Origin of the sequence: Roseovarius bejariae (genome assembly GCF_009669325.1) — a bacterium.
GTDB lineage: Bacteria > Pseudomonadota > Alphaproteobacteria > Rhodobacterales > Rhodobacteraceae > Roseovarius > Roseovarius bejariae.
In genome coordinates, this window is the sequence record NZ_SZWE01000001.1 from 1,073,784 (window position 1) to 1,183,998 (window position 110,215).

At 62.3% G+C, this 110,215-nt stretch carries 118 protein-coding genes and 2 tRNA genes (2 of these 120 only partly in view); 54 read left to right on the forward strand and 66 right to left on the reverse strand.

Annotation, left to right across the window (positions count from 1 at the left end; all coding sequences use genetic code 11):
• Positions 1-461, reverse strand: partial view of a transglycosylase domain-containing protein gene (locus tag FDP25_RS05090; protein ID WP_154149552.1) — the beginning only. The gene continues 1,693 nt to the left of window position 1, outside the view; the window shows 461 of its 2,154 coding nt (coding positions 1-461); its start codon is at positions 459-461; its stop codon lies off the left edge, out of view.
• Between the two features lie 251 nt (positions 462-712).
• Here FDP25_RS05090 and FDP25_RS05095 point away from each other — a divergent pair, with 251 nt between their 5' ends.
• From FDP25_RS05095 to FDP25_RS05125, 7 genes are all read left to right on the forward strand, one after another.
• Entirely contained in the window at positions 713-1,051 is a 339-nt protein-coding gene (locus tag FDP25_RS05095; RefSeq protein WP_343031962.1) for a P-II family nitrogen regulator, read from the forward strand.
• Between the two features lie 20 nt (positions 1,052-1,071).
• Positions 1,072-2,403 carry an ammonium transporter gene (locus FDP25_RS05100; RefSeq protein ID WP_154149556.1) on the forward strand — a complete coding sequence of 444 codons (1,332 nt, stop codon included), beginning with the start codon at positions 1,072-1,074 and terminating at the stop codon, positions 2,401-2,403.
• 176 nt (positions 2,404-2,579) lie between these two features.
• Positions 2,580-3,242: a 50S ribosomal protein L25/general stress protein Ctc gene (locus FDP25_RS05105; RefSeq protein WP_154149558.1), complete on the forward strand. Its 663-nt coding sequence runs from the start codon at positions 2,580-2,582 to the stop codon at positions 3,240-3,242.
• 130 nt (positions 3,243-3,372) lie between these two features.
• A complete protein-coding gene (gene pth, locus FDP25_RS05110; protein ID WP_154149560.1) occupies positions 3,373-4,056 on the forward strand; it encodes an aminoacyl-tRNA hydrolase in 684 nt (227 codons plus the stop codon).
• Positions 4,057-4,219: 163 nt separating this feature from the next.
• A complete protein-coding gene (locus FDP25_RS05115; RefSeq protein ID WP_154149562.1) occupies positions 4,220-5,383 on the forward strand; it encodes a serine hydrolase domain-containing protein in 1,164 nt (387 codons plus the stop codon).
• 12 nt (positions 5,384-5,395) lie between these two features.
• Positions 5,396-5,719 (forward strand): heme-degrading protein HmuQ, encoded by a 324-nt coding sequence (gene hmuQ / locus FDP25_RS05120; protein WP_425500500.1) that lies wholly within the window; start codon positions 5,396-5,398, stop codon positions 5,717-5,719.
• Positions 5,720-5,749: 30 nt separating this feature from the next.
• Complete coding sequence (locus FDP25_RS05125) at positions 5,750-6,124, forward strand: DUF2237 family protein (RefSeq protein WP_154149564.1); 375 nt, start codon at positions 5,750-5,752, stop codon at positions 6,122-6,124.
• 53 nt (positions 6,125-6,177) lie between these two features.
• Here FDP25_RS05125 and trpB read toward each other — a convergent pair whose 3' ends face one another.
• The 7 genes from trpB to rpsA all read right to left on the reverse strand — a co-directional run bounded on the left by trpB (position 6,178) and on the right by rpsA (position 12,031).
• Positions 6,178-7,422: a tryptophan synthase subunit beta gene (gene trpB / locus FDP25_RS05130; protein ID WP_154149567.1), complete on the reverse strand. Its 1,245-nt coding sequence runs from the start codon at positions 7,420-7,422 to the stop codon at positions 6,178-6,180.
• A 77-nt stretch (positions 7,423-7,499) separates the two neighbouring features.
• Positions 7,500-8,129 (reverse strand): class I SAM-dependent DNA methyltransferase, encoded by a 630-nt coding sequence (locus FDP25_RS05135; RefSeq protein ID WP_154149569.1) that lies wholly within the window; start codon positions 8,127-8,129, stop codon positions 7,500-7,502.
• A gap of 193 nt (positions 8,130-8,322) precedes the next feature.
• The gene (locus FDP25_RS05140; protein WP_154149571.1) at positions 8,323-8,772 is read right to left on the reverse strand and encodes a GNAT family N-acetyltransferase; all 450 of its coding nucleotides are present in this window, start codon (positions 8,770-8,772) and stop codon (positions 8,323-8,325) included.
• Entirely contained in the window at positions 8,769-9,413 is a 645-nt protein-coding gene (locus FDP25_RS05145; RefSeq protein WP_154149573.1) for a phosphoribosylanthranilate isomerase, read from the reverse strand. The genes FDP25_RS05140 and FDP25_RS05145 overlap by 4 nt, the downstream gene beginning before the upstream one ends.
• A 9-nt stretch (positions 9,414-9,422) precedes the next feature.
• The gene (locus FDP25_RS05150; RefSeq protein ID WP_154149575.1) at positions 9,423-9,773 is read right to left on the reverse strand and encodes a lipopolysaccharide assembly protein LapA domain-containing protein; all 351 of its coding nucleotides are present in this window, start codon (positions 9,771-9,773) and stop codon (positions 9,423-9,425) included.
• Entirely contained in the window at positions 9,773-10,057 is a 285-nt protein-coding gene (ihfB, locus tag FDP25_RS05155) for an integration host factor subunit beta (RefSeq protein WP_154149577.1), read from the reverse strand. Before ihfB ends, FDP25_RS05150 begins: the two co-directional genes overlap by 1 nt.
• 291 nt (positions 10,058-10,348) lie before the next feature.
• Positions 10,349-12,031 (reverse strand): 30S ribosomal protein S1, encoded by a 1,683-nt coding sequence (gene rpsA, locus FDP25_RS05160; RefSeq protein ID WP_154149578.1) that lies wholly within the window; start codon positions 12,029-12,031, stop codon positions 10,349-10,351.
• Positions 12,032-12,345: 314 nt separating this feature from the next.
• Here rpsA and FDP25_RS05165 point away from each other — a divergent pair, with 314 nt between their 5' ends.
• Positions 12,346-12,747: a hypothetical protein gene (locus FDP25_RS05165; RefSeq protein WP_154149579.1), complete on the forward strand. Its 402-nt coding sequence runs from the start codon at positions 12,346-12,348 to the stop codon at positions 12,745-12,747.
• Positions 12,748-12,758: 11 nt separating this feature from the next.
• Here the strand turns inward: FDP25_RS05165 and cmk are convergent, their stop codons facing one another.
• The 4 genes from cmk to FDP25_RS05185 form a co-directional block, all read right to left on the reverse strand.
• Positions 12,759-13,367: a (d)CMP kinase gene (cmk, locus tag FDP25_RS05170; RefSeq protein ID WP_154149581.1), complete on the reverse strand. Its 609-nt coding sequence runs from the start codon at positions 13,365-13,367 to the stop codon at positions 12,759-12,761.
• A gap of 148 nt (positions 13,368-13,515) precedes the next feature.
• Positions 13,516-13,589: transfer RNA gene (locus tag FDP25_RS05175), tRNA-Gly, on the reverse strand.
• Between the two features lie 96 nt (positions 13,590-13,685).
• Positions 13,686-15,737: an ASKHA domain-containing protein gene (locus FDP25_RS05180; RefSeq protein ID WP_154149583.1), complete on the reverse strand. Its 2,052-nt coding sequence runs from the start codon at positions 15,735-15,737 to the stop codon at positions 13,686-13,688.
• 103 nt (positions 15,738-15,840) lie between these two features.
• Entirely contained in the window at positions 15,841-16,437 is a 597-nt protein-coding gene (locus tag FDP25_RS05185) for an isochorismatase family protein (protein ID WP_154149585.1), read from the reverse strand.
• A gap of 164 nt (positions 16,438-16,601) precedes the next feature.
• On the opposite strand from FDP25_RS05185, the gene FDP25_RS05190 reads away from it, so the two are divergent.
• Positions 16,602-17,786, forward strand: a complete 1,185-nt coding sequence (locus FDP25_RS05190; protein WP_154149587.1) for a CaiB/BaiF CoA transferase family protein — start codon at positions 16,602-16,604, stop codon at positions 17,784-17,786.
• Positions 17,787-17,841: 55 nt separating this feature from the next.
• Complete coding sequence (locus FDP25_RS05195) at positions 17,842-19,380, forward strand: trimethylamine methyltransferase family protein (RefSeq protein WP_154149589.1); 1,539 nt, start codon at positions 17,842-17,844, stop codon at positions 19,378-19,380.
• 9 nt (positions 19,381-19,389) lie between these two features.
• On the opposite strand, the gene aroA is transcribed toward FDP25_RS05195, so the two are convergent.
• From aroA to FDP25_RS05250, 11 genes are all read right to left on the reverse strand, one after another.
• Positions 19,390-20,739, reverse strand: a complete 1,350-nt coding sequence (gene aroA, locus FDP25_RS05200) for a 3-phosphoshikimate 1-carboxyvinyltransferase (protein WP_154149591.1) — start codon at positions 20,737-20,739, stop codon at positions 19,390-19,392.
• A 349-nt stretch (positions 20,740-21,088) separates the two neighbouring features.
• Positions 21,089-21,439 carry a RidA family protein gene (locus tag FDP25_RS05205; RefSeq protein ID WP_154149593.1) on the reverse strand — a complete coding sequence of 117 codons (351 nt, stop codon included), beginning with the start codon at positions 21,437-21,439 and terminating at the stop codon, positions 21,089-21,091.
• Between the two features lie 13 nt (positions 21,440-21,452).
• Positions 21,453-22,553: an NAD(P)/FAD-dependent oxidoreductase gene (locus FDP25_RS05210; protein WP_154149595.1), complete on the reverse strand. Its 1,101-nt coding sequence runs from the start codon at positions 22,551-22,553 to the stop codon at positions 21,453-21,455.
• Entirely contained in the window at positions 22,550-23,572 is a 1,023-nt protein-coding gene (locus tag FDP25_RS05215) for a histone deacetylase family protein (RefSeq protein WP_154149597.1), read from the reverse strand. The genes FDP25_RS05210 and FDP25_RS05215 overlap by 4 nt, the downstream gene beginning before the upstream one ends.
• Positions 23,569-24,057: a GNAT family N-acetyltransferase gene (locus FDP25_RS05220; RefSeq protein WP_154149599.1), complete on the reverse strand. Its 489-nt coding sequence runs from the start codon at positions 24,055-24,057 to the stop codon at positions 23,569-23,571. The genes FDP25_RS05215 and FDP25_RS05220 overlap by 4 nt, the downstream gene beginning before the upstream one ends.
• Before the next feature lies 1 nt (position 24,058).
• Complete coding sequence (kce, locus tag FDP25_RS05225; RefSeq protein WP_154149601.1) at positions 24,059-24,985, reverse strand: 3,5-dioxohexanoate:acetyl-CoA acetone transferase; 927 nt, start codon at positions 24,983-24,985, stop codon at positions 24,059-24,061.
• Between the two features lie 9 nt (positions 24,986-24,994).
• On the reverse strand, positions 24,995-26,347 hold the full coding sequence (locus tag FDP25_RS05230) for an aminotransferase family protein (RefSeq protein WP_154149603.1): 1,353 nt from the start codon (positions 26,345-26,347) through the stop codon (positions 24,995-24,997).
• A 4-nt stretch (positions 26,348-26,351) separates the two neighbouring features.
• Positions 26,352-27,422 (reverse strand): ABC transporter ATP-binding protein, encoded by a 1,071-nt coding sequence (locus FDP25_RS05235; protein ID WP_154149605.1) that lies wholly within the window; start codon positions 27,420-27,422, stop codon positions 26,352-26,354.
• 79 nt (positions 27,423-27,501) lie between these two features.
• A complete protein-coding gene (locus FDP25_RS05240; protein WP_154153137.1) occupies positions 27,502-28,644 on the reverse strand; it encodes an extracellular solute-binding protein in 1,143 nt (380 codons plus the stop codon).
• Between the two features lie 54 nt (positions 28,645-28,698).
• Positions 28,699-29,484 (reverse strand): ABC transporter permease, encoded by a 786-nt coding sequence (locus FDP25_RS05245; protein ID WP_154149607.1) that lies wholly within the window; start codon positions 29,482-29,484, stop codon positions 28,699-28,701.
• The gene (locus tag FDP25_RS05250) at positions 29,484-30,350 is read right to left on the reverse strand and encodes an ABC transporter permease (protein WP_154149609.1); all 867 of its coding nucleotides are present in this window, start codon (positions 30,348-30,350) and stop codon (positions 29,484-29,486) included. Before FDP25_RS05250 ends, FDP25_RS05245 begins: the two co-directional genes overlap by 1 nt.
• A 109-nt stretch (positions 30,351-30,459) precedes the next feature.
• Between FDP25_RS05250 and FDP25_RS05255 the strand changes: the two genes are divergently transcribed.
• The 8 genes from FDP25_RS05255 (at position 30,460) to FDP25_RS05290 (ending at position 37,984) form a co-directional block, all read left to right on the forward strand.
• Positions 30,460-31,419, forward strand: a complete 960-nt coding sequence (locus tag FDP25_RS05255) for a LysR family transcriptional regulator (protein ID WP_154149611.1) — start codon at positions 30,460-30,462, stop codon at positions 31,417-31,419.
• Positions 31,420-31,837: 418 nt separating this feature from the next.
• Complete coding sequence (locus FDP25_RS05260; protein WP_154149613.1) at positions 31,838-32,653, forward strand: Abi family protein; 816 nt, start codon at positions 31,838-31,840, stop codon at positions 32,651-32,653.
• A gap of 693 nt (positions 32,654-33,346) precedes the next feature.
• Positions 33,347-33,847 carry a type III secretion system chaperone family protein gene (locus FDP25_RS05265; protein WP_154149615.1) on the forward strand — a complete coding sequence of 167 codons (501 nt, stop codon included), beginning with the start codon at positions 33,347-33,349 and terminating at the stop codon, positions 33,845-33,847.
• A 94-nt stretch (positions 33,848-33,941) separates the two neighbouring features.
• Entirely contained in the window at positions 33,942-34,757 is an 816-nt protein-coding gene (proC, locus tag FDP25_RS05270) for a pyrroline-5-carboxylate reductase (RefSeq protein WP_154149617.1), read from the forward strand.
• Positions 34,750-35,091, forward strand: a complete 342-nt coding sequence (locus FDP25_RS05275) for a tRNA-binding protein (protein WP_154149619.1) — start codon at positions 34,750-34,752, stop codon at positions 35,089-35,091. Before proC ends, FDP25_RS05275 begins: the two co-directional genes overlap by 8 nt.
• Entirely contained in the window at positions 35,088-36,053 is a 966-nt protein-coding gene (locus FDP25_RS05280) for a 2-hydroxyacid dehydrogenase (RefSeq protein WP_154149621.1), read from the forward strand. Before FDP25_RS05275 ends, FDP25_RS05280 begins: the two co-directional genes overlap by 4 nt.
• 76 nt (positions 36,054-36,129) lie before the next feature.
• Complete coding sequence (locus FDP25_RS05285) at positions 36,130-37,251, forward strand: beta-ketoacyl-ACP synthase III (RefSeq protein ID WP_154149623.1); 1,122 nt, start codon at positions 36,130-36,132, stop codon at positions 37,249-37,251.
• A gap of 274 nt (positions 37,252-37,525) precedes the next feature.
• On the forward strand, positions 37,526-37,984 hold the full coding sequence (locus FDP25_RS05290; protein WP_154149625.1) for a hypothetical protein: 459 nt from the start codon (positions 37,526-37,528) through the stop codon (positions 37,982-37,984).
• Positions 37,985-38,112: 128 nt separating this feature from the next.
• Here FDP25_RS05290 and FDP25_RS05295 read toward each other — a convergent pair whose 3' ends face one another.
• Together FDP25_RS05295 and FDP25_RS05300 are read right to left on the reverse strand one after the other, a co-directional pair.
• Positions 38,113-40,092 (reverse strand): oxidoreductase, encoded by a 1,980-nt coding sequence (locus FDP25_RS05295; RefSeq protein WP_154149628.1) that lies wholly within the window; start codon positions 40,090-40,092, stop codon positions 38,113-38,115.
• Between the two features lie 74 nt (positions 40,093-40,166).
• Positions 40,167-42,212 carry an NADH:flavin oxidoreductase gene (locus FDP25_RS05300; RefSeq protein WP_154149630.1) on the reverse strand — a complete coding sequence of 682 codons (2,046 nt, stop codon included), beginning with the start codon at positions 42,210-42,212 and terminating at the stop codon, positions 40,167-40,169.
• A 116-nt stretch (positions 42,213-42,328) separates the two neighbouring features.
• Between FDP25_RS05300 and FDP25_RS05305 the strand changes: the two genes are divergently transcribed.
• Positions 42,329-42,994: a TetR/AcrR family transcriptional regulator gene (locus FDP25_RS05305; protein WP_154149632.1), complete on the forward strand. Its 666-nt coding sequence runs from the start codon at positions 42,329-42,331 to the stop codon at positions 42,992-42,994.
• A 17-nt stretch (positions 42,995-43,011) separates the two neighbouring features.
• On the opposite strand, the gene FDP25_RS05310 is transcribed toward FDP25_RS05305, so the two are convergent.
• Entirely contained in the window at positions 43,012-44,580 is a 1,569-nt protein-coding gene (locus FDP25_RS05310) for a trimethylamine methyltransferase family protein (protein ID WP_154149634.1), read from the reverse strand.
• A 225-nt stretch (positions 44,581-44,805) separates the two neighbouring features.
• Between FDP25_RS05310 and FDP25_RS05315 the strand changes: the two genes are divergently transcribed.
• Positions 44,806-45,687: a LysR family transcriptional regulator gene (locus tag FDP25_RS05315; protein WP_246175767.1), complete on the forward strand. Its 882-nt coding sequence runs from the start codon at positions 44,806-44,808 to the stop codon at positions 45,685-45,687.
• A 17-nt stretch (positions 45,688-45,704) separates the two neighbouring features.
• Here FDP25_RS05315 and FDP25_RS05320 read toward each other — a convergent pair whose 3' ends face one another.
• Positions 45,705-45,944 carry an accessory factor UbiK family protein gene (locus FDP25_RS05320; RefSeq protein WP_154149636.1) on the reverse strand — a complete coding sequence of 80 codons (240 nt, stop codon included), beginning with the start codon at positions 45,942-45,944 and terminating at the stop codon, positions 45,705-45,707.
• A gap of 97 nt (positions 45,945-46,041) precedes the next feature.
• Between FDP25_RS05320 and lgt the strand changes: the two genes are divergently transcribed.
• From lgt to FDP25_RS05340, 5 genes are all read left to right on the forward strand, one after another.
• Positions 46,042-46,935, forward strand: coding sequence for a prolipoprotein diacylglyceryl transferase (gene lgt / locus FDP25_RS05325; protein WP_154149639.1), 894 nt, complete (start codon positions 46,042-46,044; stop codon positions 46,933-46,935).
• Complete coding sequence (locus FDP25_RS05330) at positions 46,932-47,996, forward strand: class I SAM-dependent methyltransferase (protein WP_154149641.1); 1,065 nt, start codon at positions 46,932-46,934, stop codon at positions 47,994-47,996. Before lgt ends, FDP25_RS05330 begins: the two co-directional genes overlap by 4 nt.
• The gene (gene pgeF, locus FDP25_RS05335) at positions 47,993-48,748 is read left to right on the forward strand and encodes a peptidoglycan editing factor PgeF (RefSeq protein ID WP_154149643.1); all 756 of its coding nucleotides are present in this window, start codon (positions 47,993-47,995) and stop codon (positions 48,746-48,748) included. The genes FDP25_RS05330 and pgeF overlap by 4 nt, the downstream gene beginning before the upstream one ends.
• Positions 48,749-49,035: 287 nt before the next feature.
• Positions 49,036-49,167 (forward strand): hypothetical protein, encoded by a 132-nt coding sequence (locus FDP25_RS17305; RefSeq protein ID WP_281350450.1) that lies wholly within the window; start codon positions 49,036-49,038, stop codon positions 49,165-49,167.
• A gap of 330 nt (positions 49,168-49,497) precedes the next feature.
• Entirely contained in the window at positions 49,498-50,292 is a 795-nt protein-coding gene (locus tag FDP25_RS05340; RefSeq protein WP_154149645.1) for a Hint domain-containing protein, read from the forward strand.
• Here FDP25_RS05340 and FDP25_RS05345 read toward each other — a convergent pair.
• Positions 50,289-50,789 carry an Lrp/AsnC family transcriptional regulator gene (locus tag FDP25_RS05345; protein ID WP_154149647.1) on the reverse strand — a complete coding sequence of 167 codons (501 nt, stop codon included), beginning with the start codon at positions 50,787-50,789 and terminating at the stop codon, positions 50,289-50,291. The genes FDP25_RS05340 and FDP25_RS05345 overlap by 4 nt on opposite strands.
• A gap of 209 nt (positions 50,790-50,998) precedes the next feature.
• Here FDP25_RS05345 and trxB point away from each other — a divergent pair, with 209 nt between their 5' ends.
• Positions 50,999-51,943, forward strand: a complete 945-nt coding sequence (trxB, locus tag FDP25_RS05350; RefSeq protein WP_154149649.1) for a thioredoxin-disulfide reductase — start codon at positions 50,999-51,001, stop codon at positions 51,941-51,943.
• A gap of 23 nt (positions 51,944-51,966) precedes the next feature.
• Here trxB and FDP25_RS05355 read toward each other — a convergent pair whose 3' ends face one another.
• Positions 51,967-52,503 carry a DUF6647 family protein gene (locus FDP25_RS05355; protein ID WP_154149651.1) on the reverse strand — a complete coding sequence of 179 codons (537 nt, stop codon included), beginning with the start codon at positions 52,501-52,503 and terminating at the stop codon, positions 51,967-51,969.
• Positions 52,504-52,614: 111 nt separating this feature from the next.
• Between FDP25_RS05355 and FDP25_RS05360 the strand changes: the two genes are divergently transcribed.
• Complete coding sequence (locus FDP25_RS05360) at positions 52,615-53,526, forward strand: LysR substrate-binding domain-containing protein (RefSeq protein WP_154149654.1); 912 nt, start codon at positions 52,615-52,617, stop codon at positions 53,524-53,526.
• A gap of 63 nt (positions 53,527-53,589) precedes the next feature.
• On the opposite strand, the gene FDP25_RS05365 is transcribed toward FDP25_RS05360, so the two are convergent.
• Positions 53,590-54,642 (reverse strand): cytochrome-c peroxidase, encoded by a 1,053-nt coding sequence (locus FDP25_RS05365; protein WP_154149656.1) that lies wholly within the window; start codon positions 54,640-54,642, stop codon positions 53,590-53,592.
• A gap of 267 nt (positions 54,643-54,909) precedes the next feature.
• On the opposite strand from FDP25_RS05365, the gene FDP25_RS05370 reads away from it, so the two are divergent.
• Positions 54,910-56,622, forward strand: a complete 1,713-nt coding sequence (locus tag FDP25_RS05370; protein WP_154149658.1) for a bifunctional sulfate adenylyltransferase/adenylylsulfate kinase — start codon at positions 54,910-54,912, stop codon at positions 56,620-56,622.
• 96 nt (positions 56,623-56,718) lie between these two features.
• Positions 56,719-57,441 carry a hypothetical protein gene (locus FDP25_RS05375; RefSeq protein ID WP_154149660.1) on the forward strand — a complete coding sequence of 241 codons (723 nt, stop codon included), beginning with the start codon at positions 56,719-56,721 and terminating at the stop codon, positions 57,439-57,441.
• Here FDP25_RS05375 and FDP25_RS17185 read toward each other — a convergent pair.
• The 4 genes from FDP25_RS17185 to FDP25_RS05390 all read right to left on the reverse strand — a co-directional run bounded on the left by FDP25_RS17185 (position 57,390) and on the right by FDP25_RS05390 (position 59,008).
• The gene (locus FDP25_RS17185; RefSeq protein WP_246175768.1) at positions 57,390-57,935 is read right to left on the reverse strand and encodes a glycosyltransferase family 10 domain-containing protein; all 546 of its coding nucleotides are present in this window, start codon (positions 57,933-57,935) and stop codon (positions 57,390-57,392) included. The genes FDP25_RS05375 and FDP25_RS17185 overlap by 52 nt on opposite strands.
• A gap of 4 nt (positions 57,936-57,939) precedes the next feature.
• A complete protein-coding gene (locus tag FDP25_RS17190; RefSeq protein ID WP_246175769.1) occupies positions 57,940-58,269 on the reverse strand; it encodes a hypothetical protein in 330 nt (109 codons plus the stop codon).
• Between the two features lie 92 nt (positions 58,270-58,361).
• Positions 58,362-58,589 carry a DUF1150 family protein gene (locus FDP25_RS05385; RefSeq protein WP_154149663.1) on the reverse strand — a complete coding sequence of 76 codons (228 nt, stop codon included), beginning with the start codon at positions 58,587-58,589 and terminating at the stop codon, positions 58,362-58,364.
• A 5-nt stretch (positions 58,590-58,594) separates the two neighbouring features.
• Complete coding sequence (locus FDP25_RS05390; RefSeq protein ID WP_154149665.1) at positions 58,595-59,008, reverse strand: Hsp20 family protein; 414 nt, start codon at positions 59,006-59,008, stop codon at positions 58,595-58,597.
• A 160-nt stretch (positions 59,009-59,168) separates the two neighbouring features.
• On the opposite strand from FDP25_RS05390, the gene FDP25_RS05395 reads away from it, so the two are divergent.
• From FDP25_RS05395 to FDP25_RS05405, 3 genes are read left to right on the forward strand one after another with little or no spacing between them, the layout of a single operon-like run.
• On the forward strand, positions 59,169-59,393 hold the full coding sequence (locus FDP25_RS05395) for a YdcH family protein (protein WP_154149667.1): 225 nt from the start codon (positions 59,169-59,171) through the stop codon (positions 59,391-59,393).
• A 48-nt stretch (positions 59,394-59,441) separates the two neighbouring features.
• Positions 59,442-59,930 (forward strand): 5-(carboxyamino)imidazole ribonucleotide mutase, encoded by a 489-nt coding sequence (purE, locus tag FDP25_RS05400; RefSeq protein ID WP_154149669.1) that lies wholly within the window; start codon positions 59,442-59,444, stop codon positions 59,928-59,930.
• The gene (locus tag FDP25_RS05405; RefSeq protein ID WP_154149671.1) at positions 59,923-60,996 is read left to right on the forward strand and encodes a 5-(carboxyamino)imidazole ribonucleotide synthase; all 1,074 of its coding nucleotides are present in this window, start codon (positions 59,923-59,925) and stop codon (positions 60,994-60,996) included. The genes purE and FDP25_RS05405 overlap by 8 nt, the downstream gene beginning before the upstream one ends.
• Positions 60,997-61,207: 211 nt before the next feature.
• Here the strand turns inward: FDP25_RS05405 and FDP25_RS05410 are convergent, their stop codons facing one another.
• Entirely contained in the window at positions 61,208-63,004 is a 1,797-nt protein-coding gene (locus FDP25_RS05410; protein WP_154149673.1) for an ABC transporter transmembrane domain-containing protein, read from the reverse strand.
• Between the two features lie 101 nt (positions 63,005-63,105).
• A tRNA-Gly gene (locus FDP25_RS05415) sits at positions 63,106-63,179 on the reverse strand.
• 127 nt (positions 63,180-63,306) lie between these two features.
• Between FDP25_RS05415 and FDP25_RS05420 the strand changes: the two genes are divergently transcribed.
• A complete protein-coding gene (locus tag FDP25_RS05420) occupies positions 63,307-64,383 on the forward strand; it encodes a PLP-dependent cysteine synthase family protein (RefSeq protein WP_154149675.1) in 1,077 nt (358 codons plus the stop codon).
• Between the two features lie 97 nt (positions 64,384-64,480).
• On the opposite strand, the gene FDP25_RS05425 is transcribed toward FDP25_RS05420, so the two are convergent.
• The 5 genes from FDP25_RS05425 to hisD are packed head-to-tail and all read right to left on the reverse strand — an operon-like array spanning position 64,481 to position 69,049.
• A complete protein-coding gene (locus tag FDP25_RS05425) occupies positions 64,481-65,590 on the reverse strand; it encodes an alpha-hydroxy acid oxidase (protein ID WP_154149677.1) in 1,110 nt (369 codons plus the stop codon).
• A 6-nt stretch (positions 65,591-65,596) separates the two neighbouring features.
• Positions 65,597-66,001 (reverse strand): universal stress protein, encoded by a 405-nt coding sequence (locus tag FDP25_RS05430; RefSeq protein WP_154149679.1) that lies wholly within the window; start codon positions 65,999-66,001, stop codon positions 65,597-65,599.
• A gap of 15 nt (positions 66,002-66,016) precedes the next feature.
• Positions 66,017-66,994 carry an alcohol dehydrogenase catalytic domain-containing protein gene (locus FDP25_RS05435; RefSeq protein ID WP_154149681.1) on the reverse strand — a complete coding sequence of 326 codons (978 nt, stop codon included), beginning with the start codon at positions 66,992-66,994 and terminating at the stop codon, positions 66,017-66,019.
• On the reverse strand, positions 66,991-67,749 hold the full coding sequence (locus tag FDP25_RS05440; RefSeq protein ID WP_154149683.1) for an SDR family NAD(P)-dependent oxidoreductase: 759 nt from the start codon (positions 67,747-67,749) through the stop codon (positions 66,991-66,993). Before FDP25_RS05440 ends, FDP25_RS05435 begins: the two co-directional genes overlap by 4 nt.
• Positions 67,742-69,049, reverse strand: coding sequence for a histidinol dehydrogenase (hisD, locus tag FDP25_RS05445; RefSeq protein ID WP_154149685.1), 1,308 nt, complete (start codon positions 69,047-69,049; stop codon positions 67,742-67,744). Before hisD ends, FDP25_RS05440 begins: the two co-directional genes overlap by 8 nt.
• A gap of 145 nt (positions 69,050-69,194) precedes the next feature.
• Here hisD and FDP25_RS05450 point away from each other — a divergent pair, with 145 nt between their 5' ends.
• Entirely contained in the window at positions 69,195-70,232 is a 1,038-nt protein-coding gene (locus tag FDP25_RS05450) for a LacI family DNA-binding transcriptional regulator (RefSeq protein ID WP_154149687.1), read from the forward strand.
• A 9-nt stretch (positions 70,233-70,241) separates the two neighbouring features.
• Here the strand turns inward: FDP25_RS05450 and FDP25_RS05455 are convergent, their stop codons facing one another.
• Complete coding sequence (locus FDP25_RS05455) at positions 70,242-71,051, reverse strand: alpha/beta fold hydrolase (RefSeq protein ID WP_154149689.1); 810 nt, start codon at positions 71,049-71,051, stop codon at positions 70,242-70,244.
• A 3-nt stretch (positions 71,052-71,054) separates the two neighbouring features.
• Positions 71,055-71,654, reverse strand: coding sequence for a 2-hydroxychromene-2-carboxylate isomerase (locus FDP25_RS05460; RefSeq protein ID WP_154149691.1), 600 nt, complete (start codon positions 71,652-71,654; stop codon positions 71,055-71,057).
• A gap of 105 nt (positions 71,655-71,759) precedes the next feature.
• Between FDP25_RS05460 and FDP25_RS05465 the strand changes: the two genes are divergently transcribed.
• Entirely contained in the window at positions 71,760-72,776 is a 1,017-nt protein-coding gene (locus FDP25_RS05465) for a ribose-phosphate pyrophosphokinase (RefSeq protein ID WP_154149693.1), read from the forward strand.
• Between the two features lie 68 nt (positions 72,777-72,844).
• On the opposite strand, the gene FDP25_RS05470 is transcribed toward FDP25_RS05465, so the two are convergent.
• The 6 genes from FDP25_RS05470 to FDP25_RS05495 all read right to left on the reverse strand — a co-directional run bounded on the left by FDP25_RS05470 (position 72,845) and on the right by FDP25_RS05495 (position 78,242).
• The gene (locus FDP25_RS05470) at positions 72,845-73,198 is read right to left on the reverse strand and encodes an H-type lectin domain-containing protein (protein WP_154153144.1); all 354 of its coding nucleotides are present in this window, start codon (positions 73,196-73,198) and stop codon (positions 72,845-72,847) included.
• Positions 73,199-73,316: 118 nt separating this feature from the next.
• The gene (locus FDP25_RS05475; RefSeq protein ID WP_154149695.1) at positions 73,317-73,742 is read right to left on the reverse strand and encodes a F0F1 ATP synthase subunit epsilon; all 426 of its coding nucleotides are present in this window, start codon (positions 73,740-73,742) and stop codon (positions 73,317-73,319) included.
• Positions 73,743-73,798: 56 nt separating this feature from the next.
• Positions 73,799-75,223: a F0F1 ATP synthase subunit beta gene (gene atpD / locus FDP25_RS05480; RefSeq protein WP_154149697.1), complete on the reverse strand. Its 1,425-nt coding sequence runs from the start codon at positions 75,221-75,223 to the stop codon at positions 73,799-73,801.
• Between the two features lie 22 nt (positions 75,224-75,245).
• Complete coding sequence (locus tag FDP25_RS05485; protein ID WP_154149699.1) at positions 75,246-76,130, reverse strand: F0F1 ATP synthase subunit gamma; 885 nt, start codon at positions 76,128-76,130, stop codon at positions 75,246-75,248.
• 12 nt (positions 76,131-76,142) lie between these two features.
• Positions 76,143-77,681: a F0F1 ATP synthase subunit alpha gene (gene atpA, locus FDP25_RS05490; protein WP_154149701.1), complete on the reverse strand. Its 1,539-nt coding sequence runs from the start codon at positions 77,679-77,681 to the stop codon at positions 76,143-76,145.
• A complete protein-coding gene (locus FDP25_RS05495; protein ID WP_343031964.1) occupies positions 77,682-78,242 on the reverse strand; it encodes a F0F1 ATP synthase subunit delta in 561 nt (186 codons plus the stop codon).
• Between the two features lie 382 nt (positions 78,243-78,624).
• On the opposite strand from FDP25_RS05495, the gene FDP25_RS05500 reads away from it, so the two are divergent.
• Positions 78,625-78,972 carry a VanZ family protein gene (locus FDP25_RS05500; protein WP_154149705.1) on the forward strand — a complete coding sequence of 116 codons (348 nt, stop codon included), beginning with the start codon at positions 78,625-78,627 and terminating at the stop codon, positions 78,970-78,972.
• Positions 78,969-79,823, forward strand: a complete 855-nt coding sequence (locus tag FDP25_RS05505) for an MBL fold metallo-hydrolase (RefSeq protein ID WP_154149707.1) — start codon at positions 78,969-78,971, stop codon at positions 79,821-79,823. Before FDP25_RS05500 ends, FDP25_RS05505 begins: the two co-directional genes overlap by 4 nt.
• A gap of 12 nt (positions 79,824-79,835) precedes the next feature.
• Here the strand turns inward: FDP25_RS05505 and FDP25_RS05510 are convergent, their stop codons facing one another.
• Positions 79,836-80,402 carry a DUF2585 domain-containing protein gene (locus FDP25_RS05510; protein ID WP_154149709.1) on the reverse strand — a complete coding sequence of 189 codons (567 nt, stop codon included), beginning with the start codon at positions 80,400-80,402 and terminating at the stop codon, positions 79,836-79,838.
• Between the two features lie 109 nt (positions 80,403-80,511).
• Between FDP25_RS05510 and FDP25_RS05515 the strand changes: the two genes are divergently transcribed.
• The 3 genes from FDP25_RS05515 to parE all read left to right on the forward strand — a co-directional run bounded on the left by FDP25_RS05515 (position 80,512) and on the right by parE (position 84,227).
• The gene (locus FDP25_RS05515) at positions 80,512-81,282 is read left to right on the forward strand and encodes an aldolase/citrate lyase family protein (RefSeq protein WP_154149711.1); all 771 of its coding nucleotides are present in this window, start codon (positions 80,512-80,514) and stop codon (positions 81,280-81,282) included.
• Entirely contained in the window at positions 81,275-82,177 is a 903-nt protein-coding gene (locus FDP25_RS05520; protein WP_154149712.1) for a glucokinase, read from the forward strand. Before FDP25_RS05515 ends, FDP25_RS05520 begins: the two co-directional genes overlap by 8 nt.
• Positions 82,178-82,268: 91 nt before the next feature.
• On the forward strand, positions 82,269-84,227 hold the full coding sequence (parE, locus tag FDP25_RS05525) for a DNA topoisomerase IV subunit B (RefSeq protein WP_154149714.1): 1,959 nt from the start codon (positions 82,269-82,271) through the stop codon (positions 84,225-84,227).
• 15 nt (positions 84,228-84,242) lie between these two features.
• On the opposite strand, the gene FDP25_RS05530 is transcribed toward parE, so the two are convergent.
• On the reverse strand, positions 84,243-85,220 hold the full coding sequence (locus FDP25_RS05530; RefSeq protein WP_172982753.1) for a WYL domain-containing protein: 978 nt from the start codon (positions 85,218-85,220) through the stop codon (positions 84,243-84,245).
• Between the two features lie 173 nt (positions 85,221-85,393).
• Positions 85,394-85,807 (reverse strand): peptidoglycan-binding protein LysM, encoded by a 414-nt coding sequence (gene lysM / locus FDP25_RS05535; RefSeq protein ID WP_154149719.1) that lies wholly within the window; start codon positions 85,805-85,807, stop codon positions 85,394-85,396.
• Between the two features lie 317 nt (positions 85,808-86,124).
• Between lysM and FDP25_RS05540 the strand changes: the two genes are divergently transcribed.
• The gene (locus FDP25_RS05540) at positions 86,125-86,802 is read left to right on the forward strand and encodes a hypothetical protein (protein ID WP_154149721.1); all 678 of its coding nucleotides are present in this window, start codon (positions 86,125-86,127) and stop codon (positions 86,800-86,802) included.
• 111 nt (positions 86,803-86,913) lie between these two features.
• Here FDP25_RS05540 and FDP25_RS05545 read toward each other — a convergent pair whose 3' ends face one another.
• Together FDP25_RS05545 and FDP25_RS05550 are read right to left on the reverse strand one after the other, a co-directional pair.
• Positions 86,914-87,312 carry a c-type cytochrome gene (locus FDP25_RS05545; RefSeq protein WP_154149723.1) on the reverse strand — a complete coding sequence of 133 codons (399 nt, stop codon included), beginning with the start codon at positions 87,310-87,312 and terminating at the stop codon, positions 86,914-86,916.
• Positions 87,313-87,374: 62 nt separating this feature from the next.
• Positions 87,375-89,018: a lysine--tRNA ligase gene (locus tag FDP25_RS05550; protein WP_154149725.1), complete on the reverse strand. Its 1,644-nt coding sequence runs from the start codon at positions 89,016-89,018 to the stop codon at positions 87,375-87,377.
• A 130-nt stretch (positions 89,019-89,148) separates the two neighbouring features.
• Here FDP25_RS05550 and FDP25_RS05555 point away from each other — a divergent pair, with 130 nt between their 5' ends.
• The 8 genes from FDP25_RS05555 (at position 89,149) to FDP25_RS05590 (ending at position 95,139) form a co-directional block, all read left to right on the forward strand.
• Positions 89,149-89,574, forward strand: a complete 426-nt coding sequence (locus FDP25_RS05555) for a tellurite resistance TerB family protein (RefSeq protein ID WP_154149727.1) — start codon at positions 89,149-89,151, stop codon at positions 89,572-89,574.
• Complete coding sequence (locus FDP25_RS05560; protein WP_172982754.1) at positions 89,574-89,984, forward strand: L,D-transpeptidase; 411 nt, start codon at positions 89,574-89,576, stop codon at positions 89,982-89,984. Before FDP25_RS05555 ends, FDP25_RS05560 begins: the two co-directional genes overlap by 1 nt.
• Before the next feature lie 168 nt (positions 89,985-90,152).
• Positions 90,153-90,389, forward strand: a complete 237-nt coding sequence (locus tag FDP25_RS05565; RefSeq protein ID WP_154149732.1) for an Lrp/AsnC ligand binding domain-containing protein — start codon at positions 90,153-90,155, stop codon at positions 90,387-90,389.
• Positions 90,390-90,416: 27 nt separating this feature from the next.
• Positions 90,417-91,559 (forward strand): ABC transporter substrate-binding protein, encoded by a 1,143-nt coding sequence (locus FDP25_RS05570; RefSeq protein WP_154153147.1) that lies wholly within the window; start codon positions 90,417-90,419, stop codon positions 91,557-91,559.
• 72 nt (positions 91,560-91,631) lie between these two features.
• Positions 91,632-92,552 (forward strand): branched-chain amino acid ABC transporter permease, encoded by a 921-nt coding sequence (locus FDP25_RS05575; RefSeq protein ID WP_154149734.1) that lies wholly within the window; start codon positions 91,632-91,634, stop codon positions 92,550-92,552.
• Positions 92,549-93,532 (forward strand): branched-chain amino acid ABC transporter permease, encoded by a 984-nt coding sequence (locus tag FDP25_RS05580; protein WP_154149736.1) that lies wholly within the window; start codon positions 92,549-92,551, stop codon positions 93,530-93,532. Before FDP25_RS05575 ends, FDP25_RS05580 begins: the two co-directional genes overlap by 4 nt.
• Positions 93,525-94,274 (forward strand): ABC transporter ATP-binding protein, encoded by a 750-nt coding sequence (locus tag FDP25_RS05585; RefSeq protein WP_154149738.1) that lies wholly within the window; start codon positions 93,525-93,527, stop codon positions 94,272-94,274. Before FDP25_RS05580 ends, FDP25_RS05585 begins: the two co-directional genes overlap by 8 nt.
• Before the next feature lie 175 nt (positions 94,275-94,449).
• A complete protein-coding gene (locus FDP25_RS05590) occupies positions 94,450-95,139 on the forward strand; it encodes an ABC transporter ATP-binding protein (protein ID WP_154149740.1) in 690 nt (229 codons plus the stop codon).
• Here the strand turns inward: FDP25_RS05590 and yghU are convergent.
• Positions 95,136-96,005, reverse strand: a complete 870-nt coding sequence (yghU, locus tag FDP25_RS05595) for a glutathione-dependent disulfide-bond oxidoreductase (protein ID WP_154149742.1) — start codon at positions 96,003-96,005, stop codon at positions 95,136-95,138. The genes FDP25_RS05590 and yghU overlap by 4 nt on opposite strands.
• Positions 96,006-96,156: 151 nt before the next feature.
• Positions 96,157-97,269 carry an S-(hydroxymethyl)glutathione dehydrogenase/class III alcohol dehydrogenase gene (locus FDP25_RS05600; protein WP_154149744.1) on the reverse strand — a complete coding sequence of 371 codons (1,113 nt, stop codon included), beginning with the start codon at positions 97,267-97,269 and terminating at the stop codon, positions 96,157-96,159.
• Positions 97,270-97,408: 139 nt separating this feature from the next.
• Between FDP25_RS05600 and FDP25_RS05605 the strand changes: the two genes are divergently transcribed.
• The 3 genes from FDP25_RS05605 (at position 97,409) to FDP25_RS05615 (ending at position 98,146) form a co-directional block, all read left to right on the forward strand.
• Positions 97,409-97,603: a hypothetical protein gene (locus FDP25_RS05605; protein WP_154149746.1), complete on the forward strand. Its 195-nt coding sequence runs from the start codon at positions 97,409-97,411 to the stop codon at positions 97,601-97,603.
• A 2-nt stretch (positions 97,604-97,605) separates the two neighbouring features.
• A complete protein-coding gene (locus FDP25_RS17440) occupies positions 97,606-97,680 on the forward strand; it encodes an I78 family peptidase inhibitor (RefSeq protein ID WP_425500518.1) in 75 nt (24 codons plus the stop codon).
• Positions 97,681-97,801: 121 nt separating this feature from the next.
• Positions 97,802-98,146 carry a DUF2794 domain-containing protein gene (locus tag FDP25_RS05615; protein ID WP_154153154.1) on the forward strand — a complete coding sequence of 115 codons (345 nt, stop codon included), beginning with the start codon at positions 97,802-97,804 and terminating at the stop codon, positions 98,144-98,146.
• A 7-nt stretch (positions 98,147-98,153) separates the two neighbouring features.
• Here FDP25_RS05615 and FDP25_RS05620 read toward each other — a convergent pair whose 3' ends face one another.
• The 5 genes from FDP25_RS05620 to FDP25_RS05640 all read right to left on the reverse strand — a co-directional run bounded on the left by FDP25_RS05620 (position 98,154) and on the right by FDP25_RS05640 (position 103,301).
• The gene (locus FDP25_RS05620) at positions 98,154-99,773 is read right to left on the reverse strand and encodes a GMC family oxidoreductase (protein ID WP_154149748.1); all 1,620 of its coding nucleotides are present in this window, start codon (positions 99,771-99,773) and stop codon (positions 98,154-98,156) included.
• Positions 99,770-100,729, reverse strand: coding sequence for an agmatinase (gene speB / locus FDP25_RS05625; RefSeq protein WP_154149750.1), 960 nt, complete (start codon positions 100,727-100,729; stop codon positions 99,770-99,772). The genes FDP25_RS05620 and speB overlap by 4 nt, the downstream gene beginning before the upstream one ends.
• On the reverse strand, positions 100,726-101,487 hold the full coding sequence (locus tag FDP25_RS05630) for a C40 family peptidase (protein WP_154149752.1): 762 nt from the start codon (positions 101,485-101,487) through the stop codon (positions 100,726-100,728). Before FDP25_RS05630 ends, speB begins: the two co-directional genes overlap by 4 nt.
• Positions 101,484-102,869 carry a leucyl aminopeptidase family protein gene (locus FDP25_RS05635; RefSeq protein ID WP_154149754.1) on the reverse strand — a complete coding sequence of 462 codons (1,386 nt, stop codon included), beginning with the start codon at positions 102,867-102,869 and terminating at the stop codon, positions 101,484-101,486. The genes FDP25_RS05630 and FDP25_RS05635 overlap by 4 nt, the downstream gene beginning before the upstream one ends.
• A 66-nt stretch (positions 102,870-102,935) precedes the next feature.
• Positions 102,936-103,301: a hypothetical protein gene (locus FDP25_RS05640; protein ID WP_154149756.1), complete on the reverse strand. Its 366-nt coding sequence runs from the start codon at positions 103,299-103,301 to the stop codon at positions 102,936-102,938.
• A 174-nt stretch (positions 103,302-103,475) separates the two neighbouring features.
• Here FDP25_RS05640 and FDP25_RS05645 point away from each other — a divergent pair, with 174 nt between their 5' ends.
• Positions 103,476-104,126, forward strand: coding sequence for a carbonic anhydrase (locus FDP25_RS05645; RefSeq protein ID WP_154149758.1), 651 nt, complete (start codon positions 103,476-103,478; stop codon positions 104,124-104,126).
• Positions 104,127-104,172: 46 nt separating this feature from the next.
• On the opposite strand, the gene FDP25_RS05650 is transcribed toward FDP25_RS05645, so the two are convergent.
• From FDP25_RS05650 to FDP25_RS05670, 5 genes are all read right to left on the reverse strand, one after another.
• Entirely contained in the window at positions 104,173-105,798 is a 1,626-nt protein-coding gene (locus FDP25_RS05650; protein ID WP_154149759.1) for a DUF4139 domain-containing protein, read from the reverse strand.
• 163 nt (positions 105,799-105,961) lie between these two features.
• A complete protein-coding gene (locus tag FDP25_RS05655) occupies positions 105,962-106,984 on the reverse strand; it encodes an aspartate-semialdehyde dehydrogenase (RefSeq protein ID WP_154149761.1) in 1,023 nt (340 codons plus the stop codon).
• A 182-nt stretch (positions 106,985-107,166) separates the two neighbouring features.
• Positions 107,167-107,637 carry a 23S rRNA (pseudouridine(1915)-N(3))-methyltransferase RlmH gene (gene rlmH / locus FDP25_RS05660; protein WP_154149763.1) on the reverse strand — a complete coding sequence of 157 codons (471 nt, stop codon included), beginning with the start codon at positions 107,635-107,637 and terminating at the stop codon, positions 107,167-107,169.
• Entirely contained in the window at positions 107,638-108,096 is a 459-nt protein-coding gene (gene rsfS, locus FDP25_RS05665; protein ID WP_172982812.1) for a ribosome silencing factor, read from the reverse strand.
• 68 nt (positions 108,097-108,164) lie between these two features.
• Positions 108,165-109,514, reverse strand: a complete 1,350-nt coding sequence (locus FDP25_RS05670; protein WP_154149766.1) for a mechanosensitive ion channel family protein — start codon at positions 109,512-109,514, stop codon at positions 108,165-108,167.
• Between the two features lie 101 nt (positions 109,515-109,615).
• On the opposite strand from FDP25_RS05670, the gene FDP25_RS05675 reads away from it, so the two are divergent.
• Positions 109,616-110,215 carry the 5' portion of a histone deacetylase family protein gene (locus FDP25_RS05675; protein ID WP_154149768.1) on the forward strand. It continues 324 nt past the right edge of the window, so only the first 600 of its 924 coding nucleotides appear in the window; its start codon is at positions 109,616-109,618; its stop codon lies off the right edge, out of view.

Here is a 110,215-nt window from a genome sequence, read left to right on the forward strand (position 1 = left end):
ATGGGATCGACGCCGGGGTGCATGTAAAAGCGTTTGTCCTCGGTGGCGATGACGGCGTTTTTCAAATGCTCGCTGACGGTGTCGGAGGTGACGACCCCGCCGAAGGTATCGCCGCGCCATGCGAAGACCTCGCCCTCGCGGTCCAGCAGGGTGACCGAGCCGCGCGCGCGGCCATCGAGCAGTTCGTTCACCGGTGGCAAGGTGGTGTAGGTGTAGGCCACGGCCACCCCGACAATCAGAGCCACGACGGCGGTCACACGCCAGCCGATTCCCCAGATGATGCGGAAGATCCAGCCAAAGAGCCCGCGAAACAGCCGCACGATGGGATTACGCGAGGGGGTGCGTTTGCGGCTGCGGCGCGCAGGGGTTTTGCGGCGCTTGGGCGCGGGTTTCTTTTTCTTGGATTTCGGTGTGCGCTTATCCGCGACAAGGCGCGGTGTCTTGCGGCCTGAATTGCTCATGCTCGTCCTGCCCGGGACCAATGTGTTTTGCGCAGTCTACTACCGCGTTTTGGAAATGTAGACCCCCGGTGATGCGGCGGTTTTCCTTTTTGTTGTGCATATTTTTTGCGCTTTTGCAATTTTTTGCGCATTTATTGTGCATTTGACATGGGCAAATGGGGTCAAATGCCGGGTTTCACCTTCCGAATCCGGGGCGGTCTTGGGTTTGCTGCACCTGCAAACGTCAGGTGACGCAACCGAAAGGGACACCAGTGAAACTCATCATAGCGACAATCAAACCGTTCAAGCTGGAGGAGGTCCGCGAGGCGCTGACCGAAATCGGCGTGCGCGGCATGATGGTGACGGAAATCAAGGGCTTCGGCTCTCAATCGGGACACACGGAAATCTATCGTGGCGCGGAATACGCCGTGAACTTCGTGCCCAAGATCAAGCTGGAAATCGCCGTGTCGGCGGCGATGGCCGACCAGGTGGTCGAGACGATCACCAACACGGCCCGCACCGGCAAGATCGGGGACGGCAAGATTTTCGTTCTCGACATCCAACAGGCCATGCGCGTGCGCACCGGCGAAACCAACGAAGACGCGCTTTGAGCCGTCAGGGGGAAAGGACAATGGACATGAAACGCTTTACGAAAACCGCTTTGGCCGCCGGGGCGCTGATCGCGCTGCCGCAGCTTGGCCTTGCGCAGGAGGCCGAGGCCGCCGCGCCCGGCTTTGACGAGATCGGCCCCTATATCATGACGACCCTGCTGTTCTGCATGGCAGGTTTCCTTGTGTTCTTCATGGCGGCCGGGTTTGCCATGCTGGAGGGCGGCCTTGTGCGGTCCAAGAACGTCACCATGCAGATGACCAAGAACATCGCGCTCTACTCGATCGCCGCCATCATGTATTGGCTGGTGGGCTTCAACACCATGTACCCCGGTGATTTCAACGGCTTCTTCGCCATCGGGGGCCAAACGGTTCTGGACCCGGTGGGTGTGGCTGCTGCCGATGCGGCGCTGGATTACGCCTCGGTCGGGTCGGACTTCTTCTTCCAGCTGGTGTTCGTCGCCGCGACCGCCTCGATCGTGTCGGGGGCGCTGGCCGAGCGGATCAAGCTGTGGCCGTTCCTGATCTTCGTGGTCGTGCTGACCGGGATCATGTACCCGATCTCGGGCTCGTGGCAGTGGGGCGGTGGCTGGCTGTCCGAAGCGGGCTTCTCGGACTTTGCCGGGTCGACCGTCGTGCACTCGGTCGGTGGCTGGGCCGCTCTGGCCGGGGCCATCGTGCTGGGCCCGCGTCTGGGCAAGTACGGCAAGGACGGCAAGGTCCACCCGATCCCGGGGTCGAACCTCGCGCTTGCAACGCTGGGGACGTTCATCCTGTGGCTGGGGTGGTTCGGCTTCAATGGCGGTTCGCAGCTGGCCATGGGAACCGTGGGTGACGTCTCGGACGTGAGCCGCATCTTCGCCAACACCAATATGGCCGCCGCCGCCGGTGCGGTGACCGCACTGATCCTGACGCAGGCGCTGTACAAGAAGCCGGACCTGACCATGGTTCTGAACGGCGCATTGGCCGGTCTTGTGTCGATCACCGCCGAGCCGCTGGCACCCACCCTCTTTGGCGCTCTTTGGATCGGGGCCGTGGGTGGCGTGATCGTGGTGCTGACCGTACCGCTGCTGGACAAGTTCAAGATCGACGACGTGGTCGGCGCGGTTCCGGTGCACCTGTTTGCCGGTATCTGGGGCACCATCGCCGTTGTCTTCTACAACAGCGACGCCAGCCTCACGACGCAGCTGATGGGGATCATCGCCTACGGTGTGTTCACCTTCGTTGCCAGCCTGATCGTCTGGTTCATCCTCAAGGCTGTCATGGGCATCCGCGTGGGTGAAGAAGAAGAGATCAGCGGCTTGGACATGGCCGAACTGGGCATGGAAGCCTATCCCGAATTCTCGAAAGGGTAATAACCTCTACCGGGTTACCCTTTGAGCACCTGGCCCGGGCGGCAACGCCCGGGCTTTTTTATTGGGTCTGCGGCCCAGAATCCCCCTTTCCAAGCAGGCTAATCCGGTCTATACGCGCGGCTTCACGCGGGGTTACAGCCTTGGAGGAACCCCGCCCTAACTTATGGAGAATTAACATGGCTGGAGAAATTCCTGATCTTCACGCCCAGGAACGCACGGGGACGGGCAAGGGCGCCGCTCGTGCAGCACGTCGTGCACACATGGTTCCGGGTATCGTATTTGGTGGCGATGTCGATCCGCTGCCGATCCAAATCCCCTACAACGTCCTGATCAAGAAGCTGAAGGACGGCCGCTTCAAGTCGACCCTCTTCAACCTCAAGGTTGACGGTCACGACGACGTGCGGGTGATCTGCCGTGATGTGCAACGCGACATCGTGCAAGACCTGCCGACGCACCTTGACCTGATGCGCCTGCGCCGGACCACCAAGATCAACCTCTTCATCCCCGTGGAATTCGTGGGCGAAGATGACTGCCCCGCCCTGACCAAGGGTGGCGTTCTGACCGTCGTGCGGAACGAGGTGGAACTGATCGTGACCGCGGGTGACATCCCCGAGAAACTGGTCGTGGACCTGTCGGGCGTCGAGAACATCGGCGACACCATCACCATTTCGAGCATCGACCTGCCTGCCGGCGCCAAGCCGACCATCGACCGTGACTTCGTGATCGCCAATGTTTCGGCGCCTTCGGCGCTCAAGTCGGATGCCGAAGACGAGGAAGAAGAGGCCGATGCGGACGAAGTGCCGACCGTCGGAGACGAAGAAGAGGGCGGCGAAGAATAAGCCCCTGCTTTCGGTCCAAGGACACATGGAAACGCGGAAGGCCCCCGGCTTTCCGCGTTTTTCTTTGCCCCGCGTTGATTTGGGACCAAGGGCCGCGTAGGACAGGTTTGAGACAGACGAGGTACGCGCGATGCAGCTTTTCGTGGGATTGGGCAATCCGGGGCCGAAATACGCCCGCAACCGGCACAACATCGGTTTCATGGCCGTGGAGCGGATCGCCGAGGATCATGGTTTTGCCCCGTGGCGGGCCAAGTTCCAGGGCGAGGTGACCGAGGGGCGCTTGGGCAGCGAAAAGGTGCTGCTGCTCAAGCCCACGACCTTCATGAACCTCAGCGGCCAGTCGGTGGGCGAGGCGATGCGGTTCTACAAGTTGGAGCCGGGTGATGTGACGGTCTTTCACGACGAGTTGGACCTTGTGCCGGGCAAGTGCCGGGTGAAGCGCGGCGGTGGCCATGCCGGGCACAACGGGCTGCGCTCGATCCATGCGCATATCGGGGCCGAGTATGCACGGGTGCGCTTGGGCATCGGGCATCCGGGCCGCAAGGAGATGGTGGCGCATTACGTGCTACAGGATTTCGCCAAGGCCGATGCCGATTGGCTGGACGATCTGTTGCGCGGGATTTCCGATGGCGCGGCGGATCTGGCGGCGGGCCATGCCGACAAGTTCCAGAACGCGGTGGCGCGGCGGATGGCGCCCGCCAAGCCGGAAAAGTCCGCCCCTAAGGCGGAGACCCAAAAGCCCGCGACGGCGGAGGAGCCTGCGCCGGAGGACGAGCGGACACCGTTGCAGAAACTGGTGGACAAGTTCCGGTAAAATCGGCGCGATGGCGTTTTCTTGAAAAGAAAACGGTCCGAAATCTTTTCAAGATTTCGGTAGCGGTCGTGGTGCTCAGGTCAATTCCCATTCGTATCCCGGCGTCACACTGGACGCCCCGGCCTGTTGCTGCTTTTCTGATCCCAAAGGCAAGGGGGCGGATATGCGCGGAGTTTTCAGGTGGCTGGGTCGGATCGTGATTGTGGCGCTTTTGGCCGCCGTGGTGGTGGGCCTTTGGAAGCGCGAAGAGGTGATGCGGCTTTGGGCGGTCAACACCCTGTTCGACGAGGGCAAGATCGTCGAGAATTTCTCAAGCATGGAGCGGGCCTTCCTGACCGTGCCCTTGTCGCGTGGCGATGGCCCCGTCACCCCCCTGCCCCAAGGCCCCGAGATGGTGTTGCCCGAAGGCGCGGAGGGATGGATCGAGGACCGCAGCGTGACCTCGCTTGTGGTGTTGGATGCAGGCCGGATCGTGCATGAAAGCTATCACCTTGGCACCGGGCCGGAAGATCGGCGGATCAGTTGGTCGATGGCGAAAAGCTTTCTTTCGGCGCTTTTCGGGATCGTCGAGGCCAAGGGCGCGATCGCCTCGCTTGACGATCCGGTGACCGCATATGCCCCGCAGCTTGAAGGCAGCGCCTATGACGGGGTGAGCATCCGGCAGGTGTTGCAGATGACCAGCGGGCTGGAGTTCGACGAGGATTACCTCGACTACGAATCCGACATCAACCGCATGGGCCGGGTTCTGGCGCTTGGCGGCACGATGGATGGTTTTGCCGCCGGGCTGACCGCGCGGGCGGCTGCACCGGGGGAGGTGTGGAAATATGTGTCGATTGATACCCATACGCTTGGCATGGTCATTCGCGGGGCGACGGGCCGGGATATTCCCGGTTTGATGAGTGAGAAGGTGCTTGCCCCTCTGGGGCTGGAGGCTGCGCCCTATTACCTGAGCGATGGTGAGGGGGTGGCCTTTGTTTTGGGGGGTCTCAACATGCGGACGCGCGATTATGCGCGGTTCGGCCTGATGTACGAGCAGATGGGCCGGATCGCGGGGCAACAGGTGGTGCCAGCCGACTGGGTGGCGGCCTCGACCCGGGCCAGTGCCCCGACCCTGCCCGGCAGGATCGGCTATGGTTATCAGTGGTGGATTCCCGTTGGTGCCCCCGAGGGCGTTTTCATGGCGCGTGGCATTTACGGGCAATACATCTACATTGATCAGGCGCGCGATGTGGTCATCGTGGTGACCGCCGCCGACCGGCAGTTTCGCGAGGACGGGGTCCACGAGGCCAATGTCGCGATGATGCGCCGGATCGCCGAAGCACTTTGACGGAAGGGAGGGATGATGCAGTTTGTCGCGATGAACCGGTTTCAGATTCGCAAAGGCCATGAAGAGGCTTTTGAACGGATCTGGGCCGAGCGGGAGAGCCGATTGAAGCAAACCCCCGGCTTTCGGGAGTTCCGCCTGTTGAAAGGGCCGGAAGGCGATGGGGCACGTCTTTATATCAGCCATGCGGTTTGGGAAAGCCGGGCCGATTTCGAGGCCTGGACCAAATCGGCGCAGTTTCGCACCGCCCACAAGGATGCGGGCGCATCGAAAACCCAAGACGCGATGATCGGCCCGCCGCAGTTCGAAGGGTTCGAAACCGTGCTGCACGAGGCATGATCCGATTCACATGATAATGGAGGCTGCGCGATGATCCGCAAAGATGAGGCGGTGAATGTTCTGGGCGGGCGCTTGGAGAAATGTTCGGACAGGCCATTGACCGGGTTTTTCCGCGATGGCCATTGCAACACCTGCGACGAGGATCAGGGCAGCCATACGGTGTGCGCCCTGATGACCGCCGAATTTCTGGCCTATTCGAAATACGTGGGCAATGACCTGTCCACCCCGCGCCCGGAGTTCGGGTTCGACGGGTTGAAGCCCGGCGATCAATGGTGCCTGTGTGCCGCGCGCTTCTTACAGGCGCATGACGAGGGCTGCGCGCCGAAGGTGCGGCTGGCGGCGACGCATCGGCGCGCGCTGGAGATCGTGTCGCTTGAGGTTTTGCGGGAGAACGCAGCGGAATGAGGCGCCGACATCTTTAACAAAGATGTCGGCCTCACGCCTCGCCGGACGGCCGATCAATCCGCGTCACGCCCCTCGGTGTCGCCCATGTCGAAACCAAGGTGCTTGGCGACGGTGAAGATGTCCTTGTCGCCGCGGCCACACATGTTCATGCAGATGATGTGATCGCGGGGCAGTTCGGGTGCGATCTTCATCACATGCGCCATGGCGTGGCTGGGTTCCAGCGCGGGGATGATCCCCTCTTGTGCGCAGCAGAACTGGAACGCCTCCAGCGCCTCCTTGTCGGTGATCGAGACATATTGCGCCCGGCCGATTTCATGCAGCCAGCTATGCTCGGGGCCGATGCCGGGATAATCGAGGCCCGCCGAGATGGAATAGCCTTCGAGGATCTGGCCATCATCGTCTTGCAGAAGGTAGGTGCGGTTGCCATGCAAAACACCCGGGCGCCCGCCGGTAAGCGAGGCGCAATGCTCCATCTTCTCGTTGACGCCCCTGCCCCCGGCCTCGACGCCGATGATGTTCACCGACTTGTCGTCGAGGAACGGAAAGAACAGGCCCATGGCGTTCGAGCCCCCGCCGATGGCGGCGATCACGGTATCGGGCAGACGCCCTTCGGCGGCCTGCATCTGTTCCTTGGCTTCCTTGCCGATGATCGACTGGAAGTCGCGGACCATGGCGGGGTACGGGTGCGGGCCCGCCACGGTGCCGATGCAATAGAAGGTATCGCGCACATTGGTCACCCAGTCGCGCAGCGCATCGTTCATCGCGTCCTTGAGGGTGCCACGGCCGGAGGTCACCGGCACCACCTCGGCCCCCAGAAGGCGCATACGGAAGACGTTGGGGGCTTGGCGCTGCACGTCATGCGCGCCCATGTAGACCACGCATTTCAGCCCGAACTTGGCACAGACGGTGGCGGTGGCCACCCCGTGCTGCCCGGCGCCGGTTTCGGCGATGATCCGGGTCTTGCCCATGCGGCGGGCAAGGATGATCTGGCCCAGCACGTTGTTGATCTTGTGCGCGCCGGTGTGGTTCAACTCATCACGCTTGAGATAGATTTTCGCACCGCCCAGCGCCTCGGTCATGCGCTCGGCGAAATACAGCGGGCTGGGGCGGCCGACGTAATGGGTCCAGAGATCGTGCATCTCGTCCCAGAAACTTTCGTCGGTCTTGGCGTTCTCGTATTGCTCTTCCAATTCGAGGATCAGCGGCATGAGCGTTTCGGACACGAACCGCCCGCCGAAGTCACCGAACCGGCCCTTTTCGTCGGGTCCGGTCATGAAGGAATTGAAAAGATCGTTCATCGCTGTCTGCCTTCCCGTCTGGGCCGTTTGATCCTGCCGATCAATATGGGACGCGCACAGGATTTTCCAGTGAAAACCTAAAGCATCCGCATCACGTGCAAGCGCGACCACAGGTCGGGTTCGGCCAGCAGATAGGGCCGGAAGGGGCGGCTGATCTCGACCTCTTCCCATGCGCCTTGCGCGGTCAGCGCCTCGATCACCTGCGGGAAGCCCTGTTCCTCCCACGAGGCGGTCAACAGGTTGAACACCGCCACCCCGCCGGGCCGGGTGACGCGGGCCAGCTCATACAGGCTTTCGGGCGGCGCATGGCCCGGCCCGAAAGAGCCGATACAGGTGAAGCCCGAAAATGTATCCTCCGCGAACGGCAGGGCCTCGGCCATGTTGGCCTGTTCGAACCCGGCATAGGCGCCGGTCTGCCGCGCCGCCGCGATCATCTCGGCCGACAGGTCACAGCCGGTGATCGGGCCATACCCCAGCACGGCCAAAGACTCGCCAACAAGCCCGGTACCACACCCCGCGTCGAGAACCGGATCACCTGTCACACCCAGATGCCGCGCCAGCATGGCCGCCCCCAACCCCGGCAGGCGAAAACCCTTGGCGAGGTTGTCGGCGTCATAGCTGGCCGACCACTGGTCATAGGCGGCCTGCGATTGCTCCGGCGTCTCGGCCCCGTAAACCCGGTCCAAAACATCCCTGTGCGTCGTCATTCTGCACCTCCTCGGTGTTTTCTGCAAAACTATCGGTCCCGGCCCGGCAGATGACAATCCCCCTTTTTTCTTGGCCAAAATACCCTGGGGGAGGCTGAAAATCCCATTTTCAGCCGGGGGCAAAGCCCCCTTGCGGCGCGCCCCAGCGCGCTAAACCTGCGCGGCGCAAGCCGCTCCTTTGGGTCGGGCCCGCTCAGTCCAGATACCGCTTGAACCCGATATGCGAGGCCTCGAACCCCAAGCCCTCGTAGAATCTACGGCTGTCGGTGCGGGTTGCATTCATCGTCAGTTGAATCAACCGGCAGCCGGCGGCGCGGGCGCGGGCCTCGACATCCGCGAACATCCGATGGCCCAGACCCTGACCGCGTATGTCACTGGCGATGCGCACACTTTCGACCTGCGCGCGCCGCGCGGCCAGAAGGGACAGGCCGGAAATGAAGGTCAGTTGATAGGTGGCGACGATCCTGCCGCCCTCCTCCTCGCCCACGATCACACGGTTGTTGCCCTCGGCCTGCATCGCGTCGAAGGCGGCCATGTAGGGGGCCAGATCCGACGCCTCGCGCCCCTGCCCCAGCATATCGTCGGCCAAGAGGCCCACCACCGCCGCGACATCATCGCGGGTGGCCTCCCGAAACCGGATCATGCGCGGGCGGCGGTTACGAAATCCACCATCTTCTGCGCGTCCTTCACCCCCGGCGCGCTTTCCACCCCCGAGGAGACATCGACCTGCCGTGCGCCGGTGGCGCGCACCGCCTCGCCGACGTTCTCAGGCGTCAGCCCCCCGGCCAGCATCCAGGGCAGGGGCCAACGCCGCCCGGCGATCAGGGACCAGTCGAAGGCCACGGCGTTGCCACCGGGTCGCTCTGCGTCTTTCGGGGGCTTGGCGTCGATCAGCAGTTGATCGGCCACCTTGGCGTAGAAGTCGATTTGCGTCAGGTCGGTTTCGCTCTCGATTCCGATGGCCTTCATCACCGGCAGGCCATAGCGCGATTTCACCTCCGAGACACGGGCCGGGGATTCCTTGCCGTGAAGTTGCAGCATGTCCAGCGGCACATGCTGGGTCAGTTCATCCAGCATGGCGTTGTCGGCATCCACGGTCAGCGCCACCTTGACGATCCCCTCGGGCACCGAGGTGGCCATGAACTGTGCCGCCTCAAGATCAAGATGACGGGGGGATTTTGGGAAAAACACGAAGCCTACGTAAGAGGCCCCCGCCACGATGGCGGCGGGGATGTCGGCGGTCTCTGTCAGACCACAGATTTTGACTCGGGTATCATGGGCCATGCCCGGGGTTTAGCTGGCTTCGTCCAGAAGTGCCAGCACCTCGTCCTTGCCTTGGCTTTTCTCGCCCTTGAGGCGGCGGACCTCGGCGCGCAGGGCACTGAGTTCACGGGCCTTGCGCGCGGCCTCGGCGCGTTCGCCGTGTTCGCGGATCCATTCCCAGATCAGCCCGATGATGAACCCCGCGAAGATGCCGCCGAAGATCACCACGAAAAGCGGCACCTCGTAACTGGGGTTGAGCGCCGCCATCCCCGAGAGTTCATCGGGCAGGACCTTGACCGGCACCATCGCGCGGTTGGCTAGGGCGATCAGGATCAGCGCCACCGCGAAGATGGCAATCGAGGCATAGCGAACGTAACGCATCAGGAATTCCCGTTCAGTCGATCTCGCAACAGTTTGCCGGTCTTGAAGAACGGCACGTGTTTTTCCTCGACCTTAACCGATTCCCCGGTGCGCGGGTTGCGACCGGTGCGCGCATCCCGTTTCTTGACCGAGAAGGCCCCGAAACCGCGCAGTTCGACACGGTTGCCATCGGCCATGGCGTCGGTGATTTCGTTGAAGATCGTGTTCACGATCCGCTCGACATCCCGCTGGAACAAATGCGGGTTTTCATCAGCAATCTTTTGAATCAATTCCGATCTGATCATCGGTATCCTCCCACGGATCTTGTTAGTCGCGCCCGTCCATTAACGGGTCGACTATAGATAGAAAGTTGAAAAACCGAAACAGAAAGGCAGGCCGGATCGGGCAGAAAATCCCTAGAAAATGGCCACTTGGCTATAATTCCCCCCCTTGCCAAGCCGGCAATTGGCCAAAGACAGACCTCCCCGGCCTTACGTCCGCGCCCCCCGGCCCCACGATTCGGACTCTTCGCAGGTACAAAGAAAACGCCCCGGGGCTGGCCCGGGGCGTTCTCAAATTCACCTGATCGGCGGGTCTCAGTCGTCGCCGCCCTTGAGCGCGGCGCCGAGAATATCGCCCAGCGATGCACCCGAGTCCGAGCTGCCGAACTGTTCGACTGCTTCTTTCTCTTCGGCGATCTCGCGGGCCTTGATCGAAAGACCAAGACGGCGCGATTTGCTGTCGATGTTGGTGACGCGCACGTCGATCTTGTCACCGACCGAGAAACGCTCGGGGCGTTGTTCGGCACGGTCACGCGACAGGTCGGAGCGACGGATGAAGCTCTTCATGCCTTCGTATTCCACCTCGATGCCGCCATCTTCGATCGCGGTCACTTCGACGGTGATGATCGAGCCACGCTTCACGCCGCCCACGGCATCGGCAAAGGGGTCGCCGTCCAGCGCCTTGATCGAGAGCGAGATGCGCTCTTTCTCGACGTCCACTTCCGAGACGACGGCCTTGACCATGTCGCCCTTCTTGTAGTTCTGGATCGCGTCTTCGCCACGCTCGTCCCACGACAGGTCCGAGAGGTGAACCATGCCGTCGATCTCGCCGGGCAAGCCGATGAACAGACCGAATTCGGTGATGTTCTTGACCTCGCCTTCGACTTCGGTGCCCACGGGGTGGGTTTCGGCGAAAACTTCCCAGGGGTTGCGCTGCGTCTGCTTGAGGCCAAGCGAAACACGGCGTTTGCTGGGGTCGATCTCCAGCACCATGACTTCGACTTCCTGGGAGGTCGAGACGATCTTGCCGGGGTGCACGTTCTTCTTGGTCCAGGACATTTCCGAGACGTGAACCAGACCTTCAACACCCGGCTCCAGCTCAACAAAGGCACCGTAGTCGGTGATGTTGGTCACGCGGCCGGTGTGCACCGAGCTCAGCGGGTACTTGGCGGCGACCAGATCCCACGGATCTTCCTGAAGCTGCTTCATGCCCAGGCTGATACGGTGGGTTTCCTTGTTGATCTTGATGACCTGCACGTTGACGGTTTCGCCAATCGACAGGATTTCCGAGGGGTGGTTCACACGGCGCCATGCCATGTCGGTGACGTGCAGCAACCCGTCGACACCGCCAAGGTCCACGAAGGCCCCGTATTCGGTGATGTTCTTGACGACGCCTTCCACGGTGTCCCCTTCGGCCAGCTTGGCGATGACCTCGGCGCGCTGTTCGGCGCGGCTTTCTTCGAGGATCGCGCGGCGCGAGACAACGATGTTGCCACGGCGACGGTCCATCTTGAGGATCTGGAAGGGCTGCTTGAGGCCCATCAGCGGGCCGGCGTCGCGCACGGGGCGCACGTCAACCTGAGAGCCGGGCAAGAAGGCCACGGCCCCGCCCAGATCGACGGTGAAGCCGCCTTTGACACGGCCAAAGATCGCGCCTTCGACGCGCTGGTCGTCGGCATAGGCTTTTTCCAGACGGTCCCAGGCTTCTTCGCGGCGGGCCATTTCGCGGGAAATGACGGCTTCGCCACGGGCGTTTTCCGCCGCGCGCAGGTAAACCTCGACTTCGTCGCCGACTTCGATTTCGGGCGCTTCACCGGGGTTTGCGAATTCCTTGAGTTCGACACGGCCTTCCATTTTGTAGCCGACGTCGATGATGGCCTGGCCCGCTTCAATCGCGATGACCTTGCCCTTGACGACAGAGCCCTCGTTGGGCGTGTCCATTTCGAGGCTTTCATTAAGGAGGGCCTCGAATTCCTCCATCGATGCGTTGTTAGCCATGTGGCGTTCAGTTCCTTTACTATCGATTTAGCTGGCCGCGCGGTTGTCTCCGCCGGTCTTGGTTGATGCCCTGCCCCTTCGGTAATCGAGGGCAGAACGGTTTCGTTGGTCAGACGGTCCACAAAACAAAGAGGGCCGGTAAGCACCCGACCCTGCTCGATCCTACTTGTCCGTGGCGGTTTCCGCCTTGTCGACAAGGGGCGTTTAGCCGCTTGGCCCCTTGAATGCAAGTCTTATCCGGCCGCAACGGTTGACCGGGCAAAGACCCGCTGTTAGCCATCCACCCCGACCCCCGCCAAGCAGGAGGCTCGACCATGAGTTTTTCCGAAGCCGTCGCAACCCAAGGCCCGCTGCTGCGACTCTGGGTCGGGTGGATGACCCTGCTCATGGTCGCAACGCCGCTCCTGCTCCTGATCCATAGATCCTGCCGACGCGACGGAGCGGTTCTGCTGGCCGCTGCAATCGCGAATATCTCCTTCATGATGTGGCTTTACGGACAGATGGGATTCGTGCGGCTCTTGGGGTTGCCGCATGTGCTGATCTGGACACCCCTGGCCGTCTATATGGTGCGGATGCTGCGCCATCACCACATGCCGCGCCTGCCGCGCTTGGCAAGCTGGACATATCTGATCACCATCATCATATCGCTCGTGTTCGACTATATTGACGTCGCGCGCTGGCTCTTGGGGGAACGTGGCCCAATCCCACCCGCCTGACATCACATGGATCAGCCGCGCCGCGCCTCCACCTCGGAAATCGCCGCCGCCACGGCCTCCTCGATGCTCATCCTTGAGGTATCCAGTTGCACCGCATCCTCGGCGGGCTTCAACGGGGCCGCCGCGCGGGCGCTGTCGCGCGCGTCGCGGGCGCGCAGATCGGCCAGCACCTCGTCATAGCTCACGTCATGGCCGCCTTCGGTCAACTCCTTGAACCGCCGCTCCGCGCGGATGTCATCGCTGGCGGTGACGAACAGCTTCACCTCGGCCTCGGGGCAAATCACCGTGCCGATGTCGCGCCCATCCAGAACCGCTCCGCCCGCACGTCGCGCGAAGGCCCTTTGAAAATCCACCAAGGCCTGACGCACCTCGGGGTCGGCCGCCACGCGGGAAGCCGCCTGCGCCACCTCGGGCGTGCGCAGGTCGCCCGCCTCCAGATCCGCAGCTTGCAGGGAGTTCGCCGCCTCAACCGGATCGGTGCCGTCCAGCGTCCGCCGCCCCGTGGCGCGATACAAAAGGCCGGTATCGAGATGCGCAAAACCGAAATACGCGGCCACCGCCTTGGAAACCGTCCCCTTGCCCGCCGCCGCAGGCCCGTCGATCGCAATGGTAAATGCCATATCTCACCCCATGTCCTGCCAAGAGACCTAGAGGAAGAACGCAAGCCCCTCAAGCAACTCGGATATCTTCTTCTTTTCAAAAATATCCCAGGGGGCCGCCCGAAGGACGGCGGGGCAGAGCCCCGAAATCGAACGGTCCGGAAATCTTTGGAGCGGGTAACGGGAATCGAACCCGTAACTTAAGCTTGGGAAGCTCGCGTGATACCTTTTCACCATACCCGCGCCGAGCCCTGTAGTTAGGCAATCCCCCCCGCGGGGTCAAGGCCGTTTTCCGCAGGGAAAACGGAGCGGAATTTTTGAAAAATTCCGCGCCCCGCCTCAGCCCCGGCGCCTGCGCCGACGTCGCCCGCCCTCGTCGCCACCGCCATCGCCGCCGGTGTTGAAGCTGACATCGGGCAGCGGCACGATTTTCGACAGTTCCGGGAAGGGGTCGGTCTTGTGCGGGATGGCATTGGCCGCCACGAAGTGATCCTGGAACTTCGGCTCGATGGCGGTTTCCACCTTGGTGATCTCGCGCACCACGCGCTCGATCTCAACCCGGGCGGCCACGTTGCACAGGGCGATCCGCGCGCCGGTGCCCGCCGCGTTGCCCGCGCTTGTGACCTTGTCCAGAGGCACATCGGGGATCATGCCCAGCACCATGGCGTGTTTCGGGCTGATATGCGCCCCGAAGGCCCCGGCCAGCACCACGCGATCCACCTTGTCGACCCCGCGTTCATCCATCAGCAGGCGCGCGCCCGCATAAAGCGCCGATTTGGCAAGCTGGATCGCGCGAATATCGCCTTGGGTGACGGGAATGCGCGGCCCGCCCTCGGCGGTGGCGTCGTGAATGAGGTAGGCGTGGGTGCGCCCCTCGGGCACAGACCGCGCCGTGCCCGTCGCCTCGGCCGAGCCGATCAGCCCGCTTTCGTCCATCAGCCCCGCCATGCGCAATTCGGCCACGGCCTCGATGATGCCAGACCCGCAAATGCCGGTGATGCCCGTAGCGGCGGTTTCCTCGGCAAATCCCTCTTCGTCCGACCACTTGTCACAGCCGATGACGCGAAAGCGCGGCTCCTTGGTGTCCGGGTCGATCTGGATGGCCTCGATGGCCCCCGGCGCGGCGCGCTGCCCGCTTGAGATTTGCGCGCCCTCAAAGGCCGGGCCGGTGGGCGAGGAACAGGCCAGCACGCGGGATGTGTCGCCCAGCAGGATTTCGGCATTGGTGCCCACGTCCACGATCAGGACCAGATCCTCGGATTTGCCGGGTTCTTCTGACAGGGCGACGGCGGCGGCATCCGCGCCCACGTGCCCCGCGATACAGGGAAGCACATAGGTCCGCGCCCGTGGATTGATGGCGAGCAAATCCAGTTCCCGTGCGGGCATGGAGATCGAATCCGAGGTGGCCAGCGCAAAGGGCGCCTGCCCCAGTTCCACCGGGTCGATCCCCAGCAGAAGGTGATGCATCACCGGGTTGCAGACGAAAACCGTTTCGACGATCAGATGCGGCTCGATCCCCGCTTCCTTGGCGATTTCCTCGGCCAGTGTATTGATTGCATCGCGCACCGCGCGGGTCATTTCCTGATCGCCGCCGGGGTTCATCATCGAATAGCTGACCCGGCTCATCAAATCCTCGCCAAAGCGGATTTGCGGGTTCATGATGCCCGAGCTGGCCTTGACCTCGCCGGTGTCCAGGTCGGTCAGGTGGGCCGCCACGGTGGTTGAGCCGAGGTCGATGGCCAGCCCATAAAGCCCAGCCTCGTGCAGCCCCGGCCAGATGTCGATCACACGGGCCACATCATCGGTATGGGATTTGTGCAGGGCGACGGTGACCTGGAACTTGCCCTTGCGCAGCGTGGGTTGCAGCTTGGACAAAAGCGAGCTTTCGGCGCGAATCTCGGGGATGTCCCATTCGCGCGTGAGCGCGCGTTCCAGCCGCTCCAGATCGCCGGTGGGTTCGTGCATGTCGGGCTCGTCCACCTCGACGAAATAAAGCCGCGTGGCCGGGTCCATGTCGATCACCCGGGCCGAGGCGGCCTTGCGCACCACCTGCCGGTGGACCTGGGATTCGGGGGGAACGTCAATGACCACGTCGCCCATCACCTGCGCCTGGCACCCCAGGCGGCGGCCCGGTTTCAGGCCGCGCTTGTCGTCATAGCGTTGCTCGACCGCGTTCCATTCCGACAGGGCATCGTCATGCACGGTGACGCCATGCTTGGAAAACTCGCCATAGCTGGGCGTGATCTGACATTTCGAGCAGATGCCCCGCCCGCCACAGACCGAATCAAGGTCGACGCCCAACTGCCGCGCGGCGGTCAGAACAGGCGTGCCCTTGGGAAAGCGCCCGCGCTTGCCCGAGGGGGTGAAGACGACAAGCGGATCTTGCGACATGACCGGCACCTCATATTCCCGAAAGTTGACCGCAACATAGACCTTTAGAGCGCCACTAACAGCCCGCAACCGTCAGAAAATGGCATTCCAGCGGCATAGCGGATCAGACGCGGCGCACGCCCTGCCCGATCAGCGCCTCGATCGCGCCCTCGCAGCGGGGTTTGTCGGTGCAGGCGATGCCATCGCGCACCAGTTCCACCTCGACTCCACGATCCAGCGCCGCCTGCGCGGTGCGGGCAAGGCTGTGCGCCCCGTCCTGCCCCATGATCCGCAAGTGCCCGACTCGCAAGACATCCAGCAAATTGTCCAGCTCGCCGGTTTCGAACCCGTCCTCGGCCCAGTGGCGGATGACGTGATCGGCCATCCCCTGAAACGGCACAGCCAGAGGCCCCGAGGACGCGCGCGGCGCAATGAGGCGGGCCACGGGTGCGGCGACCTCATGCTTGAGGGCAATGACCGGGAACCCGCGATCCTGCGCCACGGCCACCTCGCGCGCCACGGCAGCTTCAATGCGGCTTCGGGTGGCCTCGTCATAGCGCGCGGCGTTCCAGCTTCCGGCCTGCAAATCCACCAGCAAAAGCGCACGGCCCGGGCGCGGCGGCACCGTTGGCCCCTGGCTGACCTGCACCATCCGGCGGGAGGCGACCCACCACCAGACCACGGCCAGCCCCGCAACCAGGAAAAGCACGGCCCAGATCATGCCGCACCTTGCGGCGAAAGGAAAAGGTCAAAGCGGTCAAGCATCTCTTGCCTCTTGCCGCCAAGGGCCACGGCTTGTCAATCGACAAGGATTTTGATCCTTGTCAGGGCGCTGTTGTACTCTGCTGCTATGACCCCGGTCGGCATCAACGAAAAGGACGTCCCATGACCCCACCGCTCGAAGGTATCACCGTTCTGGACCTGACCCATGTTCTGGCGGGTCCCTTCGCCTCGATGACCATGGCCGACCTCGGCGCGCATGTGATCAAGGTGGAACGCCCCGGCACCGGCGACGACACCCGCAGTTTCCCGCCCTTCAAGGACGGTGAAAGCGCCTATTTCGCCGCCATCAACCACGGTAAGCAAAGCATCGCGCTTGATCTCAAGGCCGATGGGGACCGCGCGATATTCGACCGACTTCTGGAGCGTGCCGACGTGGTGCTGGAAAACTATCGCCCCGGCACCATGGAAAAGCTGGGCTATGGCTGGGAAGACTTGCATGAACGCCACCCCCACCTGATCTATGGCGCGGTCAGCGGGTTCGGCCATTCCGGCCCCGAGGCCCTGAAACCGGCCTATGACATGGTGGTACAGGCGCGCGGCGGGGTGATGTCGATCACCGGCGAGGCGGGCCGCGACCCGGTGCGCGTGGGGGCCAGCATCGGCGACATCGTGGCGGGCATGTACCTTGTGCAGGGCGTGATGGGCGCATTGATGGTACGCGGCCAGACGGGCAAAGGGCAAAAGGTGGATGTGGCCATGCTCGACAGCCAATTGGCGATTCTCGAACACGCCATCGCGATCACCACCACCACTGGCACCTCTCCCGGCCCCACCGGCGCCCGGCATCCGTCGATCACCCCGTTCGAGACCTTCCACGCCGCCGACGGGCTGTTCGTCATTGCCGCCGGGAATGACGCGCTTTTCGCCAAGCTCTGCGATGTGCTGGGCCTGCCCTTGGCCAATGACCCGCGCTTTGCCACCAACCCCGCAAGATGCGAGAACGCCCGCACGCTCAAGCGGCTGATCGAGGCGATCACGCTGGACAAGCCCAAGGCGCACTGGATCGAAAAGCTGGAGTCCGTGGGCGTGCCTACCGGCCCGATTCAGAATGTCTCCGAAGCCCTGCAGGACCGTCAGATTCTGGCACGCAATATGGTGGTGGACGTGCTGGGCGAGGACGGGCAGCCGAAATACGTGGCCGCCGGCAACCCCATCAAGATGTCCGGCCTGGACGACCCCAAAACCCGCCGCCCCGCGCCCTTGCTGGATGGCGACCGGGCCACGATATTGAAGTGGCTGGATGCGCCTGCGGGCGACACGCCTTCGGCCAAAAAGAACAAGACCTGAGGTCAGAATCGCCTAGGGTGGCAGGTGCAGCCAAACCATCGAAGGCACCGCCACCATGAGCTCCACCGCCAAACCCCGCCGGGGCCGCGCCCGCGCCCGCCAAAACACCGTCACCGCCGCGTTTGATCGCGCTTGGCGGCAATGGCGCAACCCCTACCCGCCGGTCGAACAGTTTCGCCCCGACGAGGTTGAGGCGATTCACAAGACCAGCCTGCGGGTGCTGTCGGATATCGGCCTCAAAGTTCTGGATGACGACGCGCGCAGGCTGCTGGTCAAGGCGGGGATGACGGAGGCGGGCGATCAGGTGATCCGCTTCGACCCCGATCTGGTGATGGAGCTTTTGGGCCATGCCCCGCGCGAGGTTACCCTGCATGGGCGCGGCCCCGACCGCGACGTCAGCCTTGGCGGCAACAAGGTGGCGATCTGCACCACCGGCGGCACGCCAAACTTCTCGGATATCAAAGGGGGGCGCCGGCCCGGCACCTTGGCCGATCTCGATAACCTCTGCCGCGTGGCGCAGGGTTTTGACGTGATCCACGTCATCGGCCCCTTTGTCGAGGCGCAGGACATACCGCCCAACCTGCGCCACTTCGCCATGACGCGCTCGGTCCTGACGCTGACCGACAAGGTGCCCTTCGTCTTCTTTCGCGGCGCGCAAGCGGTCGCCGATGCCTATGAGATGATCCGCTTGGCCCACGGCCTGAGCGAGGAAGAGTTCCGACAAACCCCGGTTTGCTATGGTGTAGCCAACTCCAACTCACCTTTGCAACTGGATCACCTGATGTGCCGCGGCATCATCGATGCCGCCCGCGCGGGGCAATTGATGGTGCTGACACCGTTCACCCTGTCGGGGGCCATGGCCCCGGTCACCCTGCCCGGCGCATTGGCCCAGCAAAACGCCGAGGCCATGGCCGGGATTGCCCTTTCCCAGATCGCGCGGCCCGGCGCGCCGGTCTGCTATGGCAGTTTCACCACCAATGTGGATATGAAAACCGGCTCACCGGCCTTCGGCACGCCCGAATACACCAAGGCCGCTTTCGCCTCGGGGCAGCTGGCGCGATTTTATGGCCTGCCGCTGCGGTCCTCGGGTGTGACCGCCTCGAATACGGTGGATGCACAGGCGGCCTATGAGCATCAGATGTCGCTTTGGGGGGCCTTGATGGGCGGCACCAACCTTTTGCTGCACGGGGCGGGGTGGCTGGAAGGCGGGCTGACTGCCTCGGCCGAGAAATTCATCGTGGACGTCGAACAGCTCCAGATGTTTGCCGAGCTTTTCAAACCGGTGGAGGTAAACGAGGCGACACTCGGGTTCGACGCGATGCAAGAGGTTGGCCACGGCGGGCATTTCTTCGGCACGCAGCATACGCTGGAGCGGTTCGAAACCGCGTTCTATTCGCCGCTGGTCTCGGATTGGTCGAACTATGAAAACTGGGCAGAACGCGGGGCCGAGGATACCCAAACCCGTGCGCACCGGATCTTTTTCGAGACGGTCGAGGCGCATGAGCCGCCGCCCTTAGCCCCTGAAAGGCTTGAAGAAATCGACGATTTCATCGCCCGCCGCACGGCAGACGGCGGGGCCGACATTGACCGGTAGGCGCAGGGCTTACCCCTCGCGCCGAATATCCGCGCCCAAATCGGCCATCAGCCCCTCGAAAATCGGGAAAGAGGTGGCAATCGGCCCGCCGTCGTCCACCCGAACGGGGGCGTTGCTGGCCAGTCCCAGCACGAGGAACGACATGGCGATACGGTGATCCAGATGGCTGGCGCAGGTGGCCCCGCCGGCGACATTGCCAAAGCCCTTGCCATGGACGATCCACCAATCCTCGCCGTCTTCCACCTCGACGCCATTGGCGCGCAGGCCGGTGGCCATGGCCTCGATCCGGTCGCTTTCCTTGACGCGCAGTTCCTTGACGCCGCGCATCACGGTTTGCCCCTCGGCATAAGCCGCGACCGCCGAGAGGACGGGGTATTCGTCGATCATGCTGGCGGCGCGTTCGGGCGGCACTTCGATGCCTTTCAGGTTCGGCGAAAACCGCGCGCGCAGGTCGGCCACAGGCTCCCCGCCTTCTTGGCGCTCGTTCTCATAGGTCAGGTCGGCGCCCATCTCGCGCAGGGTGGTGAAAAGGCCCGCGCGGGTGGGGTTCAGCCCGATATTGGGCACCAGAATGTCCGAGCCTTCGGTGATCAGGGCGGCACAAACCGGGAAGGCGGCCGAGCTGGGATCGCGCGGCACTTCGATGGTTTGCGGCTGCAACTCGGGCTGGCCCTGCAGGGTGATGACCCGGCCCTCGTCCGTTACCTCGGTTGTGATCGTGGCGCCGAAACCTTCGAGCATCCGCTCGGTGTGATCACGGGTGGCCTCCTGTTCAATCACAACGGTTTGGCCGGGGGCATTCAGCCCCGCCAGAAGCACTGCCGACTTCACCTGCGCCGAAGGCACCGGCACGGTATAGCGCACCGGCAAAGGCTCCGCCGCGCCAATAATGGTCATCGGCAAGCGCCCGCCCGAACGGCCCACGGCCTGTGTGCCGAAAAGCGCCAGAGGGTCAGTGACCCGCGCCATGGGGCGTTTGTTGAGGCTGGCATCGCCGGTGAAAGTGGCGGTGATGGGCGAGGTGGCCATGGCCCCCATGATCAGCCGCACCCCCGTTCCCGAATTGCCGCAATCGATCACCTGATCGGGCTCGGCGAAACCGCCCACACCGACGCCGTGGATATGCCATGTGCCATCCGCATCGCGCACCACCTCGGCGCCGAAGGCCTGCATCGCCTTGGCGGTGTCCAGCACGTCCTGCCCTTCCAGCAATCCGGTCACCACGGTCTCGCCCACGGCCATGGCCCCTAGGATCAAGGAGCGGTGCGAGATCGACTTGTCCCCCGGCACCTCGGCGGTGCCCGAGAGACCCGAGGAACGGTGCGCGATCATGGGGATGGGGGTGCCGTGGCCGGACATGGGCGTGCCTTTCATAGGAAGATCGCAGGCCTGATAGCGCAAGCACCGGCGCGCGTCCATCCGGCTTGTGAATGCGCAGCGCGGTCAAGGCGGCGAACCGTCGGCAACCCATTGGTTAACAAAGAAAACCCTGATCTGCATCGCGTCGGTCTCACGTCGGTCGTTTTTACCACGCCCCCATGGTCAACAGGGCGCGCGGTAAGAAAGGTACGGGAGTTTCGTACGGTTTGCCTGTGGTCGCCTCACGAGGACCGACGTGATGAGCGGCTCCGCTGCGATGGCGGCGGCACGAAATCTTGAAAAGATTTCGATCCGATTTCTTTTCAAGAAATCGGCACCCTGACCAAAATCACCCTTTGGCGGCGATCACGATGAATTCGACCTTGTACTCGGGCGTGGCCAGCTTTGCCTCGCCGCAGGCCCGCGCCGGGGCGTGGCCCTCGGGCACCCAGGCATCCCAGACCGCGTTCATCTCGGCGAAATCCGCCATATCGGCCATCCAGATCACGCATTGCAGGATGCGGGTGGCATCCGATCCGGCCTCGGCCAGAAGCGTCTCGACCCGTTCGATGCAGGTTTTCGTCTGGTCTGCCACGCTGTCGCCGGGGTTGCCCACCTGTCCCGCCAGATAGATGGTGTCGCCATGGGTGACGATCTGGCTCATGCGTTGGCCCACGTGGGCGCGGGTGACTTCGGTCATCGGGGTGTCCTTTCTAGGTATCAAATCGGGTGGGCGACAGGGCCGCCACGGTTTCGGATGGCAAATCGGGCGTCTGCCCGGTGATCAGGGCCGCCGTGAGGCGGGCCAGCGCCGGGGCGGTCTGCACCCCGTAGCCGCCCTGACCGGCGAGCCAGAATAATCCTTCGGCCCGTGGATCAAAGCCCACCACCGGCGTACGGTCGGGAGCAAAGCTGCGCAGGCCCGCCCATGAATGTTCCAGCCGCGTGACCGGGTGGGTCACCGCCTGTTCAAAGCGATAGAGCCCCTCGGCCAAAACCATGTCGTCGGGCCAGGCGTCATGCGGATCGACCGGGTCTTCATCCGCCGGAGAGACCATGAGCTTTCCGGCCTCGGGCTTGGCGTACCACGACTCGGTGATCGCCCCGAACAGCGGCCAGCGGTCCACGTCATAGCCTTCGGGCGCGGGGATGATCGCCGCCGAACGGCGGTAGGGTTGGATGCCCAAGGGACGCGTACCAGCCAGTTCTGCCACCGGATCGGCCCAGGCCCCACCCGCGTTCACCACCACCGGCGCGGTATAGGTTTCCCCGCCCGCCGTGACCTGCCACGCCGAATGGCCCCGGGTGATGGATTGCACCTCGGCCCCGGTGACAACCTGCCCGCCGCGCGATTTGAGCAGCCGGGCGTAGCCCTGCAACATGCGGTCCACGTCGATATCCTGTGCGTCGCGTTCCAGAACCGCACCGGCGATGGGGCCGGGTTTGAAGATCGGCACCAGTTCCGCCGCTTCGGCCCCGGTCAGCCGCTCCAACCCGGTGGCCCCCTCGCAATAGGCCTCCAAAGTGTCCATCTCGGCCTCGCCCGCCACCATCAACTCCCCGCGTGGCGAAAGAAGCGAGTGGTCGGAAATGCCCTCGGGCGCCTCGAAGATCGGCGCGGCGGCGGCATTCAAAGCGCGCAGCGTGGCGTTGCCGTAGTTGCGGATGAAGATCGCCGCCGAGCGGCCCGTGGAGTGATAGCCAATCTGCGCCTCGCCCTCCAGAACCAGCACATTGGCCCCCTCGGCCAGTTCCGCCGCCGCACTGATCCCGGCGATGCCGCCGCCGATGATGATGACATCGGCGTGTGTCATGCGTCCTCGAACCCTGTCAGGGTGGCGGCAAGGTTGTCGCCCAACTCGTCACAGAGGTATCCGCCCTCCTGCACGAACAGCGTCGGCAGGCCCAGCTTGGCAATCGCCGCCCCGATACGGCCAAAGCCGGTGGTGGTCACGGCGAAGCCCTGAAACGGGTCGCCCTCGAAAGCATCAAGGCCCAGCGCCACGACGATCACGTCGGCCCCGAAATCGGCGATGCGTGTCAGGCCGCTGTCGAGCGCGGCAAGGAAGGCATCATCATCGGTGCCGCGCGGCAGCGGCAGGTTGAGGTTATAGCCCAAGCCGCGCCCTTCGCCGCGTTCCTGCGCGTGACCCCAGAAGAAGGGGTAGAACCGCACCGGATCAGCATGAAGCGAGACGGTCAGCACGTCGTCGCGATCATAGAAAATCCCCTGCGTGCCATTGCCGTGGTGCACATCGACGTCAAGGATCGCGGGCCGCAGGCCCTTCATGCGCAGGTGTTCGGCGGCGATGCCGGCGTTGTTGAGGAAACAGAACCCCCCCGCCAGATCGCCAAAGGCATGGTGCCCCGGCGGACGGCACAGCGCATAGGCGGCCATGTCGCCACCCGCCACCAGATCGGCGGCGGAAAGCGCGGTTTGCGCCGACCAATAGGCCGCTTCCCACGTGCCCTCGCCGATGGGACAGGCCGTATCGGCCTGATGAAAGCCCGCCTGCCCCACCGCCGAGCGCGGGTAACCATCGGTGCGATTGGCAGGGTGGATGTTCGGGATCACCTCCTCGCCCGCATCCGGGATGCGTTGCCAGCGGGTATAGATATTGCGCAGGAAGGTCAGGTATTCGGGCGAATGCAGCGCGGCGATGGGGCCTTGGCCGTGGTCGGTCGGGGCCGAAACCTCGCATTGCGCGGCTTGCGCCCCGGTCAGCAATTTCTCGATCCGCGCGGGTTGTTCGGGGCATGGCAGGCGCTTGCCGTTGGCCATGAAATGCTTGGGGTCATGGTGCCATTGCCGCTCGTCGAAAATCGCCTTCATTTTGCATGCCCTTTCAGTTCCTCGAACCCCTCCGGGTCCAGCTTCATCACCGTCGCGCCTGTTTGCGGGCCGAAACCCAGCCGCTCGTAGAATTTGCGCGACTCGGTCGAATGTTCATAGACCGCCAGCGTCAGCCACTTGGCGTTCCACCAATGCGCCGCCAGCATCGCCGCCCCCGCCAGCAATCGGCGGCCAAGGCCATGCCCCCGCCCCTCGGGCGCGACCCACAGGTCCGACACGTAAACCCCCGCCGCACCGCGCACGGTGGACAACGTGGGGCTGTAAAGCGCCACGCCGCGCAGGTCCTCGCCCTCCATCGCCAGCGTCGCATAGGCGGCAGGGTGCACCCCGAAAAGCGCCTGTTCCAGCAACGCCACGTCGCCCTTGTGCTCATCGCCCAGATCGGCGCTCAGCCGCCGCAACCCTTCGTCCAGCAAGGGCAGGTCCGCGGGGGTATCCACCACGCGCAGGGTGATCTCGGTCATGTCAAATCGCCAATCTGTCCGCGCCCTTGAGGCCGAGGATGTCGCGCGCCTCGCCGGGGGTGGCCACCTCGCGGCCCAGCCCCTCGACAATGCCGCGGATTTTCTCGACCTGCTGGGCATTGGTTTCCGCAAGCGTGCCGCGCGCGATGGTCAGGCTGTCCTCCAGCCCCACACGCACATGCCCGCCCATGGCCGCCGCCATGGTGATCAATGGCATCTGGTGCCGCCCCGCCGCCAGCACCGAGAACATGTAATCGTCGCCGAACAGCTTGTCGGCGATCCGCACCATATGCGTCAGGTTCTCGGGGTCCGGCCCCATGCCGCCCAAGACGCCAAAGACGAACTGGATGAACAGCGGTGCCTGCACGAACCCGCGATCCACGAAATGCTTAAGCATGTAGAGGTGCGACAGGTCATAACATTCGAATTCGAACCGCGCGCCACGGTCGCGGCCCAGTTCGGTCAGGATACGGCCAATGTCGCGCGGGGTGTTCTTGAAAACCAGATCATCGGTGCCTTCGAGGAACGGCTTTTCCCAGTTGTGCTGCCACTCGGTGATGCGCTCGGCCATGGGGTAAAGCGCGAAGTTCATCGACCCCATGTTGAGCGAGGCCATCTCCGGTTCGACCCGTTTGGGCGCGGCAAGGCGTTGGTCCAGCGACATGATCGCGCTGCCGCCCGTGGACAAGTTCAGAACCGCGTCGCATTCGGCGTGAATGCGCGGCAGAAAGCCCATGAAATGCGCCACATCCGCCGAAGGCTGGCCGGTGTCCGGGTCGCGCGCGTGCAGGTGCAGGATGGAGGCGCCCGCCCTGGCCGCGCCGATGGCCTGATCGGCGATCTGCTCGCCCGTCACCGGCAGGTGCGGTGACATGCTGGGCGTATGAATGGAGCCGGTGACGGCACAGGTGATCAGGATTTTCCGCATGGCGGCCTCTTACGCGATCTTGTCCAGCTCGGGGCGGATTTCATCGGTGAACTGCGCCAGGGAGGCATCCAGCATCCCGGCAATTTCATCAAGGTGGGTGTCGTTCACGATCATCGGCGGGGCGACGATGATATGATCGCCTTCCACCCCGTTGCGGGTGCGGCGGGAATAGACGATCAACCCCTTTTCATAGGCGATATTCACGAAACGGTCGAAGGCCTTGAGGTGTTTGGGCAAGGGCGCCTTGCTCCCCCTGTCGGCCATGAACTCGAAGGCCGTCAGAAGGCCCATGCCCCGCACGTCGCCGATGATCGGATAGCGCTGCATAAGCCCTTCAAGCCGCTCCATCAGCTTTGGGCCCATGGTGGCCGAGTTCTGCACCAATCCCTGCCGCTCGATCTCGTCGATCACGGCGGCGCCCGCGGCACAGGCCAAGGGGTTCCCGGCATAGGTATAGCCGTGCAGGAACCCGCCCCAATCCAGAACCGCCTCGACCAGCCGCTCATGCGCGGCCATGGCCCCCAATGGCACGTACCCGGCGGCAAAGCCCTTGGACATCACGATGATGTCCGGCTCCAGGTTCCAGTGCTCCGAGGCAAGGAAGGCCCCGGTGCGCCCCGCGCCTGTCATCACCTCGTCGAGGATCAACAAAACACCGTACTTGCGGCAAATCTCCTGCACCCGCTCCATATAGCCCCTGGGCGGGGGCAAGGCCCCGGTCGAGGCCCCGCCGACGGGTTCGACCATGAAAGCCAGAACGCTGTCGGGGCCTTCCTCGATGATCTTCGCCTCAAGCATATCCGCGTAATGATGGCCCGTCGCCTCGTCCTCCGGGTCCAGCCCGTCAAGATAGGCCCTCGGCGCGGGTACCTTGGGCATGGGTTGCATCATCGGATCAAAGGGCTTGGTCAGCGGATCGTAGGAGGTAATCGCCAACGCCCCCAGCGTACAGCCGTGGTAACTGGGCGCACGCGAGATGATCTTCCACCGGCTGTCCTGCCCCACGGCGATGGCGTATTGCCGCGCCAGTTTCATCGCGCTTTCCACCGCTTCGGAGCCGCCCGAGACGAAAAACACCCGGTTCAGCCCTTCAGGACAGAGCGCCGCCGTTTTCGCGGCCAGTTTTTCCGAGGCTTCGGTCTCGAAATGCAGGCGGTAGCCGAAGGTGCTTTTTTCCATCTGGCGGCGCATCGCCTCCAGCACGTTTTCGTTGGAATGGCCGATGTTGCACACCATCGCGCCGCTGGAGCCGTCAAGATACCGCTTGCCGTCCACATCCCACATGTAGACGCCGCGCGCTTGGTCCAGCATCGGCCGCCGTTGTCGGCCTTGGTAAAACAGGTGGCTTGGTCTTTCGTTCATCGTCTTATCCCGGCAATGCGGCGCAATCCTGCGGGCGCAGGTGCAAATGCACCTCTGCCCCTTCCGCGAAAGGATGGCCGTCAATCATGTTGATCGCTTGCAGTTGGGTCTCGCCCGCCCGCACGAAATAGCGCACGGCCTGCCCTTGGTAATCGACGGTTTCCACCGTCGCCGGGACCGATACGGCACCTTCGGGCGCGGGGCCATCGGAAAGTTGCAGTTTCTCGGCCCGGATCACCAGTTTCGCGGGGCCTTCGCCGGTGACGCGCGGGGCTTTCTCGGACGGGATGGTCATCTGGCCGAAAATCGGCGCCTCCACCGTCACACCGCCCCCGGTTCCGGTGCACTTGGCCTCCATGATGTTGGACGCCCCAAGGAAGTTGGCCACGAATTCCGACGCCGGGGTATTATACACCTCTTCGGGCGCGCCCACCTGTTCGACCCGGCCTTCGGACATCACCACGATCTGGTCCGACATGGCCAGTGCCTCGGACTGATCGTGGGTCACGAAAACCGTGGTCACGCCGATGCGTTCCTGAATGCGCTTGAGTTCCACGCGCATGTCCTCGCGCAGGTTGGCGTCCAGCGCCGAAAGCGGCTCGTCCAGCAACAGGACATCGGGTTCGATCACGATGGCACGCGCCAGCGCGATACGCTGCTGTTGCCCGCCCGACAGCTCCTTGGGGTAGCGCTCGCCCACATGCGGAAGCTGCACCAGTTCCAGCGCGTCCTGCACCCGCTTGGGAATCTCATTGGCGGGCACATCGCGGTATTTCAGGCCAAAGGCCACGTTCTCGGCCACGGTCTTATGCGGGAACAGCGCGTAGTTCTGAAAGACAAGACCAAGGTTGCGCTTGTGAATCGGCACGTCGTTGACGCGCCTGCCGCCGATCAGGATCTCGCCCTCGGTCGGATCAAGCAGCCCGGCGATCATCCGCAGGTTCGTCGTCTTGCCACAGCCCGACGGCCCCAGCAGGGTGATGAACGCGCCCTCGGGAATCTCAAGCGAGCTTTGATGCACGGCCGTAAAGTTGCCGAAGCGTTTGACGATATTATTCAGGGTGACGGAACTCATCTGCGGTGTCCTTGCTCAGGCGTCTGGGGTATCCCGCCCCGGGTCGGAGGCCGGGGCGGGACGACTTATGCGTCAGGCGTCAATAGCCCTTCTGCACGCGGCCGAAGGTTTTCGACCACTCTTGCTCATTGCCGTTCCAATAGGCCGGATCGGCAAAGGTCAGGCCATCCAGTTTGCCCGTCGGGTCAAAGGCAGGCAGGCTCGGGATCTTGTCGCCAAGGTCCACCTTCTGCGGGTCAAGCGCGGGCGGATAGTTCTGCCCTTCGGCCACCGCGATCGAGGTTTCCGGCGCCAGCATGAAGTTGAGCAGTTCCTCGCAGGCTTCCATCGGGCTGCCCTTGATGACGAACAGGCACTCCTGCCAGCCCATGCCGTTGGGCGGATCGATATAGCCCATATCGTGGCCTTGCTCTTGCAGGGCATAGATACGGCCCGACCAGCCTTCGGTCACGTAGACCTCTTCCTCGGCCAGCAGGCTCATCAGTTCGGCGCCCGATCCCCAGTATTTCAGGCTCAGGTCACGGTGCGTGCGCACGGCATCCCACGCGGCGTCGATATCCTCGATGTTGTTGGGGTCCTGCCCGGTTTGCAGCGCGGCATACCACAGGCGGGTACGCCAATCGCTCCAACCGGCGATCTTGCCCTTGTAGGCCTCGTCGATCAGCAGCTTCGCGCCCTTCTCCTTGGCCTCTTCGTCCGAGATATGCTTGCGGTTATAGGCAATGCCGGTGGTGCCATAGTCATAGGGCACACAGGACAGCTTGCCGTCGCTCACCTTGCGGAACACGTCGACCAGCTTGGGAATGACGTATTGCAGGTTCGGGATGTTGTCCTCGTTCAGAACGGTGCTGAGCCCGAGGTTGTGATAGCGGGCATAGTCGAAAACGCCCGAGAGGTGCGCGATGTTGTACTCGCCTTCCTGGCTGGCCTTCACACGGCTGAGGTATTCGTCGCCGCCGCCGAAGGTGCCGTCGACCACGTTGATCCCGGTTTTCTTGGTATAGGGGTCAAAGGCATATTCGCGGAAGGCTTCCGACACCACGCCGCCCCAGCCGTCAAAGCGCACCTGGCTGACGGTCTGAGCGTTGGCATATTTGGCAAAGGGCGTCTGCACCCCGTAGGCCAGACCGGCCGCGCCGATCAGCCCGAGGAAGGAGCGGCGGTCGAGGTCGCCGTTCATGTACCGCTCGCGCAGGCGCTCATAGCGGGTTGTGTTATCCATTTTCTTGGTCATTCGTCTCTCCTTGTTGGTTGGATCAATGTGGATCGAGCGGTTCTAACCGCCGCTCTTCTTTGCAACTTGTCGCGCGATGGCGAGGCCCAGCAAGGGCAGGCCCACCGTCATCACGATCATCACCGTGCCCAGCGCGTTGATCTCGGGGCTGATGGAATTGCGCAGCATGGCGAAAATCTGGGTCGGCACGGTTTCAACCCCGCCGGGCTTCCAGAACAGCGTGCCAGTGATGTCATCGAAACTGATGGTAAAAGCGAACAGCGCCCCCGCCAGAACCGCGGGCAACATCAGCGGCAGGGTAACCTGGAAGAACGTCTGCCGCGGGCTGGCGCCAAGGCTCATCGCCGCCTCTTCCACGTCGCGCTTGATCGACACCAGCCGCGCCTGCACCACGAGGATGACGAACGGCAGGGTGAAAATCACGTGGCCCAGCAGAAGCAGGGTGAAGCTCTTGTTGATCTGAAGGAAGTTCAGGAACAGCAGCAGCGCCACCGCCAGCACCACCTCGGGCACAAGGATGGGTGCGATGAGCAAGGTGGAAATCAGGTTCGACCCCGGCACCTTGTATCGCACCAGTGCCAGACTGGCCAAAACGCCAAGCGTGGTGGAAATCATCGCCGTCAGCAGCCCCAGCACGATCGAGGTGCGGAAGGCCCGCAGGATCGCCTCGTTCTGGGCCAGCTCCACGAACCAGCGGAACGACAGACCCGTCATCGGGAAGCTTCCGAACTGGCTGGCATTGAACGACAGCAGCACCACCACCGCCACCGGCAGGAACATGAAGGTATAGACCAGAATGGTCCAGATGCGCACAAGGTTCCACCCCATCAGCCCAGCCCCTTCATCAGTTGCGCCATGCCAAGATAGCGGTTGTAGATCAGCACCAAGGCCCCCAGCACCACCAGCAACATCAGGCTCAGCGCCGACCCCAGCGGCCAGTTGAGCTGCGTGATGATCGCCTCGAAGACGAGGTTGGCGAACATCGCATCCGTCGGCCCGCCCAGAACCAGCGGCGTGATATATGTCCCCGCGCCCAGCACGAAACACAGCAGGCCACCGGCGGCCAGACCGGGCAACGACAAGGGCAGCGTGACGTTGGTAAACGCCTGCCAGCGCGTCGCGCCCAGCGAGTTGGCCGCATCCTCAAGGTTGGTGTCGATCCCGTCGAGGCTGACGAACACGTTCAGCACCATGAAGGGCAGCAGGAAGTGCACCAGCCCGAGGATCACCGTCGTTTCGTTGTAAAGCATCTGGATCGGTTCATCGATGATGCCCACCGACAACATCACGCTGTTGAATGCCCCCGACACCCCAAGGATGTTGATCCAGCTCATCGTGCGGATGATGTAGCTGATCCAGAAGGGCAGCATCAAAAGCAACAGCAGGATCGCCTTGTTGCCCTTGCTCCGCGCGATGAAATACGCCGCCGGATAGCCCATGAGGGCACAGACAAGCGTGGTGATCGCGGCGATCTTCAGGGTGTTGAGCAGGATATCGCGGTAAAAGGCATCCGTCAGGGCCTCCTGCCAGTTATCCAGGTAAAACCCCACCTGGTCCGCACCCGTCGCCGTGCGCAGCCAGAAGGAATAGACAACGATGAACAAGAGCGGCACGAACAACAACAGTGCGACCGCCGATAACGCTGGCGACAGCAAAATCCAAGGCTGTCGCGCCTCGCGGGCTTCGACCGACATGCATCTCCCCTTTATCCAATGCCCCTTTTTGTGGGGCTTGGGTTGACGATGCAAAGCGCATGAGCATTAATCAAATAGATAATCAGAATGTTAACTATAGATGAAATCAATGGACGCCCCCTCACGCCCCGACCGGATGATGCGCGACCTCGACTGGAACCTGCTCCGCAGCTTCGTAGTTCTGGCACAGTCGAAATCCGTCACCGAAGCCGCCCATAAACTGCGCCTGACGCAGCCCTCGGTCTCGGCCGCGCTCAAACGGCTGGAGGACCGGGTGGGCAAGCGACTGATCGACCGTAAACCGGGGCATTTCCAACTGACGCAGGCGGGCGAGGTGCTCTATCGCGAGGCGATGGATATCCAGGGGTCGATCCTGCGCCTGTCCACCCTGATGCGCGACATGACCGACGAGGTCACGGGCCATGTGCGTGTCTCGCTGGCTTCGCATGTGGTCTGCCCGCTGTTTGATGCGGTGCTGGCCGAACATCACGCCGGGCATCCGCGCGCCACCCTCAACATCGACGTGCGCTCCTCCTCCGAGGCGGTCGATAGCGTCTCGGGGCGGCTTTCCTCCTTCGCCATCTGCCTCGTGAACCGGCGCGACCCGAAACTGGAATACCGGCGATTGTACCGCGAATTCTTCGGCCTGTTCTGCGGCCCGCCACATCCGCTTTTCGGCCGCCGCGGCCTGACTCGCGCCGACCTTGCCGGGCATTCCGCGGTCAGCTTCGACACCGACCGCTTGCAGGACGCGCTCAAGCCCGTGGCGGTGATGCGGGCCGAGGCGGATATGGGCGAGTTGGTGGTCGGCACCTCCAGCCACCTCGAAGAGGTCCGCCGGATGATCATCGCGGGGCTTGGCATCGGCCCCCTGCCCCTCCACGTCGCCAAGCGCGACGTGGACGACGGGCTGATGTGGCAACTGCCCCCCTACGACCAACCCCCGGCGATTGACGTGCACGTGGTCTGGAACCCCAAGGCGACGCTGAACCGGGCAGAGCAATCCCTGCTGGATCGGCTACTGGCCCGGATCGAGGCAACCCCGATGGAGGAGCGGACGTATCGGTGAGGGGCATCGCCTTCGTTTGGTGTGCAGTCTCGCGCACCACTTTGGAGGAGCCGCGCGGGGTGAATGGCAGCTGTGCGCAGGAAGGGGGGGGGGTGCGAAGCTTGGCCAGTTTCCCGACAGCGGACCTTCGTGCCATGTGCAGCTAATTCGGGCTGTGAGCCCACTTTGACGGATGCTGCACCAGGTGCGAATGTCCGGTTCTCAAGAGGTGGCAAAAACGACCGTTTTTGGCGACATCGGGCAGAAGTCGTCCTTAGGCTTTGCAAGTGGGAAGCCGATATTGGTATAATAACCTTAGGAAAAAATTAGGGCCGCCCCATGGGCGGCCCAGCTATAGCGTCGGGGGTCCGTCACGAACAAGCGCGCTGCCGACCGCATCCCGACGTTTCAAGACAGAATGTAGTTGGAAGGACGCTAAATGTCAAGATTTCTGACAGCGGCTGATGTGCAGGTCATACAAAACTTGCTCTCAGCCGAAAGGCTAGCGACCTTCCAAGGGCTGACGGCCTCAGGGTCGCCCGAGGATGCGATCGAGCTCCATCAAACGACCATGAGCTTGGGTGTATCGATCATGGCAGTCACCGGGTTGATCGAGGTTTCCCTACGTAACGCCGTTTGCCACGCTATGAACAACAATTTCGGCGGGAACCATTGGTTACGAACACCTCCCCAAAACACGTTCAAGTGGGCGTCCTTGGAAAAGGGGTCCATTGAGAAGGCCACGCAGCAAGCACAACGAGCAGCGTATTCGAAAATGACTGGGCCCCATAAAACCGCGTTGGATGCCCAAGCTTATCCCAATGGTGTGCCACAAAATGAAAATCACAGAAAGATAGCCAAAAAGCGGCAATCCGTGATCTCCGTGCCCGATTGTCAGGTAATCGCTCAGCTCACGATTTTCTTTTGGAAGCGTATGTTTTCAGAGAACTACGAGCAGACGCTCTGGAAGCCAGCTTTGAAAAAGGTCTTCCCTAACAAGACGCTTGATCGCTCAGATGTCGCAGACCACCTTGAAGTGATTTACGAAATGCGAAATCGACTGGCCCACCATGAGCCGGTGTATGGGGCTCGCCTTAGAAAAATTCTTGAATCCATCGATTTCGTCGCACTCAATATTTACAGCAGAAAGCCTTCACTTGAGAATCCATTCGCTAAACTGATCATGCCTCAGCGGGATTTGCTGCATGGGCAAGTGGCGATTTTTGAAGCTACCTTCATACGTCTAACGCCATGAGATAGGCTGCTTTCTAACAGCACAGCAATGCAGCTCGTCTACGCGAGACATCTTGGACAGAAACGACCGTTTCTGACTGCCTCGCTTGCTCGAAAGCAGTCATTGGCGCAACCGCAGCGAAAGCCCGCTCCGTCCCACACTGCCGCTGCTCGCCTGACCCGGCGTGAAGGTCCGCTCTAACCTGCCCGGCAGTTTCGCGCCACGTCTGCAATGGGCTGAAATAAGACAATCACATCACACACCTCCTAACGACCACACACATCCTCACCCGAAAACCTTAACATCACGTTACACAACAGAAACGCACACCCAGATCTGTACAGTCTGTACATCCCACGGCCCGGACCGCGCCGATTTCCGTACAAAACCCACGTACAAAACGGACAACCTGTACAATCCCGCGATTTTCGTACGACTCGTACGACTTTCCCCACCGCACCCCCGATTTTCGTACGAAACTGCGCCCTCTTGCGTACGACTCGTACGAAACACGCGGGGAGCCGCTTAATCTTGATGAAGTTTTGATGTCATCCACAACTTATTGAGGTTATCCACAACAAATTGCTTTACAGGAGGCATTTCTGCCCGCACCATATCTTGTATGGGCTAGGGGATTAGCCCCTTCCCATAGAGCAGGCACATAGCGCTTGGGGTGCTGCCACCCCCTTGTGCTACAACCAAACGAGGTGGGCCATGGCACTGTCCGAGCATTTCTTCCAAGAAGACCTTCATCCCATTGATATCGTTGAACATTTGGCCGAACACCACGAGTGGGACTTCGACCGCATCGCCGACGATCAGATCGCAATGGCTGTGGAAGGCCAGTGGCGCACCTACTCCATCACCCTCGCTTGGTCGGGGTATGACGAAACCCTGCGCATGGTCTGTACCTTCGAAATGGAGCCGCCCGAGGACAAACTTCCTGTTTTGTATCAGACACTTAACGATGTGAACGATCAATGCTGGGCCGGGGCCTTCACCTATTGGGCCGAGCAGAAACTGATGGTCTATCGCTATGGTCTGGTCATGGCCGGCGGCCAAGGCGTCAGCCCCGATCAGGTGGATACCCTGATCCGCGCCGCCGTCCTCAGCGCAGAGCGATTTTATCCAGCATTTCAATTGGTTGTCTGGGGCGACCGCAGCCCGAAAGACGCCCTGCAAGTCGCCATTGCCGAAGCCTACGGTCGCGCCTGAGCGACCTTTCACCCGACCCATTGCACAAGCCCTTCTGTCGGCGTAATCCTAGGGTAACGCACCACGAGGCCGACAGGAAAAAGGGAGTAATTTCATGGACATGGACCATGTCAGCCGCAATGGGCTGGTGTTACTGGGCTGCGGCAAGATGGGCTCGGCCATGCTGGAAGGGTGGCTTGCCAAGGGCCTGCCGAACAGTTCGGTCTGGGTGATCGACCCCAACCCCTCGGACTGGTTGCAAGGCACGGGCGTTGATATCAACGCCGATCTCCCTACCACCCCCGCCATCGTCCTGATCGCCGTGAAACCCCAGATGATGGGCGATGCCCTGCCCGCGATCGCGGCCATGGGGAATGGCGACACCCTGTTCGTTTCGGTCGCCGCGGGAACGCCGATTTCCGTTTTTGAACAAGTCCTTGGCGACAAATCCCCGATCATCCGCGCGATGCCCAACACCCCCGCCGCCGTGGGCCGCGGGATCACCGCGATCATCGGCAACGCCCATACAACGCCCGCACATATGGACCTCAGCCAAGCCCTGCTCGAAGCCGTGGGTCAGGTGGTCCGGCTGGACAGCGAAGACCAAATGGATGCCGTCACCGGCGTCTCTGGTTCCGGTCCCGCCTATGTCTTCCACATGATCGAATGCATGGCCCGCGCCGGTGAGGCCGAGGGGCTGGCGCCAGAGTTGGCGATGCAGCTTGCCCAAGCCACCGTCGCCGGGGCGGGCGCCTTGGCCGAAGCCGCCGATGAAACGCCCGCACAACTGCGCAAGAACGTCACCAGCCCCAATGGCACCACGCAGGCAGGGCTTGAGGTTTTGATGAATGAAAGCAACGGCTTGCCGGATTTGATGCGGCGCACCGTCAAGGCCGCCGCCGACCGGTCGAGGGAGCTGCGGGATGACTGATCACATCGGGGTAGAAGACTTTCTGAAGGTCGATATTCGCGTCGGCACGATCATCCGCGCCGAACCTTTTCCCGAGGCGCGCAAACCCGCGATCAAGCTTTGGATCGACTTCGGGCCGGAGCTTGGGGAAAAGAAGACCTCGGCCCAGATCACCGCGCATTACACGCCCGAGGACCTGCCCGGGCGGCAAGTGGTGGCCGTCACCAATTTCCCGCCGCGCCAGATCGGGCCCTTCATGTCCGAGGTTCTGGTTCTGGGCCTGTCGGACCCGGATGGCGGGATTGTCCTGCTTGGCCCGGACACGCCTGTAGAGAACGGGGAGAGAATGCATTGAGCCGTGTTTACCTGACCCGCCCCTTGCCCGATGCCGTGCTGGAACGTGCACGCGAGTTGTTCGACGAGGTGGAGGTGCGCGAGGAGACCGCGCCGCTCAAGATCGGGCAGATGCGCGCGGCACTGAACCTCTATGACGGGGTCTTGCCGACCTTGGGCGATATGTTCTCGGCCGAGGTCTTTGACGAGGCGCAGAACCCGCGATGCAAGGTGCTGGCCAACTTCGGGGTGGGCTATAACCATATCGACGTGGACGCCGCGACAGCCGCCGGCGTCATGGTGACCAACACCCCCGGCGCCGTTACCGATGCCACGGCGGATATTGCCATGACCTTGATCCTGATGAGCGCCCGCCGTGCCGGTGAAGGCGAACGCATGGTGCGTGCAGGCGAATGGAGTGGCTGGCACCCGACGCAGATGTTGGGCCTGCATGCCACGGGCAAGACCGTGGGGATCATCGGCATGGGCCGGATCGGACAGGCGATCGCGCGGCGCTGTCATTTCGGGTTTGGCATGGACGTGGTCTATTTCAACCGATCGGCCAAGGAGTTCGACTTCCCCGCCACGCGAACGGCCAGCATGGCCGAACTGGCAGCCCGCGCCGATATCGTGGTGGTCGCCGTGCCCGGTGGGGCCGAGACCCATCACCTGATCGGGGCGCCGGTCTTCGAGGCAATGAAGCCTACGGGACATTTCATCAATATCGCGCGCGGCGATGTGGTCGAGGAAACGGCCCTGATCAAGGCCCTTGAAAGCGGCCAGATCGCCGCCGCCGGTCTGGACGTGTACGAGCATGAGCCGCAGGTGCCTGAAGCCCTGATTTCAATGGAGAATGTCACGCTCTTGCCGCATCTTGGCACGGCCGCCCTTGAGGTGCGCGAAGCCATGGGATTTCTGGCCGTCGAGAATCTCCGCGCGGCTCTGGCTGGTGAGGCTCCGCCGAACCTGATCGAACCGGAGTAAAAAACTTCCGCACCGTCACGCTTGACGTGAGGGTAGCCATGGGGTGATCTGGCCGAACAGCTTTCGGAGACAGCCCATGCATACCCCCGCGATCACCGGTAGTGGCATTTTCACGCCTGAACAGGTTATCACCAACGAAGAGCTGGTCGCGGCCTTCAATGCCTATGCAGAAAGGTTCAATGCCGAAAACGCCGAAGCGATCGCCTCGGGCGAGATCGAGGCGAAGGGGCCGTCTTCACCGGAATTCATCCATCAGGCCTCAGGCATCGAACAGCGCTATGTCATGGACAAGACCGGGGTATTGGACCCCGAGGTGATGCACCCCTTGCTGCGTGAGCGCAGTGACGAAGAGCCGGGCATCATGGCCGAAATGGCGCTTGAGGCCTGCGGCAAAGCACTTGAGCAAGCCGGGCGGTCCGCCGACGAGGTGGACCTTGTGATTTGCGCCGCCTCAAACCACGAACGCCCCTACCCCGCGGTTGCCATTGAAATTCAACAGCTTATGGGCGCGGGCGGCTTTGCCTTCGATATGAATGTCGCCTGTTCTTCGGCCACCTTCGGCATTCAGGCCGCCGCCGACATGATCCGCTCAGGCTCGGTTCGGTGTGCCGTGGTTGTAAACCCCGAGATTTGTTCGGGACATCTGGAATGGCGCGACCGGGATTGTCATTTCATCTTTGGCGATGTCTGCACCGCGGTCGTACTGGAACGCACCGAGGACGCGCAGGGCGCGCATTTCATCGTGCGCTCGACCCGCTGTGCCACGCAGTTTTCCAATAACATCCGGAATAACAACGGTTTCCTGCGCCGCAGTCGCCCGCATGGGATGGAAGATCGGCGCGACATGCAGTTCGTTCAAGAGGGCCGCAAGGTCTTCAAGGAGGTGCTGCCACTGGTCTCCAAGCATATTGCAACGCATCTGGCCGAGGAAGCTGTGCCGTCGGACAACCTGAAGCGATTGTGGCTGCATCAGGCGAACAAGTCGATGAATGATTTCATTGGCAAGAAGGTACTGGGCCGGATGCCCACCCCCAAGGAACAACCCAACATCCTTCAGGATTACGCGAACACCTCCTCGGCAGGGTCCATCGTTGCTTTTTCGAAATATTCCAGTGACTTGGAACCCGGCGATCAGGGGCTGATCTGCTCTTTTGGCGCGGGCTATTCGGTGGGGTCGGTCCTTGTTGAACGCGCTTGACGTGATACGGCACCGGACCTTGGGTTTAGGCCGCCTGCTCGTTTGGGCCGGGTGGGTCGAAGACCCAGGGGATGGAAACCGGCACCGCGAACAGGCGGCCGGGAATTGGCTGTCCTTGACCGCCGCCTCCCTCTGCCCTCCGCTGGGGACGTCGGGCATAAGTATATCCCCAAAGACCGGGATTGCGTTGACGCTTGCATATTGGGATAAAGCCCTGAATGGGAAAGATATCCCGGACTTCCCCGCTGCGGGGTCCGGAACTGGGGTTGAGTAAATGTCAAAGGTCGGAAGCTACCTGAAAAAGCACACCGAGGCGCTTGTCAAAGACGTCGGGATCGAGCCTGCCTGCGAGTTGACAGGCAAGTCCAAGGCGACTTTGGGGCGTTATTATTCTGATCATGAAGAGCATTCGGATCGGTTCATTCCGATTGATGCGGTGGCGGCGTTGGAGGAAGCGGCCAGTTATCCGCATGTGACCGGGGCTCTGGCCGAGTTGAAGGGAATCGAACTGACCTTCAATGGCAGTCGCCGAAACACCGATAGCGAAGGTGGGGTGAACAGCGACGTGATCGCATTATCCCAACGATTCGCGATGCTTATGGCGGAATACCAGCAGTCGATCGAGGACGGGATCATCACCGTGAACGAGGCAAAACGCCTGCTGCGCGAGACGACGCAACTCCAACAGGTGCTGATCGACATGAAGCTGCATCTGGAAGAAGAGGCCAACTGAGCCCGCAAAAGCCGACCCTCGCAAATCGTACGAGTCGTACGCTTTACCCCCGAGTTTCGTACGAAAATCGGGGGCGTGGCGCGGTCATCGTACGAGTCGTACGAAACCGCCCCCTCGGGCACGGTCCGTCACAGGGTGAGCCCGGTTGTCCGCCCGTCGTGAATCGCCGCAGCCGCCAGACGGGGGGCCAAGGCATCGCCGATGAGAATCGGGGGCTGCCCCAAGGCCCGAAGTGCATCGGGCAGATCGTGGGTGGCGCGGTTGCCTGTGGCCAGCACGAGCGCGTCGGCGGCGATGACCTGTTCCTCGCCGGTCAGGAGCGATTGGCAGCGCGCCCCCTCGCCTGTCCATTCGGTGACCGCATGTTCGGTGACGAAGTGCACGCCGAGTTGCGCCAGGCGTTGCCGGGCGGGGAAATCCGAGGCGGTGCGCACGAGCTCCCGGCCGATCATCGCGTCAGGGGTGACGACGGTTACCTGATGCCCCGCTTCGGCCATGTGCCATGCGGTTCCGATGCCGCGCCAGTGGCCGCCTTCGTCCAGCACGATCACCCGGTCGCCCAACCGGGCGGCGCGGCCCATGACATCCTCGGTCGACCAGACATTGCCCCGCTGTGCCCCCGGCATTTCCGGCACATGCGGCAGGGCCTTCTGGAACCCGGTGCCTTCCGGCAGGGAGCCGGTGGCCAGCACCACCTTGTCGGCGCCGATGGCGGCGATGTCATCGGCGTCGAGATAGGTATTGAATCGGATATCGACACCGAGTTTTTCAAGTTGCCGCTCGTACCATGCGATCAGGTCGGTGATCTGGGCGCGGCGCGGTTGCAGGCCGGCAAGGCGGAACTGCCCGCCCAGTTCGGGTGCGGCCTCGGCCAGTATCACGCGATGGCCCCGTTCGGCGGCAACGCGCGCGGCCTCCAGCCCGGCGGGACCGCCGCCGACGATCAGCACGGATTTCGGCGCCTCGGCCTTGGTAAAACGATCCCCGCCCCAGAGGTATTCATGCCCAACCGACGGATTGATCAGGCAAGAGATGTAATAGTCGCGCCCGCGTCGCCCCCAGCATTGCTGATTGCAGCACAGGCAGCCGCGAATGTCGTCGATCCTGTCCGCCTGCGCCTTGTTGACAAGGTGCGGGTCGGCAATCTGACCGCGCACGATGGCAACCAGATCGGCCTGCCCCGCCCCCAGCACGGTATTGGCGTTTTCGGGGGTGCGGATGTTGGCCTCGGCGATCACCTTGGCGGTGAGACCTGCGGATTTAAGGCGCTCGGCCAGAGTTGCCCCGAGGTTTTCGGCATATTGGAAGCTGGGGATGATCTTTTGGAAGTCGACATAGCTGCCCGCGCCGACGGTGACGTAATCCATCAGCCCTTGCGCGTCGTGCAGCGCGACGATGTCCAGCATCTCGTCGCCCGCCGGGAAAACGCCGGTTTCGGGATCGTCCGAGATGGCCAGACCGACGATGAAATCTTCGCCACAGGCGGCGCGGATACGGCGCAGGATATCGCAGGAGAACCGGGTGCGGTTTTCGAGAGAGCCGCCCCAGTCGTCGTCACGCTGGTTCGAGAAGGGTGTCCAGAACTGATCGAGCAGACAATTGTAGGCGGCCCAGACCTCGACCCCGTCGAACCCCGCCTTCTGACAGCGGATGGCGGCCTTGACGAAGCTCTGGATCGTTTCCTCGATCTCGTCTTCGGTCATCGGGTGGCTGCCATCGTTGTCGTGATAGCTGGGCCCGCCCGAAGGCGACCAGTTGGCATGCCAGCTGTTGTCCCAGTCACCATGCGCGCCGACATGGTAAAGCTGTTGGATCATCATCGCGCCCTCGGCCTTGCAGGCCTCGGTGATGCGGGCGAAATGCGGGATCACCTCGTCCGAGGCGGGGCGGAAGTTGCCACGGGTCAGGATGGCCGCGGGGTGGACCGGCATCGGCTCGACCGTGATCATCGCCGCGCCGCCCTTGGCCCGTTCGAGGTAATAGGCCAGATGCTGATCCCCCGGCAGGCCGTTCTGGGCCATGTTGGTGGTATGGGCCCCAAAGACGATACGGTTTTTCAGGGTCCGGTGACGCAGTTCGAGGGGAGAGAAGACGTGTTTCAGGGTCATGGTCTGGTCCTCGGTCCGGTCTGGCCATTGTCCCGGCCCCGCCGTTGCGGCGAGGCCGGGTTTCCGACGCGGGGTCAGATGTCTTTCACAAGGCGCAGTGCATCGTAAATCGCCGCGTGGGTATTGCGGGCACTGACGGCATCGCCGATGCGGAACAGTTGGAACTTTCCGTCGGGATTGCGCGTCACGGTCTGCGGTTGGCCTGCGATCAGGGCGTCGTAATCGACCTCGCCACCATTGGTAGAGTTCGGTTTGAGATCGAAATACAGGTCGTCCATCGGCATGGTTCCATAGTTCACCACCACCTGATCATAGATTTTTTCGCTGGTGAAATCGCTGTAATCCGTGCCGATCGTCGCCTTGAGTTGATTGCCGTCGCGCGCGACATTCAGAAGGCGGCGGGTGACGGTGAATGTCACGTCCTTGTCCTGTAGCGCACGCATGTAGGGCGTCAGGTTCATCGCCATGATGTCGGGGGCGAAAACGCGGTCGGGGGTCATGACCTCGACACTGGCCCCGGCGTTGGCGGCGACCTCGGCAGCCATCAGGCCGGGGTGATCGCCGCTTTCGTCATAGATCAGCACGTTCTGCCCCGGCTTCACGTCGCCTGCGATCAGGTCCCATGTGGTGGTGACAAGATCCTGATCCTTGCCGGATTCGAACAATTCGGTGTTGGGCAAGCCGCCGGTGGCCACGATGACCACGTCAGGATTGAGCGCGGTGATGTCGTCGGCCTCGGCCCATGTGTTGAAGTGGAAGGCCACATCGCGTGCGGCGCATTGGGACATGCGCCAGTCGATGATCGAGATCATCTCGCGGCGGCGGGGGTTTTGCGCGGTCAGGCGCACCTGCCCGCCGGGGTCGGGCTGTGCCTCGAACACGGTCACGGCATGGCCGCGTTCGGCGGCCACGCGGGCGGCCTCCAGCCCGGCGGGACCGGCGCCGATAATGGCAACCTTCTTTTTCTGCGCTGCCGGGGTGATGGTGTGCGGCATGCTGAGTTCGCGGCCCGTGGCGGCGTTGTGGATGCACAGGGCCTCGCCCGCGGCATAGATCCGGTCGAGACAGAAAGTGGCCCCGACGCAGGGGCGGATATCATCCTCGCGCCCTTCGGTGATTTTCTGCACGATATGCGGGTCGGCCATGTGGGCGCGGGTCATGCCCACCATGTCGAGCAGGCCGGCATCGACCGCGTGGCGGGCGGTGGCGACATCGGGGATCTTGGCGGCGTGGAAGGTGGGCATTCCGGTGGCCTGTTTCACCGCCCCCGCGAAATCGAGATGCGGCGCGTTCTTCATCCCCTGCACGGGGATCACGTCGGTCATGGCCGGGTCGGTGTGGATGCGCCCGCGCACCACGTTGAGGAAATCGACCATGCCGCTGTCGGTCAGGCGCTTGGAAATCTCGATGCCTTCCTCGGGGGTGATCCCCCCGGCCTCGGCCTCGTCGGCAGTGTAGCGCAGGCCGACGATGAAATCGTCACCCACCCGTTTGCGGATACCGTGCATCACGTCGAACAACAGCTTGAGGCGACTGTCGAGTGTCTGCCCGCCATAGGGGCCGTCGAGATCGTTGGTCAGCGGCGACCAGAACTGATCGAGGAGGTGGCCGTAGACCTGCAATTCGATCCCGTCCATGCCGCCCGCCTGCATGCGTTCGGCGGCATCGGCGAAATCGGTGATGATGCGTTCGATATCCCAATCCTCGGCCAGCTTGGGAAAGGCGCGGTGGGCCGGTTCGCGGTGTTTGGACGACGACACCGAGGGCAGCCAATCGCCCTTGGACCATCCGGTGCGGCGGCCAAGATGGGTCAGCTGGATCATCACGGCGCAGCCGTGATCGTGGCAGGCGTCGGTGAGTTTTTGAATCCACGGCACGACCTCGTCCTTGTAGGCGAGGATGTTGTTGAACACCGGCGGGCTGTCGCGGCTGACCGCCGCCGAGCCTGCGGTCATGGCAAGGGCCACCCCGGCCTTGGCGCGTTCGGCGTGGTAGGCGATGTAGCGATCCTTGGGCATCCCGTCTTCGGGATAGGCGGGTTCGTGCGCGGTGGTCATGATCCGGTTGCGCAGGGTCAGGTGCTTGAGCTGGTAAGGCTGGAGGAGGGGATCGTTGGACATGGGCGTTACTCCGTCTGGCTGAGTCGAGGATTCCTGAAATGTTCATTTATGTCAAGTTTACGTTCATCGGTGACGATTTTATTGCCCTGCCCGCCCCTTGGGGGTACGGTGCCCCCATGACAAAGACGCCCCGAATAGAGAACTCCGAGAAAACCAGCGGCTGGCGTGGCTCGCGTGAGCTGTGGCTTGACGCGGCGCGTGAGGCGTTCATCGAAGCGGGGCTGGACGCGGTGAAAATTCAGCCGCTGGCCAGCCGGTTGAACCTGTCGCGCACCAGTTTCTACTGGTTCTTCAAGGATCGTGCCGCGCTTCTGGAGGCCCTGCTGGAAAGTTGGGAGAACAGCAACACCGGAAGCCTTGTCGCGGCGACGGAAAGCTATGCGGAAACCATCACTGAGGCGGCGCTGAACGTGATCGGAGTGTTTCTGGAAGATGGTCCGTTCGAGCCGCGCCTCGATCTGGCGGTGCGGGGCTGGGCGCATCAGAGACAGGCGGTGGCAGACCGGGTGCACAAGGCCGACGACACCCGCCTGACGGCGATCCGGCGCATGTTCGAGCGCTTCGGCTATGATTCGAACGAGGCGGATGTCCGGGCACGGACGGTATACATGACGCAGATCGGATATATCTCGATGCAGGCAAACGAAGACCTCGCAACCCGGATGACCCGTATCCCCGATTACGTGAAAACCTACACCGGCCAGACCCCGCCCGAGCGTGAGTTGGAGCGGTTTCACGCCCGGCATGGATACAGCCCGGCAAGCAGCGCGCGCCGGGCCTGACGGGCGTCGAGCACCCGTCAATACCAAGCGTCGGCCATGGAGCCCTTCTTGCGGCCGACAAAGTCCTTCAGGGCCTCGTCGATACCTTCGTCCATCGCCGGGGCCTCGTAGGCGGTCAGAAGGTCTTTCCACCGCTGATTGGCCAGTTGCGCATAATCGGCGCCGCCTTGTTCGGACCATGTCTCGAACGGTTGGTCATCGGTCATGGCGCTGTCCCAATAGGCGTTCTGGTAGTGGCGCAGGGTGTGATCGGTGCCGAACAGGTGTTCGCCCGGGCCGTTCTGTGCCAGGGCATCGAAGCCCAGTGTATCCTCGTTCACCTCGATCCCGGCCATGTAGGCATGCAACGCGCCGGCCATGTCGCAATCCATCACGAATTTCTCGTAGGACATCGACAAAAGCCCGTCGAGGAACCCGGCGGAGTGCAGCACGAAATTCGCCCCGCCCTGAACCGCCGACATCATCGACATCATGGATTGCTGCATCGCCTGACCGTCGGGCAGTTTCGAAGTGCTGAAATTGCCCGCGCAACGCAGCGGCAGGTTCAGCCGCCGTGCCAGTTGCCCCATGACCAGCGAACCGAGGGCCGGTTCGGGGGTGCCGAAGGTGGGGCTGCCGGTGCGCAGCGACATGGACGACAGGAAGCCGGCCAGAACCACCGGCGCGCCGGGGCGGACAAGTTGCGTAAGCGCGCAGGAGGCCATGGATTCGGCCAGACATTGCGCCACCGATCCGGCCATGGTCAGTGGCGATACCGCCCCACCCAGTAGGAAGGGCAGGTGGATCGACGCCTGACCGGCCTCGGCATAGGTGCGCACGCCTGACGTTGTCACCCCGTCCAGAACCAGCGGCGAGGTGGTGTTGAAGTTGCCCATGATAACGCAGTTTTGATCCACGAAATCCGACCCGAAGAGGATGCGGCACATCTCGATACTGTCGGCAGCGCGTTCCGGTGCGGTGATCGAGCCGAGGAACGCCCGGTCGGAATAGCGCATATGGGCATAGACCATATCGAGGTGGCGCTTGTTTACCGGCACATCGGTTGGCTCGCAGATCGTGCCGCCCGAGTGGTGCAGCCATGGCGAGGATTGCGCCAGTTTCACGAGATTTTCGAAATCGGCGATGGTGCCGTAACGGCGGCCATTGTCCATGTCCATCACGAAGGGCGAGCCATAGGAGGGGGCGAACACCGTTGCATCGCCGCCGATCTCGACGTTGTTGGCCGGGTTGCGGGCACATTGCGTGAATCGCCCCGGCGCGGTTTTCAGAATCTCGCGAAGCATGCCCGGCTCGAACTTGAGGTTCCACGCCTCATCGGACACCGGCGTGACCTTGGCGCCTGCCTCACAATAAAGCCGAAGCGCCTCTTCGTCTTCGCGCAGTTCGATCCCGATTTCGGCAAGGATGCGGTCGGCTGTGGCCTCGATCCGCTCCAACGCCTCATCGCCAAGCAGGTCGAAGGTGGGAATCTTGCGGGTGATGAAGGGCACCCGCAGATGCGGGTTTTGACCGCGCGCATTGCTGCGGGGCGCTTGCGAGCGGCTGCGGCGGCCAGACCGGGGCTTGGGCGGGGTATCCTGAAGCATGGCGTGATCCTTTGAGGTTGCGAAACGGCCCTCCAGCCTTGCCTCGCCCGAAGGGTCACGGCAGGAGCGGATTTCTGGAGTCAGCGTCCAGTTTTGGTGCGGAGGCGGTTTGTGACAATTGCATAAAATTTCATCCTGCATTAGATAATATAAGCCAAAGATCATCCAAAAGCGTCGCAAGTCCCGCCCATAGCGTCGCAAGTCGTAGCTACACATGAGGCTATCTTGTCGAAGCGTCCCTATGACCTTCCACCGATGAGTGCGCTCGTGGCCTTCGAGGCCGCAGCAAGGCATGTGGGCTTCAAGGCGGCGGCGCGCGAATTGAACGTGACCCCCGCCGCCATCAGCCATCAGGTCAAGGCGTTGGAGACCGAGCTGGGCGTATCCCTGTTTCACCGCCATCATCGCGGTGTGGACCTGACCGAAACCGGGGCTTACCTGCTGGTGGCGCTACAACGGGGTTTCGAGGCCATGGCCGAGGCCGTGGCCCAGCTTCGGCAGCGGTCGAACCGATCCTCGGTGTCGATCCGCGTGACGACCGCCGTCAGTTCCCTTTGGCTGACACCGAAACTGGCGCAGTTCTGGAAGGCGCATGGCGATGTTTCCGTGGCCCAGATCGTCAGCGATACGGACCACGGCGCGGCGGATTGCGACCTGAGCCTGCATTACGGGGATATGTCCGCCGATGGCGGCACGCGTGACATTCTGTTTCACGACCACATCATCGCGCTGGCCAGCCCGAGATTTGCCGAGACCCATGGCATCAGCCGGGTCGAGGATTTGGCGCAGTTATCGTTGATCCATCACGACGCACCGGGCAGCGGCTGGACCGATTGGGCGGATTGGCTGCGGGCGCTGGGGTACACCGGGCCATTGCGGAACAGTCACCGGGTCAACAATTACGTGATTGCCCTGCAAGCGGCAGAGGATGACATGGGGGCGGTATTGGGATGGGCCGGTTTGTCCAGAACCTATCTTGAAACGGGACGCCTGGTGCCGCTGCTGCCCGACAAGGTGGAAACCAAGGAAGACTTTTACGTCAAGCTGCACCCACATGCATCGGACCGGGCGCGGCTGGTCTATGACTGGCTGTTGGCAGCCGCCTGACGGGGCCGCTTTGGGGGTTACTTTTTCTCAAGCGCCTCGATCCGGGCCTTGAGCGCCTCGTTTTCCTCGCGGGCCTTCTGGGCCATGGCGCGGACGGCGTCGAATTCTTCGCGGGTGACGAAATCACGGTCGGCCAGCCAGCGGTCGATCATGCCTTTCATGGCGGTTTCGGCCTCGTCCTTGGCGCCCTGAGCCACGCCCATGGCGTTGGTCATCAACTGCGAGATATCGTCGAGCACTTTGTTACGGGTTTGCATGGGTTACACTCCGGTTTCGCTTGGCCCATATATGGGCATATGAGAGGCGGGGGACAAGCATTGACTTCCCCCGCGAACCAGAGGCACAGAGACGCACATGCAGGCCGTGATCCCCTTCCCCGATATTTCGCCCGAGATTTTCAGCATCTCTTTGTTTGGCATGGAATTTGCCCTGCGCTGGTATGCGCTTGCCTATATCGTGGGGATCGTTCTGGGCTGGCGTCTGGTGGTGCTGGCGGTGCGGCGCGGGCATCTGTGGCGCGGCGGCGAGGCGCCATTGACCGTGCGCGACGTCGAGGACCTGCTGACATGGGTGATCCTTGGGGTGATTCTTGGTGGGCGGCTGGGCTTCGTCCTGTTTTACCAGCCGGGGTATTATTTGCAGAACCCTGTCGAGATTCTGAAGGTCTGGCAGGGGGGGATGTCGTTCCACGGCGGGCTTCTGGGCGTCATGGTGGCCTGTTTCGGCTTTGCCTATGCGCGGGGTGTGCGGGCGCTGTCGCTGGCCGATGTCCTGTGCATGGCGGCCCCTGTGGGGCTGTTGCTGGGCCGGATTGCCAATTTCATCAACGCCGAGCTTTGGGGGCGCCCGACGGAGGCGCCTTGGGGGGTGATTTTCCCAACGGCGGCGGCGCAGGATTGCCCGGCGGTTGCAGGGCCCTGTGCGCGGCACCCGTCGCAGCTTTACGAGGCGGGGCTTGAGGGGCTTTTGCTGGGCCTAGTCGTCCTTTGGCTGGTCTGGCGGCACCGGGCGTTGTGGACGCCGGGGCTGGTCTCGGGGGTGTTTTTCATCGGCTATGGCCTATCGCGGTTTTTCGTTGAGTTCTTCCGGCAGGCGGACGCACAGTTCATCACACCCGAGAACCCCATGGGCTATGTGCTGCGCTTCGGGAGTGACTGGGGCCTGAGCATGGGGCAGCTTCTCTCACTGCCGATGGTGGCATTGGGGCTGTTGTTGCTGGCGATCGCCGTATTGCGGCGCGAGGCATGAGCGCGCTGCGCGAGATCATCGAGGCCCGGATCGGAGCCGAGGGGCCGATGCCCTTGTCGGAATACATGGCGCTGTGCCTGATGCATCCCGAGCACGGGTATTACGCGACGCGCGACCCCTTGGGGGCCAAGGGGGATTTCACCACGGCCCCGGAAATCAGCCAGATGTTCGGCGAATTGATCGGCCTGACATTGGCGCAGGCCTGGATGGACCAGGGCGCGCCGGGGCGGTTCACACTGGCCGAGCTTGGGCCGGGGCGCGGGACGTTGATGGCCGATGCCCTGCGGGCGACGAAGGCCGTGCCGGGGTTTCACGCGGCAATGTCCGTGCATCTGGTCGAGACCTCGCCCGCCTTGCGCGCGGTGCAGGCCGAGGCGCTGACGGGCATGGACGTGACATGGCATGAGAGCGTCGAGGACGTGCCCGACGCACCGCTTTACCTGATTGCGAACGAGTTTTTCGATGCCCTGCCCGTCCGCCAGGTGGAACGGGCCGAGGGGGACAAGTGGCGCGAGCGGTGCGTCGGTTTGCAGGACGGCGCGCTGACCCTTGGGCTGAGCGAGGCCAGCCCCCTGCCCGCCTTGGCGCATCGGCTTGAGGACACGCGACCCGGCGACGTTGTGGAGTTTTCCCCCCCGGCGCTGGCCGTGGCGGCCACGCTGGGCGCGAAGGTCAAGTCGCGGGGCGGTGTGGCCGTTATCGTGGACTATGGCGACTGGCGGTCGCTGGGCGATACCTTTCAGGCCCTCAGGGATCACGAACCGGCCCCCCCTTTCGCACATCCCGGCGCGGCGGACCTGACAGCGCACGTGGATTTCGAAGCACTGGCACTGGCCGCGCCTTGTGCGCATTCCCGCCTGACACCGCAGGGGGTGTTTCTGGAACGCCTCGGGATCACGCAGCGCGCGCAAGCGCTGGCCAATGGATTGAAGGACGAGGCCCTGCGCCATCATATTGCCGCACATCGGCGCTTGACCCATCCGCAGGAAATGGGGACGCTCTTCAAAGCCATGGCGCTTTATCCTGAAGGCGCTGCACCACCACCGGGATTCGAGGCATGACATTGGAGATCCTGACATCGGACAGCCTTGCACCGCTGCGCCACGGGTTCTTTACCCGCAAGGGCGGGGCGTCGTCAGGTGTGTTCCGGGGGCTCAACTGTGGGCAGGGATCGTCGGACCAGTCGGAGATCGTGACCATCAATCGCGCGAGGGTAGCCGAGGCAATGGAAGTGCCCCCCGAGACCCTGATCAACGTGCATCAGGTGCATTCGGCCAAGGCCGTTGCCGTGGATGGCCCCATGGCAGAGCGGCCCGAGGCCGATGCCATGGTCACTGCGACACCGGGCGTGGCGCTGGCGATCCTGACGGCGGATTGTCAGCCGGTGCTGTTTGCCGACCCCGAAAACGGCGTTGTGGGGGCGGCCCATGCCGGATGGCGCGGCGCGTTGGACGGCGTTCTGGATGCCACGATCGACGCGATGGAGGCCCTAGGCGCAAAGCGCGGATCGATCCGCGCGGTGATCGGCCCCTCGATCAGTCAGCGGGCCTATGAGGTTGGGCCCGAGTTCCTGGACGATTTCATGGCCGAAGACCCCGAAAATCATCGGTTTTTCGCCAATGGAGAGGGTGATCGTTACTTGTTCGATCTGCCGGCTTATGGGCTGCACCGCCTGCGGCAGGCCGGTGTGGGTGAGGCCGAATGGACGCGTCACTGCACCTATTCCGACCCTGATCGGTTTTTCTCGTACCGTCGGGCAACCCATGCCGGTGAAGCCGACTATGGCCGCTTGATTTCTGCCATACGTCTTTGAATCTGGCGAAAACGGGGCCGTTTTGGGAACAAGATTGCCAAAGTTTTTGGAAACAATACGAGGAAACCGCAACCATTGGTTCAAGCGCTCACTTATTTTCTTTTAATTTTATACACTTAGGACAATTTGACGTAGCTGCCCCAATCAGCTTTGCCAATTGAGGCAAAAACATCGAAGTTTCTATCGTCTCGTCAAAACATGGCCGCAAACCGGATCAATACTCGTCCTCAACCAGACATTGATGCCCTGAACGGGCGGACCAAAAGATCAGAGCAGAGGACAAGATCATGAAAAAGCGTTGGATGAAAAGCGTTATCGAGACCAGCAAACAAGACACCCCGGCCCTGCCGTTTCAGCGCGACATGAAGCGCAAGCCGCGTTCGGCGGCCCTGTCTCTGGCCAAGGTCAAATCTGCATAAGCGCAGGGGGCAAACGACCCCGGTGATCTTACCGGTTCCCTCTGGATTGACAGACCGGGGTTTCCTTGTTGGAGACCCCGTTTTTTATTGCCGACCCCTTCGATTCGAGGGCCGTGACAGCCCGAATTGTGGCAAAATCGTTGGCACCTTGGAAACAAACCCGGATCATCACGGAAATTTTAATAATCGCATCAGACAATACGCCGACGCATTTGACTGAATAGGTTAAAATGGCACTTACTGTTTACATCAGACTTTAACTGTATTCGTCAGTCTGTCGTTGTCGGTGGGGGCCGACGCGGGTGTGACGACCTGAAAAGGTGACGCATCATGACCACCCCCTCCTTGGCCGCCAGCCTCTCGGTGGCCGCACGCTCCTCTACATATCTCCGCCCGGATGCACCGGACGCCGTTCAGGCAGCGCGCCGACGACCCATGGTCATGCGCAAATACCAGATTTCGGCATTGCGTCCGGACGGCGAAATGCGCCAAACCGAACAGATCGGCCCGGCCCTGCCCCTGTTTGAAGCGGCCTTTTCGGCCTTTGCCCGCAGCACCCTGATCCAGACGACACAAGGCCCTGTCGCGGTCGAGGATTTGCTTCCCGGCGATCAGGTCGAAACCGTCGAATACGGCCCGACAGAGCTTCTTTGGGTCGGGTCGATGACATTGGTGCCGAAATCCGATGGCCCCACACCCCCCGAAGCCCGCATGACCCGGATCATGCCCGAGGCCTTCGGCATGGGTAAACCGATGTCGAACGTGATGTTCGGCCCCGGTGCGCGGGTTCTTGCCCCGGCGACGCACCTGCGCCAGCAGATGGGCAACGAGCCGATCCTGACCCCGGTACGACATTTGGTCGATGGCAATGGTGTGATTGAAATCATGCCGCCGCGCCCGGTGACGGTGTATCACCTGTGCCTTGCCCGACATGCGACAATCAACGCCGGGGGCCTGTCAGTGGAAAGCTATCACCCCGGTGCAGGATTCGAACGCAAGATGGGCGAGAAGATGTTGGGCCTGTTCCTGTCGTTCTTCCCGCATATCAAGGCCCCGTATGAGTTCGGTGGGCTGTCGCATCTGCGGCTGCCGCTTGTCTCGCCGGGCGGTCTGGAAGTGGCTTAGGCGCTCTGGGTCAGGCGGTCTTCGAGGATATTGAAGGGCACGCCCGGTTCATCCTTGGCGCCGCGAATGACCAGCGAGGTTTTGACGCTGGCGACATTTTCGGCGGCAGTCAGTTCCTCGGTGAGGAAGCGCTGGAAGGTGGACAGGTCGGGCGCCACGCATTTGAGGATGAAATCCACCTCGCCGTTGAGCATGTGGCACTCGCGCACCAACGGCCAACCCTGACACAGGTCTTCGAAGGCGCTGAGGTCGGATTCGGCCTGTTTTTGCAAGCCGACACTGGCGAACACCTGAACCTCGAAGCCCAGTTCACGGGCGTCCACATCGGCATGGTAGCCCTTGATGAAGCCCTGCTCCTCAAGCGTGCGCACGCGGCGCAGGCAGGGCGGTGCCGAAATGCCGACGCGCTTGGCCAGTTCCACGTTGGTCATCCGACCGTCGGCCTGTAGCTCGGCCAGAATCTTGCGGTCAATGGGGTCGAGGCGGGTTACGGGCATCTCGGGGTGGTCCTCTGGGTGTTTTCGCGATTGTTATAGCATGCCCATATATGCGCGCAATATTGTTTCACCAAGACGCAACATCGTTTCACGGTCAAAAAGATTCACAGCACAAGTGACCGGCGGTTCGGTGGGGGTTACATGCCGCGCGCGGCGCGGCTATATCTGCCGCGAAATGTAATGCAAACCGATAACGCTACAGGTGACCCATGGGCGAAACCCGTCATACCAAAACCCTGATCATCGGCTCGGGCCCGGCGGGCTATACCGCCGGGGTCTATGCCAGCCGCGCCATGCTGGAGCCGATCCTTGTGCAGGGGATCGAACCGGGCGGGCAGTTGACCACGACGACCGAGGTCGAGAACTGGCCCGGCGATACCGAGGTGCAGGGGCCGGACCTGATGGTGCGGATGGAGGCCCACGCCAAGGAAATGGGCTGTGAGATCATCGGTGACATCATCACCGAACTGGACGTGGACAGCCGCCCATTCGTCGCCAAGGGCGACAGCGGCACGACCTATACCGCCGATAGCGTGATCCTTGCCACCGGCGCGCGGGCCAAGTGGCTGGGTCTGGACAGCGAGGAGGCCTTCAAGGGCTTTGGCGTGTCGGCCTGTGCCACCTGTGACGGGTTCTTTTACCGCGGGCAGGAGATCGTCGTGGTGGGCGGCGGCAACACCGCCGTCGAGGAAGCGCTGTTCCTGACGAATTTCGCCTCGAAGGTGACGTTGATCCACCGCCGGGACGAGTTGCGCGCCGAGAAAATCCTGCAGGATCGGTTGCTGAAGCACCCCAAGATCGAGCCGCTTTGGTTCCATGAACTCGACGAGGTTCTGGGCGATGACAACCCCAAGGGCGTGACTGGTGTGCGGGTCAAGCATACGAAAACCGGCGAGACACAGGAGATTCCCTGCAAGGGTGTTTTCATCGCCATCGGCCATGCGCCCGCCAACGAGTTGGTCAAGGGCAAGGTCGAGATGCACCACGGCGAATATGTCAAGGTCGAGGCCGGCTCTACCCGCACCTCCATCCCCGGGCTTTTCGCGGCGGGTGACCTGACCGACCATATCTATCGTCAGGCGGTGACCAGCGCCGGTATGGGCTGCATGGCGGCGCTGGATGCAGAGAAATTCATCGCCGAACTGGAAGGCTGAACCGAACCGCCCAAGGGGCGTGCTTAGTCGGGGTGGATGTCGCGCGCCGTGCAGCCAGCTTCGAGTATGACGGCGATCCAGTTCACATCGGGCTCAAGGCCAAGTTCATTGAGCCAGGCCTGTTGCAGACGGTAGGCAGGCAGCTCCTGAGCGCCGGGGCAGTACCAATGCCCCTGCCCCGCCTGCCGGTGGTGCGCCAATTCGTGCAGCAGGACGCTTACGTCGAAGGGGGACTTGGCACTCCAGGGCCGGACCAGCCAGATGGTTTCGGAATCGGGATCGTAAAGCCCACGCGTATGTGAGGCATCACTTGCGGCGCGCATCGGGGCGATGCGTGCGACATGGGCCCGGGATGTCAGGCGCACGGCGGGCGCCGCCGCACGCCGGGGCAGGTCCGAAGCGGCATCGAGCCAATCCTCAAGATGCGTCACAAGCGCCGGCATGTCAGGCGCCTCGCGCCACGCCAGAAGCTCACCGGCCCTGACCGGCGCGGCCAGAAGAAGAAGGCAAAGAATACTGGGACGAGCCAGCCGATGGCGGGCACGGGACAGGAAGCGCATGGCGTCCTCCGGGGTCTGATTTGGACTGAAACCGTGAAAGATGCTATGCTGATGGGGGCGCGATGCGCAAAAGACCATTTTTCAACCGCAGTTGAAGGAAATTCACCTGCTATGGGTCGACAACTTCCCCCCTTTGCGGCGGTCAAGGCCTTCGAGGCTGCTGCGCGTCACAAGAGCTTCAAGAAGGCAGCGGAGGAGTTATGCCTGTCGCCCTCGGCGATCAGCCATCAAATCCGCGCCTTGGAAGAGTATCTGGATACCGCGCTTTTCGAACGGGACGGCAATCAGTTGAACCTGACTTTGACGGGTAAGGGATATGCCGGGAAACTCGCCGGTCTTCTGGATTTTCTGGATGACAGCACGCGCGCGATACGCGAGGCGGGGAAAAGGCCCCTGCGCGTCTTGTGCACACCGGGCTTTGCCGCGCGGTGGCTGGTGCCGCGCCTGCCCGGGTTGTCGTTTGGCGACCGGGTGCACTTGCGGGTATCGACCGGGGCGCCGTCGCTTGATTTCGCCAGCAACGACAGCGACGTGGTGATCCAATGGGCTGCGGAGCAGGTGCCGGGGGTGTGCTCGGCCCCCCTGATGCAATCCAGCCGCTATCCCGTTATCTCGCCCGCCTTGAAAGAGGCCGAAGGGATCGAACACCCCGAAGACCTGTTGCGCATGACATTGATGTATGACGAAACCGACGATGCATGGGCGCAATGGTTCGCGGCGGCGGGCCTGACATCCGGGGCGATGCCGCCCGGCCCGGTGTTTCCCAATTGCGAACTGGCCACCACGGCGGCGGAACAGGGCAATGGTATCTCGCTGGCCTATGACAGCATGGTGCGCGACACGGTGGCAAGCGGGCGTCTGGTACGCCTGTTCGACACCATCACCATGCCATCGGTGATTTACTCGGTGGCCCATGCCGAAGGCCGCGAGGGGGATGCGATGATCCGGCAGTTCCGCGAGTGGATATTCGGCGAGGTCGAGCGATCGCACTCATCCGTGCAAACGACATCCGCCGCGGAATAGGACAACCGCGCAGATATGAAAACGGCGCGGAATCCGCGCCGTTTTGCTTGGGCAAACCCTGATTCAGTTCGGCACCACTTCGCCGGTGGGACGCGGGGTCTCCAGCGTTTCGGCGGGCAGGACCGGATAGACCACCTCGGGCATTTCGCCGGTGAGCGACCCGAGGAAGGCGACGATCTTGTCGACTTCGGGCTCCGTGAGTTCGGTCCCAAGTTGCGAGGTGCCCATGATGGCAACCGCGACCTCAAGATCCCAGACCTTGCCGGAGTGGAAATAGGGTGCGGTCTGATCGATGTTGCGCAGCGGTGCGGCGCGGAACACGTAGGAATCGTCGGCAGTCTCGGTCACCTGGAAGCGGCCACGATCATCGGGCGGCAGCACGTCGGCACCGGGTTTTTCGATGAGACCGAAGGGGAAATACCCCGTCCCGCCGAGGTTCACGCCGTTGTGGCAGGAGGCACAGCCCTTGTCCATGAAGAGCGCGAGACCCTCTTTTTCCACGTCCGTCAGGGCGGCATCGTCGCCGTTCAGATAGGCATCGAAGGGTGCGGGAGTGATCAGGGTCGCTTCGTAGGCCTCGATCGCCTTGGCGAAATTATCGAAGGTGACCGGGTCTTCCTCACCCGGGAAGGACGCTTTGAACCAGTCCTGATACTGCGGCATGGAGTTCAACGTGGCGATCACATTGGCCGGTGTATTGGCCATCTCGACACCCGCCTGAACCGGCCCTTTGGCCTGCGCCTTGAGATCTTCGGCACGGCCATCCCAGAACTGGGCCTCGTTGAACACGGCGTTGAGCACGGTGGGCGAATTGCGCGGCCCCTTCTGCCAGCCGTGGCCGATGGAGGTGGGCATGTTGTCATCCCCGCCGGTGGCGAGGTTGTGGCAGGAGTTACACGAGAACACCCCCGACGCCGACATGCGCGGGTCGAAGAAAAGCGCCTTGCCGAGGTCGATCTTTTCGGGGGTAATGGGGTTGTCGGTCATCGCCGGCACGGTCGAAGGAACCGCCGCGAACATCGCAAGCGCATCATCGCGCAGTTCCGACGCCTGCGCCGCGGCACCGAGTGCGAGACAAGAGGCAGTACCGAGGGCAACTTTCCAGTTATGTGGCATAGAGGTAGTCTCCGATGTCAAAATCTCGCGCGTTAGAATCACTCTAAAGTACTCCGAGGCAGTGAACCCTGATCCATATCAAAATCAGAATATGAAGATGGCCAAAAACATCGTTCCGGTTTTCCGTCGCCGCGCGTCATTTTTGCCTCTTTTTGGGTTTTCTGACCGCCACGACTTGCCCGACCCTGCACATCGGCGCTAAGGCGCAGGCGATATGTGCGCACGGCACTGTTTCACTCAGATCTAGAACAAATTCCGAGAGTTGTTATGTCTCAGCCGAACCTGGCCCCGATCCCCGAATTGTATGTTTCCCACGAGTCCGCCCAGAAGCTGAAGGGCGAGGCTGCCGACCTGATCAGTTGGGACCTGAGCCCACGCCAGATCTGCGATCTGGAATTGTTGATGAACGGCGGGTTCAACCCGCTGAAAGGATTCCTCTCGGAAGAGGATTACAATGGCGTTGTCGAGAACATGCGCCTTGCCGACGGCACGCTTTGGCCGATGCCCATCACGCTGGATGTCTCGGAAAGTTTTGCCGAAGGCATCAAAACGGGACAGGATATTGCCCTGCGCGACCAAGAGGGCGTGATCCTTGCCACGATGACGGTGACAGATCGCTGGACACCGGACAAATCGCGCGAGGCCGAAAAGGTGTTTGGCGCCGATGACGAGGCACACCCGGCTGTGAACTACCTGCATAACTCCGCTGGCGCGGTTTACCTCGGCGGGCCGATCACCGGCATTCAACAGCCGGTGCATTACGATTTCCGCGCCCGTCGCGACACGCCCAACGAGTTGCGCGCCTATTTCCGCAAGCTGGGCTGGCGCAAGGTTGTGGCGTTCCAGACGCGCAACCCGCTTCACCGTGCGCACCAGGAGCTGACGTTCCGCGCCGCGAAAGAGGCCGAGGCCAACCTGCTGATCCACCCCGTCGTGGGCATGACCAAGCCGGGTGATGTGGACCACTTCACGCGCGTGCGCTGCTACGAGGCGGTGCTGGACAAATACCCCGGTTCGACGACCACGATGAGCTTGTTGAACCTAGCCATGCGCATGGCCGGCCCGCGCGAGGCGGTTTGGCACGGGTTGATCCGTAAGAACCACGGCTGCACGCATTTCATCGTGGGGCGTGACCATGCCGGCCCCGGCAAGAACAGCCAAGGCGAGGATTTCTACGGGCCTTATGATGCACAGGAATTGTTCCGCAAGCATCAGGACGAGATCGGCATCGAAATGGTCGACTTCAAACACATGGTCTATGTGCAGGAGCGCGCCCAGTACGAAGCCATCGACGAGATCGAAGACAAGGACGACGTCACGATCCTGAATATCTCGGGGACCGAATTGCGCCGCCGCTTGCGCGAAGGGTTGGAAGTGCCCGAGTGGTTCTCATTCCCCGAAGTCGTTTCGGAGTTGCGCCACCGCTATCCGCCGCGCAGCCAACAAGGCTTTACCGTGTTCTTCACGGGCTTTTCCGGCTCGGGCAAATCGACCATCGCCAACGCACTTTTGACCAAGCTCATGGAAATGGGGGGCCGTCCGGTGACGCTTCTGGATGGCGATATCGTGCGCAAGAACCTCAGTTCTGAACTGGGCTTCTCGAAAGAGCATCGTGACCTGAACATTCGCCGCATCGGTTATGTCGCGTCGGAGATCACCAAGAACGGCGGGATCGCGCTTTGTGCGCCGATCGCGCCCTATGCCGCGACCCGCCGGGCCGTGCGCGAGGAGATCGAACAATACGGCGCCTTCATCGAAGTGCATGTCGCCACCTCGATCGAGGAATGCGAGCGGCGTGACCGCAAGGGCCTGTACAAGCTGGCGCGGGAAGGCAAGATCAAGGAATTCACTGGGATTTCAGACCCTTACGACGTGCCTGCCGATCCCGAACTGCGGGTCGAGACCGAAGGCACCGAGGTGGACAACTGCGCGCATCAGGTGATCCTGAAGCTGGAACAGATGGGCCTGATCGCGGGCTGACCTGCTGGAACCGGCGGTGGGCCTTTGGGTCTGCCGTACCTTGAAATGCGCGGGCCGTCCTTGCCGGGGCGGCCCATTTTCGTTTAAGCGCGCGGGATGTACGCGATTTCGCTTACCTCTATTCCACCGCGCTTTGCGCGCATTGGCCCGGTTTTATCGGCGCTTCTGGCACAGCGGCCTGCGCCTGTGGCGGTCTACCTGTGTCTGCCGCGCAGTTATCGCCGCTTTCCCGGCCCGGTCACGCCCCCTGCCCTGCCCAGTGGTGTTGAACTGCTATGGTCCGGGGCAGACCTTGGCCCGGCGGGCAAGGCTTTGATTTCCGCACGGCATCTTCGCGGACAGGTGGATAGGTTGATCTATTGCGATGACGACTGGTTATATCCGCCCGGCTGGGCCGCGGCGCTGTTGGCGGACGCGGGCGATGGTGTGGCCAGCACGGGACAAGGGTTTTCCGTCAAGCGCTTGACGCGGCAAAGCCACGCCAAACCTGGGTTCACCGATATTGCACAAGGGTTTTCCGGGGTCTGCATTGATCCTGCGTGGCTATCGGGTGCGGAGATGGAGCCGCCCGAGGCCGCTTGGCCGGTGGATGATATCTGGCTGTCGGGACAGTTGGCGCGGCATGGCGTGGCAGTGCAGGAGGTAGCGCAGGCCCGCGCCAGTATTCGCCCCGCGTTTCAGGATCGCTACGCCTTGCAGAATGCGCATATCGCCGGACAAAACCGGCATGAGGCCAATATGGCCTGCATCGAGGCCCTGACCCAGCGTTATGGCCTGTGGCCTGCGGCCTCAAGGACTGCCCGAGCGGCGCGCCCATGAATATCGCCATAACCGGCAGCCGTTTCGCGGATCGCCTCCAAGGCTGGCAAACGCGCGTTATAATCCGCTTCTGACATGGATCGAAGCGCTTGCTGAATATCCGCAGCGCTTTCGCAAATTATCATTCCCGACGTATCGAAGTACTCTGCGATATTCGGACAGCCCCAGTAGATCGGCACGGTCTTGCACAGAAGGGCATCAATCAATTTCTCCGTGAAATAATCCCGCTCGCGGACGTTTTCGATCACCACGGAATAGCGATATGGCGCCAGCCCGTCGGATTTGGCCTTGAACCGCTGATACCCTCCCCCCATGACGTCGAGGGTGACCCCTTCTGCCTTGGCCCACTCCACGATCTCATGACGCAAGGCGTGGCCTTCAAGCTCGCGTTTGGCGGACGCTATGAGCGAGCACATCTTCGTCTTGGTGGTATCCAGATCGGGCCAGTTTGGCACCCAGGTACTACCGAAGGGAAAGAACGTTGCGTTGGGCAAGGTTTCACAAAGGCTTTCGTAGAAGGTCAGCACCCGGAAAAAAACGCCGGTGCGAGCGGCGCAGCAGGCGCACGTGTTTGCCGTGGATCGCCTGCGGCTCAAGGATCATCACCGAAACCTTGGCCCGCGTACCAAACCCCAGCCGCCAGTGAATCATGCCACGCATAAAAACGACCAGATGATCGTCAGGCTCCAGATCGCGCAGGCAGCGCCCCTTTAGACGCTCGGGCTGACCCAAGGGCCAGATCATGTCATCCAGGGGCAAGGCCCCCGGGGTCCAGCCCAGTTTGATACGATAAGGCAGGATCGCGACAGCGGGCTGAACTTTGGACATTGGGTGACTCCGGTGACCGACACCGGGTGATTAGGCGCTGTGCCCTGTCATGGCAAGCGCAAGAGGTGGCGCAGGTGCGCCACCTGTTTCATTTAGTGAACCGTCACCGGCTCCATATCGTTCTGGCGGGCCAGAACAAAGGCCAGCCGACGATCACGCACCAAGGCAAGGCGCTCGCCCTCGGCACTGTGCACCGCGTAAAGCGTTTCATTACCCATGGCCTGTTCACGAACGTCCTCGGGCAGATCGGCCACCTTGACCGCGCGCACATAGACGATGGGACGGCCCGTTTCGGCGCCGAAATCATATGGTGTCTGCATCTCGCTTACCCCTTGTTGATCTTGATTCTCTGCACCACGGTTTCGGGCTGTGCGCGGGTCAAATCCACGTGCAGCAGGCCGTTTTCCATGACCGCCTCGCCCACCTCGACGCCATCGGCCAGCACGAAAGAACGCTGGAACTGGCGCGCGGCGATACCACGGTGCAAGAATATCCGGTTGTCGCTGTCATCGGATTGACGGCCCCGGATCACCAGTTGCCGATCTTCGACAGTGATCGTCAGGTCATCCTCGGCAAAGCCGGCCACGGCCAGCGTGATACGATAGGAGTTTTCCGAGGTCTGCTCGATATTGAACGGCGGGTAACCTTCGTTGCCCGACTTTGCGCTGCGTTCCAGCATGCGCTCCAACTGCTCGAACCCCAGCATGTAGGGGTGCGACCCCAGCGTCATTTTGGTCATCGACACGTCCTTCACTTAAAGCGACAGTCCTTTGAAGGGCCCCGATTACGGCAACCCCACACCGCAAAATATGGGGGCTGACCAACGGCGGTGCAAGGGCTTTGCGAAATCGGGCGAATACAGTATCTTAGAGGGTATCCATGATAAGGAATCTTGAGCCATGAATGCTTTTGGCGATCTGTCGATGAAATCCGACGAGGTGTTGCATGTCGAACTGGAGGAATTCCGCCGCCAGCACCGCGATCTGGACGAGGCGATTACGGCGCTTGAAGAAAAAGGCGCGCGCGATCCACTGACCATCAAGCGGCTGAAACAGCAAAAACTGCGGCTCAAGGACATGATCGCCTATATCGAAGATCGACTGTATCCAGACATTATTGCGTAAGCGCCAGTGATGCGTATAGTGCGCCCTTCATTGCAAGGGGCATGACATATGGCAGAGATCCAAGTGGGCATTATCATGGGCAGCCAATCCGACTGGCCCACCATGCGCGAGGCCGCCAACATCCTTGATGAATTGGGCGTGGCCTATGAGGCCAAGATCGTCTCGGCCCACCGGACCCCGGACCGCCTGTGGGACTATGGGAAAACTGCCGCCAAACGCGGGTTGAAGGTGATCATCGCGGGGGCCGGTGGCGCGGCCCACCTGCCCGGCATGATGGCCAGCAAAACGCGCGTGCCCGTGGTGGGCGTGCCGGTACAAACCAAGGCGCTGTCGGGGGTCGACAGCCTTTATTCCATCGTGCAGATGCCCAAGGGCTTTCCGGTGGCCACCATGGCGATCGGTGCGGCGGGCGCGGCCAATGCGGGCCTGATGGCCGCTGGCATCCTCGCCACCCATGATGACGCGCTTGCTACCCGCCTCGACGCATGGCGCGAGGCGCTGTCCGCTTCCATTCCAGACGAGCCGCAAGATGACTGAACCACTGACCACCGGGGCCACCATCGGAATCTTGGGCGGCGGGCAACTGGGCCGGATGCTTTCGGTTGCGGCCTCCCGCCTGGGCTTCAAGACCTGTGTGTTCGAGCCGGGCGGCGATTGCCCCGCCAGCCACGTGTCCAACTTCCATTTCAAGGCCGCCTACGACGACGAAGAGGCGTTGCGCCGCTTTGCCAAAGCCGTGGACGTGGTAACCTATGAGTTCGAAAACATCCCCACCGCCGCGCTGGACCTCATCGAATCACTGGTGCCCGTGCGCCCGGGGCGCGAGGCGTTGCGCGTCAGCCAAGACCGCCTGACCGAAAAGGATTTCCTGTCGGGTCTGGGCCTGACCACCGCGCCCTATGCCGCGGTGACCACGCAGGAAGATCTGGAGGCGGCAATTGAAAAGATCGGCTTGCCCGCAATCCTGAAAACCCGGCGCTTTGGCTATGACGGCAAAGGGCAGGCGCGGATCATGCAGGCGGGCGATGCCGCCGCTGCGCTGGAGGATATGGCCGGGCAAGAAGCGATCCTTGAGGGGTTTGTCGACTTCAGCCACGAGGTCTCGGTGATCGGAGCACGCAGTGCCTGGGGCGATGTGGCCTGTTTCGATCCGGGCGGGAACGTCCACGAGGGAGGCATTCTGCGCACCACCACGGTGCCCGCACGCCTGAGCACCGCACAGCGCACCGATGCGGTGCTGATGGCGGGCAAAATCCTCAATGCGCTGGATTATGTGGGCGTCATGGGCGTGGAGCTTTTCGTAACGCCGCAAGGCTTGGTGGTGAACGAAATCGCCCCGCGCGTTCACAACTCGGGCCACTGGACACAGCAGGGCTGTACCGTGGACCAGTTCGAACAGCACATCCGCGCCGTGGCAGGCTGGCCGCTTGGTGATGGCAGCCGCTATGCCGACGTGGTGATGGAAAACCTGATCGGCGAGGATATGGAAAAGGTGCCGGGCATCGCGGAGGAGCGGGACGCCTCATTGCACCTTTACGGCAAGGCCGATGTGAAGCCGGGTCGCAAGATGGGCCATGTGAACCGCATCATTCGCCAGGGTTAACCTAGCCACAAAAAGCCGCGCCTTTGGCGCGACAGGATAAGCGCGCCTTCGCGCGCCGCATGGGGGCGCTGCCCCCACGTTGAAAATAGGATTTTCAACGCCCCCCGGAGTATTTTTGGAAAGATGAAGTGTGCGGAGCATACCGCTTCATCTTTCTGCAAATACTCCCGCCGGAGGCATCCGACAGCTTCAACACGTGCAGGCCTTGGGGTCAGGCCGCTTGCCCATCGGTGAATTGCAAACGGGCGAGCCGGGCGTAGAGGCCATCTTCTTTGACCAGATCCTCGTGGGTGCCTGTGGCCACGATGCGCCCCTCGTCCATGACCACGATACGGTCGGCCTTTTTCACCGTGGCGAGGCGGTGGGCGACGATGATGGTGGTGCGGGTTTGGGCCATGGCATCCACGGCCTCCTGCACCGCCCGTTCGCTTTCGGCGTCGAGGGCCGAGGTGGCTTCGTCCAGCAGGAGGACCGGCGCGTCGCGCAGGATGGCACGGGCAATGGCGATACGTTGCTTCTGCCCCCCCGAGAGCATCACGCCGCGTTCGCCGACGTAGCTGTCGTAACCGTCGGGCAGGGCCATGATGAAGTCATGGGCGGCGGCGGCGCGGGCGGCGGCCTCGACCTCGGCATCCGTGGCATCGAGACGACCGAAGCGGATATTCTCGCGCGCCGAGGCCGCGAAGATCACCGGGTCTTGCGGCACCAGGGACAGCGCCTTGCGGAACTCGCTGCGGGCCATGGTATCGAGCGGGACGCCATCGAGGGCGACCTGCCCGGCGTCGGGATCGTAGAAGCGTTGGATCAGTTGGATTACGCTGGTCTTGCCCGCGCCCGAGGGGCCGACGAGGGCCACGGTTTCGCCGGGGGCCACGGTCAGCGTGACATCGTCCAGTGCGGCGGTATCGGGCCGCGAGGGATAGGCAAAGCGCACGTGATCGAAGGTGATTTCGCCGCGCACCGGGCCGGGCAGCGGCGCGGGGCTGGCTGGGTCTTGCACCCGGTCGGTGGCGCGCAGGAGTTCCTGAAGGCGTTCGGTGGCCCCGGCGGCGCGTTGTAACTCGCCCCAGATTTCCGACAGGGCCGCGACGGCCCCGGCCACCATGACCGAGTAGATCACGAATTGCACCAGTGCACCGGCGCTCATATCCCCGGCGCGCACGTCGCGTGCGCCGATCCAGAGAACCCCCACCACGCCGGTAAAGACAAGGAAGATCACGATCATGGTCATGACGGCCCGGGTGGTGATCCGCCGCTTGGCGGAGTCATAGCTTTTCTCGGTCACATCGGCGAAACGCGCGCGGCTTTGTCTCTCGTGCGTGAAGGCCTGCACGGTTTGCACGCTCAGCAGCGCCTCGGAGGCATTGCCCGAGGAATTGGCGATCCAGTCTTGATTCTCGCGGCTGAGCTTGCGCAGGCGGCGGCCCAGCGTCAGGATCGGCACGATGATCAGCGGCACGATCAGCAGGACCATCCCCGTCAGCTTGGCCGAGGTGATCAGCATCAGGGCCAGTCCGCCGATGAAGATCAGCAGGTTGCGCAGGGCGATGGACACCGACGAGCCGATGACCGAGAGAATCAACGTGGTATCGGTGGTGATCCGGCTGAGGACTTCGCCGGTCATGATCTTTTCGAAGAAGGCGGGGCTCATGCCGATGACGCGATCGAAAACCGCCTTGCGGATATCGGCCACCACCCGTTCGCCAAGGAAGGTAACCAGCGCATAGCGCAGCGCCGTACCCACCGCCAGAAGCGCCGCGATCCCGAGAGCCGCCGAGAAATAAAGATCAAGGATGGCGCCATCCTCGGCGCCGAAGTTGTCGACCACCCGGCGCACCGCCATCGGCAGCATGAGCGAGACCGTCGCCGTCAGGATTAGCGCAAGCAGCGCCGCGACCATGAGCAGGCGATAGGGGCGCATGAAGGGCCAAAGCCCGGCAAGCGCGCCCAGTTCCCTGGATTTTTCACGATCTTCGGTTTCCGCGCCCGATGAGGCCCTGCGCACCATGTCCTGTTCCCTTTACACGTTTCGAGGATGGTTCTTGGCCGGGCCAGCGCCCGGGGTCAAGGGGACAGATTGGCCGCATACCTGTGAAACCGGGGGTAAGCTGGAGCGGGCAGCGGGAATCGAACCCGCACCAAGAGCTTGGAAGGCTCGTGTGATACCATTTCACCATGCCCGCTCAGGTATCCCGAGTCAGTATGTGATGCGCTTTACGGGGTCAAGACTGAACTCGGGGATTGCGGGGCATATCAATGACGGTCCGAGTGTGTCACAGTTGAGGCGCAACGCAACAGGGGGAGGTCAAGATGAGTATCCGCAAAACCAAGGGGCGCGGCACGCGCTATGACAGTATCTTGGACACGGTGGGCGATACGCCCTGTATCCGCCTGAACCGGATCGCGCCCAAGCATGTCGAGGTTTACGTGAAATTCGAGGCCTTCAATCCTGCGGGGTCGGTGAAGGACCGGCTGGCGCTCAATATCATCGAGGCAGCCGAGCGCGACGGACGGCTGGCACCCGGACAAACCGTGGTCGAGGCCACGTCGGGTAACACCGGCATTGGGCTTGCCATGGTCTGTGCCGCCAAGGGCTATCCGCTGGTGCTCACCATGGCCGAGAGTTTCTCGATAGAGCGGCGCAAGCTGATGCGCTTTCTGGGGGCCAAGGTGGTTCTGACGCCGAAGGAATTGAAGGGCTTCGGCATGTATAGCAAGGCCAAGGAGCTGGCCGAGGAAAACGGCTGGTTCCTGGCCAGTCAGTTCGAGACGGCGGATAATGCCGATATCCATGAGGCCACGACCGCCCGCGAGATCCTTGGCGATTTCGCAGGCGAGCGGCTGGATTACTGGGTGACGGGTTATGGCACGGGCGGCACGGTGTCGGGGGTGGCGCGGGTGCTACGGCAAGAACGGCCCGAAACCAGGATCATCCTGAGCGAGCCGGCCAATGCCGCGATCGTCGGCTCGGGCTATGTGAACACCCGCAACGGGGCGCATCAGACCACCGAAAGCCACCCGAATTTCGAACCGCACCCGATCCAGGGCTGGACCCCGGATTTCATTCCGTGGGTTTTGCAGGAGGCGATTGACGAGGGCTATTACGACGCGTTGATCCCGGTCGAAGGCCCCGATGGCATCGCATGGTCCCGCCGCCTTGCCCGTGAAGAGGGGATATTCACCGGGATTTCCGGCGGCGCCACCGTGGCGGTAGCGATGCAACTGGCCGAAACCGCGCCCGACGGGTCGGTGATGCTGGTCATGCTGCCCGATACCGGAGAGCGGTATCTATCGACGCCGCTTTTCGAAGGGGTCGAGGAGGTCATGACCGAGGAAGAACAGGCCATTTCCATGTCCACGCCCAGTGCCCAGATGGGCGAGGGGTGACGCGGTTTTCAGCCTCGAATTGTGCTGCGCACAATCCGACCGAAGCGAGGGGCGCTGCCCCTCGCGCTCCCCGGGGTATTTGGGCCAAGAAAAAGCGCTAAGGCGATGAAGGGGGTTTGACTTGCGCTGAGGCGGTCAGGCCCATTTGCGCCAATGTCAGACTGGCCTCATCGCTCAGGACGTGCCACAGCGCGCGCAGGCCCGCTTCGCCGCCGGCGGCGATGGCGAATTGCAGGATACGACCGAAGAATGTGAAATCGGCGCCGCAGGACAGCGCCTTGATCGCGTCTTCGCCGCTGCGCAACCCACTGTCGTAGAAAAGGGGGAATTCGGGGCCAAGGGCCGCGCGGATGGCTTGCAGGGCGTGGATTGGCACCGGCGCGCTGTCCAGTTGCCGCGCCCCGTGGGAGGAGACCTGTATCGCATCGACACCCGCAGCCTTGAGGCGTTCTGCGTCCTCGGCATCCAGCACCCCCTTGACCACCAGCCGCCCCTTCCAACGGTCGCGCAGGCGGTCAAGGTAGGACCAGTCGGCCGACCCACGGCTATCGGTGCGGTCGAATTTGTCGGCGGTGGTGAAGTTGGCCAGTTGCGGGCGGCCATGCAGGAGGGTCGACAGCGACCAGCGCGGATGCAGGGCGAAATCCATGAACTGCCTTGGGCCGATACGAAAGGGCATCTTGAACCCATGGCGCAGTTCCCGCGGGCGGCGACCCACCTCGGGGACATCGAGGGTCAGGACAAGGGTGTCATAGCCCGCCGCCTCGGCCCGGTCCACGAGCCGAAGCGCGGCGCTTCCATCGCCGCTGAAGTAAAGCTGGAACCAGGCGTGGCCTTGGGCCACCTCGATCATGCGCTCCAGTGGGGTGGAGGCCACGGTGGAGACGCCAAGCGGCACTTGATAATCGGCGGCCAGCCGGGCCAGCATCAGATCGGCACCGGGGCCGGACAGGTTGCACATCCCCATGGGGGCGATGCCGAACGGGCGCTGTGCGACACGGCCGAAAACCGGTTTGGCAAGGCTGCGCTCGCTGACATTCACCAGAACGCGGGTGCGCAGGCGGATGTCTTGCAGCGCCGTTCGCGCCAGTGCGGCGCCGTGTTCCTCGCCCGCCGCGCCGTCGATGTAGTCAAAGACCATCCACGGCAGACGGCGACGGGCCAACCTGCGGGCGTCGCCGCTGCAATGAATCCGCGATGCGCCCATGCTGCGTCAGCGCAGGACATGCACCGCGCAAGAGGCATGGCGCACCACCCGCGCGGCTGTGGAGCCGAGCAAAAAGTCACTTAGCTCCGGTTTGTGTGAGCCAACAACGATGCAATCTGCCCCGACCTTTTTCGCGTAATCGGTGATTGCCCGGCCTGAATGCCCGTTCAAAAGCACGGCTTTCACGCCTTCCTCGCCTTTTACCCGATCTTCGAGGCGGGCCTTCGCGTTCTTTTGCGCCCCTTCCAGAAGATCGTCGTCCATATAGGCGCGCACCGAGGAGTTGGGTTGTTCATAAACGTGGACGGCAATGATCTCCGCTCCGTCATCGGCCAGCTTGCGGGCCACGCCGATGGCGGTTTCACTGATGCCGTGGTCAAGCGACAGGCCGACAATGATCTTGGAATACATGGGAGCTACCTTTCGTCAGGGGGTCAGTATGATCTTGGGACTAGCTACCATACCGGCACGGATATCGGCAAAGCTTTTGGCGCCATCGGCCAAAGCACGGGACTCGAACCAGTCGAGCCGGCCAAGGCGGCCCTCGAAGATGGCCTGCGCCGTGTCTTGGAAATCCTGCGCGGTATAGGTGTAGGTCCCGATGAAAGTCACCTCTTGCAGGGTCATGCGGCGAATATCCAAACCGCCCGTGGCCTGCCCCAACCCGATATGGCCGATCACGCCACCCGGGCGCACGAGGGCCGAGGCCTGCGCGCGGGTGGCCTCATGGCCCACGCCGTCGATCACGATGTCATAGTCGGCACCGGGGACTTGGTCGGGGGCCACGGCAGGGAAATCGCAATTGAGCTCAAGAAAGCGGCGGCGCGGCGCGTTGGGCTCGGCGATCAGCACTTCATTCACGCCCCGCGCTTTCAGGCTGAGTGCCGCGCCCACTCCGATGGCCCCACCACCCAGAACAAGCGCGCGCTCGGCCCTGCCCAGCACCGCCAGCGACAGGCGCACCGCGTGCCAGCCACAAGCGATGGGTTCGGCCAAGGCCGCCTTGGACAGCGGCACATTGTCAGGCACCGGCACGAGGTTGCCACCGGGCATGGCCAGCAGTTCGGCAAAGGCCCCCTCGCGCGGCGGCATCGAGATGATCTGCCGTGCGGGGCAAAGATTGTCCTGCCCATTCAGGCATGCCCGGCAAGCACCACAAGTGACCAGCGGGTTGATCGTCACCCGTTGCCCATCGCGTGGCCCGCCGGTGATCACACCCGCCGCCTCGTGGCCAAGGATCAAGGGCGCGGGGCGGCGCGCGTCATGGCCCAGATAGGCATGCATGTCCGATCCGCAAATGCCGACGCTATCCACGCGGATCAGTTCCTCCCCCGCTTGTGGCACGGCATCTGGCACATCGCGACAATCCAACTCTTTGGGGCCGGTATAAACAAGCGCCTTCATTTCGCGGTGAACCCCCCATCCACCATCAGGATTTGCCCTGTCACGTAATCCGATGCCCTAGAGCACAGGAACAGAACCGGCCCGTCTAGATCTTCGATCTCGCCGTTTCGCCCGATGCAGGTGGCCGCAGCGTTGCGCGCGGCGCGCTCGGGGTCGTTGAATACCGTTGCGGTCAACTCCGTTCGGAAGAACCCCGGACCGATGGCATTGGCGGTGATCCCGTAGGGCGACCAGGCTTCGGCCATGGCGCGTGTCAGTTGCGCGATGCCCCCCTTGCTGGCCCCGTAGGCGATGCCCCCCGGAAAGGCGCGGGTGCTTTGCAGCGAGGCGAAATTCACGATCCGGCCCCAGCCTTTGTCTTTCATCGCGGGCACCAATTGCTGGCTGAGGAAAAAGGGCATGGTGAGGTTCAGCTCCAACGTGCTGTCCCAGCCGCCTTCGGTCACCTCGTCGGCCATCTCCCGGGTATTCACCCCGGCGGCATGGATCACGATATCGGGCGCACCGAAAGGCGCGCAGACATCCGCAACCAGATCATGCAGGCCCTCGCGGTCGCCGACATCGCGCGCGACAGCAGCGGTGTCGCCCCCCGCCTCCTTGCGCCACTCCTCAAGCGCCTCGGCACGGCGGGCCACGCCCACCACCTGCGCCCCCGCCTGTGCAAGGACCGTGGCCGCGCGACGGCCCAAGCCGCCGCTGGCCCCGGTGACGCAGGCCACTTTACCCGCAACGTCGAAAAGTCCCGGCTCAGCCATTGGCGCTAAGGTCGAAGTTCTGGCCCGGGAAATACTTGCGCAGGCGAATGTCAGCGGTGCGCGCATGGCCTTCCATGCCTTCAAGCCGGGAAATCCGCGCGGTGGCTTCGGCCACGGGCTTGCACCCTTCCTTGGTGGCGCGCTGCCACGTGACGATCTTCATGTACTTGTGCACACTGAGGCCCCCGGTATAGCGCGCCGCCCCCGAGGTGGGCAAAACATGGTTGGTGCCGCTGGCCTTGTCGCCAAAGGCCACGGTGGTTTCTTCGCCCAAGAACAACGAGCCATAGCAGGACAACCGCCCAAGCCACCACTCCAGATCCTCGGCCTGTACGGTCAGGTGCTCGGGCGCATACTCATCCGAAGTCGCCGCCATCTCCTCGCGATTGTCGCACAGGATCACCTCGGCATAATCGCGCCACGCGGCGCGGGCGTTGTCGCGGTTCACCTCGGGCAGATCCTCGATCAGTTCCGGCACCAGTTCCATCACCCGCTCGGCCAAGGCATGGTCATCGGTCACCAGCCAGACGGGCGAGTTATAGCCATGCTCGGCCTGCCCCACCAGATCGGTGGCCACGACCTCGGGATCGGCGGTCTCGTCGGCGAGGATCAGGCTGTCGGTCGGGCCGGCGATCATGTCGATCCCCACGCGGCCAAACAGGATTCGCTTGGCCTCGGCCACGAACTGGTTGCCGGGGCCGACAAGGATATTGGCGGGCGGCAGGCCGAACAGGCCGAATGTCATGGCGGCCACGCCCTGCACCCCACCCATGGCCAGAATCGTATCGGCCCCGCACAGATCGGCGGCATAGATGATGGCCGGGTTGATCCCCACGCCGGGGCGCGGCGGGGAACAGGCCACGATATGTTCACAGCCCGCAACCTTGGCGGTGGTCACGGTCATGATGGCGCTGGCGATATGGCTATACCGCCCGCCCGGCACGTAACAGCCCGCCCCCTTGACAGGGATGCTTTTCTGCCCGGCGATCAGGCCCGGCACCACCTCGACCTCGATATTACGCAGGGTTTCCTTCTGCGCCTCGGCAAAGCGGCGCACGTTGTCATGGGCGAACTCAATGTCATCGCGCAGCTTTTGAGGCACCAAATCCTTGGCCGCCTCGATCTCTTCTCGGGTGAGTATCACGTTGCCTTCGTACTGGTCGAACTTGGTAGCATATTCCAAGGCCTTCGCATCGCCGCCCTTTTCGATGTCGTCCAGAATGCCCTGTACCGTTTCGTGCACATCCGATGCGCCGGATTGCGAGGTCAGCGTTGCTTTCTTGAGGTACTCTCGAGCCATGGATCCGTCCTGTTCGCAAGGGGCGGGGCGCGGCCCCGGATTCGCGATAAATGTAAGCGCTTACAACTTCTCATGCAAGCGCTTACATCCTATGATGCACACCCATCGACCCACCTTGCACGCGTGCCCTTGAAAAACCGGACAAATGACCAAAAACCCAGACCCTGCCAGCAAACCCCTACCCACCCTCGCCGATGTCGCCAGCCGCGCGGGGGTCTCGACGGCAACGGTCTCGCGCTGCCTGAACGCGCCGGCCCAAGTGGTGGAAGAGACCCGCAAACGGGTCCTGCAAGCGGTACAGGACTTGGGGTATTCCCCGAATTTCGGGGCGCGCGCACTGGCGGCCAAACGGACCAACACGGTTGGCGCGGTGATACCCACAATGGACAACGCGATTTTCGCCCGCGGCCTTCAGGCCTTTCAGGAGGAACTGGGCCGCAATGGGATCACGATGTTGGTGGCCTCCTCGGCCTATCGCCCCGAATTGGAGGCCGAGCAAATCCGCGCGCTGGTCGCGCGCGGGGCCGATGCCCTTTTGCTGATCGGCCATGACCGCGACCCCGCGATTTACCGTTTTCTGGAGGCCCGGGGGGTGCCAGCCCTGATTGCATGGGCCTATGACGAAACCGCCGGGAAACCCTCGATCGGGTTCGACAATCGCCGCGCCATGGCCGGGTTGGCCGCGCAGGTCATCGCGCAAGGCCACACACGGCTTGCCGCGATCAGTGCGGAGCAGGCCTGCAATGACCGCGCGCGCGAACGCATGAACGGTGTGCGTGAGGCGATGCAGGCGGCGGGGCTGCCACCCGAGGGCCTGCACCTGATCGAGGTACCCTATTCCGTGGACCACGGGGCCGAGGCCATGGGGCAGCTCATGGCCCTGTCACCACGCCCGACCGCCGTGATCTGCGGAAATGACGTACTGGCCGTGGGCGCAATGCAAAAGGCGCAAGAGATGGGCCTTGACGTCCCGCGCGATGTCTCGGTCACCGGCTTTGACGACATTGAACTGGCCCGCGTTGTCACCCCGCAGCTGACAACCGTGCATGTCCCCCATCGCGACATGGGCCGCCAAGCGGCCCAGCTCTTGAAGCAGATGATCGGCGGCACGCCCATGGCGCAAAGCGTAGCCCTGCAAACCGAACTGCGCCTGCGTGGCACGCTTGGACCGCCCCCGGGGTAACCCTGCGGTTCAGGCCCATTTCAAGAAACGCAGGATCTCGGCGCTGACCTGCTTGGCATGGGTCATCGGCGCCATGTGGCCCGCGCCCGCGATCACGGCGCGTTCCGCGCGCGGCAGGCGTCTGGCCAGCCCTTCGTTGATCGCCGGGATGATATCCGGGGATTGGTTGCCCTCCATCAGCAACACCGGCTGCGTCACACCGGCCAGAACACCGGGCGCCAACAAGCCGCCCACGTCCTCATACAGCGCAGGCTGGCCCGCTGCGATCAGGTACATCTGATCGGCCATCGCGGCACGATGCGCCCGCGGTATGTCCTGCCATGCCGTGCCATCCCCCCATAGGGCCGTAAAGGCCTCGGCCGCGGCCATATCGTCTCCGTTCTCAACGGCGCGGGCATACCCGCCCATGGCCAGATCGAACCGCGCCTTTGCCGTTGGATCATCCGCGAAGGCCACTGCAAAGAACACCGGCTCGATCAAAACAAGCGAGCGCACCAGGTCAGGCCGCATCACCGCCAGTCGCAAGGCCACCGTCGCCCCGAAGGAATGGCCGATCAGGTCACGCGCGCCGCCCTCGCAGAAGGTCGCGGCAATCTTCGCCGTCTCTTCCTGTATCTCGCCCTCGCCCTGCCACGGCGCGCTGCGCCCATGGCCCGGCATGTCGAAGGCCGTCAGGGTCAGCGCGCCTGAAAGATGCCGCGCGATCCCCCCCCAACTGCCCGAATGGGACAGCGAACAATGGATTGCCAGCGCCGCACGCGGCCCCTGCCCGAAGGTCGTCCAATGGGTGTCATAGCCCGCCCGGCTGGCCCTCGGCATCACTCAAAGCTTACCCTGCAAATGCAGGTCCAGATCCTCAAGCCGGTCCTGCCCCCAGAAACTTTGCCCGCTGTCCACCACGTAAAACGGCGCGCCGAATACATTGGCCGCCACCGCGTCCTCCAGATTGGCGGCATAGGTTTCGGCCCCGGTCAGAAGGCCACTGACAGTCAACCCCGGATCGAAGCCCGCCTTTTCCAAACAGTCCTTGATCACCTCGTCCTCGGCGATGTCCCGCTCTTCGGCCCAGCAGGCGCGCAAAATGGAATGCACCAAGGCCCCCAAGTCACCACCCCCGGCATTCTGGGCCGCGATGATGGCATAAGACGACGGCGCGGCATTGGTCGGCCAATGCGCCGGTTGCAGGTTAAACGTCATTCCGGCCTTCCTCGCCTGACGGGGCAGCTCCTGTGCGCGATAGGCAAGCCGGGCCGGATGCCGTTCGGACGGATGCTGCCCACCGGTACGCGTAAAAAGAGCCAGAATATCCATCGGCTTGTAGGTCACGCTGGCACCGTGTTTCGCCGCGATGTCTTCCAGGCGAGTGCCAGCCAGATAAGCATACGGCGACAGCGTCGAAAAATAATACTCAATCTGCGCCATTTTCGCGCCCTCTCCCTTTGCACAGCTTTGCCCGACGCTACGCCCATGCTAAGCGAAGTTCAACGTTACGAATCTGTCATACCAGACCAGCCAGGACCCGCTGCCATGCCCACGACCTCCGAACCCAAACTCATCACCGGCAATGCCAACAAACCTCTGTCGCAGGCGATCGCGCGGCGCATGTCCATGCATCGCGGCGTCAATGTGGGGCTGGTCGATGCCCGGGTCGAACGCTTCAACGATCAGGAAATCTTCGTCGAGGTTTACGAGAACGTCCGCGGTGAGGATATGTTCATCGTTCAACCCACATCGAACCCGGCCAACGACAACCTGATGGAATTGCTGATCATGGCCGATGCGCTGCGCCGGTCCTCGGCCAAGCGGATCACCGCCGTGATCCCCTATTTCGGGTATGCCCGGCAGGATCGCCGCTCCAAGGCGCGTACGCCCATTTCGGCCAAGCTGGTGGCGAACATGATCGTCGAGGCGGGTATCGAAAGGGTCCTGACAATGGACCTCCACGCCACGCAGATTCAGGGCTTTTTCGATATTCCGGTCGACAACCTCTATGCCGCGCCGGTCTTTGCACTGGACATCATGACCCAGTTCAAGGGCGAGATGGAGGACGTCATGGTGGTGTCCCCCGACGTGGGCGGTGTGGCCCGCGCCCGCGAACTGGCCAAGCGGATCGAAGCCCCCCTGTCGATTGTCGACAAACGCCGCGAAAAAGCAGGGGAAGTCGCCGAGATGACCGTCATCGGTGATGTCTCGGGCAAGAAGTGCATCATCGTCGATGACATCTGCGACACCGCCGGAACGCTATGCAAAGCCGCGCAGGTGCTACTGGACAATGGCGCCTCCGAAGTACACGCCTATATCACGCACGGGGTTCTTTCCGGCCCGGCGGTCGAACGGATCACCAACTCGGTCATGAAATCGCTGGTCATCACCGATACCATCGCCGCGACCGAACCTGTGAAAGCCGCCCCCAATATCCGCATCATCCCCACCGCGCCGGTCTTTGCGCAGGCGATCATGAACATCTGGCACGGCACCAGCGTGTCGTCGCTGTTCGAAACCCCGACGCTGGAACCGATTTACGAAGGCCAGTTCGGCCACTGAGGATGCACGACCTGCCCCGGGCTTGCCCCGGGGCCTCTTGGAGGGGGTAATGATATCAGGCCCAGCCCCTAGTACACGTCCTGCCAGTCGTCCTCGTGAAACACCTCACCGATCGCCATCCAGCGGATGCGCGCCCGGGCCACCCGGGTATCGGCCCATGTGCGAAAGACCACGTCAAACCCCTTTTCCGTGACCTTCTCGGCGGTCACATCGGCACGCACATTGGTGGCGCTGTCCATGTCCCACATCGACAGCGAAACATGCACCACGGGCGGGCTTTTGAAGGCCTCGCGAAATGTCAGGCTATGGCGACGCTCGCGCGATCCGCTGCCGGTCCACATCTCGCCGCCGTCCTCGTAATCCGAGAACAACACGTCATCGCCCTGTGCCACACCGATGTATTTACTTTCCAGATGGCGCATCATGCTCCGTCCCTTCCCCAAGATGCGTGTAATACGAGTTTTGGGCGGAATTGAGAACCAAAAAAGGAAAAGGGCCCGCTAGGGCCCTTTGAACTCTCATACCGGTTTTGACCGCGGATCAGTTGGCCGATAGACCGATATGATCCCCCATGGCCACCATGTCGGCCAAAAGCTTGGCGGCGTCATCCACCGGGCCCGGCTCGTTGACATAGACCTCTTGCGCCTTGGCAAGCTTGTCGGTCGCTTCGTCCACCAGCGCCTTGAAATGCTCTTGCGTGACATCTTCGCGCGCAATCGCCTTCTCGGCCAGAACCGAGATGCCGTCGGCATTGATCTCGGCAAAGCCGCCGGTGACAACGTAATCCGCCTCGCCTTCGGCGCTGACAACCTTGAGGATGCCGGGCCGCAGGGTGGTGATCAGGGGCGAATGATCGGGCATTGCCGTCATGTCGCCCTCGGCACCGGGAATACGCACCTCTTTCGCCGCGACGGATGTCAGCAGGCGTTCGGGGCTTACCAGATCGAATTGGACTGTATCAGCCATTCATTGATCTCCTTCAGGAGTTAACCTCCCGCCCAAGGGACGGGAGGCGCTAGGGCTTAGGCCGCGTCGGCAGCCATCTTCTCGGCTTTGGCTTTCACCTCTTCGATGCCGCCCACCATGTAGAAGGCGCCTTCGGGCAGGTGGTCGTATTCACCGGCCACAACCGCCTTGAACGATTTGATGGTGTCTTCCAGCGGAACCTGCACACCGTCCGAGCCGGTAAACACTTTCGCCACGTCGAAGGGCTGCGACAGGAAGCGCTGGATCTTACGGGCACGGGCCACGGTAAGTTTGTCCTCTTCGCTGAGTTCGTCCATACCCAGAATGGCGATGATGTCCTGAAGCGACTTGTAGCGCTGCAGGATACCCTGAACGTCACGCGCCACTTGGTAGTGCTCTTCACCAACGATCGACGGGTCCATCAGACGCGAGGTCGAGTCGAGCGGGTCCACGGCCGGGTAGATACCCAGCTCCGAAATCGCACGGCTCAGAACGGTCGTGGCGTCGAGGTGGGCAAAGGTGGTTGCCGGTGCCGGGTCGGTCAGGTCGTCCGCCGGAACATAGACAGCCTGGATCGAGGTGATCGACCCCTGCTTGGTCGAGGTAATCCGTTCCTGCATCGCCCCCATGTCGGTGGCCAGCGTCGGCTGATACCCCACAGCCGAGGGGATACGGCCGAGCAGAGCCGACACCTCGGAGCCCGCCTGCGTAAAGCGGAAGATGTTATCGACGAAGAACAGAACGTCGGTACCGGATTGGTCGCGGAACTGTTCGGCCAGCGTCAGGCCGGTCAGGGCCACACGGGCACGTGCCCCCGGCGGTTCGTTCATCTGGCCGTAAACCAGCGCCACCTGGGATTCTTCCAGGTTATCGGGGTTGATCACGTTGGATTCGATCATCTCGTGGTAAAGGTCGTTGCCCTCACGGGTCCGTTCCCCCACACCCGCGAACACCGAGTAGCCCGAGTGCACCTTCGCGATGTTGTTGATCAGCTCCATGATCAGAACGGTCTTGCCCACACCGGCACCACCGAAGAGACCAATTTTACCACCCTTGGCGTAGGGGGCCAGCAGGTCAACAACCTTGATGCCGGTCACAAGGATTTCCGACTCGGTCGATTGCTCGTTGAACTCGGGCGCGGGCTGGTGGATCGCGCGGGTTTCTTTCGCCTTGATCGGCGCGCCTTCGTCCACGGGCTCACCCACGACGTTCAGGATGCGGCCCAGGGTGGCGTCGCCCACCGGAACGCTGATCGGGGCGTCCATGTCGGTCACTTCCTGACCACGGACCAGACCTTCGGTCGCGTCCATGGCGATGGTGCGCACGGTGCTTTCCCCAAGGTGCTGTGCCACCTCGAGAACAAGGCGCTTGCCGTTGTTGTCGGTTTCAAGGGCATTCAGAATTTCGGGCAGGTGGTCGTCGAACTGAACGTCCACCACGGCGCCGATCACCTGAGTGACTTTGCCTTTTGCGTTTGCCATTGTTTCGTTTCTCCGGTTGTCGTCAGAGCGCCTCGGCGCCCGAAATGATTTCGATAAGCTCGTTGGTGATCACAGCCTGACGCGAACGGTTGTATTCGATCGTCAGCTTGTCGATCATCTCGCCGGCGTTGCGGGTGGCGTTGTCCATGGCGGACATCCGCGCGCCCTGTTCCGAGGCCCCGTTTTCCAGCAGACCGCTGAAAATCGCCGTCGCCACGCCGCGCGGCAGAAGATCGGCCAGAATGGCCTCTTCGTCCGGCTCGTAGTCGTACACGACACCGGCCTCGGGTGACTCTTGGGCGGCCTCTTCGTCCACCTGGAACGGGATCACCTGTTGCACGGTCGGGATCTGGCTCACGACGTTCTGGAACTTCGAGTAGAAGATCTTGGCAACGTCGAATTCGCCCTTGTCGAAGCGATCCAGCAGGTTCTTGGCCACCGCCTGTGCGTCGTCATAGCCGATGTTCTTCACACCGGACATGTCGACGTGGTCGATGAACAGGTCACCCAGATCACGCTTCAGGGCATCCCGGCCCTTCTTGCCGACGGTGATGATCTTCACCGTCTTGCCATGCGCCTTGAGCGATTCCGCCTCGGTGCGCGCCAGCTTGGCGATGTTCGAGTTGAAACCACCGCACAGGCCCCGCTCGGCGGTCATGACCACCAGCAGGTGCACCTTGTCCTCGCCAGTGCCCCGCAGAAGACGCGGCGCACTGTCGCTGTCCCCGACCGAGGCCGCCAGCTTCGCCATCACGGCGTTGAAGCGTTCGGCATAGGGGCGCGACATCTCGGCGGCCTCTTGCGCGCGGCGAAGTTTCGCCGCGGCAACCATTTGCATGGCCTTGGTGATCTTGCGGGTCGATTTGACCGACTCGATCCTGTTTTTAAGGTCCTTGAGAGAAGGCATGCCTTTTCTCCCTTATGCGAAGTCGGCGGCGAATTCGTCCAGCGCAGCCTTGATCTTGTCCTCGGCGTCACCTTTGACCTTGGGGTCGTCGTTGGTGATCCAGTCCAGCAGGTCCTGATGCTTGGACCGCAGGTGGTTCAGAAGACCTTCTTCAAAGCGGCCAACCTGGTTCACCTCGATATTGTCGAGGTAGCCATTGGTGCCCGCGTAGATGATGCAGACGATCTCGGCGTTTGTCAGCGGCGAATACTGCGGCTGTTTCATCAGTTCGGTCAGGCGCGCACCACGGTTCAGCAACTGCTGGGTGGCGGCGTCGAGGTCCGAACCGAACTGGGCGAAGGCCGCCATCTCGCGGTACTGGGCGAGCGACAGTTTCACCGGACCGGCGACCGATTTCATCGCGTTGGTCTGGGCCGACGAGCCCACACGAGACACCGACAGACCGGTGTTCACAGCCGGGCGGATACCTTGGTAGAACAGCTCGGTTTCAAGGAAGATCTGACCGTCGGTGATCGAAATCACGTTGGTCGGAATAAAGGCCGAAACGTCGCCACCTTGGGTTTCGATGATCGGCAGCGCGGTCAGCGAGCCCGACCCATTGTCTTCGTTCAGCTTGGCCGAACGCTCCAGCAGGCGGGAGTGGAGGTAGAACACGTCACCCGGGTAAGCTTCACGCCCCGGCGGACGACGCAGAAGCAGCGACATCTGACGATAGGCGACGGCCTGTTTCGACAGGTCATCGTATACGATCAGGGCGTGGCGGCCATTGTCGCGGAAATGCTCGGCCATGGCGGTTGCCGAATAGGGGGCAAGGAACTGCATCGGCGCGGGGTCCGAAGCGGTCGCGGCCACGACGATGGAGTATTCCATCGCGCCCGACTCTTCCAGCTTCTTCACCAGCTGCGCAACGGTCGAACGCTTTTGGCCAACCGCGACGTAAACGCAGTAAAGCTTCTTGTTCTCGTCGTCACCCGCGGCTTCGTTGTAGGTTTTCTGGTTCAGCATGGCGTCCAGAGCAACAGCCGTCTTACCGGTCTGGCGGTCGCCAATGATCAGCTCCCGCTGGCCACGGCCAATCGGGATCATCGCGTCAACCGATTTCAGGCCGGTGGCCATCGGCTCGTGAACCGATTTACGCGGGATGATGCCCGGCGCTTTCACATCGGCCACACCGCGGGTTTTCGTCTTGATCGGGCCCTTGCCGTCCAGCGGGTTACCCAGACCGTCCACAACGCGGCCCAGCAGTTCGTCACCCACGGGCACGTCCACGATCGACTTGGTACGTTTCACCGTGTCGCCTTCGCCGATTTCACGGTCCGAGCCGAAGATCACAACACCCACGTTGTCGGCTTCGAGGTTCAGGGCCATACCCATCACACCGCCGGGGAATTCGACAAGTTCACCGGCCTGCACATTGTCCAGACCGTGCACACGCGCGATACCGTCACCGACCGACAGAACCCGGCCAACTTCGGCCACTTCGGCGTCTTTGCCGTAGTTCTTGATCTGGTCCTTCAGGATCGCAGAAATCTCTGCAGCTTGGATACCCATTTATCCGACCTCTTTCATTGCATTCTGTAGGGAATCGAGGCGCGAGCGGATCGAGGTATCGATCATCTTCGAGCCCACCTTGACGACAAGACCGCCGATGAGACTTTCATCGACGGCCGCATTGATCTTCACATCCTTGCCAATACGCGCCTTCAGCGTCTTGGCCAGTTTCTCGGACTGCGCCTTGGTCAGCGCCTTGGCACTGGTCACGTCGGCAGTCACTTCACCCTTGTCCTCGGCGATCAGCGCGGTCAGCTGTTGCAGAAGCTGCGGCAGCACGAACAAGCGGCGCTTGTCGGCCATCACGGCCAGACCGTTCTGCAACGCCGGCTCCAGCTTGAGCTTCTGGCCGACAGCGGCCATCGCGGCGGCTTGTTCGGTCCGGCTCAGAACCGGGCTGGCGATCATGTCGCGCAGGTCCTCGCTCGCGTCGATCGCGGCGGCAAGGTCGGTGATGTTGGATTCGAGCTTGGCCACGGATTTGTCTTCCTTGGACAGCTCAAAAATAGCGGTGGCATAGCGCTCGGCGATGCCGGAGGAAATCGAAGCTGGTTCGGACACGTCCACCCTTCCGATGTCTGGCCCCGGTTTACAAAAGACGGCACAGGGCCGTCTTGCCGGGGGCGTTAACAAACGGCGTGACCCGGATCACACCGAAATTCGGCTGGGGTGTAGCAGAGCCTTGCACACCGGGCAAGACGCTTGAAAAAGATTGTATACCGTTGAATACCACGTGTTTTCAACAACTTGCCCAGCCTGCGACGCTTTGCACCTATTTTCCCGCTTGAAAAAGATGATGCCGGGACGGTTTTTTTGCGATTCCTTGGTGAAAAAGCCGGCAAATCGTTAACGCTATCACCTTCACGATGCCATCTGACCGGGGGTTTCTACGGCGCGGCTTGCGATGTATCACCGGCAGATCAGGACAAGCGTCAGGACCCACATGCCCTATCCCATCGCCCTTTTCCTCACCCTGCTGATCGGCGCGGTCATCGGCTGGTTCACCCTGACCCCGCCGGGCGAGGCCGGCGCGCCGCTGCCGCTCACCGACAAGCAGCTTCACGCGCTGGCCTTCGGGCTGATGGTCCTGCCCGTCGCGCTCACCCGCCCCCGCGCGCTCTACTGGATCGCGCCGCTCGCGCTGCTTTATGGCGCAGTGATCGAAGTGATCCAACCCAGCGTCGGGCGTTCGGGTGAATGGGCCGACCTGCTGGCCGACGGTCTGGGCATCGCCCTTGTCTGCGGCTTGGGCGCGCTACGCGGTCGGGTGTTCAAGGCAGCCCGCACATGACCGATGCCATCACCCTCCTGGGCACCAAGGGCGGCCCGGCGATCCGGCCCGGCTCCTCCATGCCCACATCGATCCTCGTGCAACTGGCAGGGAAGACCATTCTGGTCGATGCCGGCCTTGGCTGCACTGCCGCCCTCACCCGCGCAGGCATCCCCCTCACCGATCTCGATGCCGTGCTGATCACCCACCTGCATTCCGATCACTACCTCGAACTCGGCCCGCTCCTGCACACCGCATGGACCGCGGGCCTCAAGACCCCCCTGCCCATCCATGCGCCCGAGGGGCTGGATACCTACTGGCAAGGCTTCCTTGCTTCCATGGCGTTCGATATCGACACCCGCATCGCCGACGAAGGCCGCCCCGATCTGGCCAGCCTCGCACCGATCCACGTACTGGATGACACCTCGCACCTGCGCTTGGGCGATCTCACCGTCACCACCCTGCGTAACCACCACCCGCCGATCAAAGACAGCTTCGCCCTGAAGCTCACCGGCGCGGACAAAACGGTGGTGCTTTCAGGCGATACAGCGCCCCTCCCCGAAATGGTGGATTTCGCCCGCGATGCCGACCTTCTGGTGCACGAGGCCATGCTGATCCCCGGCGTGCAGAAGATCGTCGACCGGATGGGATACAAGGATGACCGCCTGCTCAAACACATCCTGCGCAGCCACACCCCCGCCGAAGAGGCCGCAAGGATCGCACAGCAGGCAACCGTCAAGGCCCTCGCCCTCAATCACCTGATCCCCGCCGACGACCCCGAGGTCACGGAAAAGGACTGGCTGCACGCCACCGAACCGCACTATTCCGGCAAAATCCACATCGGCCGAGACGGGATGAAAATCCCGCTTTAGGGGCCACGGCCCCTAACCCGCCTGCCACGTGGCAATCGCCTCGACCGGATACAAAAGCATGATGATATTCAGGGCCAGCCCATCGCGGATCACCCACATGGTCAGCACCTCGAACCCGATGACCACCGCCACACTGGCCCAGACCGGCAAGACCCGCGCCAGCCAGAAGCCCGCGAACATCGCTGCGATGTCGGCGCCCGAATTCAAAACACTGTCGCCGAAATAATCCAACGAGATCGTCACCTCGCGATACCGCTGGATCACCGCATCGGTGTTCTCGATGATCTCCCAGGCGCATTCCACCACCGTGGCGACCACCAACCGCCAACCCAAGGGCACCCGCCGCGCCACCAGCCACAGCGCCCCGTAAAACAGAAAGCCATGCAACAGATGACTGGGCGTATACCAATCGGCCAGTTGCTGACTGGCCTCGCTGGTGCCCACCGTCCCCCACAGGTCGATATGCCCGCATTGGCAAAAGGGCACCCGCCCCATGGCCAGCAAGGTGATCAACGTGCCCAAGGTGATCAGGGCCGTCAGGATAAGGGCGGGGCGGTCAAGGCGCGTGTCACTCGTCATGCGCGTGACCTGAGCATAAGGCCCGCGAACTGTCCATGGCTGAAACCCCTACCATCCCGCGCGCCGACCCCCTATCGTCCTGCCAAACCATGACCGACAGGAGGCCCCCATGCCCGCCCCCGAGAACCGCTTCAAAACCCGCCTTGCCAAGGGCGAGATGCTCTATGGCTGCTGGGCAGGCTTCGCCGACCCCTACGCCACCGAGGTTCTCGCCACCGCCAATTTCGACTGGCTGGTGATCGACGGCGAACACGCCCCCAACGACCTGCGCAGCACCATGGCCCAACTTCAGGTGCTTGAAGGGCGGCACAGCGCCCCCGTCGTCCGCCTCGCGCATGGCGCGGATTGGGCGATCAAGCAGGTGCTCGACATCGGCGCGCAAACCCTGCTGATTCCCATGGTCGAAAGCGCCGAACAGGCCCGCGAACTGGTGCGCGCCACGCGCTACCCGCCACAGGGCATCCGCGGCTCGGGCGCGGCACTGGCCCGCGCCTCGCATTTCTCGGCCATCCCGGATTATATCGGCACCGCGAACGACCAGATCTGCCTGCTGGTGCAGGTGGAAACCCGCGCAGGCCTCGCCGCGCTGGATGACATCCTCAAGGTCGACGGCGTCGATGGCGTTTTCATCGGCCCCTCCGATCTGGCCGCCGATATGGGCTTTGCCGGTGACAGCAGCGCACCCGAGGTGCAAGACGCGATCCAAGACGCGCTTGTCCGCATCAAAACCGCGGGCAAAGCCCCCGGCATCCTCGCGCTCGACCCCGCCACCGCGCGAACCTACCGCGACTGGGGCGCGCAATTCCTCGCTGTGGGAATCGACGTGGTGATGCTTGCCCAATCCGCGCGCGACACCATGGCCCGCTGGCGCGATGACTGACCTGTTGGTGGACCTTGGCGGCACCCATTGCCGTGTCGGGCTGGGCGATGAGACGGGACTAATCCCCGATACCGTCGCCAGCCTGCGCAACGCCGATTTCCGCGACTTGGCAACGCTTTTGCAAAGCTATCTCAGCGCGCAACGCCCCGGCCCCTTGCGCGCCCTCTGTGCAGGTGTCGCCGGGCCTGTGCGGGGCCGAACGGCTCAACTCACCAACCACGCATGGCATATCGAGGCCGATGCACTGGCCAAGGCCACCGGCGCAGAAGCCGTGCATTTGATCAATGACCTTCAGGCCCAAGGCTACGCGCTCGACACGCTTGCCCCCGGCACCCTGACGCCGCTGCGCCCCGGCACGGCTGACCCGGACGGCGCAAGGCTGGTCCTCGGTATCGGTACAGGCTGCAACGTCGCCGTGGTGCACCGCATGGGCAATGGCCTCATCGTGCCGCCCGCCGAAACCGGCCACACGCCCCTGCCCGATTGCCCCGACCTGCGCCCGCTCTATGATGCGCTGCGGGCGGATCTTCCCCACCTGCCGATCGAGGCCGCGCTCTCTGGCCCCGGCCTCACCCGCCTGCACCATTGGCTGACGGGTGAAAGGCTCACGCCGCAAGAGATCATTGCGAAAGGGCCGTCGGAAACCTTCGCCCTTTACTCGCGTATCTTGGGCGAAGTCACAGGCCCACTTTGCCTGCACCACATGGCCACCGGCGGCCTTTTCCTCATCGGCGGCATGGCCCGCGCCATGGCCCCCCATATCATATGGGACCTATTCACCCCCGCCTTCACCGCACGCGGGCCTTATACCGAGATCGTCACAGACATCCCCATAACCCTGATCACCGACGACACAGCAGCGCTCAGGGGATGTGCCCGGTACTTGGGGCAATGAATGCCATGACATGCCCCATACACCCACTTCCACCCCGCCCGTCCCTCTGCCATAATGCGCCCCAACCCATAAAACAAAGAGCAGCGCAGACATGGCCGACGATCTTCTGACCCCCGCGGACTCCTCCGATTACGACGCCTCCTCCATCGAGGTGCTGGAGGGGCTGGAACCCGTCCGCAAACGCCCCGGCATGTATATCGGCGGCACCGACGACCGGGCGCTGCACCACATGGTGGCCGAGGTGCTGGACAACTCCATGGACGAGGCCGTCGCGGGCCACGCCAACCGGATCGAGGTCGAGCTGCACGAGGATTACTCGATCACCATCCGCGACAACGGCCGCGGCATCCCGATCGACCCGCACCCCAAGTTCCCCGACAAATCCGCGCTCGAGGTGATCCTTTGCACCCTGCACGCGGGCGGCAAGTTCTCGGGTAAGGCCTATCAAACCTCCGGCGGGTTGCACGGCGTCGGCGCCTCGGTGGTCAACGCGCTATCCGATTCCATGGTCGTTCAGGTCGCCCGCAACAAGGAGCTTTTCGAACAACGCTTCTCGCGCGGCAAACCCCTTGGCCCCGTGGAAAAAATCGGCCAGGCCCCCAACCGGCGCGGCACCACCGTCACCTTCCACGCCGACGAACAGATCTTCGGCTCCCACCGCTTCAAACCCGCCCGCCTCTTCGCCTCGATCCGCTCCAAGGCCTACCTCTTTTCCGGCGTCGAAATCCGCTGGAAATCCGCCATTGAAGACGGCGACACCCCGCAAGAGGCCACCTTCCACTTCCCCGGCGGCCTGTCGGATTACCTCAAGGAAACGCTGGGACAGGCGGCCACCTACGCCGAACACCCCTTCTCGGGCACCGTCGATTTTCAGGAACGTTTCGGCACCCCCGGCAAGGTCGAATGGGCCATCAACTGGACCCCTTCGCGCGACGGCTTCCTGCAAAGCTACTGTAACACCGTCCCCACGCCCGAGGGCGGCACCCATGTGGCGGGTTTCTGGGCGGCGATCCTCAAGGGCATCAAGGCCTATGGCGAGCTGGTCAACAACAAGAAGGCCGCGCAGATCACCCGTGATGACCTGATCACCGGCGGCTGCGCCCTTGTCTCCTGCTTCATCCGCGAGCCCGAATTCGTCGGCCAAACGAAAGACCGCCTCGCCACCACCGAGGCCCAACGCCTTGTCGAAAACGCCGTCCGCGACCATTTCGACAACTGGCTGGCCTCCGATACCAAATCCGCCGGCGCGATCCTCGATTTCCTTGTCCTGCGGGCCGAGGAACGCCTCCGCCGCCGCCAGGAAAAAGAGACCCAGCGCAAGTCAGCCACCAAGAAACTCCGCCTGCCCGGCAAACTGGTGGATTGCACCGCCACCAACCGCGAGGGGACCGAGCTGTTCATCGTCGAGGGCGACTCGGCGGGCGGCTCCGCCAAGATGGGCCGCGACCGCAAAACCCAGGCCCTCCTGCCCCTGCGCGGTAAAATCCTCAACGTCCTCGGCGCGGCCTCGTCGAAACTGGGCAGTAACCAGGAAATCAACGACCTCACCCAGGCCCTTGGCGTGGGATTGGGGACCAAGTTCAACATCGACGATCTGCGCTATGACAAGATCATCATCATGACCGACGCCGATGTCGACGGAGCCCATATCGCCTCGCTTTTGATGACCTTCTTCTTCACCCAAATGCGCCCGATGATCGACGCGGGCCACCTCTACCTCGCCTGCCCCCCGCTCTACCGCCTCACCCAAGGCGCCAAACGCGTCTATTGCATCGACGAGGCCGAGCGCGACGAATGGCTGGAAAAGGGCCTTGGCGGCAAAGGCAAGATCGACGTCTCGCGCTTCAAAGGTCTGGGTGAGATGGACGCGAAGGACCTGAAAGAAACCACCATGGACCCGGCCACCCGGAAATTGATCCGTGTGACCATCGACGAGGACGAACCGGGCGAAACCGGCGATCTGGTGGAGCGTCTGATGGGCAAAAAACCCGAACTGCGGTTCCAGTATATTTCCGAGAACGCGCGGTTTGTGGAGGAGTTGGATGTTTGAGGGTTGGTAAATTCTCTATTGCGACGCGATTTCCGCCATTCCATTGTAAAACTCCACCTCGGTTTCATGCAAAACCCCATCCGCATCGATCACATTCTTGGCGGCCCGCATGAATCTTTCCAACTCTTTCGCATATAGGCGCTTCCTACCTTCTGGCTCTTCAAACAACCGAAAAAGGCTTTCTGACACTTTCTCAGCAGTAGGACGAAGCCGTTTAATATAGGCGCTTAATTCAGTGATTGTCTCTTCGGACAAATCAATGCGATCCCATTCGACCTCTATCTCAATGTACTCAATTATTGCGTTGACCTCTTCATCGCGCATTTTTCCATCAGCACGCGAGAGAGCTGCCAAAATCCGGATTTGATCGCGCAGCATTCGCTTGGTTCGGTTCGTTTCACTCGTTTCGCCAGATCGCTCTTGTGGAGTATATTCGATTTCATCAAAATCGACCCCAATCGATCTCCAAAACATATTTGGTTCAATTATCTCGCCATCGGCTGTAATGAAGCACTTTATGCGATCAGTGCGGAATTGCCTGATGGCGCGCCTTTCATGGCAAAAAGCATAGAGTGACGGTACGCTGTAATTAAAATCAATTCGCCGCATCGTTATTCTGCGGCGCGTAAGTTCTCCGTTAGCCGCACAGTATTCAATCGCAGTATAGATATCTGTGACCGGATTGTGCTCGTCTCGGCATTCTTGGCCATCAACTTCTGAGGCATCATCGAAATCATGAATCGATACTTCAATTGTGACGCCTTCGATTTCTGGAACTTCAGCTTGCTCGCTCGGAAGCCCTTTAATCCATCTTGACCAGAAACTCATGTGAAATCCCTCAGCTTTAACTTGTGAAATCAAAAATGAATACTCTTGATAGGTCAAGGGAATGAAAGGCTGCTTGCGGCTGCGATAGGTTGGCTCGATCTGGTTGTATCCAAAGCCAACGCTCGCCCAACACTGCGCGGCGCCAAGGGCCGCACTCCACCCCACGGTCTGGCAATCCCGCGGCTTACTTACCCCACCCCGTAGGGTGCGCATTCATGCGCACCGCAAACCGATTTCTTCAAAAGAAATCGGACCGAAGTCTTTTCAAGACTTCGGCACCCCTACCAAAAAGCCCCGCGCAACGCGCAGGGCTTTTCCAATCTCACACCAACAGGCCCTTACGCCATCGTCCCGCCATCCTGCGGGATGCGCAAACGCTGACCGGGGTAAATCTTGTCCGGGTGGCTCAGCATCGGCTTATTCGCCTCGAAAATCTCTTCGTAGCGCGCGCCGTTGCCCAGGGTTTTCTCGGCAATCGCCCAAAGGCTATCGCCCTTCTGCACCTCGTGGAACACCGGGTCGCCACCGGCCACGTTATCCTCAACGCCCGCAACGCCCTTGGCATTGCCCACGGCCATGATGATCTTTTCCTTGGTCGCTTGGTCCTTGGCGGTGCCCGAGACCTTCACAACGTCGCCCTCGACCTCGATCTCGACGCCTTCGGTCTCAAGGCCCAGATCGGCGACCTCTTTTTTCAAATCATCCGCTTCGGGCGTGTCATCGCCGCCCTTGAAAAAATCCCAAAACCCCATCGGTTGCTCCCCTTTGTGTGGTGGTTTCAATACGGGCAGCTTGCGGGATGTCTGGGCGGCGGCAAAGGGGAAAAAGCGGCGGCGCACGTCGCGGATTGCGCGTTTCGTACAAAACGCACGTACGTTTCGTACAACTCTCACCGCGCGCCCTGTTAATTCCGGGGGGTGCGGGAAAAAATACCGACGCGATACCGACGTGAAACCGACGCGATGCAGAACGGGGGTTTTCCTTGTTAACCAATACCTTGGCCCCGATTCGCGCCCTTCCCCGCGCTTTGCCACTGTCCGCCCCGGTCATCCCTTGCTAACCTTCGCTCATGCGCTGGTTCTGGCTTCTTCTTCCCCTGATCCTGATCTCCTGTGGCCGCCCCCTGACGGACACCGAAAAAACCTTTGCAAACCAGATGTTTGGCGATAGTTTCGATGCCCGGCCTGTACGCGTTGTCGATGGCGCCCTGATCGGCAAAGCCACCTATCCGCGCCGCAAGCGCCCGCGCCTTGCCTGCCGCGAACGCATCCTGCCCGAGCCGACAAGCCCCACCGTCACAGTCAGCCCCGCCGCCTTGGTGGTGCACAACAAGGTTTTCTACTCAAAGGATTGGTATCAAAGGAATTTTTTGCCCCGCTACCCACGCGTAATGAGCCTCGTGCACGCCATGGTCTTCGCCCATGAGATCACCCATGTCTGGCAATGGCAGAACCGTAAGGTCACTGGCTACTCCCCCCTCCGCGCCGCCCGCGAACACGGGGTCACCGATGATCCGTATCTGTTTGATATCTCAACGGAAAACAGCTTCCTCGACTACGCCTACGAACAGCAGGCCAGCATCGTCGAGGAATACGTCTGCTGCGCCACGCTTGACCCCGAGGCCCCCCGCACCAAGCGCATGGAACGCATGCTCTCCGACACCTTCCCCCTGGGCGATCTACCCACCCCCGACGCCACGATCCTGCCGTGGAACGGCGCCAAGGTGAAGGGGATTTGCCGGATCTAGAGCGTTTCCAGTTTACCTTGAACCAAACTGCATCACCAATGTCCCGAGAAGGCCGTAGGCCTGGCAGGGTATTGGTGATGCAATAATAACTGGAAACGCTTTAAGCGGTTGTTATTCCTGGATACTTTCAAGGTATGTCAAAAGCGCCGCCAAGGGCCGAGGCGTCGGCGTGAAAACCCCGTCGCCCACGTCAACGGGCACGGTATCGCCCTCCAACAGCAACCCGAATTCCGGCATTTCCTGCCCCGGAAGGCCGGTGCGGTCATAGCCGTCGATCACGCTCAACACCCTTGCCCGGGGAAACCCCTCCGCCGTGCTAAGTTGCGTCAGGTCCGCAGGCTTCGGGCTCAGGCTTTCCGCCCAAGGGCCATCGCCCTTGCCGCTTGTGCCATGGCACTGCGAACAGTTTTCCATGTAAAGCACCCGGCCTTCGTCCGGCTCGGGCATGGAAACCTCGGTACAGGCCACGATCAGCCCAAGAACACCCAGTGAAATCAACGTGTTGCGCATCTTGCCCCTGCCTTTGCTGTTTTCACCATCATGCCAAAGGCGCAAGGCTCGCGCAACCGGGCTCAGGCGAACTTGCCTGCCAATGCATCGTTGATCAGGGCGATGGTCTCCTCGACGCCGTACAGCGCGATGAACCCGCCGAACCGCGGCCCTTGGCTGGCGCCCAAAAGCACCTCGTAGATGGCGGTGAACCAATCGCGCAGCGGCTCGAACCCGTGCAGTTTCCCGATGGCAAAGACCACGGATTGCAGGAATTCCTCATCCGAAAAATCAGGCTCCGGCAGTGGGTCATCCCTGCCCATGGCCTTGTTTTTATTGGCAATCGCCTCCAAGGCCGCCTCGGGGCTGGACAGCGCCTTGGCCAGATCCTGCAACGCGGCACGCTCAACCTCGGTGGGCGTACGGTACACCTTGGACGGTTTCACGAAGTCATTGAAATACCGCACGGCAAAGCCTGCCGCCGCATCCATACCGGGGTGCGTTTCAGACGTGGCATCGGGGGCGTATTTGCGGATAAAGCCCCACATCGTGTCCTTGTCCTCGGCACTCGATGCACTCGCAAGGTTGAGCAGCATGGAAAACGGCACCACCATATCCGAGGCGGGCACATCACCGCCGTGGATATGGAACACCGGATTGTTGAGTTGTTGCGTCTGATCCTGCCCCGGATAGGCGCGCAACTGCTGGTGATATTCGTCCACGGCCTTGGGGATCACATCGAAATAGAGGCGCTTGGCGGTCTTGGGCTTTTGATACATGAAGTACGACAGGCTTTCCGGCGCGGCATAGGTGAGCCATTCTTCCATGCTCAGCCCATTCCCCTTGGACTTGGAAATCTTCTGCCCGTCTTCATCGTTGAACAGCTCGTAAGACAGAGACTCCGGCGGGCGTTTGCCCAAGGCGCCACAGATGCGCGAGGATTGCTTCACGCTGTCGATCAGGTCCTTTCCCGACATCTCGTAATCCACGCCCAGGGCGGCCCATCGCAGGGCCCAGTCGGGTTTCCACTGCATTTTGACATGGCCGCCAGTGACGGGAATTTCCACACGCTCGCCATCGGGTTCTTCATAAACGATGGTGCCTTTTTCCACGTTGCGCTCAAGCGTCGGCACCTGAAGAACATGGCCGGTCTTGGGGCTGACGGGGAGGAAGGGGGAATAGGTTTTCTGCCGCTCCTCGCCCAGTGTCGGCAGCATGATCTCCATGATCTTGTCGAAGCGTTCCAACGCCACCAGAAGCATCTCGTCGAAGCGACCGGAGGTGTAATATTCGGTCGCCGAGGCGAATTCGTACTCGAACCCGAAACTGTCCAGAAAGGCGCGCAGGCGCGCGTTGTTGTGCTGGGCAAAGCCCTCATGCGTCCCAAAGGGGTCGCGCACCTTGGTCAGCGGGAGGTTCAGGTCCTCGGCCATCTGCTCCTGATTGGGGACATTGCCCGGCACCTTGCGCAAGCCATCCATGTCATCGGAAAAGCAGATCAGCTTGGTGGGTATGTCGCTCAGAACCTCGAAGGCGCGGCGCACCATGGTGGTGCGGGCCACCTCGCCGAAGGTGCCGATATGCGGCAGGCCCGAGGGGCCATAACCCGTCTGGAAGAGCACATAGCCCTTTTCCGGCGGGGCCTTCTGATAGCGTTTGAGCACACGGCGCGCTTCTTCAAAAGGCCAGGCTTTCGAACTCATCGCGGCATCGCGGATATCTGTCATGTGCTCATTCCCATCATTCCTGCGCGCAAAAGCGCGCGCAGCGCCGCCCGCTTCCTATTGCCGAGGGGCGGGACAGTCAATATTCTGCACCGCAACAGGAATTCAGGCCCCTTAGGGCGAAAGGACCATCATGACCGAGCAGATCCCCCACCCCCTCTCGCCCGAAGATTGCCTTGTTGCAGTGATGATCGCGGTCTCGGCCTCGGATGAGGACATCCGCACCGCCGAACTGGTCAAGATCGAGTCGGCGGTGAACAACCTGCCGATCTTCGCACAATACGACGTGGACCGCATGAACATTGCCGCGCAAACCGTGTTCGATCTCTTTTCGGTCGAGGACGGTCTGGACGCGCTCTTTGGCCTCGTCCGCGACAACCTGCCCGAACAGCTTTACGAGACGGCCTATGCGCTGGCCTGCGACGTGGCCGCGGCGGATGGCGCCATCCAGCAAGACGAACTGCGCCTGCTGGAGGAAATTCGCTATGAACTCAGCATCGACCGCTTGCACGCCGCGGCCATCGAACGGGGCGCACGCGCACGGCACATGACCCTTTGATGCGGTGCGCGCTGGCCCTGCTGCTGTTGCTCGCGTGGCCTGCACAGGCCGCGCAGCTTGAGGCGCGGATCGACCTTTCGGATCAGGAAATGACCGTGGTGTTCGGGGGCGAGGTCATTCATCACTGGCCCGTTTCCACCGCGCGGGCAGGCAAGTTCACCCCGACAGGGCTGTTTCATATCCAAGTGATGAAGCGAATGCATTATTCGACGCTTTACAACAATGCGCCGATGCCCTTTTCGATGTTCTTCTACGGAAACTTTGCAATCCACGGCACAACGCAGATTGACCTTCTTGGCACGCCCGCCTCGGCCGGTTGCGTGCGGCTTCATCCGGACAATGCCGAGACGCTTTACAGTCTCATTCAGCAAGTGGGCCGTTCCGAGACCCTGATTGAAATCGTGGAGTAACCGGGCCTTTCGGGGGTTTCACCCCCGGACCCCCAGGGTATTTGCACCAAGAAAAAGCCCCGAGGCGCGCATCAGAACAACCCATGGATGCAAGTGCGAAATTCGCCGTTTCCTTCCCGTGCCGTTTCGCGTTTAAATAGCCGCGAAATTCCGCCATGAGGTCATACAATGCGCCCTGTTTACGTGAACATCCGCTGCAAGCCCGGCACGTCCTATCGCGTGGCCGAGGAAATCGCCCTGCGCGAAATCCATTCCGAGCTGTATTCCACTTCCGGGCCGTTTGACCTTCTGCTCAAGCTTTACGTGCCCGAGGACGAGGACGTGGGCAAATATATCAACGAAAACCTGCTGGATATCGCAGGTATCGAACGCACCGAAACGACGCTGACCTTCAAGGCGTTCTGACGAACCAACAATACTGGGAGAGATATGATGAAGATGAAAACGCTTCTGGCGGCAGGCTGTGCCGCGATGCTGGCCACCGCTAGCTTGGCCGATGACCACAAGGTCAAGGTCGGCATGATCACAACGCTGTCTGGCGGCGGCGCGGGCCTTGGCATCGACTCCCGCGATGGATTCCTGCTGGCGGCCAAGCTGGCCGGGAACGACGCGCTTGAGATCGTGGTCGAGGACGACCAGCGCAAGCCCGACATTGCCGTACAGCTGGCCGACAAGATGATCCAATCGGAAAAGGTGGATGTGCTGACCGGTATCGTCTGGTCGAACCTTGCCATGGCCGTCGTTCCGGCGGCCACCGCGCAGGGCAAGTTCTACCTGTCGACCAATGCCGCGCCTTCGATGCTGGCAGGCAAGGGATGCAACCCGAATTATTTCTCGGTGTCCTACCAGAACGACAACCTGCACGAAGCCGCGGGCGCCTATGTCAAGAACGCAGGCTACAGCAAACCTTTCATTCTTGCCCCCAATTATCCGGCAGGTCAGGACAGCCTGACGGGGTTCAAACGCCTTTACGGCGGGGAACTGGCGGGCGAGGTCTATACCAAGCTGGGCCAGACGGATTACGCGGCCGAGATCGCCCAGATCCGGGCCAGCGATGCCGACAGCATCTTTTTCTTCCTGCCTGGCGGCATGGGAATTTCCTTCCTCAAGCAATATGCCGACAGCGGGCTTGACCTGCCGGTGGTGGGCCCCGCCTTCAGCTTTGACCAGGGCATCCTGCAAGCCGTCGGCGACGCGGCGATGGGTGTGAAAAACACCAGCCAGTGGAACAAGGACATCGACAACGCGGCAAATGCCACCTTCGTCGAGGAATTCCAGAAGGAATATGGCCGCCTGCCCTCGCTCTATGCCGCGCAGGGGTATGACACCGCGAACCTGCTGTTGTCTGCCATGGAGAAGGCCGATGTTTCGGATGCCGACGCCTTCCGCTCGGCCCTGAAGGCCGCGGAGTTCGACAGCGTCCGCGGTGATTTCTCCTTTGCGGCCAACAATCACCCCATCCAGGACATCTATGTGCGCGAGGTGATCAAGGAGGGGGAAGTCTATACCAACAAGATCATCGACACCGCGCTTGAGGATCACTCCAACGCCTATGTCGAAGACTGCAATATGTAAGCCAGGTCACCTGTCCCGGGGCCTTGTCACGAGGCCCCGGGGCGTGCCCGGGGCGCGACGCACCAACCGCAAATGACACCCATTCTTTTCATCGAACAAGTCCTGAACGGGCTTCAGTTCGGGGTCATGCTCTTTCTCATGGCCGCGGGCCTGACGCTTGTGTTCGGGGTCATGGGGCTGATCAACCTGGCGCATGGATCGCTTTACATGGTGGGGGCCTTCGCCGCCGCGGCGGTTGCGGGGGCGACGGGCTCGTTCCTGCTTGCGTTAATGGCAGCCCTGACGGCCGCCGCCGCCGCCGGGGCGCTGGTGGAACTGGTGGTGATCCGCAGGCTCTATGCCCGTGACCACCTTGATCAGGTCTTGGCCACGTTTGCCCTTATCCTGATTTTCTCCGAAGGGACGCGATGGGCCTTCGGCTCCTTTCCGTTATTCCTTGACCTGCCCGGCTATCTTTCCGGCCCCGTCACCTTGCCGGGCGGAATCGAATACCCGCTTTACCGCCTGACGCTCATCGTCACCGGCCTCGTGATCGCCGCTGGCCTTTTCTGGCTGATCTCGGGGACACGCCTAGGCATCCGGATCCGCGCCGGTGAGTCCGATCGCGAAATGATCGCCGCCCTCGGCGTTGATATATCGAAGCTCTACACCGTGGTCTTCGCCCTCGGCGCGGCGCTGGCGGGGCTGGCCGGGGCCATGGTGGGGGCCATCCAATCCGTGCAGGTCGGAATGGGTGAACCCGTGCTGATCCTGGCCTTCGTGGTCATCGTGATCGGTGGTATCGGCTCCATCAAGGGGGCGCTTGTCGGCGCGCTTCTCGTCGGGCTGACCGATACGCTTGGCGGGTTGCTTTTGCCCGAAGTCTTCAAGCTTTTCATGGAGACCTCGGCCGCCAGTTCGACGGGGTCGGCCCTTGCCTCCATGCTGATCTATATCCTCATGGCTGGCGTGCTGATCTGGAAACCGCAAGGGTTGTTCGGAGGGCAGACATGAGCCGCGAAACCGCGATCAACGCGGTCCTGCTGCTGGGCCTTGCCGCCGTGCCGCTTTACGCCTGGGCCACGGATGAGCCCTTTACCATCACACTCGCCACCCGCGTGGTGATCCTTGCGCTTGCGGGCGTCGGCCTGAATATCGCGCTTGGGCTTGGCGGCCTTGTCAGCCTCGGGCACGCCGCTTTTTTCGGGATCGGCGGCTATGCCATGGGCATCCTGGCCAGCCACGCACAAAGCTACACACCGCTGATGGAGGTGCCATTCCTGATCGAAGGCACCAAATCCATGCCGGTGATCTGGATCACGGCGATTGTCGCCTCTGCCCTCGCGGCCCTGCTGATCGGCGCGCTCAGCCTTCGCACCTCGGGCGTTTATTTCATCATGATCACGCTGGCCTTCGGGCAGATGTTCTATTTCTTCGCCATCAGCTGGCCCGCCTATGGCGGCGAGGATGGCTTGTCGATCTATGTTCGCAACGATTTCCCCGGTCTCAATATGCTCGACCCGATCCAGTTCTTCGGCATCTGCTTCGCCCTCCTCGCACTGGCACTCTGGTTCAACGCGCGGCTGGCCCGATCTCCCTTCGGTCTTGCTCTGAATGCTGCACGGCAAAATACCCAAAGGGTGGAAACCGTGGGCCTCAGCCCCTTCCGCCTGCGGCTTGCGGCCTTCGTGATCTCGGGCGCGATCACCGGGCTGGCGGGCGCGCTTTTTGCCGATCTCAACCGCTTCGTCTCACCCACGATGTTCAGCTGGCAGATGAGCGGCGAGATCATGGTTTTCATCATCCTGGGGGGCGTCGGCCGCCTCTATGGCCCTGTGGCGGGGGCCGCGCTTTTCATAACACTAGAACATATCTTGGGAGGGCTATCCGAATTCTGGCACATCTACCTCGGTGCATTGCTTCTGGGCGTGGTGCTTTTTGCGCGCGGCGGGCTGATCGGGCTTTTGGCAGGGCGACCAGTGGCGCATGACTGATCCGGTTCTCGCCACTCACGGGTTGACCAAATCCTTCGGCGCGGTGCAGGCCTCGCGTGATATTTCACTGTCGCTGCAGCCCGGTGAAATCCACGCCGTGATCGGCCCCAATGGCGCGGGCAAATCGACGCTGATCTCGCAGATCTGCGGCGGTCTTGCGCCTGATGCCGGGCAGGTGCACTTCCTCGGCGAGGATGTAACCGCTCTCCCCACCCGCAAACGCGCCCGGATGGGCCTTGCCCGCACGTTCCAGATATCGGCCCTGGCGATGGAGGATACCGTCCTGCAAAACGTCACTCTGGGGGCGCTTGGGGCGCGCGGCGGGCCACTTGGCCTCTTGCGCGATGCCCTCAACAATCAAGACCTGCGCGACAAGGCCATGGGAGCACTTCAGCGTGTCGGCCTGGCCGGCCAAGCCAGCACAATCACTGCCGAGCTCAGTCACGGCCAACGCCGCCAGTTGGAGGTCTCCATCGCTCTCACGCTCAATCCCCGCGCCTTCATCATGGACGAACCCATGGCAGGCATGGGCACCGAAGGCTCCCACCGTTTGACAGCTTTTCTTGATGAGTTGCGTCACGAGGCTCCGATCCTTCTGGTCGAGCACGACATGGACGCGGTCTTTGCTCTAGCCGACCGGCTCAGCGTGCTGGTCTATGGCGAAATCATCGCCACCGGCACCGTCGAGGAGATCCGCAACAATCCACAAGTCCGCGCCGCCTATCTTGGGGAAACCGCATGACCCGGAATTGCCCCCTTTGCGCACAGTGTGCCCTGTCGGATGCCTCCGGCGGGAGTATTTGGGGAAAGATGAAAACAGGCGCTCTCAATTCTTCTTCTTTTCACAAATATCCTGGGGGAGTCGCCCGAAGGGCGGCGGGGGCAACGCCCCCGACCCGGGTGGAAGGTGCGTAGAGATGAGCCTTCTGACCCTGCAAGATGTCACCGCCTTCTATGGTCCCACGCAGGCACTTTTCGGCGTCTCGCTGTCCGTGGCCGAGGGCGAAGTGCTCGCATTGATGGGCCGAAACGGTATGGGCAAATCCACCACGGTAAAAACCATCTGCCGGATGCTGCCCACCCGGGCGGGACGGCTAGACTTCGATGGGCATGACATGACCCGCTTGCCCTCGTATCGCGCGGCGCGGTTGGGCATCGGCCTGGTGCCCGAGGGCCGCCGCGTCTTTCCCAACCTCACGGTCGAGGAAAACCTGATCGCCGCCGCCCGACCGGGTCATTGGAACATGCCCCGGGTGACCGCCCTTTTCCCCCGTCTGGCCGAACGCCGCCGCCAAGGCGCGGCCACGCTTTCGGGCGGAGAACAGCAGATGCTGGCCATTGGCCGTGCCCTGATGACCAACCCGCGCCTGTTGATCCTCGACGAGGCGACCGAGGGCCTTGCCCCCATCGTCCGGCAGGAAATCTGGTCGGCCATCGCCACACTCAAGCGCGAAACGGGTCTGGCCATCCTGCTGGTGGACAAATCCATTGCCGAACTGGCACAGGTCGCCGACCGCGCGGTGATCCTGCAACGGGGTGAAACCGTCTGGACCGGCGGGTTCGATGCCCTCACCGAGGACATCACAACCCGCTACATCGGCGTTTAATCCTCGCCGATCTTGTCCTGCGTCTTGGTCTCGAAATCGCTGGCGGAGTGGCGCTCGTGCAGTTGTTCATGCGGCTCGCCAGACGTGCGGTTCACCATCCGGCCCCGCTTTACCGGCTCACGCGCCTCCAACCGCTCGGCCCATGCCTTGAGGTTGGTATAGCTGTCAGCATCAAGGAAGGTCGCGGCATCCCCATACTGCCGTCCCAGAACAAGGTTCCCGTACCATGGCCAGATCGCCATATCGGCAATCGAATACTCCGCCCCGGCCACGAACTCATGCTCGGCCAGTTGCTTGTCCAGAACGTCCATCTGGCGTTTCACTTCCATGGTGAAACGATCAATCGGATATTGCCATTTCTCGGGCGCATATTGATAGAAATGGCCAAAGCCGCCGCCCAGATAAGGCGCGCTGCCCATTTGCCAGAAAAGCCAGTTCAGCACTTCGGTTCGCGCCGCACCGCTCGCGGGCAAGAAGGCCCCGAATTTTTCGGCCAGATGCAGCAGGATCGACCCGGATTCGAACACCCGCACCGGGGCATCGCCGCTATGGTCCACCATGGCCGGGATCTTGGAGTTGGGGTTGATATCCACGAAACCGCTGCCGAACTGGTCACCCTTTGTGATCCGGATCAACCACGCGTCATATTCCGCGTCATGGCCCGCGGCCAATAGCTCCTCGAACATCACGGTCACCTTCACCCCGTTGGGCGTGCCCATGGAATAAAGCTGAAACGGATGTTCGCCCACCGGCAATTCCGCATCATGGGTCGCCCCCGACACGGGCCGGTTGATCGAGGCGAACTGCCCCCCCGAGGGCTCTTCCCATTTCCAAACCTTCGGCGGTGTATAGCTGTCATCACTCATCGCGGGCTCCTGTCGTGTCCTGTTTGCCCCAGAGGTAACCAAAGCGCACCGATGCGCAAGGTGCACGCCTGCACATATCCATGTGCAGCATGGAAAAAACGCGCCCGAGTTGCCCCGGACGCGTTTGCATAATTCTGTTTTCGAATGCGGCTCAGTACACCACGACCGAACGGATCGATTCACCCGCGTGCATCATGTCGAAGCCCTTGTTGATCTCGTCCAGCTTCAGGGTGTGGGTGATCATCGGGTCGATGTCGATCTTGCCGTCCATGTACCAGTCGACGATTTTCGGAACGTCGGTGCGCCCCCGCGCCCCGCCAAAGGCCGTGCCACGCCAGGACCGGCCGGTAACCAGTTGGAAGGGTCGTGTCGAAATCTCGGCGCCGGCCGGGGCCACACCGATAACGATGCTCTCGCCCCAGCCCTTGTGCGCCGATTCCAATGCCGTACGCATCACGCCCACGTTGCCAGTGGCGTCAAAGGTATAATCGCCACCACCGCCAGTCAGCTCCACCAGATGCGCCACCAGATCGCCATCCACTTCTTCGGGGTTCACGAAATGGGTCATGCCGAATTTCTCGGCCATGGGTTTCTTGCCGGGATTGAGGTCCACACCAACGATCTGATCGGCCCCCGCAAGGCGCAACCCCTGAATGACATTGAGGCCAATACCGCCCAGGCCGAAAACAATCGCGGTCGATCCGATTTCCACCTTGGCGGTGTTGATCACCGCGCCGATGCCCGTGGTCACGCCGCAACCGATATAGCAAATCTTGTCAAAGGGCGCGTCCTTGCGCACCTTGGCCAGCGCGATTTCCGGCAGGACGGTGTGATTGGCAAAGGTCGAACAGCCCATGTAATGCAGGATCGGTGTGCCATCGAGCATGGAAAAGCGCGAGGTGCCATCGGGCATCAGGCCTTGGCCTTGGGTCGAGCGGATCGACTGGCACAGGTTGGTCTTGGGGTTGAGGCAGTATTCGCACTCCCGGCATTCCGGCGTGTAAAGCGGGATCACGTGATCGCCAACTTCAAGCGAGGTCACACCGGGGCCCACTTCCACGACAACGCCCGCGCCCTCATGGCCAAGAATCGCCGGGAAAAGCCCTTCGGGATCGGCCCCCGACAGGGTAAAGTCGTCGGTGTGGCACAGGCCCGTGGCCTTCACCTCCACCAGAACCTCACCGGCCTTGGGGCCTTCAAGGTTCACTTCCATGATCTCAAGCGGTTTTCCCGCTTCGACGGCGACGGCAGCAGTGGTGCGCATAGGACTGTCCTTCCGGTTTTGATTTTCCGCGACTTTGGGCGAAACGCTGCGGTTTTTCAACACAATGTGCGACACGCACTTGCGCAGGGCCGACGCATGGTCGAGTCTTTTCGAAGGATCGAACCAAAGGGGTATGGCCATGCGGCAGCTTGTATTTCTTGGACTTGGGGCGCTCATGCTCGCGGCCTGTCAGGCAGATGGTGAAACTTCACCCGATACCGCCGAAAGCTGCGGCGCAGACGCGCTTCAGCACCTCATCGGCGAACCGCGAGGCGCCTTCGAAAGTCAGGATATAGACACCCCGGCCCGTATCCTGCCCCCGGGTCCGCCATGACGATGGATCACCGCCCTGACCGGCTGAATGTCGACCTTGATGAGGCTGGCCGCATCACCCGCATCTGGTGCGGCTGAGGCGCGGGGCCCTTCATGCGCAGGGGGCGGAATGCCCGGATTCGGGCTGGGCTGTCAGGGCCGCTTCACTCAAGGGCCGAATTTCCTTGATTTACCGCCCCATAGGCGCAACTCTGATCCCATGACATTCCAATCGCCCAGCCCCTTCCCCGCCAAGGGCGGACAGGATCAAGTGGCCTTTCACCGTACCGAGCTTGCGGTGATCCTGTCGCTTTACGGTCGCATGGTCGCCGCCGGGGAATGGCGCGATTATGGCATTTCCTCGCTGCGTGACGTGGCGGTGTTCTCGGTTTTCCGGCGCACCGCCGAACATCCCCTTTACCGTATCGAGAAGCGCCCGAAACTGCGCAACAAACAGGGCCAGTATGCGGTGATCGGCATGGATGGCCAAATCCTCAAGCGCGGGCACGACCTCAAGACCGTACTGCGCGTGCTGGAACGCAAGCTGATCCGCGCCATCGACTAAAGCGCGTTTATCCCGCCGCCCGGGCCTTGATCATATCGGCGGCCTTCTCGGCAATCATCGTCACCGGCGCATGGGTATTTCCCGAGGTGATCGACGGCATCACCGAGGCATCCGCGACACTCAAATTCGCAATCCCCTCTACCGTCAATTCCGGCGAGACAACCGCGCCCGGATCACTGCCCATCCGGCAGGTCGAAACCGGGTGGAAAATCGTGGTTGATATATCCCCCGCCGCGCGGGCCAAGGCCGCCTCCCCCTGAATATCCGCCCCGGGCAGGTATTCATGCGGCGCGAATTCCTGCATCCGATCCGTTGCCATCAACCGCCTTGCATGCTGAATGGATTGCACCGCCACCCGCCTGTCGCCTTCTGTCCCAAGGTAATTGGGCCGGATCGCGGGCGGTGCGGCGGGATCGGCGTTGGCAATATGGCATGTCCCCCGGCTTTCCGGCCTCAGGTTGCAGACCGACACCGTCATTGCCGGGAAGCGATGCAGCGGCTCGCCGAATTTATCCAATGACAGCGGCTGCACATGGTACTCGATATTCGCGGTCTCATGCTCCGGGCCCGAGCGCGTGAAAATACCAAGCTGGCTGGGCGCCATCGCCAAGGGCCCCGAGCGGTTCAGCGCATATTGCGCCGCGATCTTGGCCTTTCCAAGGGGCGAGGCATAAAGATCGTTCAGTGTCTGCGCGCCCTTGATCCTGAACACCGTCCGGATTTGCAGGTGATCCTGAAGGTTCTCGCCCACACCGGGCAGGTCATGACACACCTCAACCCCATGGTCACGCAGCACCGCCTCCGGCCCGATACCCGAAAGCTGCAAAATCTTGGGCGTCCCGATGGCCCCTGCCGCCAGCACCACCTCGGCCCCCGCTGTAGCATGGCACTCCCGCCCCTTGTGGCGAAAGCGAACACCCGTCGCGCGCCGCCCTTCAAGGCTCAGGCCCAGAACCTCGGCCCCGGTCATGATCCGCAGGTTGGGCCGACCCCGCGCCGGATCAAGAAAGGCTTTGCGCGCGTTCCACCGCACGCCGCCCTTCTGCGTCACCTCGAAATATCCGACGCCCTCGTTATCGCCGGAATTGAAATCCTCAGTGGTTTCGATGCCCAGTTCCTGCGCCGCCTCGATCACCGCATCCAGAATCGGCCAACTCAGCCTCTGCTGTTCCACGCGCATCTCGCCATCACCACCATGCGCCCCGGTTTCACCAAGGTAATGCTGCTCGGACCGCTTGAAATACGGCAGCACATCGTCCCAGCTCCAACCCGGATTGCCCATCTGCCGCCAGCCATCATAATCCCGCGCCTGCCCGCGCATGTAGATCATGCCGTTGATCGACGAACAGCCGCCCAAGACCTTGCCGCGCGGGTAGTTGAGCGCGCGCCCGTTCAAGCCCGGTTCCGGCTCGGTTTTCAGGCACCAATCCAGCGTCGGGTCGCCCATGGCATAAAGATACCCTACCGGCACATGCACCCAGAACCTGTTGTCACTCCCCCCGGCCTCCAGCAGCAGAACCCGCGCCTTGGGGTCTTCCGACAGGCGGTTGGCCAGCACACAGCCCGCCGAACCCGCGCCGACGACGATATAATCATAGGTGCCTTCATCAATCATCGCGTCACTCATCCTGCCTGCCCCGCCATGACGCAAAGAATCTCGAACATGATCGAGACACCCAGAAAGGCCGTGCCGCCGGATTGGTCGAAGGGTGGCGACACCTCGACCATATCGGCACCGACGATGTTCAACCCCTGCAACTCCCGGCACACCTGCAACGCCTGAAAACTGTTCGGCCCGCCCACCTCGGGCGTGCCGGTGCCGGGGGCAAAAGTCGGGTCGACGAAATCGATGTCATAGCTGACATAGGTCTCCCCATCGCCCGCGATCTCGCGCGCCTCGGCCATGACATCCTCGACGCCCCGGGCATGAAATTCCTCGATCTCGATGATCCGAATCCCCTCGGCCCTGGCGAAATCGCGGTCCTCGCTGTCATACATCGTGCCACGAATCCCGATCTGCACCACGCGCTTGGGGTCCAGAAGCCCCTCCTCCACCGCACGGCGGAAGGGGGTGCCATGAGTATACATGGTGCCATTGAAATAGCTGTGAAACAGGTCCGTGTGGCTGTCGAAATGCACCATGCCAAGCGGCGCATCCTTGGCCAGCGCCCGAAGAACGGGAAGCGAGGTCAGATGATCGCCCCCGGCGGTCAGCGGCCGGATGCCCGCCGCTTTGACCTTGTCGTAAAAGGCCGTGATCCGCTCCATGCTGTCCATGATATCCGCCGGGTTCGGCCCCACATCCCCCAGATCGGCACAGTTCACAGCCTCGAACGGGCGCATCCCGCTGGTGGCATGCTGCGCGCGGATCATGGTCGAGGCATCGCGCAACTGCCGCGGCCCGTGGCGCGGGCCGGGCCGGTTCGTCGTGCCGCTGTCCCACGGCACGCCGATCAACCCGATGTCGACCTCGCCCAGACGTTCATGCTCCAGCGGAACATGCGGCAAGCGCATGAAGGTCGGCACCCCCGCAAACCGCGGCAGTTCAAAGCCGCTTACCGGTTGAAAGAAATCATCGCTCATCCCAGTCCTCCCAATCGTTTGTGCGCCGTCACTGGCCCATCCCCCTGCGCCGCGATCCGCGCGATGGCCTCCTCCAATGGCTCATAGGCCACGGCCATGTGATAAACATTGGCATGCAACAGGGTCCTGCCATCCACGACCCAAGCCACATGCCCTTTCCAGAACAGCAGATCCCCCCGCTCCGGTGGCGTACCTGTCGGCAGGGTCCGGCCAAGGCCCGCCTCCTGCGGGCCGCTGTCACTCGGGCAGGCCTGTCCACAGGCCAAAAGCGCCGCATGCACCAACCCCGAACAATCCACGCCCCAAATACTGTTGCCGCCCCAAAGATAGGGCACGCCAAGGTAAACTTCGGCCACAGTCACCGGGTCGTTGGCAGGTTCATCACTTAGATGCGCCGTCGGAATCCAACCCAGTTCGGTTTGCGAAAACCGGCCTTCCTGCCCGCTGACCGCCACTTTCGACAAATGCGCCAGGGCCGCCCGCTCGGGCGATTTGAAATCTGGCTCGGCATAGGCATGTGTCTGCCGCGCGCGCACCCGATGGGTTGGGTCTGGCCGCGCATACTCTGGCATAACCGCCGCCTCAAGCAGCCACCCCGCATGCCCCGTATCGGGCGAGTGCCCACGGGCAAACCCGTCCCGCCGCTCTGTGATCACGAATTGCTCCCCATAGCGCAACTGGCGGTCACGGCTCTGGCCCACCTCTTGGAAAAGGTCCGTGACAGGATGCGCGACAAAGGTTGGCTCGGGCGACGTCATGCTTTCAAGACATCCGGCAAGCTCTGCAAGATCGCCCGCGCCCCCATGCCGACACCGCCCTTGGGACGCGCCGGTTTTGCCTCGGGGTTCCAGCCGTAGACGTCGAAATGCGCATATCGCACCTCCCCCGCAAACCGCCGCAGGAAAAGCGCCGCGGTGATCGCCCCGGCAAAGCCGCCCTTGGGCGCATTATCCAGATCGGCAATCCCCGGTTCGATCATCGCCTCGTAGGGCAGGTGCAGCGGCAAGCGCCAGACCGGATCGGCGACCTGTGCGGCGGCCTGTTCCACGGCTCCGACAAAAGCCGCATCGTCACAGAAATAGGGCGCCAGATCGGGGCCCACAGCCACCCTCGCCGCACCGGTCAGCGTGGCCATCGACAGCATGAAATCCGGCTCCGCTTCGGCCGCATAGGCCAAGGCATCGGCCAGAACCAGGCGCCCCTCGGCATCGGTGTTGTTGATTTCCACGGTCAGTCCGTTGCGCGCGGTCAGGATATCACCGGGCCGGAAGGCATTGCCGCTCACCGCGTTTTCCACCGCCGGGATCAGCACCCGCAAGCGCAGCGGCAGGCCCAGCTCCATGATCATCTGCGCCAGCCCCAGAACCGTGGCCGCGCCCCCCATGTCCTTTTTCATCAGGGCCATAGACCCGCCGGGCTTGAGGTTCAAACCGCCGGTGTCGAAACACACCCCCTTACCGACAAGGGTTAGCAACGGCCCGGCCACACCCCATTGCATGTCGATCAATCGCGGCGCGGCGCCGGGCGCGGCAGCCCGCCCCACGGTATGGATCAGGGGAAAGTTCCGCTCCAACAACTCGTCGCCCCGGATCACCTCGATCTCGGCCTCGTGCTGTGCGGCCATGGCCACGCAGGCCGCTTCCAATTCCGAAGGGCCCATATCGCTCGTGGGGGTATTGATCAGATCGCGGGTCAGGCACTCCCCCGCTGCAATCGCCTCCAGACGCGCAGCCTCGACACCCTCGGGGGCGACAAGCTTGGCCCCCGGCGCGGTCTGCGTGCGATAGCGGTCAAAGACATAGCCCGCCAAAAGCCAGCCCAGCGCCTCTTCCTCGGCGCGGCCCTCGGGAAGCCCTTCAAAGCGATACACCCCCTCCGGCAGGCTCAGCGCCACCGCCGCCAGATGAAACCGCCCGCGCGCCCGTGCCTCGGGCGTGCCATAGCCTGCGATCGCCATGGCAAGGCTTCCATCCTCGCCCGGCACCATCAGAACCTTGCCAAGCGCGGCAGAGAACCCCGCGGCCTTGACCCATGCGGCAACGCGCTCGGGCTGTGTTGCCATCCAATCGTCCAGCGCGTCTTGGCCCACCACATGCAGCGGAATGGCTCCCTTGGTGTCGGTGGCAAAGTTTAGTCCCATGGCGCGCGCTCCTGTCATTCGGAATGTCGCGCACAGCCTAGCCCAGTCATGCCTGCCTGCAAGTCATCAAATACTCAGGTCTTGCAACTCCCAGATCTCGCTAAGCGATCGCTCCCCGATCCGCAACAGTCGCGCCAGCACAGCACCCAGCGCCACGGCGTCACCGGCATCAATGCAATCGGTCACGTCACGCGCCACCCGCGCCAGCATCCACATCCCGATCTGTTCGGCGATGGCAATCAGGCTGCGGGCCGATTTGCGCATATCCCCGGTGCGCCGCTCGCGGTAGCACCGCTCAGTATGCGACAGCCGCGCCGCCAGTTCCTCCAAGGCGCGGCACACCACGTTTTCCGCGCCCCGTTCCCCCAGTTGGTCATACAAGTCTTTCAACCGGTCAGGATCAAAGCGCACAACTTCATTCTGCGTCAACATCGTTATCTGTTCCACATTCTCACCCCATTCGTGATGCCCCCACGGACAACCCCAGACTGGCCCAAAAATGGTTCCCAAATCCTTTCCCGAAGCCTCCGGGCACCCGATTTTGTCTCTCGAATTCTGTACAAATACGCTTTATCGATGGTCCGGTATCGAACGAAGAGAGTGATAATGGAAAACGCACGCCCATTGCCCAGCTACCTTGTACAGCGCTTCCATGGGTGGAAGGCCACGGCCTATGCCGAGAACAAGGCGTGGTACCGCCGCTTGGCAGACGAAGGCCAGCGCCCGCGTGCAATGATGATCTCCTGCTGCGACAGCCGCGTGCACGTCACCTCGATCTTCGGTGCCGATCAAGGTGAGTTCTTCATTCACCGCAATATTGCCAACCTCGTGCCGCCGCATGAACCCGATGGCAATCAGCACGGGACATCGGCGGCGGTGGAGTATGCCGTGACGGCCCTCAAGGTCGCTCATATCATCGTCATGGGGCACTCGAAATGCGGTGGCGTGCAGGGCTGTCTCGACATGTGCTCGGGCAGGGCCCCGCAACTCGAAGAGAAAAGCAGCTTCGTTGGCCGCTGGATGGACATCCTGCGCCCCGGCTATGACCGGGTCAAGGACATCACCGACGAGGACGCCCAAAGCCGCGCACTCGAAAAAGAGGCGGTCATGGTCTCACTGGAAAACCTGATGACCTTCCCCTTCGTCGCCGAAGCCGTCAAAACCGGAGACCTCAGCCTGCACGGCGTCTGGCACGACATCGGCGAAGGCAGCGTGGAACAATACATCCCCGGCAAAGGCGCGTTCGTTCCGGTCTGAGCGGCACCGCCCCGTTTTCTTGCGATAGCGGGGCGGAACATGCCCCTTACCGCAAAACCTTTCCCTCGGGCCATTGCAGGTCATAGTCCAACCCGATCTCGCGGGTCTCCCCTGCGCCTATATCAAAGGACCACGCCAGCACCCCGCGTTTGCCGTCCACGTCCACTTCGCTCGCTTGCGGCGTAGCCTCCCATTCCACCTCCAGCTCTTCCTGTTCGGAATAGGGGACCCGGTCCAGAACCCGCAGCGGCCACGCCTGCCCGGTCAGGTTTTCCACCTCGATCTTCACCGTTTCGGTCAAATCGCTTGAGCGGGTAATGACGCCGCGCTGCCCTTCCTCACGGCCCAGAACCGTCCGCGTCAGGCGCAACCCGTCGATGGGACCGAACGACAAATCTGCCTCGCCGCCTGCCGGGATCATCTCAAGGAACTGTTTGCCGATGAAACGCCCATCCAGATAGAATATCGCCTCGCCCGTGGGCAGGATCAATTCATCCATGTCATTCTCGACCCGCGCCATCAGGAAGGCGCTCGGATCATGCAACGGCACGGCCCGCGCCTCGACCTGCGCCTGCGTTTCAAGCGTACCCAGCGCCAGCCGCACACGGTCCGCACCCGTGGCCACGGAGACATTACCGGGGTAATCGTAGGTCACCGCCAGACCATCGAAAGTCGCCTGCGCGGCCTCCACCGGCATCGGCTCGGCCTGTGGTGCCGCCATCCCGACCATCGCGTCGGCCTCGCTCCGCATCAACGGTTTGGGCCGGATTTTCTCGGGGTCGAAGACCCGCCGCAACCACGGGAACACCTCGCTCGGGGCCACCTGCTCAGACGGGCGCACCGTGGAGAGCGTCATCGCCACATCACTCCAGTTCTCGCCCGTGCTCTGCCGCACGAAGGCGCCGCGTTCGATCCGCAAATCGCCCGACTCGCGTGCCAGATGCAGGTCATAGACCGGCGTCCAGCCAGCCTCGCGGATGGTGTAGCTGACCCGCACCGTGCCTTCCGTGGCCTCCTCACTGGAAACGGCCACGGCCAGCATCGCGCGCGCCTCTTTCTCGGGCACCAAGGCGCGCAGGGCCGCGCGCGCGGCCTCCAACTCCTTGCGCAGGTCCTTGAGGGCACGGTCCGCCTCCCCGGCCCGGCGCTCGGCCTCATGGGCCGCGCGCATCGCCGACAGGCTTTCGTCGCCGATCATCCCCACCAGATCGCGCAGATCGGTTGTATTCATGCCGGCCACGGCCTCGCCCTGGCCCAACCGCTCCAGGAACGCCACCCGCGCCTTGGCCGCCTGCACCTCCAACTGGATCGCCCGCACATCGGCCTCGCCATCGCGCAACGCGGCCTCCAGCCGCTCCACCTCGGCGCGGGCCGCCTCGCGCGCGGCGCTCATATCCGGGTCACGCGGCGGCACGAAATCATCGCGCGCCGTGACACTCCCCATCACTGCACCGTCGACACTGACGCGCACAGCCGCCAAGGGCGTGCCTTTGGGCAAATCCGTCAGGATCAAGTCATGCCGCCCGGCGGGCGTGCTGAACTCCACCTCACGCACCACGGTAGCCCCTTGCGGGTACAGCGTGACCGCACTCACCTCGCTTTGAAGGGGGATGTCCTCGGCCCATGCCGCCACCGGCAATGCCATGAAAACAAGGGGATAGGTAAAACGCATGCCGGGCCTCCTGACAGTAAACTCACCGTTCTACTTGGGCAGAGCCCCCACCGCTTGGCAAGCCGCATGTCGCGGAACACGGCAATTCCCCGCCGACGCGGAACGCAAAACGGCGGGCGCAGTTCCCCGCGCCCGCCGTTCAAAAGACTCTTCAAAAAAGCGCTCAGCCTTTCTGCAACACCCGCTTGCCCAGCGTCTCGGCAATCTGCACCGCGTTCAGGGCCGCGCCCTTGCGCAGGTTGTCCGACACGCACCACAGGTTGATACCATTGTCGATGGTGCTGTCCTGCCGGATACGGCTGATGAAGGTGGCAAAATCGCCGACGCATTCCACCGGCGTGACGTATCCACCGTCCTCGCGCTTGTCGATCACCATGATGCCGGGCGCCTCACGCAGGATGTGGCGCGCCTCTTCCTCGTCCAGATGATCCTCGAACTCGATATTGACGGCTTCCGAGTGCCCCACGAACACCGGCACACGCACGCAGGTTGCGGTGACCTTGATCGCCGGGTCGATGATCTTCTTGGTCTCGGCGACCATCTTCCACTCTTCCTTGGTCGACCCGTCCTCAAGGAAAACATCGATATGCGGAATCACGTTGAAGGCGATCTGCTTGGGGTACACCTTGGCCTCATACTCATCGGTCGGATTGTACACCGCCTTGGTCTGGTCCCACAGCTCGTCAATCGCCTCTTTCCCCGAGCCCGAGACCGACTGGTATGTGCTCACTACGACCCGCTTGATCGTCGCGCGATCGTGCAGCGGCTTGAGGGCCACGACCATTTGCGCGGTCGAACAGTTGGGGTTGGCAATGATGTTCTTCTTGGCATAGCCATCCACCGCCTCGGGGTTGCACTCCGGAACCACCAAGGGCACGTCCGGATCATAGCGGTAAAGCGAGCTGTTATCGATCACGACACAGCCTTGGCTGGCGGCCTTGGGTGCGTATTTCTTCGTGGCGTCCGAGCCGATGGCGAACAGCGCCATGTCCCACCCGGTGAAATCAAACGTGTCCAGATCTTCGGTTTTCAGGGTGGTGTCACCAAAGCTCACCTCGGTTCCGAGGCTGCGGCGGCTTGCCAGCACGGCAATCTCGTCCACAGGGAACTGGCGCTCGGCCAGAATGTTCAGCATTTCGCGGCCCACGTTGCCCGTGGCACCCACGACGACGACCTTATAACCCATCTGAGTTCTCCGTTTCCAAAAGTGGCCGGGTCATACCGCAGCGCAGCATTGATTTAAAGCGTTTTCGGGGATCAATGAGTCTTGTGCGGGCGCAATCGCGTTCGAGCCAAAGGCGAGAGACAGCGAATGCGCCCTCCTTTGAGCCTGAAACGCTCTAAAGCGGATTTACGAAATGGACAGCATCACACCCTGTGATACGGGCTCCCCGCCAAAATCGAAGCCGCCCGATAAAGCTGCTCCGACAGCATCACACGCGCCAGCATATGCGGCCAGACCATCGCGCCGAAGGACAGCTTGAAATCCGCCTTGGCGCGCAGGGCCGGGTCCACCCCGTCCGCACCGCCGATGACAAAGGCCAGATCGCCCCGCCCCTCGTCGCGCCAGGCACCCAGCTTGTCGGCAAACTGCGGCGAGGGGATCACCTTGCCCCGCTCATCCATGACCACCAGAACCGCGCCCTTGGGAATCGCCCGCTCCAACAGTACGGCCTCGGCCGCCATGCCGCCGCCCTTCTTGTCCTCGACCTCATGCACGGAAACAGGGCCAAGCCCCAAGGCTCGGCCCGTCTTGTCAAATCGGGTCAGGTAATCGTCGATCAATGCGCGTTCAGGGCCGGCACGCAACCGGCCCACTGCGCAGATATGCACCTTCATTCAGCTCTCGGTGACTGGCTCCGGGGAAGTCGCACCGCCGGAAAGCCACATCTTCTCAAGCTGATAGAAATCGCGAACTTCGGGGCGGAAGACATGGACAATCACATCGCCCGTGTCGATCAGCACCCAATCGCCCGCCTCCTTGCCCTCGATCTTCGACAGGATTCCGTATTCCTGCTTCAGAGCATCGGCCAGTTTCTCGGCAATCGCCGTGACCTGCCGCGACGACCGTCCCGAGCAGATCACCATGTAATCGCCCATCGCCGATTTGCCGCGCAGGTCAACCTGCACGATGTCCTCGGCCTTGTCGTCGTCAAGGGATTTCAGGATGCGCGCAAGCTGTGCCTCGCTATTCGCGCCTGTGCCGGGCGCCATCACGGGCGCCCCCTGTTCGGCGGCCTGTGCCGCGTCAGCCGTAAAAGACAGGACATTGTCCTCCTTCGCAAAAGCGCCGCTCAGCCCCGGCGCCGGGCATACTTATAAGGTAGCAATTGAAGCCCGCCATTTCAACAAAGCCCTGCGCAGGCTCAGATGCCCTGTGCCCCATCTGCCGCATCCCCCAACATCCGCACCTCGCGCTGCGGGAATGGGATGGAGATGTCATTCTCCTGAAACTTGTCCCATAACGCCAGATAGACATTGCCGCGAATATTGGTCAGGCCGCCCGTCGGGTCACTGATCCAGAACCGCAGGATATAATCCACGCTGCTGTCGCCAAAGCCCACGATATGGCAGACGGGCGGCTTGAACTCCAATACCCGGTCCACGCTCTTGGCCGCCTCGATGGCCAGCGCTCGCACCTTGTGCGGATCGTCGCCATAGGCCGTCCCGAAATAAATATCCAACCGCACGTAATCGTTGGAATGGGACCAGTTGACCACCTGCCCGGTGATCAGGTCCTCGTTCGGGATCAGGTACTCGCGCCCGTCGCGGGTGGTGATCGACACGTACCGCGCCCCAAGGCTGTTGATCCAACCGAAGGTCTCGCCAAGGCTGATCACATCGCCCGGCTTGATCGACCGATCCAGCAACAGGATCACCCCCGACACAAGGTTCGACACCACCTTTTGCAGGCCAAAGCCAAGGCCCACACCGATCGCGCCGGACAGCACCGCAAGCCCCGTCAGGTCCACGCCAACGGCCCGCAAGCCGATAAAAAACGCCGCACCATACAGCAAAAGCTGCATGAACTTCACCGCCAAAACCTGCATCGATGGCGAAATCTCGTCATTGCTGCGGATGCGCGACGCCGTGGTTTTCGACACGAATCGCGCCGCGAACATCAAGGCGGCGACAATCACCACCGCCTGCGCCACCATCCAGACCGACAGGCGCATATCCCCGATGCTCACCGCCGCGCTGTCCAGAAGCCGCTCGGCTTCGTCCGTCAGCCCCAGAATGCTCAGTGTCACCCATGTCCAGGCGGCATAGCGCACCAGGCTGCGCAAGAAACCGTTGACGATGAACCGCGTGACCACCGTGATCAGCAGCCACGCCAAGGCAAGGCTCGCCAACACCTCCAACAGGTAGGACCGAGACGGCCAAGTCGTGGCCTGCATGACCCAGACCACCGGCCAGATCATCGCCACGAACAGGATCAGCCGCATCCGCCGATGGATCATCACCAGAAAGCGCATCCGCCACTTGGGCCAGCCCTCGCGCCCGCGCATCCAATCGTGAAACCGCGGCGCCAGCAGCTTGGCCAGAAGCGCGGCAAAGACAAAGACGCCCACCGCGATCGCCACCTGATAGGCGTTCCACGGCCGCAACAGGCCCATCGCGAAAGTCTCGACATGCTCCCACAGGCCCAGCGCGATCTCCTGGGTATCCTGCGGTATGGCCCGTGACAGGCCGTCCCGTTTGACGTCTTCTTCCATGAGTCCAGATTACACGCCCCGCGCCCGTCAACAAGCACCGTCTGGACATTCCCCCGCGCCCGCGTTCATCCTGTCGCTCGACGAATGACCCGGAGATCCCCATGACGACCACCCTTCTGACCCATGACGATGGCCTCAAGCATGTCACGCCCCCCGGCCACCCCGAACAGGTGGCCCGGCTGGAACGGGTCCGGGCCGCGCTTGCCGGCAAGGATCTGACCCACGAAGAAGCCCCGCTTGCCACCGAAGACGACCTGCGTCTTACGCATCCCCAAGCACATATCGACCACATCAAATCCTCCGAGCCGTCCGAGGGGATCATTCAACTGGACGCCGATACATGGATGTCTCCCGGCTCGGTCAATGCCGCCCTGCGCGGGGTGGGGGCCGCCCTGCGCGCCACCGATCTTGTACTTGCAGGCGATACGCAAAACGCCTTTTGCGCCATGCGCCCGCCCGGCCACCACGCCGAGACGCAAAAGACCATGGGCTTTTGCCTTTTCGGCACCGTGGCGATCGCCGCCAAACACGCTCTGGAACGCCATGGATTGTCACGTGTGGCGGTTGTGGATTTCGACGTCCACCACGGCAACGGCACGCAGGATTTGCTCTGGGACGAGGCGCGCACGCTCTTTGTTTCCTCGCACCAATTCCCGCTCTGGCCCGGCACTGGCCGGTCCAGCGAAATCGGCGCGCATGAC

Bases quoted from the DNA above. Each gene is read 5' to 3' on its own strand.
- FDP25_RS05100 (WP_154149556.1), top strand. From the start codon at position 1,072: ATGGACATGAAACGCTTTACGAAAACCGCTTTGGCCGCCGGGGCGCTG.
- FDP25_RS05105 (WP_154149558.1), top strand. From the start codon at position 2,580: ATGGCTGGAGAAATTCCTGATCTTCACGCCCAGGAACGCACGGGGACG.
- pth (WP_154149560.1), top strand. From the start codon at position 3,373: ATGCAGCTTTTCGTGGGATTGGGCAATCCGGGGCCGAAATACGCCCGC.
- FDP25_RS05115 (WP_154149562.1), top strand. From the start codon at position 4,220: ATGCGCGGAGTTTTCAGGTGGCTGGGTCGGATCGTGATTGTGGCGCTT.
- hmuQ (WP_425500500.1), top strand. From the start codon at position 5,396: ATGATGCAGTTTGTCGCGATGAACCGGTTTCAGATTCGCAAAGGCCAT.
- FDP25_RS05125 (WP_154149564.1), top strand. From the start codon at position 5,750: ATGATCCGCAAAGATGAGGCGGTGAATGTTCTGGGCGGGCGCTTGGAG.
- trpB (WP_154149567.1), bottom strand. From the start codon at position 7,422: ATGAACGATCTTTTCAATTCCTTCATGACCGGACCCGACGAAAAGGGC.
- FDP25_RS05135 (WP_154149569.1), bottom strand. From the start codon at position 8,129: ATGACGACGCACAGGGATGTTTTGGACCGGGTTTACGGGGCCGAGACG.
- FDP25_RS05140 (WP_154149571.1), bottom strand. From the start codon at position 8,772: ATGATCCGGTTTCGGGAGGCCACCCGCGATGATGTCGCGGCGGTGGTG.
- FDP25_RS05145 (WP_154149573.1), bottom strand. From the start codon at position 9,413: ATGGCCCATGATACCCGAGTCAAAATCTGTGGTCTGACAGAGACCGCC.
- FDP25_RS05150 (WP_154149575.1), bottom strand. From the start codon at position 9,773: ATGCGTTACGTTCGCTATGCCTCGATTGCCATCTTCGCGGTGGCGCTG.
- ihfB (WP_154149577.1), bottom strand. From the start codon at position 10,057: ATGATCAGATCGGAATTGATTCAAAAGATTGCTGATGAAAACCCGCAT.
- rpsA (WP_154149578.1), bottom strand. From the start codon at position 12,031: ATGGCTAACAACGCATCGATGGAGGAATTCGAGGCCCTCCTTAATGAA.
- FDP25_RS05165 (WP_154149579.1), top strand. From the start codon at position 12,346: ATGAGTTTTTCCGAAGCCGTCGCAACCCAAGGCCCGCTGCTGCGACTC.
- cmk (WP_154149581.1), bottom strand. From the start codon at position 13,367: ATGGCATTTACCATTGCGATCGACGGGCCTGCGGCGGCGGGCAAGGGG.
- FDP25_RS05180 (WP_154149583.1), bottom strand. From the start codon at position 15,737: ATGTCGCAAGATCCGCTTGTCGTCTTCACCCCCTCGGGCAAGCGCGGG.
- FDP25_RS05185 (WP_154149585.1), bottom strand. From the start codon at position 16,437: ATGATCTGGGCCGTGCTTTTCCTGGTTGCGGGGCTGGCCGTGGTCTGG.
- FDP25_RS05190 (WP_154149587.1), top strand. From the start codon at position 16,602: ATGACCCCACCGCTCGAAGGTATCACCGTTCTGGACCTGACCCATGTT.
- FDP25_RS05195 (WP_154149589.1), top strand. From the start codon at position 17,842: ATGAGCTCCACCGCCAAACCCCGCCGGGGCCGCGCCCGCGCCCGCCAA.
- aroA (WP_154149591.1), bottom strand. From the start codon at position 20,739: ATGTCCGGCCACGGCACCCCCATCCCCATGATCGCGCACCGTTCCTCG.
- FDP25_RS05205 (WP_154149593.1), bottom strand. From the start codon at position 21,439: ATGACCGAAGTCACCCGCGCCCACGTGGGCCAACGCATGAGCCAGATC.
- FDP25_RS05210 (WP_154149595.1), bottom strand. From the start codon at position 22,553: ATGACACACGCCGATGTCATCATCATCGGCGGCGGCATCGCCGGGATC.
- FDP25_RS05215 (WP_154149597.1), bottom strand. From the start codon at position 23,572: ATGAAGGCGATTTTCGACGAGCGGCAATGGCACCATGACCCCAAGCAT.
- FDP25_RS05220 (WP_154149599.1), bottom strand. From the start codon at position 24,057: ATGACCGAGATCACCCTGCGCGTGGTGGATACCCCCGCGGACCTGCCC.
- kce (WP_154149601.1), bottom strand. From the start codon at position 24,985: ATGCGGAAAATCCTGATCACCTGTGCCGTCACCGGCTCCATTCATACG.
- FDP25_RS05230 (WP_154149603.1), bottom strand. From the start codon at position 26,347: ATGAACGAAAGACCAAGCCACCTGTTTTACCAAGGCCGACAACGGCGG.
- FDP25_RS05235 (WP_154149605.1), bottom strand. From the start codon at position 27,422: ATGAGTTCCGTCACCCTGAATAATATCGTCAAACGCTTCGGCAACTTT.
- FDP25_RS05240 (WP_154153137.1), bottom strand. From the start codon at position 28,644: ATGGATAACACAACCCGCTATGAGCGCCTGCGCGAGCGGTACATGAAC.
- FDP25_RS05245 (WP_154149607.1), bottom strand. From the start codon at position 29,484: ATGGGGTGGAACCTTGTGCGCATCTGGACCATTCTGGTCTATACCTTC.
- FDP25_RS05250 (WP_154149609.1), bottom strand. From the start codon at position 30,350: ATGTCGGTCGAAGCCCGCGAGGCGCGACAGCCTTGGATTTTGCTGTCG.
- FDP25_RS05255 (WP_154149611.1), top strand. From the start codon at position 30,460: ATGGACGCCCCCTCACGCCCCGACCGGATGATGCGCGACCTCGACTGG.
- FDP25_RS05260 (WP_154149613.1), top strand. From the start codon at position 31,838: ATGTCAAGATTTCTGACAGCGGCTGATGTGCAGGTCATACAAAACTTG.
- FDP25_RS05265 (WP_154149615.1), top strand. From the start codon at position 33,347: ATGGCACTGTCCGAGCATTTCTTCCAAGAAGACCTTCATCCCATTGAT.
- proC (WP_154149617.1), top strand. From the start codon at position 33,942: ATGGACATGGACCATGTCAGCCGCAATGGGCTGGTGTTACTGGGCTGC.
- FDP25_RS05275 (WP_154149619.1), top strand. From the start codon at position 34,750: ATGACTGATCACATCGGGGTAGAAGACTTTCTGAAGGTCGATATTCGC.
- FDP25_RS05285 (WP_154149623.1), top strand. From the start codon at position 36,130: ATGCATACCCCCGCGATCACCGGTAGTGGCATTTTCACGCCTGAACAG.
- FDP25_RS05290 (WP_154149625.1), top strand. From the start codon at position 37,526: ATGTCAAAGGTCGGAAGCTACCTGAAAAAGCACACCGAGGCGCTTGTC.
- FDP25_RS05295 (WP_154149628.1), bottom strand. From the start codon at position 40,092: ATGACCCTGAAACACGTCTTCTCTCCCCTCGAACTGCGTCACCGGACC.
- FDP25_RS05300 (WP_154149630.1), bottom strand. From the start codon at position 42,212: ATGTCCAACGATCCCCTCCTCCAGCCTTACCAGCTCAAGCACCTGACC.
- FDP25_RS05305 (WP_154149632.1), top strand. From the start codon at position 42,329: ATGACAAAGACGCCCCGAATAGAGAACTCCGAGAAAACCAGCGGCTGG.
- FDP25_RS05310 (WP_154149634.1), bottom strand. From the start codon at position 44,580: ATGCTTCAGGATACCCCGCCCAAGCCCCGGTCTGGCCGCCGCAGCCGC.
- FDP25_RS05320 (WP_154149636.1), bottom strand. From the start codon at position 45,944: ATGCAAACCCGTAACAAAGTGCTCGACGATATCTCGCAGTTGATGACC.
- lgt (WP_154149639.1), top strand. From the start codon at position 46,042: ATGCAGGCCGTGATCCCCTTCCCCGATATTTCGCCCGAGATTTTCAGC.
- FDP25_RS05330 (WP_154149641.1), top strand. From the start codon at position 46,932: ATGAGCGCGCTGCGCGAGATCATCGAGGCCCGGATCGGAGCCGAGGGG.
- pgeF (WP_154149643.1), top strand. From the start codon at position 47,993: ATGACATTGGAGATCCTGACATCGGACAGCCTTGCACCGCTGCGCCAC.
- FDP25_RS17305 (WP_281350450.1), top strand. From the start codon at position 49,036: ATGAAAAAGCGTTGGATGAAAAGCGTTATCGAGACCAGCAAACAAGAC.
- FDP25_RS05340 (WP_154149645.1), top strand. From the start codon at position 49,498: ATGACCACCCCCTCCTTGGCCGCCAGCCTCTCGGTGGCCGCACGCTCC.
- FDP25_RS05345 (WP_154149647.1), bottom strand. From the start codon at position 50,789: ATGCCCGTAACCCGCCTCGACCCCATTGACCGCAAGATTCTGGCCGAG.
- trxB (WP_154149649.1), top strand. From the start codon at position 50,999: ATGGGCGAAACCCGTCATACCAAAACCCTGATCATCGGCTCGGGCCCG.
- FDP25_RS05355 (WP_154149651.1), bottom strand. From the start codon at position 52,503: ATGCGCTTCCTGTCCCGTGCCCGCCATCGGCTGGCTCGTCCCAGTATT.
- FDP25_RS05360 (WP_154149654.1), top strand. From the start codon at position 52,615: ATGGGTCGACAACTTCCCCCCTTTGCGGCGGTCAAGGCCTTCGAGGCT.
- FDP25_RS05365 (WP_154149656.1), bottom strand. From the start codon at position 54,642: ATGCCACATAACTGGAAAGTTGCCCTCGGTACTGCCTCTTGTCTCGCA.
- FDP25_RS05370 (WP_154149658.1), top strand. From the start codon at position 54,910: ATGTCTCAGCCGAACCTGGCCCCGATCCCCGAATTGTATGTTTCCCAC.
- FDP25_RS05375 (WP_154149660.1), top strand. From the start codon at position 56,719: ATGTACGCGATTTCGCTTACCTCTATTCCACCGCGCTTTGCGCGCATT.
- FDP25_RS17190 (WP_246175769.1), bottom strand. From the start codon at position 58,269: ATGTCCAAAGTTCAGCCCGCTGTCGCGATCCTGCCTTATCGTATCAAA.
- FDP25_RS05385 (WP_154149663.1), bottom strand. From the start codon at position 58,589: ATGCAGACACCATATGATTTCGGCGCCGAAACGGGCCGTCCCATCGTC.
- FDP25_RS05390 (WP_154149665.1), bottom strand. From the start codon at position 59,008: ATGACCAAAATGACGCTGGGGTCGCACCCCTACATGCTGGGGTTCGAG.
- FDP25_RS05395 (WP_154149667.1), top strand. From the start codon at position 59,169: ATGAATGCTTTTGGCGATCTGTCGATGAAATCCGACGAGGTGTTGCAT.
- purE (WP_154149669.1), top strand. From the start codon at position 59,442: ATGGCAGAGATCCAAGTGGGCATTATCATGGGCAGCCAATCCGACTGG.
- FDP25_RS05405 (WP_154149671.1), top strand. From the start codon at position 59,923: ATGACTGAACCACTGACCACCGGGGCCACCATCGGAATCTTGGGCGGC.
- FDP25_RS05410 (WP_154149673.1), bottom strand. From the start codon at position 63,004: ATGGTGCGCAGGGCCTCATCGGGCGCGGAAACCGAAGATCGTGAAAAA.
- FDP25_RS05420 (WP_154149675.1), top strand. From the start codon at position 63,307: ATGAGTATCCGCAAAACCAAGGGGCGCGGCACGCGCTATGACAGTATC.
- FDP25_RS05425 (WP_154149677.1), bottom strand. From the start codon at position 65,590: ATGGGCGCATCGCGGATTCATTGCAGCGGCGACGCCCGCAGGTTGGCC.
- FDP25_RS05430 (WP_154149679.1), bottom strand. From the start codon at position 66,001: ATGTATTCCAAGATCATTGTCGGCCTGTCGCTTGACCACGGCATCAGT.
- FDP25_RS05435 (WP_154149681.1), bottom strand. From the start codon at position 66,994: ATGAAGGCGCTTGTTTATACCGGCCCCAAAGAGTTGGATTGTCGCGAT.
- FDP25_RS05440 (WP_154149683.1), bottom strand. From the start codon at position 67,749: ATGGCTGAGCCGGGACTTTTCGACGTTGCGGGTAAAGTGGCCTGCGTC.
- hisD (WP_154149685.1), bottom strand. From the start codon at position 69,049: ATGGCTCGAGAGTACCTCAAGAAAGCAACGCTGACCTCGCAATCCGGC.
- FDP25_RS05450 (WP_154149687.1), top strand. From the start codon at position 69,195: ATGACCAAAAACCCAGACCCTGCCAGCAAACCCCTACCCACCCTCGCC.
- FDP25_RS05455 (WP_154149689.1), bottom strand. From the start codon at position 71,051: ATGCCGAGGGCCAGCCGGGCGGGCTATGACACCCATTGGACGACCTTC.
- FDP25_RS05460 (WP_154149691.1), bottom strand. From the start codon at position 71,654: ATGGCGCAGATTGAGTATTATTTTTCGACGCTGTCGCCGTATGCTTAT.
- FDP25_RS05465 (WP_154149693.1), top strand. From the start codon at position 71,760: ATGCCCACGACCTCCGAACCCAAACTCATCACCGGCAATGCCAACAAA.
- FDP25_RS05470 (WP_154153144.1), bottom strand. From the start codon at position 73,198: ATGCGCCATCTGGAAAGTAAATACATCGGTGTGGCACAGGGCGATGAC.
- FDP25_RS05475 (WP_154149695.1), bottom strand. From the start codon at position 73,742: ATGGCTGATACAGTCCAATTCGATCTGGTAAGCCCCGAACGCCTGCTG.
- atpD (WP_154149697.1), bottom strand. From the start codon at position 75,223: ATGGCAAACGCAAAAGGCAAAGTCACTCAGGTGATCGGCGCCGTGGTG.
- FDP25_RS05485 (WP_154149699.1), bottom strand. From the start codon at position 76,130: ATGCCTTCTCTCAAGGACCTTAAAAACAGGATCGAGTCGGTCAAATCG.
- atpA (WP_154149701.1), bottom strand. From the start codon at position 77,681: ATGGGTATCCAAGCTGCAGAGATTTCTGCGATCCTGAAGGACCAGATC.
- FDP25_RS05500 (WP_154149705.1), top strand. From the start codon at position 78,625: ATGCCCTATCCCATCGCCCTTTTCCTCACCCTGCTGATCGGCGCGGTC.
- FDP25_RS05505 (WP_154149707.1), top strand. From the start codon at position 78,969: ATGACCGATGCCATCACCCTCCTGGGCACCAAGGGCGGCCCGGCGATC.
- FDP25_RS05510 (WP_154149709.1), bottom strand. From the start codon at position 80,402: ATGACGAGTGACACGCGCCTTGACCGCCCCGCCCTTATCCTGACGGCC.
- FDP25_RS05515 (WP_154149711.1), top strand. From the start codon at position 80,512: ATGCCCGCCCCCGAGAACCGCTTCAAAACCCGCCTTGCCAAGGGCGAG.
- FDP25_RS05520 (WP_154149712.1), top strand. From the start codon at position 81,275: ATGACTGACCTGTTGGTGGACCTTGGCGGCACCCATTGCCGTGTCGGG.
- parE (WP_154149714.1), top strand. From the start codon at position 82,269: ATGGCCGACGATCTTCTGACCCCCGCGGACTCCTCCGATTACGACGCC.
- lysM (WP_154149719.1), bottom strand. From the start codon at position 85,807: ATGGGGTTTTGGGATTTTTTCAAGGGCGGCGATGACACGCCCGAAGCG.
- FDP25_RS05540 (WP_154149721.1), top strand. From the start codon at position 86,125: ATGCGCTGGTTCTGGCTTCTTCTTCCCCTGATCCTGATCTCCTGTGGC.
- FDP25_RS05545 (WP_154149723.1), bottom strand. From the start codon at position 87,312: ATGCGCAACACGTTGATTTCACTGGGTGTTCTTGGGCTGATCGTGGCC.
- FDP25_RS05550 (WP_154149725.1), bottom strand. From the start codon at position 89,018: ATGACAGATATCCGCGATGCCGCGATGAGTTCGAAAGCCTGGCCTTTT.
- FDP25_RS05555 (WP_154149727.1), top strand. From the start codon at position 89,149: ATGACCGAGCAGATCCCCCACCCCCTCTCGCCCGAAGATTGCCTTGTT.
- FDP25_RS05560 (WP_172982754.1), top strand. From the start codon at position 89,574: ATGCGGTGCGCGCTGGCCCTGCTGCTGTTGCTCGCGTGGCCTGCACAG.
- FDP25_RS05565 (WP_154149732.1), top strand. From the start codon at position 90,153: ATGCGCCCTGTTTACGTGAACATCCGCTGCAAGCCCGGCACGTCCTAT.
- FDP25_RS05570 (WP_154153147.1), top strand. From the start codon at position 90,417: ATGAAGATGAAAACGCTTCTGGCGGCAGGCTGTGCCGCGATGCTGGCC.
- FDP25_RS05575 (WP_154149734.1), top strand. From the start codon at position 91,632: ATGACACCCATTCTTTTCATCGAACAAGTCCTGAACGGGCTTCAGTTC.
- FDP25_RS05580 (WP_154149736.1), top strand. From the start codon at position 92,549: ATGAGCCGCGAAACCGCGATCAACGCGGTCCTGCTGCTGGGCCTTGCC.
- FDP25_RS05585 (WP_154149738.1), top strand. From the start codon at position 93,525: ATGACTGATCCGGTTCTCGCCACTCACGGGTTGACCAAATCCTTCGGC.
- FDP25_RS05590 (WP_154149740.1), top strand. From the start codon at position 94,450: ATGAGCCTTCTGACCCTGCAAGATGTCACCGCCTTCTATGGTCCCACG.
- yghU (WP_154149742.1), bottom strand. From the start codon at position 96,005: ATGAGTGATGACAGCTATACACCGCCGAAGGTTTGGAAATGGGAAGAG.
- FDP25_RS05600 (WP_154149744.1), bottom strand. From the start codon at position 97,269: ATGCGCACCACTGCTGCCGTCGCCGTCGAAGCGGGAAAACCGCTTGAG.
- FDP25_RS05605 (WP_154149746.1), top strand. From the start codon at position 97,409: ATGCGGCAGCTTGTATTTCTTGGACTTGGGGCGCTCATGCTCGCGGCC.
- FDP25_RS05615 (WP_154153154.1), top strand. From the start codon at position 97,802: ATGACATTCCAATCGCCCAGCCCCTTCCCCGCCAAGGGCGGACAGGAT.
- FDP25_RS05620 (WP_154149748.1), bottom strand. From the start codon at position 99,773: ATGAGTGACGCGATGATTGATGAAGGCACCTATGATTATATCGTCGTC.
- speB (WP_154149750.1), bottom strand. From the start codon at position 100,729: ATGAGCGATGATTTCTTTCAACCGGTAAGCGGCTTTGAACTGCCGCGG.
- FDP25_RS05630 (WP_154149752.1), bottom strand. From the start codon at position 101,487: ATGACGTCGCCCGAGCCAACCTTTGTCGCGCATCCTGTCACGGACCTT.
- FDP25_RS05635 (WP_154149754.1), bottom strand. From the start codon at position 102,869: ATGGGACTAAACTTTGCCACCGACACCAAGGGAGCCATTCCGCTGCAT.
- FDP25_RS05640 (WP_154149756.1), bottom strand. From the start codon at position 103,301: ATGTTGACGCAGAATGAAGTTGTGCGCTTTGATCCTGACCGGTTGAAA.
- FDP25_RS05645 (WP_154149758.1), top strand. From the start codon at position 103,476: ATGGAAAACGCACGCCCATTGCCCAGCTACCTTGTACAGCGCTTCCAT.
- FDP25_RS05650 (WP_154149759.1), bottom strand. From the start codon at position 105,798: ATGCGTTTTACCTATCCCCTTGTTTTCATGGCATTGCCGGTGGCGGCA.
- FDP25_RS05655 (WP_154149761.1), bottom strand. From the start codon at position 106,984: ATGGGTTATAAGGTCGTCGTCGTGGGTGCCACGGGCAACGTGGGCCGC.
- rlmH (WP_154149763.1), bottom strand. From the start codon at position 107,637: ATGAAGGTGCATATCTGCGCAGTGGGCCGGTTGCGTGCCGGCCCTGAA.
- FDP25_RS05670 (WP_154149766.1), bottom strand. From the start codon at position 109,514: ATGGAAGAAGACGTCAAACGGGACGGCCTGTCACGGGCCATACCGCAG.